General features: G+C 44.0%; 89 protein-coding genes and 2 tRNA genes (1 of these 91 running past the window's edge). 29 read left to right on the forward strand and 62 right to left on the reverse strand.

The window, feature by feature from the left end; all coding sequences use genetic code 11:
- The first annotated feature begins 152 nt into the window (after window positions 1-152).
- Window positions 153-245 (forward strand) — tRNA-OTHER (locus tag MO387_RS05400).
- Window positions 246-727: 482 nt separating this feature from the next.
- On the opposite strand, the gene MO387_RS05405 is transcribed toward MO387_RS05400, so the two are convergent.
- Window positions 728-1114, reverse strand: coding sequence for a hypothetical protein (locus tag MO387_RS05405; RefSeq protein WP_242326116.1), 387 nt, complete (start codon window positions 1112-1114; stop codon window positions 728-730).
- 188 nt (window positions 1115-1302) lie between these two features.
- On the opposite strand from MO387_RS05405, the gene MO387_RS05410 reads away from it, so the two are divergent.
- From MO387_RS05410 to MO387_RS05420, 3 genes are all read left to right on the forward strand, one after another.
- Entirely contained in the window at window positions 1303-2763 is a 1461-nt protein-coding gene (locus MO387_RS05410; protein WP_242326118.1) for a site-specific integrase, read from the forward strand.
- A 117-nt stretch (window positions 2764-2880) separates the two neighbouring features.
- Window positions 2881-3138, forward strand: a complete 258-nt coding sequence (locus MO387_RS05415; protein ID WP_106649808.1) for a hypothetical protein — start codon at window positions 2881-2883, stop codon at window positions 3136-3138.
- 36 nt (window positions 3139-3174) lie between these two features.
- The gene (locus MO387_RS05420; RefSeq protein WP_242326120.1) at window positions 3175-3585 is read left to right on the forward strand and encodes a hypothetical protein; all 411 of its coding nucleotides are present in this window, start codon (window positions 3175-3177) and stop codon (window positions 3583-3585) included.
- 117 nt (window positions 3586-3702) lie between these two features.
- Here MO387_RS05420 and MO387_RS05425 read toward each other — a convergent pair whose 3' ends face one another.
- Complete coding sequence (locus MO387_RS05425) at window positions 3703-4638, reverse strand: nucleotidyl transferase AbiEii/AbiGii toxin family protein (RefSeq protein ID WP_242326122.1); 936 nt, start codon at window positions 4636-4638, stop codon at window positions 3703-3705.
- Complete coding sequence (locus MO387_RS05430; RefSeq protein ID WP_106649805.1) at window positions 4631-5419, reverse strand: type IV toxin-antitoxin system AbiEi family antitoxin; 789 nt, start codon at window positions 5417-5419, stop codon at window positions 4631-4633. The genes MO387_RS05425 and MO387_RS05430 overlap by 8 nt, the downstream gene beginning before the upstream one ends.
- 254 nt (window positions 5420-5673) lie before the next feature.
- On the opposite strand from MO387_RS05430, the gene MO387_RS05435 reads away from it, so the two are divergent.
- Window positions 5674-6072: a hypothetical protein gene (locus MO387_RS05435; RefSeq protein ID WP_242326123.1), complete on the forward strand. Its 399-nt coding sequence runs from the start codon at window positions 5674-5676 to the stop codon at window positions 6070-6072.
- Between the two features lie 227 nt (window positions 6073-6299).
- Here the strand turns inward: MO387_RS05435 and MO387_RS05440 are convergent, their stop codons facing one another.
- A complete protein-coding gene (locus MO387_RS05440) occupies window positions 6300-8840 on the reverse strand; it encodes an ATP-binding protein (protein WP_242326124.1) in 2541 nt (846 codons plus the stop codon).
- A 334-nt stretch (window positions 8841-9174) separates the two neighbouring features.
- Window positions 9175-9732 carry a bifunctional diaminohydroxyphosphoribosylaminopyrimidine deaminase/5-amino-6-(5-phosphoribosylamino)uracil reductase RibD gene (locus MO387_RS05445; protein ID WP_347342540.1) on the reverse strand — a complete coding sequence of 186 codons (558 nt, stop codon included), beginning with the start codon at window positions 9730-9732 and terminating at the stop codon, window positions 9175-9177.
- Here MO387_RS05445 and MO387_RS05450 point away from each other — a divergent pair.
- A protein-coding gene (locus tag MO387_RS05450; protein WP_086010626.1) for an IS3-like element ISSba5 family transposase occupies window positions 9647-10824 on the forward strand; the annotation gives its coding sequence in 2 pieces (ribosomal slippage) (window positions 9647-9905 and window positions 9905-10824; 1179 coding nt in all). The genes MO387_RS05445 and MO387_RS05450 overlap by 86 nt on opposite strands.
- On the opposite strand, the gene MO387_RS05455 is transcribed toward MO387_RS05450, so the two are convergent.
- The 9 genes from MO387_RS05455 to MO387_RS05495 all read right to left on the reverse strand — a co-directional run bounded on the left by MO387_RS05455 (window position 10817) and on the right by MO387_RS05495 (window position 23104).
- Window positions 10817-11305: a HipA N-terminal domain-containing protein gene (locus MO387_RS05455; RefSeq protein WP_242326126.1), complete on the reverse strand. Its 489-nt coding sequence runs from the start codon at window positions 11303-11305 to the stop codon at window positions 10817-10819. The two genes, MO387_RS05450 and MO387_RS05455, sit on opposite strands and share 8 nt — an antisense overlap.
- A gap of 46 nt (window positions 11306-11351) precedes the next feature.
- Window positions 11352-11687: a helix-turn-helix transcriptional regulator gene (locus MO387_RS05460; protein WP_106649799.1), complete on the reverse strand. Its 336-nt coding sequence runs from the start codon at window positions 11685-11687 to the stop codon at window positions 11352-11354.
- Between the two features lie 634 nt (window positions 11688-12321).
- Window positions 12322-13170: a hypothetical protein gene (locus MO387_RS05465; protein WP_242326127.1), complete on the reverse strand. Its 849-nt coding sequence runs from the start codon at window positions 13168-13170 to the stop codon at window positions 12322-12324.
- A gap of 114 nt (window positions 13171-13284) precedes the next feature.
- Window positions 13285-14151, reverse strand: coding sequence for an HNH endonuclease (locus tag MO387_RS05470; RefSeq protein WP_242326128.1), 867 nt, complete (start codon window positions 14149-14151; stop codon window positions 13285-13287).
- Window positions 14148-15803: an AAA family ATPase gene (locus tag MO387_RS05475; RefSeq protein ID WP_242326129.1), complete on the reverse strand. Its 1656-nt coding sequence runs from the start codon at window positions 15801-15803 to the stop codon at window positions 14148-14150. The genes MO387_RS05470 and MO387_RS05475 overlap by 4 nt, the downstream gene beginning before the upstream one ends.
- A 2-nt stretch (window positions 15804-15805) precedes the next feature.
- A complete protein-coding gene (locus MO387_RS05480; RefSeq protein WP_242326130.1) occupies window positions 15806-17758 on the reverse strand; it encodes a restriction endonuclease subunit S in 1953 nt (650 codons plus the stop codon).
- Complete coding sequence (locus MO387_RS05485; RefSeq protein WP_242326131.1) at window positions 17758-19260, reverse strand: type I restriction-modification system subunit M; 1503 nt, start codon at window positions 19258-19260, stop codon at window positions 17758-17760. The genes MO387_RS05480 and MO387_RS05485 overlap by 1 nt, the downstream gene beginning before the upstream one ends.
- An 87-nt stretch (window positions 19261-19347) precedes the next feature.
- Window positions 19348-21831: a DEAD/DEAH box helicase family protein gene (locus MO387_RS05490; RefSeq protein ID WP_242326132.1), complete on the reverse strand. Its 2484-nt coding sequence runs from the start codon at window positions 21829-21831 to the stop codon at window positions 19348-19350.
- A gap of 394 nt (window positions 21832-22225) precedes the next feature.
- The gene (locus MO387_RS05495; protein ID WP_107946797.1) at window positions 22226-23104 is read right to left on the reverse strand and encodes a hypothetical protein; all 879 of its coding nucleotides are present in this window, start codon (window positions 23102-23104) and stop codon (window positions 22226-22228) included.
- Window positions 23105-23921: 817 nt separating this feature from the next.
- On the opposite strand from MO387_RS05495, the gene MO387_RS05500 reads away from it, so the two are divergent.
- A complete protein-coding gene (locus tag MO387_RS05500; protein WP_242326133.1) occupies window positions 23922-24131 on the forward strand; it encodes a hypothetical protein in 210 nt (69 codons plus the stop codon).
- A gap of 639 nt (window positions 24132-24770) precedes the next feature.
- Here the strand turns inward: MO387_RS05500 and MO387_RS05505 are convergent.
- From MO387_RS05505 to MO387_RS05515, 3 genes are all read right to left on the reverse strand, one after another.
- Window positions 24771-26417, reverse strand: a complete 1647-nt coding sequence (locus MO387_RS05505) for a TIGR04141 family sporadically distributed protein (protein ID WP_242326134.1) — start codon at window positions 26415-26417, stop codon at window positions 24771-24773.
- Between the two features lie 222 nt (window positions 26418-26639).
- On the reverse strand, window positions 26640-27095 hold the full coding sequence (locus MO387_RS05510) for a hypothetical protein (RefSeq protein ID WP_107404925.1): 456 nt from the start codon (window positions 27093-27095) through the stop codon (window positions 26640-26642).
- Window positions 27096-27214: 119 nt separating this feature from the next.
- Complete coding sequence (locus MO387_RS05515; protein ID WP_011846135.1) at window positions 27215-28756, reverse strand: site-specific integrase; 1542 nt, start codon at window positions 28754-28756, stop codon at window positions 27215-27217.
- A gap of 134 nt (window positions 28757-28890) precedes the next feature.
- Between MO387_RS05515 and MO387_RS05520 the strand changes: the two genes are divergently transcribed.
- Window positions 28891-28969, forward strand: a tRNA-Leu gene (locus tag MO387_RS05520).
- Window positions 28970-29214: 245 nt separating this feature from the next.
- Here the strand turns inward: MO387_RS05520 and MO387_RS05525 are convergent.
- From MO387_RS05525 to MO387_RS05540, 4 genes are all read right to left on the reverse strand, one after another.
- On the reverse strand, window positions 29215-31335 hold the full coding sequence (locus MO387_RS05525) for a methyl-accepting chemotaxis protein (protein ID WP_107946795.1): 2121 nt from the start codon (window positions 31333-31335) through the stop codon (window positions 29215-29217).
- A 231-nt stretch (window positions 31336-31566) separates the two neighbouring features.
- Window positions 31567-32463 (reverse strand): fructokinase, encoded by an 897-nt coding sequence (gene mak, locus MO387_RS05530; protein ID WP_006080720.1) that lies wholly within the window; start codon window positions 32461-32463, stop codon window positions 31567-31569.
- Between the two features lie 185 nt (window positions 32464-32648).
- Window positions 32649-35309 (reverse strand): exo 1,3/1,4-beta-D-glucan glucohydrolase, encoded by a 2661-nt coding sequence (locus MO387_RS05535; protein WP_107946794.1) that lies wholly within the window; start codon window positions 35307-35309, stop codon window positions 32649-32651.
- Window positions 35310-35392: 83 nt separating this feature from the next.
- On the reverse strand, window positions 35393-36688 hold the full coding sequence (locus MO387_RS05540) for a sugar MFS transporter (RefSeq protein ID WP_107946793.1): 1296 nt from the start codon (window positions 36686-36688) through the stop codon (window positions 35393-35395).
- 267 nt (window positions 36689-36955) lie between these two features.
- On the opposite strand from MO387_RS05540, the gene MO387_RS05545 reads away from it, so the two are divergent.
- From MO387_RS05545 to MO387_RS05595, 11 genes are all read left to right on the forward strand, one after another.
- The gene (locus MO387_RS05545) at window positions 36956-38311 is read left to right on the forward strand and encodes a GH1 family beta-glucosidase (protein WP_107946792.1); all 1356 of its coding nucleotides are present in this window, start codon (window positions 36956-36958) and stop codon (window positions 38309-38311) included.
- Between the two features lie 10 nt (window positions 38312-38321).
- The gene (locus MO387_RS05550; protein WP_107946791.1) at window positions 38322-39647 is read left to right on the forward strand and encodes a glycoside-pentoside-hexuronide (GPH):cation symporter; all 1326 of its coding nucleotides are present in this window, start codon (window positions 38322-38324) and stop codon (window positions 39645-39647) included.
- 58 nt (window positions 39648-39705) lie between these two features.
- Entirely contained in the window at window positions 39706-40713 is a 1008-nt protein-coding gene (locus MO387_RS05555; RefSeq protein ID WP_107946790.1) for a LacI family DNA-binding transcriptional regulator, read from the forward strand.
- Window positions 40714-41260: 547 nt separating this feature from the next.
- On the forward strand, window positions 41261-44257 hold the full coding sequence (locus MO387_RS05560) for a TonB-dependent receptor (protein ID WP_107946789.1): 2997 nt from the start codon (window positions 41261-41263) through the stop codon (window positions 44255-44257).
- A gap of 246 nt (window positions 44258-44503) precedes the next feature.
- Window positions 44504-46135 carry a tryptophan halogenase family protein gene (locus MO387_RS05565; RefSeq protein ID WP_107946788.1) on the forward strand — a complete coding sequence of 544 codons (1632 nt, stop codon included), beginning with the start codon at window positions 44504-44506 and terminating at the stop codon, window positions 46133-46135.
- A 58-nt stretch (window positions 46136-46193) separates the two neighbouring features.
- The gene (locus MO387_RS05570; RefSeq protein WP_107946787.1) at window positions 46194-46916 is read left to right on the forward strand and encodes a SapC family protein; all 723 of its coding nucleotides are present in this window, start codon (window positions 46194-46196) and stop codon (window positions 46914-46916) included.
- Window positions 46917-46929: 13 nt separating this feature from the next.
- Window positions 46930-47949, forward strand: coding sequence for a cupin-like domain-containing protein (locus MO387_RS05575; RefSeq protein WP_107946786.1), 1020 nt, complete (start codon window positions 46930-46932; stop codon window positions 47947-47949).
- 20 nt (window positions 47950-47969) lie between these two features.
- Window positions 47970-49481 (forward strand): tryptophan halogenase family protein, encoded by a 1512-nt coding sequence (locus MO387_RS05580; RefSeq protein WP_107946785.1) that lies wholly within the window; start codon window positions 47970-47972, stop codon window positions 49479-49481.
- A gap of 9 nt (window positions 49482-49490) precedes the next feature.
- The gene (locus MO387_RS05585; protein WP_107946784.1) at window positions 49491-50279 is read left to right on the forward strand and encodes a DUF6445 family protein; all 789 of its coding nucleotides are present in this window, start codon (window positions 49491-49493) and stop codon (window positions 50277-50279) included.
- A gap of 241 nt (window positions 50280-50520) precedes the next feature.
- Entirely contained in the window at window positions 50521-52074 is a 1554-nt protein-coding gene (locus tag MO387_RS05590; protein ID WP_006085023.1) for a peptide MFS transporter, read from the forward strand.
- Window positions 52075-52607: 533 nt separating this feature from the next.
- Window positions 52608-53615 (forward strand): LLM class flavin-dependent oxidoreductase, encoded by a 1008-nt coding sequence (locus MO387_RS05595; RefSeq protein WP_011846119.1) that lies wholly within the window; start codon window positions 52608-52610, stop codon window positions 53613-53615.
- 127 nt (window positions 53616-53742) lie between these two features.
- Here MO387_RS05595 and gabT read toward each other — a convergent pair whose 3' ends face one another.
- The 10 genes from gabT to MO387_RS05645 all read right to left on the reverse strand — a co-directional run bounded on the left by gabT (window position 53743) and on the right by MO387_RS05645 (window position 65956).
- Window positions 53743-55020, reverse strand: a complete 1278-nt coding sequence (gabT, locus tag MO387_RS05600; RefSeq protein WP_011846118.1) for a 4-aminobutyrate--2-oxoglutarate transaminase — start codon at window positions 55018-55020, stop codon at window positions 53743-53745.
- Between the two features lie 32 nt (window positions 55021-55052).
- Window positions 55053-56501 (reverse strand): NADP-dependent succinate-semialdehyde dehydrogenase, encoded by a 1449-nt coding sequence (gabD, locus tag MO387_RS05605; protein WP_107946783.1) that lies wholly within the window; start codon window positions 56499-56501, stop codon window positions 55053-55055.
- Between the two features lie 60 nt (window positions 56502-56561).
- A complete protein-coding gene (locus MO387_RS05610; protein ID WP_107946782.1) occupies window positions 56562-57848 on the reverse strand; it encodes an FAD-binding oxidoreductase in 1287 nt (428 codons plus the stop codon).
- A 285-nt stretch (window positions 57849-58133) separates the two neighbouring features.
- Window positions 58134-58949, reverse strand: coding sequence for an ABC transporter permease subunit (locus MO387_RS05615; protein ID WP_006080702.1), 816 nt, complete (start codon window positions 58947-58949; stop codon window positions 58134-58136).
- Entirely contained in the window at window positions 58946-59851 is a 906-nt protein-coding gene (locus MO387_RS05620) for an ABC transporter permease subunit (RefSeq protein ID WP_006080701.1), read from the reverse strand. Before MO387_RS05620 ends, MO387_RS05615 begins: the two co-directional genes overlap by 4 nt.
- Entirely contained in the window at window positions 59848-60984 is a 1137-nt protein-coding gene (gene potA / locus MO387_RS05625) for a polyamine ABC transporter ATP-binding protein (protein ID WP_006080699.1), read from the reverse strand. Before potA ends, MO387_RS05620 begins: the two co-directional genes overlap by 4 nt.
- Window positions 60985-61162: 178 nt before the next feature.
- Entirely contained in the window at window positions 61163-62263 is a 1101-nt protein-coding gene (locus tag MO387_RS05630) for a polyamine ABC transporter substrate-binding protein (RefSeq protein ID WP_006080697.1), read from the reverse strand.
- Window positions 62264-62864: 601 nt separating this feature from the next.
- Window positions 62865-64220, reverse strand: coding sequence for a glutamine synthetase family protein (locus MO387_RS05635; RefSeq protein ID WP_006080696.1), 1356 nt, complete (start codon window positions 64218-64220; stop codon window positions 62865-62867).
- Between the two features lie 2 nt (window positions 64221-64222).
- On the reverse strand, window positions 64223-64984 hold the full coding sequence (locus MO387_RS05640) for a gamma-glutamyl-gamma-aminobutyrate hydrolase family protein (protein WP_006085017.1): 762 nt from the start codon (window positions 64982-64984) through the stop codon (window positions 64223-64225).
- A gap of 423 nt (window positions 64985-65407) precedes the next feature.
- Complete coding sequence (locus MO387_RS05645; RefSeq protein ID WP_006080693.1) at window positions 65408-65956, reverse strand: cupin domain-containing protein; 549 nt, start codon at window positions 65954-65956, stop codon at window positions 65408-65410.
- A 236-nt stretch (window positions 65957-66192) separates the two neighbouring features.
- Between MO387_RS05645 and MO387_RS05650 the strand changes: the two genes are divergently transcribed.
- A complete protein-coding gene (locus MO387_RS05650) occupies window positions 66193-67500 on the forward strand; it encodes an FAD-binding oxidoreductase (RefSeq protein ID WP_107946781.1) in 1308 nt (435 codons plus the stop codon).
- Window positions 67501-67704: 204 nt separating this feature from the next.
- Here the strand turns inward: MO387_RS05650 and MO387_RS05655 are convergent, their stop codons facing one another.
- From MO387_RS05655 to MO387_RS05680, 6 genes are all read right to left on the reverse strand, one after another.
- The gene (locus tag MO387_RS05655; protein WP_107946780.1) at window positions 67705-68217 is read right to left on the reverse strand and encodes a DUF2937 family protein; all 513 of its coding nucleotides are present in this window, start codon (window positions 68215-68217) and stop codon (window positions 67705-67707) included.
- A 99-nt stretch (window positions 68218-68316) separates the two neighbouring features.
- On the reverse strand, window positions 68317-69174 hold the full coding sequence (locus MO387_RS05660; RefSeq protein ID WP_107946779.1) for a sulfurtransferase: 858 nt from the start codon (window positions 69172-69174) through the stop codon (window positions 68317-68319).
- Between the two features lie 213 nt (window positions 69175-69387).
- A complete protein-coding gene (locus tag MO387_RS05665; RefSeq protein ID WP_107946778.1) occupies window positions 69388-69801 on the reverse strand; it encodes a septal ring lytic transglycosylase RlpA family protein in 414 nt (137 codons plus the stop codon).
- Between the two features lie 619 nt (window positions 69802-70420).
- Window positions 70421-71518: a serine/threonine-protein kinase gene (locus MO387_RS05670; protein WP_107946777.1), complete on the reverse strand. Its 1098-nt coding sequence runs from the start codon at window positions 71516-71518 to the stop codon at window positions 70421-70423.
- A complete protein-coding gene (locus MO387_RS05675; protein WP_107946776.1) occupies window positions 71515-71937 on the reverse strand; it encodes a DUF3010 family protein in 423 nt (140 codons plus the stop codon). Before MO387_RS05675 ends, MO387_RS05670 begins: the two co-directional genes overlap by 4 nt.
- 533 nt (window positions 71938-72470) lie before the next feature.
- A complete protein-coding gene (locus MO387_RS05680) occupies window positions 72471-73967 on the reverse strand; it encodes an aldehyde dehydrogenase (protein WP_107946775.1) in 1497 nt (498 codons plus the stop codon).
- A gap of 279 nt (window positions 73968-74246) precedes the next feature.
- Between MO387_RS05680 and MO387_RS05685 the strand changes: the two genes are divergently transcribed.
- The 5 genes from MO387_RS05685 to MO387_RS05705 all read left to right on the forward strand — a co-directional run bounded on the left by MO387_RS05685 (window position 74247) and on the right by MO387_RS05705 (window position 79832).
- On the forward strand, window positions 74247-75611 hold the full coding sequence (locus MO387_RS05685; protein WP_107946774.1) for an aspartate aminotransferase family protein: 1365 nt from the start codon (window positions 74247-74249) through the stop codon (window positions 75609-75611).
- Between the two features lie 69 nt (window positions 75612-75680).
- On the forward strand, window positions 75681-77171 hold the full coding sequence (locus MO387_RS05690; RefSeq protein WP_107946773.1) for a CoA-acylating methylmalonate-semialdehyde dehydrogenase: 1491 nt from the start codon (window positions 75681-75683) through the stop codon (window positions 77169-77171).
- 30 nt (window positions 77172-77201) lie between these two features.
- Window positions 77202-77567, forward strand: a complete 366-nt coding sequence (locus MO387_RS05695; RefSeq protein WP_107946772.1) for a cupin domain-containing protein — start codon at window positions 77202-77204, stop codon at window positions 77565-77567.
- A 183-nt stretch (window positions 77568-77750) separates the two neighbouring features.
- Complete coding sequence (locus MO387_RS05700) at window positions 77751-78473, forward strand: TorF family putative porin (RefSeq protein ID WP_107946771.1); 723 nt, start codon at window positions 77751-77753, stop codon at window positions 78471-78473.
- Window positions 78474-78603: 130 nt separating this feature from the next.
- Window positions 78604-79832 (forward strand): IS3 family transposase gene (locus tag MO387_RS05705; RefSeq protein WP_242326135.1). Its coding sequence is split into 2 segments (ribosomal slippage): window positions 78604-78955 and window positions 78955-79832, totalling 1230 coding nucleotides; the frame shifts between segments, so codons are not numbered across the junction.
- Window positions 79833-79877: 45 nt separating this feature from the next.
- Here the strand turns inward: MO387_RS05705 and MO387_RS05710 are convergent.
- The 8 genes from MO387_RS05710 to MO387_RS05745 form a co-directional block, all read right to left on the reverse strand.
- On the reverse strand, window positions 79878-81176 hold the full coding sequence (locus MO387_RS05710; RefSeq protein ID WP_107950148.1) for a sugar MFS transporter: 1299 nt from the start codon (window positions 81174-81176) through the stop codon (window positions 79878-79880).
- Between the two features lie 329 nt (window positions 81177-81505).
- On the reverse strand, window positions 81506-82660 hold the full coding sequence (locus MO387_RS05715; protein ID WP_107946769.1) for a DUF5009 domain-containing protein: 1155 nt from the start codon (window positions 82658-82660) through the stop codon (window positions 81506-81508).
- A 156-nt stretch (window positions 82661-82816) separates the two neighbouring features.
- Window positions 82817-83953: an N-acetylglucosamine-6-phosphate deacetylase gene (nagA, locus tag MO387_RS05720; RefSeq protein WP_107946768.1), complete on the reverse strand. Its 1137-nt coding sequence runs from the start codon at window positions 83951-83953 to the stop codon at window positions 82817-82819.
- A 175-nt stretch (window positions 83954-84128) separates the two neighbouring features.
- Window positions 84129-85127, reverse strand: a complete 999-nt coding sequence (locus MO387_RS05725; protein ID WP_006084998.1) for an SIS domain-containing protein — start codon at window positions 85125-85127, stop codon at window positions 84129-84131.
- A gap of 17 nt (window positions 85128-85144) precedes the next feature.
- On the reverse strand, window positions 85145-86080 hold the full coding sequence (locus MO387_RS05730) for a BadF/BadG/BcrA/BcrD ATPase family protein (protein WP_107946767.1): 936 nt from the start codon (window positions 86078-86080) through the stop codon (window positions 85145-85147).
- Between the two features lie 223 nt (window positions 86081-86303).
- Window positions 86304-89102, reverse strand: a complete 2799-nt coding sequence (locus MO387_RS05735) for a family 20 glycosylhydrolase (protein ID WP_107946766.1) — start codon at window positions 89100-89102, stop codon at window positions 86304-86306.
- 28 nt (window positions 89103-89130) lie between these two features.
- On the reverse strand, window positions 89131-90618 hold the full coding sequence (locus tag MO387_RS05740; RefSeq protein WP_107946765.1) for a methyl-accepting chemotaxis protein: 1488 nt from the start codon (window positions 90616-90618) through the stop codon (window positions 89131-89133).
- Window positions 90618-91688, reverse strand: coding sequence for a transporter substrate-binding domain-containing protein (locus tag MO387_RS05745; RefSeq protein ID WP_107946764.1), 1071 nt, complete (start codon window positions 91686-91688; stop codon window positions 90618-90620). Before MO387_RS05745 ends, MO387_RS05740 begins: the two co-directional genes overlap by 1 nt.
- Before the next feature lie 496 nt (window positions 91689-92184).
- Between MO387_RS05745 and MO387_RS05750 the strand changes: the two genes are divergently transcribed.
- Window positions 92185-93096, forward strand: a complete 912-nt coding sequence (locus MO387_RS05750; RefSeq protein WP_107946763.1) for a sulfite exporter TauE/SafE family protein — start codon at window positions 92185-92187, stop codon at window positions 93094-93096.
- A 132-nt stretch (window positions 93097-93228) separates the two neighbouring features.
- Here the strand turns inward: MO387_RS05750 and MO387_RS05755 are convergent, their stop codons facing one another.
- The 3 genes from MO387_RS05755 to MO387_RS05765 form a co-directional block, all read right to left on the reverse strand.
- Window positions 93229-93882: a putative 2OG-Fe(II) oxygenase gene (locus MO387_RS05755; RefSeq protein ID WP_107946762.1), complete on the reverse strand. Its 654-nt coding sequence runs from the start codon at window positions 93880-93882 to the stop codon at window positions 93229-93231.
- 26 nt (window positions 93883-93908) lie between these two features.
- Window positions 93909-95438: a tryptophan halogenase family protein gene (locus MO387_RS05760; RefSeq protein WP_107946761.1), complete on the reverse strand. Its 1530-nt coding sequence runs from the start codon at window positions 95436-95438 to the stop codon at window positions 93909-93911.
- A gap of 61 nt (window positions 95439-95499) precedes the next feature.
- Window positions 95500-98196, reverse strand: a complete 2697-nt coding sequence (locus MO387_RS05765; protein ID WP_107946760.1) for a TonB-dependent receptor — start codon at window positions 98194-98196, stop codon at window positions 95500-95502.
- 429 nt (window positions 98197-98625) lie between these two features.
- Between MO387_RS05765 and MO387_RS05770 the strand changes: the two genes are divergently transcribed.
- Window positions 98626-99642 carry a LacI family DNA-binding transcriptional regulator gene (locus MO387_RS05770; RefSeq protein ID WP_107946759.1) on the forward strand — a complete coding sequence of 339 codons (1017 nt, stop codon included), beginning with the start codon at window positions 98626-98628 and terminating at the stop codon, window positions 99640-99642.
- 50 nt (window positions 99643-99692) lie between these two features.
- Here MO387_RS05770 and MO387_RS05775 read toward each other — a convergent pair whose 3' ends face one another.
- Both MO387_RS05775 and glnB read right to left on the reverse strand, forming a co-directional pair.
- Window positions 99693-100982 carry an NAD(P)/FAD-dependent oxidoreductase gene (locus MO387_RS05775; protein WP_107946758.1) on the reverse strand — a complete coding sequence of 430 codons (1290 nt, stop codon included), beginning with the start codon at window positions 100980-100982 and terminating at the stop codon, window positions 99693-99695.
- Window positions 100983-101168: 186 nt separating this feature from the next.
- A complete protein-coding gene (gene glnB, locus MO387_RS05780) occupies window positions 101169-101507 on the reverse strand; it encodes a nitrogen regulatory protein P-II (protein WP_012088533.1) in 339 nt (112 codons plus the stop codon).
- 237 nt (window positions 101508-101744) lie between these two features.
- Here glnB and MO387_RS05785 point away from each other — a divergent pair, with 237 nt between their 5' ends.
- Window positions 101745-102257 carry a GspH/FimT family pseudopilin gene (locus tag MO387_RS05785; protein WP_107946757.1) on the forward strand — a complete coding sequence of 171 codons (513 nt, stop codon included), beginning with the start codon at window positions 101745-101747 and terminating at the stop codon, window positions 102255-102257.
- A gap of 180 nt (window positions 102258-102437) precedes the next feature.
- Window positions 102438-102965: a GspH/FimT family pseudopilin gene (locus MO387_RS05790; RefSeq protein WP_107946756.1), complete on the forward strand. Its 528-nt coding sequence runs from the start codon at window positions 102438-102440 to the stop codon at window positions 102963-102965.
- A gap of 4 nt (window positions 102966-102969) precedes the next feature.
- Here the strand turns inward: MO387_RS05790 and MO387_RS05795 are convergent, their stop codons facing one another.
- The 12 genes from MO387_RS05795 to murJ all read right to left on the reverse strand — a co-directional run.
- The gene (locus tag MO387_RS05795) at window positions 102970-103269 is read right to left on the reverse strand and encodes a TapY2 family type IVa secretion system protein (RefSeq protein ID WP_107946755.1); all 300 of its coding nucleotides are present in this window, start codon (window positions 103267-103269) and stop codon (window positions 102970-102972) included.
- On the reverse strand, window positions 103266-103658 hold the full coding sequence (locus tag MO387_RS05800) for a type IV pilin protein (protein ID WP_107950146.1): 393 nt from the start codon (window positions 103656-103658) through the stop codon (window positions 103266-103268). The genes MO387_RS05795 and MO387_RS05800 overlap by 4 nt, the downstream gene beginning before the upstream one ends.
- A gap of 7 nt (window positions 103659-103665) precedes the next feature.
- Window positions 103666-107175 carry a PilC/PilY family type IV pilus protein gene (locus tag MO387_RS05805; RefSeq protein WP_107946754.1) on the reverse strand — a complete coding sequence of 1170 codons (3510 nt, stop codon included), beginning with the start codon at window positions 107173-107175 and terminating at the stop codon, window positions 103666-103668.
- Between the two features lie 2 nt (window positions 107176-107177).
- A complete protein-coding gene (locus tag MO387_RS05810) occupies window positions 107178-107609 on the reverse strand; it encodes a pilus assembly PilX N-terminal domain-containing protein (protein ID WP_107946753.1) in 432 nt (143 codons plus the stop codon).
- 12 nt (window positions 107610-107621) lie between these two features.
- Window positions 107622-108605, reverse strand: coding sequence for a PilW family protein (locus MO387_RS05815; RefSeq protein WP_106651781.1), 984 nt, complete (start codon window positions 108603-108605; stop codon window positions 107622-107624).
- 23 nt (window positions 108606-108628) lie between these two features.
- Window positions 108629-109234: a type IV pilus modification protein PilV gene (gene pilV / locus MO387_RS05820; RefSeq protein WP_199908792.1), complete on the reverse strand. Its 606-nt coding sequence runs from the start codon at window positions 109232-109234 to the stop codon at window positions 108629-108631.
- Window positions 109235-109419: 185 nt separating this feature from the next.
- On the reverse strand, window positions 109420-110349 hold the full coding sequence (gene ispH, locus MO387_RS05825) for a 4-hydroxy-3-methylbut-2-enyl diphosphate reductase (protein WP_170927454.1): 930 nt from the start codon (window positions 110347-110349) through the stop codon (window positions 109420-109422).
- 28 nt (window positions 110350-110377) lie between these two features.
- The gene (fkpB, locus tag MO387_RS05830) at window positions 110378-110800 is read right to left on the reverse strand and encodes an FKBP-type peptidyl-prolyl cis-trans isomerase (protein ID WP_006080638.1); all 423 of its coding nucleotides are present in this window, start codon (window positions 110798-110800) and stop codon (window positions 110378-110380) included.
- The gene (gene lspA / locus MO387_RS05835) at window positions 110797-111312 is read right to left on the reverse strand and encodes a signal peptidase II (protein WP_107946752.1); all 516 of its coding nucleotides are present in this window, start codon (window positions 111310-111312) and stop codon (window positions 110797-110799) included. Before lspA ends, fkpB begins: the two co-directional genes overlap by 4 nt.
- 9 nt (window positions 111313-111321) lie before the next feature.
- On the reverse strand, window positions 111322-114144 hold the full coding sequence (ileS, locus tag MO387_RS05840) for an isoleucine--tRNA ligase (RefSeq protein ID WP_107946751.1): 2823 nt from the start codon (window positions 114142-114144) through the stop codon (window positions 111322-111324).
- Between the two features lie 32 nt (window positions 114145-114176).
- Window positions 114177-115112, reverse strand: coding sequence for a bifunctional riboflavin kinase/FAD synthetase (gene ribF / locus MO387_RS05845; protein ID WP_107946750.1), 936 nt, complete (start codon window positions 115110-115112; stop codon window positions 114177-114179).
- 65 nt (window positions 115113-115177) lie between these two features.
- Window positions 115178-115343: the final stretch of a murein biosynthesis integral membrane protein MurJ gene (gene murJ / locus MO387_RS05850; RefSeq protein WP_006080634.1), read on the reverse strand. 1394 nt of this gene lie beyond the right edge of the window; 166 of the gene's 1560 nt are visible here — the last part of the coding sequence; the start codon falls outside the window, past its right edge — the gene reads right to left on this strand; it ends in the stop codon at window positions 115178-115180.

Below are 115343 nucleotides of genomic sequence, written 5' to 3' on the forward strand. Positions count from 1 at the left end.
CGAATTCCTCCGGTAGTACTCCGGTAGTACTCCGGTAACTCACACTAATTTTCGCCAACCTTGCAATTATTTCATTGCCGATATCGTTGCATTTAATTCAGCCGACCATGTCAACATAGTCACCAGTTCATTATTTTTCGTGGAGGATAGATGGCTAGATTCGAGTTGAAAAAGGCAGTGAATGTCTTAGTTAACTTAAACTCATAATCGTTAGGTCCACGGTTCAAGTCCGTGAGGGGCCACCACCCAATACAACGAAGAAGCCCATTGATTCAATGGGCTTTTTTGTATCTAAAGCACACCCATTCTCACCTTCGAAATACCTGAACCTAGGAACGATCGCACCTATATCGCACAAACTGCATGCAACCCCATGCAAAAGGGTGCAAAACATCAGTCTAGCCAATCTTCAAGGCAATTCAAGCTACAAATTTATTCTGCCTAAAATGGAACACGCATTAGGTCGTGTCAGCATCTTAGAATGATAAAAGTTAGGGAGTTAATAGAGTGCAAAAAAACGAAGCTGAAGATGACCCGAAAAGAGTAAAGCGACGCTCTAACGCGTCGCTTAAGATGAAAGTATCAATCTTGACGAGTCCAGTGTTCAACTCGTCCAATTACAGCATTTTTTAATAATGCTTACTTACCTGATAAAGCGTATGCAACTTATAGAAGTTCAATGGGCCTGAGAGCAAAGAAATAAAGGATTAGGCCCAATATCAACATGCTATAAGCCAATACCCGTCAGCCAACATTTAGGTTTTTTTTCCTTTATCAGCCGCCCCTCCATAGAGTCTTCAACTACCATTTCTACATGTTGACTATTATCTGTCCTCTCATTCCCCCCCGTATTTCCCCACATCACGGTTCCAAGATTTTGCTCTTTGGTCGAGGACTTCGATTCTGACTCAAGTGCATATTGCTTTGCTGAAGAAATAAAATTTTCAATATCCTCGGCCGTGTAGCGTACAAGACTACCAATCTTAATAAAGCTTGGTGCATGCCCCAGCTCAATTGCAGTTGAGCCCTTAGCTCGACTCTTCTGTAATGCGCTAACTGACATAGACAACCTCATCGCGGTTTGTTTTTCGGTGTATAGCCTTACATCTGACATCAAATAACTCCTAGTGGGTAGACCCGCGAAGAATATCTGGTGCGTAAAAAAAACAAAAAAAACGATTATGTTTGGTCTAGAAATCTTGTGCACACTCCTCATTAATTTTTTTATGCATAATCGAAATTTCTGCCTTTTGAAAAAAATTTGCATGCTATTGCCATCTTAAACAACAAAAGGCAAAACAAATGAAACTCTACCAACTTATGTGGGATCTTCTACTTCATACATTCAACCTGATTATTGTGGGAGCGCCAAACGACGATGTCATTCAACAGTTTCACAAAACCTTCAATGTCAGCGGGAGCGGAAATGAGCCGCAGAACAAAGACCTTAAATTGATCCAGGTTGTTCACGAATGGCACTCAGGTAAACGAAAGTTTCTGACCGTTTCAGTAAAAGATATACCTAACTTTTACATTCGGATTTTAGATATCAAAAACTTCCAAAATAACGATACTAACGAGCTAGTCCCCAACAGCCTAGCAGCCATGAGTTTTTATAGCAGAGTGAGAGAAAGCAGCACGGGGAAATTGAAAACAAGGAAAATTTGCGACCTTACGCCAAAACAAGATTTGGATAACGTTATTTCAGCTCATCTGCTTAAACTCGCCAAACCTCAATTCCACTTGACCTCCACAAATCTCCTAACGCTTGATGAGTATCTGAAAGAATATGAAGTGGTTTTGATATCAAAAAACCCAAAAACAGCGCGAAATAAAATCAATATCATCCGTTATCACTTCAAACAATTCCTAGCATATCCTATTGATAAAATAGACTTAAAATTACTAATTCTCTGGAAGGAAAGCCATATCAGAAAGCTAACAACAAAACAGAAACAACAAAGTGAATGTCCATATGATTTGGCAGAATCAACACTTAAAGGCGCAATTTCATCACTCAGAGCAGCTTTACGATCCGCTTCCGCATCACCATTTCATAATTATAAAATTCCGGAGGAGATCATTCACACCAGCGAGCTTAAATTTATTCCCAAAAACTTGGTGCATAAATATTACAGCCAAGAAGAGCGAGTAGAAATTTACCAAAAATTATTTATACGAGACAGGAACAAACTGCTTGGAAAACTAGGTTCCTGCCCGTTCTACGACTACCTGACACCTCTAATTTTAATTTGCATCTACTTAGGGTTAAGGCCGAGCTATGCACTAAAAATCAAAAAAACAGATATTTATTGGGAAAGTAACATGCTGATTATTCGAGGAGATAAGGGAAAAGTTAAGCAGCCACAATACACTCCATTGTGTAATGGCCTCGATGTTATTATTAAAGAATGGTTACAACACCCAATTCACTCCTCAAAAAGTCAATGGCTTTTCCCTAATCCAATTGATCATAAATCACACCTAGTAGACTACAGTAAATTAGTCAAAAACTTCAAAAAAACGCTGAGTTTTGAACACTTTGACTTTACAACTGTTCGTCATACATCTGCGACACATTTTCAATCTGGGGGCCATGATATCTTTAAAACGCAACGGTTCCTTGGCCATGGAAATGTCACGACAACGTTGCGATATTCGCATCATACGGATTTGGATATCAAGCGTTGTTACACTCAATACTCCGAGATGGTAGATAACGAGATCCTTCAGGCCAGAGCACTAGTAGCAGGTACGAAGTAACGTCAAAATCTCGTAACTCAGAATATGACGGTATAAATTTAACGACAGAACAGTGAAATTCTCATCGTGCGTTTCTAGTTACTCAGGACATACTTTCCTGCAAAGCGAGAAACCACGATGATGCAATCGACTGCGTTTGAACAACAAGCCCACAATCTGCTGATGGTCTTCGAATTGATGACCTATGTAATTAAAAAAGAGATGCCTGATAGCAACACCTTTTCTTACGAGGACAACGTTGAGCAAGAAATACTCCTGCACATGCTTAAACAACGCTTAGTGCGTGAAAAAATGTCCGCCGTTCAAATTGAACTCGCAATTTCATTTGCTGAGCAATTTATGAAAACAGGGCTAATTTCCATGGCACAGACCTAAGTAAAAGTTGAAAGGCCAAATCAATAGGAGTAACAAATGGAACACTCAACTTTTATTCATGTAAATCAGCTTAAAACATTTAGTCCTCGGAATGAACACTGCAAAGTCGTGTTGCTTGCAGATATTAAACTGAACGACCAAACATCAATAGAGCTGCTGTTTACACGCTACATTTATCTTCACTTAAATATAGATGGACATGTTCTAGGTGTGAGTATTAGCCAATCTATTTTTGAGGAGCATCCTGAGTTTAGCTCTCAGTTTTTAAACGACTTAGAAATGATGCAGCTTTTGCTCATGTATGTTGATGATATAACAAATTTTTGCCAATTATTTGCCGCAGAGTTTGAGTATGTCTTAGGGTATCACCCGACAGTCTACTTTGAAGCCGCGGAACAATATTGGGAAAAGCAGATTATTGAAGCACAATCTAACGCGCCTCAATAATCACCTACTAGCGAACCTCACGGTTCGCTTTTTTTATTTGCTTATAGCCTTAGCTCAATCTAAGTCGCCAACGCCCACAAACAGCGAACTATCAGATAAAATCGGCAATACACTGCACTACAGTATCCGACCGGCAACCCACGTCTCCAATACATCAGCCAGTTTAATGAGTTGTTCTTGATGCTTGGATTTATTTTTCGCTAGGTTTTGGATATTCAATAGCTTCCATCTCACCGCAGGTAGTGCCGCAACGCTCGGTTCATCAAACAATGACCAATCAGGCTGACCCTGTTTAAAGGATAATAAAAAGTCTCTGTCTCTTACAGTAAAGTGATGCTGCAACGCTGTTAGCATTTCTGAGCGAGTTAAAACCAGCTCATCGAGTTTAATCGGCTTTGTCGTCATTCCATTGAATTCAGTTTGAAAGCTTTCATCAAGCGGTTTCCAGCGTGGAGACATCACTTCATTAATGGGCCTTGGATGGCTAAGTGTATAAGTGAGAAAGCCGACTAAAATCTCTCGACTGATCCCCTCTTCCGCCAGCAGCATTTTCACATCGAAAAGATCCCTTGGGTGCTGTCTATCCATCGCTGCACATAACTTACCTCCGTATAGATCAGGCAGGCTTACGACGGGGATCTCTGCATACCCAAATTCTTCTTCAACTAACTCAACGACTGGCATTAATACCGCTTTGTGTAGCGTACCTCTCGCAACAGGAGAGACTTCAATTTTTATTGTGACTCTATCACTTGTCACGACAACCCTGAGCTCATCATATTTATTGTCTTGAAATACTGCACTAAGGTTCGGTTGTAGATTGATCTGCGCAGTCAAACGACCAAGCGCTTCCTTCACACTTTGTAGCGCTTGTTCCCTTGGCTCCAAAGGAAGATAAGCCAAATCGATATCGACCGATAAGCGTGGGAAGTTGCGCACAAATAGGTTGATAGCCGTACCGCCCTTTAGGGCAAATACCTTCTCTTGGGCGACGAGCGGCAGCATCCGAATAAGCAAGGTCACTTGCTGGTAGTATATCGATGACTTATTCATATTGATTTTCTTCTGTCTTAATAAACGATGCCGGCACTGTTATTTGATACCGCCCATCGTAACGGCCATGAGCCACCACCTGACGCTTTCCCGCGCCTAGCGTGATTTGCTGCTCATCTAGCCTTTTGCTCCACTGGTGTTGATAGTAGTGGCCTAAAAAGAGAAATACGCGATTAGCTTGTACGGCTTCACTTCGATTCAGTATTGACTGTATTTTACGTGGGCTGAGATTCACTAACCCTTGAAACAGCTCCGCGGCATGCTCAAAACTGATATGTTTGCCAATGGCATTGACGACCTCATAGGCTGCAAGCTCCGCACAACTTGCCTTAACTTCCCTATTGTTCACCCCTATAGTAATAAAGTCTTTTTCCAACGTTTGAGTCAGCTTGCTACTGGTATAGAAAAGCCAATTTTGCTCCTCCAATTCGCGGAACCACTTTGGCAACGCCTGCTTACTTTGACAGCCAACCCAAACTTGCTCGCTGCTTAGTTGAAGATAATGACTAAGCCCTTGATGCGTTAGGCTACTGACTCCCGCAAGGTGAACAGGAAGCTTTAGCTGCTCATTCACAGCCTTGAGCGCTTCAACCCAATGAGGCTGTAACTTACCTGTTGACTCAGGACGAACGTAAACCCCCGCACTTATCTTGTACAACCAACCACTCTGCACATATTTTCTCACCAAAGATGAGCTGATCTCATTTTGTGTTAACCACGACTGAAGCACTACCGCACCAGGACTCGTATGATTAATAAGCCAGTTTATTTTTGATGACATAGTTGCACCATAAGTACCAAAATATAGAGTAAATTAAACCAACTATAGAAGCATAGTTTATAAATTGCAATTATTTAGTACCTTAGGTACATGTTTATCAAAAAATACAAACTAGCAGGATGAGGAGAAGACTAGTTACCAGCAAAAGGCTAAGAAGAGATTCTTACTTAAAACGTTAAACTTAACCCCTGAACCGACAGAATTTCCGGTGCCAAATTCTAGTTATTGATAAGGACAATAACGAGGAGTTAATAATGAGTCAGTCACCGTTTATTCGCGTATATCAACGTAAATCAAAAAGCCCTTGGGATGATCATAGTACCGTCTTGTTACTCGCTGACATTGACGAAAATGATAATAATCCTAGAGCCTTACAATTCACTCGATATATCTATCTTCATCGAGATATCAAAGGACAACACTTAGGCATTAGCATCAGTAAATCACTTCTTGAGGAACATGCTGAGTTTGATACTCAGTATTTAATGGGCTTAGAAATGATGATGCTATTGTTGATGTATAAAGATGATATTTCTGCCTTTTGCGAGTTGTTTACCGCGGAGTTTCAACAGATATTCGGGTTGCCCCCGATTCTCTATTTTGACGCTGCCGAACAATTCTGGGCTGAGCAGATTATTGAAGCCGAAGCTTAAGCTAACATTCAGCAGTAATGCTAAGCGTTAGCCACTTACTTGCGAACCCGAAAGGGTTCGCTTTTCATACTGAATCAAACTTGTGTACGAATTAAGTCCATAGATCATATTTGATGAGGCTCTAACAACATGTGACAACACAAACACTTTGGGACAAAAACGTGCTAGAGCATTTGTCCAAGTTAACCCCACATCGATTAGAAAAGTATCTTATTTTATCCCAGCCCCTAATTCGCTTCGACCTCTTTATTAGGTATTGCATGTGCTAACTGCTCTGCTTGTAACGCCTTGATTAGCTGTTCTCGGATTGTTTCTTGAGACTTGAGACAGTCTATTGTTACAGTGATAGCGTTAAAAATATTCTCTGATAAAGTATCATACTTCTCAATTTGACATGGCTTTAATTTTCTAATTTGCCCAGAGGTCGTTACAAGTTGATTACAAGTGTAAGAACTTAGATCTCCATGTTTTAAAGCTTGAAGAATTACTTTAGCCTTAGTTTCAAGTTTAGGGATGTGGTCACAGGTATTACATATATTTTCTAAAAGTTCCTGGCATTTAGATCTAAATAAAGCCCAATTACTATTGCTTGGTCTAGTGGCTTTAGATTGAACATAGATATTATAGGTCTCTATAAGTAATTCAAGTTTTCTGGAAGGATTGATTACATTTACAACTTGTTTATCACTGTATTCGACAAACCTATCACACCACCTGGCTGTATGTATTCCAGATGTTTGGATTGCTTTTCTACAAATGTCTAAGGGTGTTGAGTTGGACTCCTGTAGACTTGCATACTCAAACCACATCTCAAAAAAAGGCATTTTTCTCTGCCCTTTAATATAGGCTGTTTGAAATAACGTGTCTTCCAAAGTATCATTAGCTGAATCGTAATATTCAATTTTTGCAGCCATGAAGTGTAAGTCTTTGTTTTCTTTATATTCTGGTTCTGAAATTAGTGCTTTCAACGTTTTTCTAGCATCACCAAACCTTTCTGATTTAATCAAAGCGTTACATTGCCCGATAGCTTGTGCTACTCGTGGTATGTGAGATTTTAAATTTGCTTGAAGGCCGTTAAATACTTTACGTATGTTTTCTCTGAATTTTCTAGCATCGGGAAGTAATTCATCAGATATCGATAATGTTAAATTCGCAATTGAAGTTGATGACTCATATCGAGGTTCTTCCTCTATGAATGGAATGCTGCTTACCAAAAATAATTGATCAAGTTCAACAAGAGCATTTTCTATTTCCGCATTTTCCATATCCGTTAATTGATGAAGTTCAGCCTTAGAGCAAGAACCTACGGAACTAACGGTGATAAGAATTTTTCGAGCACTTAAACTTAATTCGTCTACCTCTTTACGAAGAGCTGCTTCTCGGACGGCTAGTCCGCTTTTTTTATTCCATTCATTTAACGAATTTTCTACAGAAGAACCTCTTTTTAATAATCTAAGGATGGACTCCGTAAAAAGAGGGGAGCCTTCTGATATGTTTTCCAATTTTAAAAGATTATTTTCATTAAGTGATGGTAATTTAAACCGAGTGCAAATTGTATTCACTAATTCTTGATATTCACTACCAGACATCCCTGGTATTGAAATAGATGAATCTACAGAGTAAATACTATTGACTCGTGTCGTGACTAGAACCCTAGACGCTGGGTTAGAAAATATTCTAGCAGCTTCCAAAATCCTTTTTTGTTCATCTGGGGCATTCGAATCAACGTCATCAATTACAATAAACGAAGGATAATCTATAAGGTTATTCTTCGCTACCCTCATAAGTTGAGTTGTAGAATAATCTAATATTTCACTTTCTAAAGATCCCGTTTTTATACATACTTGTTCGAGTAATGTATGTAAATCTGAATAATGCGTCTCTGGTGTATCGATGTACTCATCGAACATCGCTTTAAATTGCTTTTTTTTAGCTGTTAACCAAATTACTTGCTCTAAACCTTCTACTTTTGTTCTAATTAATAATTGACAAAATTCATATGCAATGGACGTTTTCCCTTTTCCACCATCAGCAGCAAGAACTTTTGTATATTGAAACTCATCAGCCAACCACGCCCATAGTTCCTCAAGTATAGGGAATCTCCCAATAAAAACAGGGCATATAAAATTCTTATCAGGAAGGTTGTGTTCAATTATCTTTTTTCTTTTTTGAGTAGTAGAAAAAATACCATTGTAATTACGGGGGCTTGATATAAACTCAAAATCTTCAATGCTAGTTACTTGCCTACATTCATCAGCCGTTCGAAAATACACCGCATTTTTTTGAAGGAGCGGTTTGTTTTTATCATCATTAGCACTTGAAATCGGCGCTAAAGACGGTGCATCAGTATTTCTTTTAGGTATAAACAAAACTCCAAATAACTTTTTTTCACCTTGAATTAACATCTCAATTTCAGAGTAAAGAAGTTCAATTCTTTGCCCAAAGTATTTATCAAATTGACCACTTAATTTTTGAAGATTTATTTGGTTGGGTTCTATACCTACAGCCTTAAAACTAGTATCTTTTTCTACTTCATCGATACCATAAATAAGGTAACCACCGTAGGTATTATAGAAGCTTACAATTGCTTTTAGAGCTTTTCTTTGCCCAATATCTGTTGAATTAAAAGAAGCTTTGTAATCCCACAGTGAGCACTCTATAGGGACAACACTACCATCCACATTAATTAGCTTCTTTAAAAAATTTTCAGAAACATCACCATCCAGAACCATTTGATAAATACTATTTTTTAGAGACACAACTTCCATATACCCCCCTAACAATCAAATTCAATTAAGAGCATAATATTGAGTAACGTCCTATATGTAAAGCTTTGTTTTTTAAACCTATAGAGCGTTTTTTTGTTTCTAAAGGCAAGTTGAATCTGGATATAATAACTAAGTAGGAACCTGCAATCCTCCTCTAAACTAGACTCAAAGAGTTTACGTATTAGATAAACTTGTTCAGATGATTGGCAGCAATATGTTACATACGACAATCCTAACTAACTTTGGGGCATAAATGAGTTAACCAACTAGCCCATTTGGGAGGCAAAATCCTGTAATACATCACCGTCCTCGCCTGGAACTTATGCGAGGTTAATTATGACTTTCCAAGATAAGGATACAAAAATTCACTAACTTCTCTTGAAGCAATACCAATATCAACTTTTATGCCCTCTTTCTCTAGAGCATAAAGACCCTTTCCATTGTTCCTTTCATCAGGATCTAGAATAGCAACTACAACTCTCTTAATTCCTGATTTAATGATTACAGAAGAACATGCCGGAGTTCTGCCAACAAATGAACATGGCTCAAGAGTGACATATGCAGTCACTTCTTCCATAGGGCCATCATAAGCACTAATCGCTTCGACCTCAGCATGGTTGCCACCAATTTTCTGTGTGAATCCTTCGGCAATGACTTGCCCGCCTAGAACGAGAACGCAACCTACCGGAGGATTAGGTTGGCACTCAGGCAGAGCAGCCCGTGTAGTGGCACTGTAGTGGCACACTAATTTTGGCCACCTAAATAGAGGTGATATTATTACCTCGTAGATGACTTTAGGTGAACACATGAGATCGACAACCAGAAAAACATTTAGTGCTGAATTCAAACTTGAAGCAGCCCAATTAGTCCTCGATAAAAACCATAGCATCATCGAAGCTGCAAAGGCGATGAACGTAGGTAAGTCCACTATGGATAAATGGGTGAGACAGTTAAAACTAGAACGCCAGGGTGGCACACCAAAAGCATCTCCGATTACCCCTGAACAAATTGAAATCCGTGAGCTGAAGAAGCAAATAGCTCGTCTTGAGGAGCACAATCTTATCCTAAAAAAGGCTACCGCTCTCTTGATGTCAGACTCGATGAACAATTTACGCTAATCAGCGCACTCAAGCAGAGCCACTCTATTCTCACAATTTGTAATGCATTCAAAGTGCATCGAAGTAGCTATAAGTATTGGCTAAAAAGAAAAGAACATATTGATGCAGACTTTACTATTTTATGCAGTGAAGTGAAGGCTGCACATCGTATTAGTCATGGCTCTGCCGGTGCGCGAACGATAGCGCAATTAGTGACTAACAAAGGGATTGGTCTCAGTCGTTATCGAGCCCGTAATCTAATGAAAAAGCTTGGGTTATTAAGCTGTCAGCAGCCTAAGCATTCTTATAGAAAAGCGACACAAGAGCATGTTGCAATCCCCAATACGCTTAATCGACAGTTTGCAGTAACTCAACCAGATCAAGTGTGGTGTGGCGACGTGACGTATGTTTGGGTCGGTAATCGTTGGGCCTATCTAGCCGTTGTTTTAGACTTATTTTCCCGCAAACCTGTTGGATGGGCTTTGTCATTATCACCAGATAGTGAGCTGACCTGTAAAGCTTTAAAAATGGCATTTGAGTTAAGGGGTAAGCCTGAGAATGTGATATATCACAGCGATCAAGGTTCGCATTACACAAGCTTGAAATTCAGACAATTAATATGGCGTCTTCAGATTGAGCAAAGTATGAGTCGTCGCGGGAATTGTTGGGATAACGCACCAATGGAGCGTTTCTTTAGAAGTTTGAAATCTGAGTGGATACCCGCCAGTGGTTATGGGAATTTTACAGAAGCAGATAAAGAGATCACAAATTACATCACTGGATATTACAGTGAGACCAGACCCCATCAATATAATGGTGGGTTAACGCCAAATGAGTCAGAACGTTTATATTGGAATGACTCTAAAACCGTGGCCAATTTTACTTGACCACTACACCACCAGTGATCATCGCTTTCGGACGAGCACCTCCCAGCGATGTACAATGCATAAGTGCTTTATCCAAATCCAACGGGATTTTCTTACCTTGAGCGACGATTTCAGACACCAGGTATAACTCTTCAAGCGTGGCTGCATCAGTAGAACGATCAACATACTCAGTGGCCGATTCTTGAAAGTCGAGAGAACCGATCCGGTCTGAAGCGGAATGCATCAAATACGTCATTTCGTTAAACTCAGCATCGTAGCCTTTGCTCATCAGCCGAGAAATAATGGCCCTACGTCCCCAAGCATCAGGAGCTGCATCACGCAAGCATGAGAATATAGACATACCTTGAACTGGCTGCATAGTACCAGCAGAAAGCGGTAATTCATGTGAGTAAATTGGCTCTGCATCTGGGCGCTTCAAGTAAGACTGACCATAGGTAAAATATTGGCCAGATTCATCAATAGTGAGTCTACCGGCTACCATAGGTTCTGAGTGTCCTCTAAGCCATTTCCAAACGAAGCATTGGTTACTAGAAGTCGTCATCCAAAATTACCTTTTTCCTTCTCACTCGATTAGGCAGCAGTGCTTCTATTTTCGCATTTGTTTTATGTTTAATAGCAAACCGATTTTCATCGGGTTCAAATAAGGAAACACCTAACACCCAAGCAGTTTCGAAGTAAAGTCCGATACTTACAGACGGATCACCCTTAAGAATCTTTATCATCGTGGGCTTAGATGCCCCAACTCGTGAACACAGCTCTTCTACTGTGATTTTCTTTTCCTTACGCTGGATTGAAAGCAGAGTGGCGAAATGGGCTAGTGCAGCACTAGCAACAGTGCCAACTTGAATTTTATTCCTTCCCATAGAAAATTTCTCTTCACCATAAACCAATTAGAGTAAACAGTAATTTACCAAAACCTGAATGTCAAAGTAATAGATTAAAACCAATTTGGTAAATACTAATTTACTGTAATGATTTTAAAGTAAACTGTATTTTACTAAGTAAACAGTCGTTGAGATTGCAGTAAATGAACAACAGAGATCCTATCTGAACTCTTTATTGAGTCATTCATTTGACACGCTTCTGGGCAAAACGTTTTAAGGCATCAATCCACTTCTGGACATTTTCCAAGCTACAATTTTCAGTCGATATATCTATCTTCATCGCGATATTAAAGGACAGCACTTAAGCATTAGCATCAGTAAATCACTTTTTGAGGAGCATACTGAGTTTGATACTCAGTATTTAATGGGCTTGGAAATGATGATGCTATTGTTGATGTATAAAGATGAAATATCTGGCTATTGAGAGTTGTTTACCGCGGATTCAAGCAGTTATTAGGATCGTCCCGACTCTCAATTTTGACACCGACGAACAATTCTGGGCTGAGCAGATTATTGAAGTTTAAGCTAACGTCTAGCAGTAATGTTAAACGTTAGCCCTTACTCGCGAACCCAAAAGGATTCGATTTTTTTTATGATGGTTCAAGCTAGCGAACTAATTTTTTAACGTATGCTTAAAAACCGAGCCGTAGTCACCAAAACCAGACCCCATTAAACCTTGCTCGTAATGTTCAATCCATCGACCCAGTGCACAATCTTTGCCAAATTGACCTTCAGCTAATCCTTGAGTGTAAAAATCTGGGTGTATTGTTAGGTCTTCAGTATGGAATGACTGACCTATAATCGTAGTATTATCACGTTCACTATCAGGTATCTGTTTTAACGTTAACAGGCGGCTAAACAAGTCTGTATTCACTCGTTTGCCTGAAACATAACTATTACGCTTCCAAGCTTGAGCAACGCAAGCTGCTATATCAGCTCTGCACTTCCAATAATTAAAAATCCATTGTTCACAAAAATGATATCGATAGACAGACTCACCTGCTAACTCACCCACTTTCTCTCGCATCAGAATCAGCGCATCATATTCTTCGGTTTTAAACTGCGTAGTTAGCAACCATCCGTTAATATTATGCTCACCAGCAGTTTCCAACAATGAATCTAACCATGTACCAAACATGTATGGTTGTTGATAAAAATGATTAAGCTGATAAATCTCTTCCGTCGCGCCTTCAAGCCATTCAACTCGTACACTAAACAATGTCGCCGCGGCATCTAATAAACCAGCATTGAGTACCTTTAAAAGCTCACTCTCATGTTCAACCTGATAAATCGTGAGATTATGGCCAAAGAAACGAGGAATTTGCGCCCGCGCAACACCATGCGCTTCAAATAAATGGATGAAACGTTGAGCAGTATTAGTCACTAAGGGCTCTGGTCTATGCCATTTTTTGAATCTATCTTTAAGTGCAAAAAAAGCTTCAATATCACCTAATCCGATCATAGTTAATAATCCTTATAACCAAATTATTAAAATACTTCATTACTCTAACAAGCTATGCTAAACATTTCCGATATTTTCACGTTATTGCTCCTAATTTTCTGTTAACAAAATATACTAAGGAGTAGGCAATGTTTCATTATGTCTTTCTTTTATCCAATGAACCATTCCCTCAGAATTTAGAAGACCATGACATAATACCGATAGCCAATTATTTTTAGACCCTGTTAATTCATCATTACGCTCCAAGCTATCATTAATAGCCTGTCTTGCTTCTTCTTCGGACAATTCCTCTTTTCTTGGCAGAGTCTGAATAACGTTAGAAGGTCGATTTTCTAACTTTCCAAGTTGGCCTTTAAGCCACTTTTCAATACCAGACTTAATAACAATATTTTTTGTGTGATATTTTATAGAAGCGATCTCGGGATGGTTTGGTACAACATATATAACTTCAATATCAAACCATCGATAGTTGCTACGAGGAATGATTTGGCAGCTAAGTAATCTTTCAGCTAAAAATCCATCAAAATATGGATGCAAAACCCTCTCACAAGTTGCGGGATCACCTTTCAGCGCAACACCACGTTTTTGATTACAATCACAAGCTGGTACCAAGTTTTTAGAGAAAATTGCCCATGCTTGGTAATCAGACTTGGGGAGAATATGATCTCGAGAAAAAGGCTTAAAACCACCACACATGGGGCAAACATCTGGAGAAGAGTCAGTTATTCTATCAAAATAGTCTATAGATACTGGTGGTGATAAATAATGGCTAAGTAATCCAGACTTTAATTTTTCATTTATTGCTGGGGCAGCTATCAACCAAGGATTTCCGCCATTAGCCTCATAATCATTGTATGCTTGTATCACTGCTTGCTTTTGGTTTTTCAGCTCAGGAAAGGTTGTTCTATAAAGACCAACATTTTCAGCTAACTCCTCTAAATATCTTTGGTCATTAATTATAATTGGAGTGAGCTTCTTCATGGCTTAGCCTCAAATCTTGACTTTAAATCCATTAGCGCACCTAGAGATAATTCATCACCGAGTTCTTTTTCGACAGATTCGAATGTTCGATTTCTAAGCTTCTTATAGATTTTGTCAGTCAATCGATTTTCGATATCTTCATTAAAAACAAATTGAGAAATAGATTCAACATCAGCTCCAAATGTCCTTAGTCGTGGTGGTACAATCGAAATCTTGGATTTTGATGATGAAAATACATGGACTTGCTCACGGCCAACCTCACGTACAAAGTAAGCAGAATGGGTTGCTATCAAAGCTTGTGAGCCTGTTTCTTCTAACAAATAATCAAGAAGCTCAACAAAGTCTGAGATCATATTGGGATGCATATGGGTTTCTGGTTCATCCAGTAGCACAAATGAACCATTTTCAATGTATAAGCAACTTAGAAGCGCAAATTTAAAAAATGTAAGCTGGCCACTACTCATGGCATATGATTCGAAAGAATATTTTATTTTTGGCTCGGAATTATTATCTATCTGAGACCATAAATTTAAAGTAGCCTCTTCAGAATAACCATGATTTAGCTCTTTTAGAGATGCATACTTACTATTTTTCAATGGTATAAAAATAATATCTATAGGTAAAGCCTGAGATAGTGCTTTGATAAAAAGCTCCCATCTCGACGACTCTCCTATCATTTCTTCACTTCTTACTAGCTGGACGAGTAATTCACCAATCGATTTAGTCGTTTTAGCTTTACCATTTCTAGTCAGTGAGAGCCTACGGTAATAGAGTTTTTGTGTTGAACGACGCTCAGAGGGAAATGTATTTTGAGTTTCCCCCGGAGTTGCAATTGCAAGCAACCTATTTATCATTGGTCGCTCATTTGGAGTTTCCCCCTCTAATGATATAGTTTTATCTTGGTACCTAAGTGCCGCCCTACAGAAAGACTTTAAAGCTTGACTTTTACCGAGCCCATTTTTACCGATCAAAATATTAATTCTTTTGGGGATACAGCTAGTTAAATCATAGTTAAGTTTGATTTCATGTGGGACATCAAAACCCTCAAGGTGATATTTGAGAGTTAGCTTTTGCGATATACCGTCAAATTTCTCTTCTTCAACTCCACCTAAAATGCTGTCCGCATTATTAAATGCAAAAAAAGGTTCTGAATTGCGTATAAAGCCAAAGTTGAAGACATGAGAATTAATAGCTTCTTCAAACCAGCTAGATTTTCTCTCTTTGTAGTAAACTAAATCATTCAAAGCCTCTAGCACTTTAGCTAAGATTTCTGTACCTAAGGTTTCTACAGCCTCTCTGTACCCTCCCATGCTTGGCAGCATAGTAAAAAATCGAAAGAGGTGAATAGAATTATTTGCATTTAGATGCTCTATATACCCCATCATGTTAGCCAAAGACTTTGCATTATCCTTGAAATACTCCAAATAATCTTCGCGGAATTCACTATCCTTGTTCTCAGGCGGGAGAAAACCAATAAAGCATTTAAAATAAAAAGGTCGATTCGTTGAAGGATTTAGCAGTTTGCACCGACAATGAATTTTATGACCAAAATCATTCCAACTGTCAAAAGATGCAATAACTTGAACTTCATTGGGCTCTAAACTTTTTTCTGACTCTAAAAAGCTGATTTTGAAATTAACAGTATTATCCATAATTACACTACCTGTTCGACGATGGCATCGGTGAGGTGTAATTGGGTGGTTTGGGCATCACTTAAACGGGCTTTGAGTTGGTCGCACAGAGTCATTAGCTCATCGACTTTAGCGACAATGCGGTTTTGTTCTTCGAGTGGTGGTAAAGGGGTCTTTATCGAGCTGACTTGACCTTGATTTATGGATGCCTGACCAATAGCCTCTTTAGCAAAAGTTGAAATTGATTCCTGTACAATACCTGTCATCATAAATAAATTTAGATACTTAGCTGATAAATATTCAGAAAAAGGTTTAGCTCGCATGTTCATGCTTTCATAAACTAAAGGTTCCTCTGTTATAGGTATTATTGCAGTTTTACCGACAAGTTCTTTACTGTTAACTCTGTTTATCAGTAGGTCATTGGGTTCGAGAAGAAACTGAGCTAATTCATTAGGTTCGACTTCAACTCTTTTTGCACCTCTGAAATCTATCATTCCACTTTGTATGTTGTACATTCTTAGCGATATTACACCGTCATCTGTATAAAATTTTGCAGGTTTGTACAAGCCATTCGAGAAGGATTTAAACAACGTTCCGAACCTTACCCACTCCCACCCTTGCGGCAGTTCAAACGGCTTTTCTTCGTCGGTGATGGCGGGCAGTGGCTTCTGCTTTTTGATTTTCCCCTCCTTGATCTGCTGGGCTTTTTCTTTGGCGATACGCTCTAATAGTTTGGCTGCAGGTTCGTCATTAGGGTCTTGTTTTACTAACTTACCCATTACGGCGAGTTGGAGGATGGTTTGCTTTAAAGTGTCGATGCTAGCTGCGGTGGTAAATAAGGTGTCGAAGTGCTCGGCAACACGTTGCCAATCCTTATCAAAACTATTTGTAAAAGGCAGCTCAAGGCTGGATTCAAAATGTTGCGAACGGCTTTCAAGCTGTGGTTCAAGGCTGACATCAGATTGACTTGCAGTATTAGCAGCCGTTTGTGGCAGTAGCAGCGCATTGAGCAAGGTTTCGACTAAGGTTTGGTGTGCCGCAATGCTCGCTTCGGTTTGTGCTTCAAGGGCATCACACAAGCTCATCAACTCATCGACTTTTGCGACAATGCGGTGTTGTTCTTCGAGCGGAGCAAAAGGTAATGGATGATTTGCGAAGAAATTAGAAGGAACACGCTTTTGTCCTGCAGAACCAGTCATTTTAGTTTCACCCACGAGCAAAAACATTGGGGCCTTTAAATAAAGCAAAATAAATAAAGGATCTAATGTTCCATCTAATGGCCTAGCAACATGTAATTCCGTGGTTCCTGAACCGACTCCATTAACTAATGAAGAAAAAACAGCTGCTTTACTATTTTCAAAACATGGAGTGATCTTTGCCAGAGCAATATCACCATCAGCAAAATGGGTGTAGCCTTTTTTGATCTCCTTCCATAACCTTATTTCACTTCCGTGAATGCCCTTATAGCTAGTTGAAATTAGTGGCATTGGAATAAAAGATGTTTCTGTATTGTCATCAATACCTGTATTTCTTGGTGCAATTTCAGCTATTTCAGCTAAACAAGTCCATTCCCATCCGTTAGGCAATTCAAACGACTTTTCATCTTCACTAATCTCAGGCAAAGGCTTCTGTTTTTTGAGCTTACCCTCTTTCACCAATTGCGCTTTTTCGGCTGCAATGCGTTCTAGCAATACTGAAGCAGGTTCATCGTTTGCGTCTTGCGGTACTAACTTACCGCGCACGGCGAGTTCTAAAATCAATTCACGCAGTTTTTTGATGCCATAAAGCGAAAACTTATTGGAGCTACCACGGCCTGCTGAAGACTTTTGCTCAATGGCGGTCGTCCAAATATCAATATGGTCGATAATTGCTCCTGCATGATCGACATTCCCGCCATCCTTGGCGGTCATAGTGATTAAGCTTTCAGCTGTTTGCTCAGATTGAGCGTCGTTAGTCGGTGTTGATAAATCAGCCATTACTTGCCCTCACCGTCTGATGCTGCCGAAGGTGACGATAATGCCGCAGACAAGATGCCTTTGAGTTGGTCACGCAAGGCTTGAATATCCGCTTGTTGTTTAGCGTAATCGGCTAACAAGGCTTGCGGATCGTGGCTTACCACCTCGCCCACATGCGGGTTTTTAATATCGAGGTTGTAGTTACGGGCAATAATGTCGTCGATGGAGACTTGCCACGCTTGCTCGTTTTCGACCCGCGCTGCAAAACCATCGGCTTCATCGCCCCACCACGCGAGTTCTGTCTCAAACTCTTCAAACTTCATGGGCTTGGTTTTGTTGTAGTTTTTTACACCTTCTGGGTAGGGATGCTCGTAAAACCAGACATTTTTAGTAGGCATGCCTTTAGTGAAAAACAGGATATTGGTTTTAATGCCAGTGTAAGGATTAAATACGCCGTTAGGTAAACGCACTATGGTGTGCAGATTACATTCTTCGAGCAGCATTTTTTTAATTTTGGTTTTAACACCTTCACCAAACAAGGTGCCATCGGGCAATACCACAGCTGCGCGGCCGCCCTTGCCATTTGTTGCAGGGGCAAGCACTTCGATAATCAACTGCAGGAACAGGTCGGCAGTTTCGCGGGTTTGGAACTCGCTAGGGAAGTTTTTTTCAATGCCGTCCTCTTCGGTGCCGCCAAAAGGCGGGTTGGTGATGATGACATCAATATCTTCATCCCAGCTTGATAAGGGTTTGTTTAAGGTATTGCCGTGTTTAATTTGTACGGGCACTTCAATGCCGTGCAGCATCATATTGGTGGTACACAGTAAGTGCGGTAATTGCTTTTTCTCTACCCCATGAATTTGCTGTTGCAGAGTTTGGTGATCATCCGCCGTCCTGACGTAATTGGCTTTAACATGATCAAAGGCGCAGGCCAAAAAACCGCCTGTTCCACACGCCGGATCCATAATAGACTCGCCCAGCTTTGGGTCTGTCACGGCAACAATAAACTTGGTGATGGCACGCGGAGTATAGAACTCGCCTGCATTACCCGCGCTTTGTAAGTCTTTTAAGATTTGCTCGTACAAATCACCAAACAAATGCCGCTCTTTTGAGTCAGTAAAATCGATTTCATTGAGTTTATTGATGACTTGACGCAGTAGCGTGCCGTTTTTCATGTAGTTAAAGGCATCTGAAAACGCCGCTTTTACCACATAACCGCGGGGATTTTTATCTATCGGGGCGGTGAGATTTTTAAGATCAGGGAATAGCTCATCATTCACAAATTCAAGCAGCTCGTCACCTGTGATCCCTTCGTTATCGGCCGCCCAATTACGCCATAAAAAATCACTCGGGATAGGTGTACTGTAATCATCGAGTTCTAGCTCTAACTGCTCTTCTTGGGCATCGAATACTTTTAAGAACAGTAACCAAGACATTTGGCCTAGTCGCTGGGCATCGCCATCGACGCCGGCATCTTTACGCATAATGTCTTGAATAGATTTAACGGCTGAACTGATAGACATAAATTTCTCTTTTCGTTTTTAATGCTTAACGCTTAATTTTTAGTTGTAAGTAAAACGCACCAAAGTACGCACTGCTTATTAGACTGATTATTGTGCTATTTGGTAGATTTCGGCTTCTAACTCACTAATGGCTTGTTCGTACTGGGGTTTGCCACCAAAGCCTTTTTTGATGATGTCACTTAAACTGCCTATGTCATTAAATGGCTGAACTTTAAGCACTTGCAGATTTTCAATTTCTTGCACGCCCACATCGGCGTATTTTATCAATAAATTCTCGAGTACGGCTTGGGCCGTGTCGGAATATTTAGTGAAATAATTACGTTTTTTAACGTTATTAGCCCGTTCAGCGCGGGTTAACGGCGGTTGGTCGTACACGACATGGCAAATCATATCGAAGGGATCCATGTCTTTACCCACTTCTTCCTCAAGTGCTGACCAAATAATCCCCTCTTGCGCCAGCTCATCGATGACCGCTTGTTTACGGTCAGCGTCATTCCAACGCCTGACAAACTCATCAAGCGAACTGAACTGTTTCGCCATGGTTTTACGGGTGTAATCCTTAAAGGATTCAGTGACCAGTTTGCCGTCGCTGTCGTAATACTGCACCCGCTCGGCAACTTTGCTGACTGTCACGCCAGATACGCGGTACTTGTTAACCTTACGAGTTTCGCCTTCGTCCCATTCACCTTCATCCCATTTATCATTATCCTGGCCATCGCCTTGAGGCTCATTTAAGGTGTTTTGACCGCCATCTTGATGTTCGCCTTGTTGCTCATCTTGAATGTCCCCCTGAACATCTTCCTCGTTTGGTTCATCATCAGCGGCATCAATATCCACGTCTTCATCTTCGATATCTTCAGGCGTCACTTTAATTATTTTTTCAGGGGTACCATCAAAACGTTCGTCGGCAAATAACTCAGTCGCCTTTTTGAAATCCAGAATGGTAAACCATAACTTATTGTATTTATCATCTATTCGAGTGCCGCGACCGATGATCTGCTTAAATTTGGTCATGGATTGAATATTTTGATCGAGCACCACTAACTTACAGGTTTTCGCATCGACACCTGTGGTCATGAGTTCTGAGGTGGTCGCAATAACCGGATAGGCCTTTTTAGGGTTGATGAAGTTATCCAGCTGGGCTTTGCCGAGTTCATCATCACCGGTGATCTTCATAACGTATTTGTCATTTTTCGCCATTTGCTCAGGGTTAAGATTGGCAAGTGCGCGTCGCATCCGTTCGGCGTGATCAATATCGTTGCAAAAAACAATGGTTTTACCCATAGGATCGGTGCGTTTAAGGTAGTTAGTTATGGTTTCGGCCACCAACTGAGTACGCTCATCAATCACCATAGTGCGGTCAAAGTCTTTTTGGTTATAGATCCTGTCTTCGATCACTTCGCCATTGTTGTCGATTTGGCCCTTTGTGGGTCGCCAGCCTTGTAAGTCCACATCAATATCAACACGAACCACTTTATAAGGCGCTAAGAAACCATCGTCGATACCTTCTTTGAGCGAATAGGTGTAAAGCGGATCGCCAAAATAATCAGAGTTAGATACCTCATCGGTTTCTTTTGGGGTTGCGGTTAAGCCCACTTGCGCGGCACTGCTAAAATACTCGAGAATTTCGCGCCAAGCGCTGTCGTCACTGGCACTGCCACGATGACATTCATCAATAATGATCAAGTCAAAAAAGTCTGGAGCGACTTGTTTAAACGCTTTTTGACTCTCATCAGGGCCAGTCAGTGCTTGATAAAGTGCTAGATGGATTTCATAAGCAGGATCGACTGTTCGGCCAGTAATTTTGGTCATCGATGTGCCAAAGGGCTGAAAATCGTTTATGCGAGTTTGATCGACCAAAATATTACGGTCAGCGAGGAATAAAATGCGTTTCTTGGCACGGGATTTCCATAACCGCCAAATGATTTGAAATGCTGTGTAGGTTTTACCTGTGCCCGTTGCCATCACCAGCAATACCCGATCTTTACCCGATGAGATAGCTTCAACGGTTTTATTGATGGCTTGCAACTGATAATAACGCGGGTGCTTACCCGTGCCGTCATCGTAATAGGCTTCGTTAATGATAGGTAACTGCGCTGCGGTATAACCTTTCCAAATACAATATTTAGCCCAGAGTTCTTCAGGACTAGGAAAATCTTCTAAGCGGATTTCGGATTCAAGGTTGTGAGCCTCTGGGGTGCCTAGTTTGGTCTTGTCGTGGAAGATAAAACCATCGCCGTTAGAGGCAAACACAAAGGGAACATCGAGCAAATGAGCATAATCGAGTGCTTGTTGTATGCCCTTACCGACTTCATGCTTATTCGCTTTAGCCTCAATCACCGCCAGCGGCATACTCGGTTTATGGTAGAGCACAATATCGGCTGACTTAACCGTTGTGCGCATGCCCATTTGACCCCGCACAATCACCTTACCATCACGCAACTTCACCTCCTGGCGAATTTGCGTCATATCATCCCAACCCGCATTTTTTACCGCAGGCATGATGAACTTTGTGATGATATCTGTTTCGGTTAACTTTGCTTTATTGATGCTCGCGTTATGGTTGACCATTACTAATCCAATTCCCTCTAGATAGATAACCGAATATTCTGGTTATTGAGTTTGCCACAAAGCCCTTAAGTAACCTAGGGTTAGAACAGCAATTACCCTGTAATTATCTTATTTTGTGTTTTACATCAAAACCAAATAACGTGGACATTTCATCATAAATACCCAATCAACTGATTAATTTGCCCGAGGATGTGCTTACTTATCAATGTGGGGAACAGGGACGACCTCGCAATGAAGCCTTAACAGGCTGAAATAATAAAAATTATTATTTCAGATGGCAGTACCAAAGTGTGCAGCCGACTTCATCTACTGGTAATGCATTGTAAAATCTTTGTATACCCTTCAAAAGGCACTTAGGTGCCTTTTGTCGTTTTTGGAAATTAGAGATTGTTTGTTAGCGATAAAACCGTTCGGTGAGTTCATCACACAGCAGAGTACGATAGATAATTCGTTGCTTAAGTGATGCCGCATCTTGCGCGGTTAATAAAGGCTGACGAGTCTTTTTATCAGGCCTTGTGGTTAGCTCATCATAGAGCTGCTCATGAAGTCGTTTAATGTCGCTAAAAATGTGCAAGGATTGAGAAAACAGCATGACCTTATCGTAATAGCCTTGCCCTATCCCATCATGCCATTTCAATAAAATGGTTTGCCGCGCGGCTTTTGTCTTAAAGGAATGCTCCATTTCGACGGCACAAATGGTTCCATCCACCTCCCTCACTATCCCATCCACATTTCGCACACTGCTGTGAGTAAAACGCCGTTTAAACTCGGGCTCAGTCATCATGGCACACCATAGCGGATTTGGCTCTCCATTAGGTTTGTGATGATGGATGCCTTTCAACAACACAAACTGCATGATTAAGTCGTGCATTAAAGTGTTCTGGTTCACTTGCAGCGCCGGATGCTCTTTCGCACGATAATAGACTGCAACATTCAGTAACTCTTCGGCGTATTTTGCGCCACTGTAAGTGAGTGTATAAACACGGCCATCGTGGGAACGATGGGTAGTAACAAGGCAGAGCAGTTGCTCTTGGACAAGCTTATTTAAATGCTCCAGAGATTGCCGATGGCTGATGCCATAGAGCCAAGCAATGTTACTCGGTGAAATCAGACCGAATCGAGCCACCAATTTCATGGTGAACTCGCGGCGGATTTTCCCCGTTTTATTGTTATTTACGCCAGGTCGATATTGCATATCGAAATTCAAAAACGGGTCGTATCGAAGTGGAAGATTCGCGACCGATTTATCCTTTGCGCTACTGTGTGATGTCATTAAAAATACCTTTGATTAAATGGGTACAATTAACTAGCCATCGAGGGGACAAATTTAACGCATTGATGATATTTTTGAGTGAATAATTGCAGATTTTCATCACGATAAACTGCTTTCATCCTGTCGGAATGAAAATAGCGATGAACATCGCTACCAAGCCAGCCTTTGGCTGATGAGTCACTTGCTGCGCAAACGACTCAGATGCCCTGAAGCGCCCGCCAGCTCTGATGACTCGTCATCGACGCAGGCTTACGAACTCCGTTCTAGCACTCCACGACATCAGACGCGCATGCACCGAGCTACGCTCTGTACTAACCGCATTTTCGCCGCTTACGTCGAGGGGGCGATGTGCCATCTTATTCCCCCTCGCGTCTCGCTCACTTTTCTCACGAAAAGTCTGGGGTTTAGCGGTGTATTTGTGCCAAATTCACCCCTAAATTTTGCTGAGGCAAAACTAAAATGCGGTTAGTACAGACCAGCTGTACATGCGCGTGCTCCTTTGAGCCATTACTGCGTAATCGCCCAAATCCGCGCTTGAAAGCTTGTTATCACAAGCACTTTTGTCGCAAAAAATCGTACCGATTTTTGCTCGTCAAAAGCACATTCTGTTAACGCCAACCTGCAAGCTCAGCATTAAAATGTCGTCACTAATGTGAGTGTGAAGTCCGAGACAAGATAAAAAAATGAAAGAAAAACAACAAAACTCACTCAACATTTTTATTGTCCACCATTGCGAAAAATATGCTTGAAAAAGTGCTTTTTTTCATTAATGTCAATTTAGGAGCTTTACTCTTAATCACATTAAAGGAATAACAGCATGACTGACAATAATCACAACGGCCCGATCGTAAACATTGATGGCACACCTATGATAGGTAACACAGGAATCGATGTGCATGGCAACCCATTTGGCATTACTGAATCCGACACATCGGCGTGTAATAGCAGCACAAGCGATGATGCTTGGTCATTGCCTAACGACACATTTAGCTGCGATTTCGACAGTGGATTTGGGGATGGTTTCTAATTATGCGCCGTCATCTAAACGACAAAATACTTGCCAAATGGATACCTTTAGTCCTTGTGAGCATTATCACCATCATGTGCTTTTGCTGGTTTATCTATACTGAGGATATGAATTGCCTTTTACCTCCGTTAATACTGCATATTAAGTACGCCTTCGGTGTTTTAGCCTATGATAGACGTTATGAAAATACACCTGAGCCCGAGGATCCATGGGTGCGTTTTAAATACATGATGTTCCGGTTTTACTAAACCTCAACGTAACTAACCAGACAAATTAGTGAATGACGCCTATAGGGCGGTTAAGGAAAAATGATGGAATTTTTACTACCAATTGCGCTAATGATTATTGGCAGCATAGTGCTTGTGAAAAGATGTAAGCCAAAGAAATAGATAAGAAAAATCTCTGAAATCCGTGACCATAGTAAGGAATCTGCCTAAATGTTTAAGCAGTTTCCTTATTTAAATCGCATCTAAGTAAAGTCTATTTTTTGTAATAGTTTGCAATAGGCTTTACATCGCAACAACGAAATCACTTAAGGACAAGTGAGATAAGCCGTTTGCAAAAATCCGAAACAGTTAGAGTAGAAACGTAACCAAATCAATTGCAGCTAAGACCAAGATTGAACTCTACTATTTTTACTCAATCAGTTTCTGTTAGTGATTTTGTACATATTGCAGTCTTTGATTTACACTGACACTTAGACTCTGTTGATGAATCTAGTAGCGTTATTTTATCAACTGGTATCTTAGCTAACTCTACAGGAAAGCCTTTATTTTGAATTTCTCTCGCATGGTGACGGAGGTTAACCTTTGAAAAAAAAGGAATATGTAAAACTCCCGAATGAGGGGATATGATTGCTAAAACAATTGTGTGGACTCTTTTTTCCGATGGCGAAAAATCAAAGCTGATATATGTATTTTCCAAATGCTCTTGAACTTGAGGAATAATTTCAGGGCAATTCAGCATCATATCTAATCCGTTGGTAGCTTGCGCGAATAAGTGACTAAGTACACTACTACCCCCATAATGCTTTACATGGATTATGCGATTACATTGAGTAAGTAAGTCACAGAATTCATAATTTTGTTTCACATTTTTGTGTCTTACCCAATGCTGGTCAAGCACTGCTATCTGTTCTCCATCAGCTATGCGTCTCAAATAACAACATTCACGCTGATCTTTGTAAGGTTTATCTTCAAGGCCTTGCCAGCGGGGCAACAAATCAAAATATGATTCAACTTCCTTTGCAAAAGACTGTTTCACATGATACCAATGCCCATCATTCAGTACATATTTCCAACCATTAAAGTCTAATTCTCCATTTAGAGACTCAAAAAAACCAATTGATTCAAGATGCTGATCGCTGCCATTATATAAATAAATTTCCTTTGCTTTGAGTGTATTGATGGAAATCGAAGCCTTATTCTTAAATGGTGCCTCGACCAAAAAAGCATCCAATTGTAATTCTGGGTGTTTACAAGGAGCTTCACTTCTTATCGACTTTGTCGAATAAACAAAACCAGAAAAGTCATGATAGTCAATGATCTTTGGAGGCGCCAACCAAAAACCATCTATGCTTTCTGCCTTAAATTTTTCGACCAATATGGATTCAAGTTGCTTTACTATTTCTGGATCAGATTCCAAACCGATAAACTCAGCCCAAGGATACTGCTCTTTATAGTTATCGCTAAAATAAGCTGTCACTAACCTTTCGGCAATATCTCTAAACTTATCAGCTTCGATTTCAGTGTATAGTGACACTGAGTCATTGCCAGATACCATTTCAAGTTCTTCATCGCCTTTACTAACTATCGCTGTGATTGACTTTAATATTTCATGATCGAACGCAAAGTCAAAATCTTGAATACCAGAGTTCAGAGCCACTTGAGATCGTGTATTTCTAGCAACCCTATCTAAAGTTGATTTATCGATTGATTTGAGCTGTTCTGGATCTCCCAAATTCATTGACACCCTTAAGCCAAAACCTCGCTCAATAGATAACTTCTCAATAAGACTCCTTCCGTGACCGAACGTAAAAATCACATAACGATTTTCGACCTTAACAAAAAACGCTCCTTTGACAGATTTTTGTTTAAAGTGCTGATCTCCAATATCATAATCAGAAAATAGTGAAGACCAATCCGCTTGACTTGTATGGTTTGATAAGCAAAGAACTAAGTCATCTTCTTCATTTTTATGGTGTGAAGTAAATTGTTTTTTACCATTCTGAACATCTTTAAGAGTCAAGCCTTCCTTGCTTAAAAAAGCGACTACATTCCGTTTCATTCACTTTCCTCTATCACTGAACTATAGGCTCAAAATTAATCACCACCACATCTAAGACATACATCTTGATTTAACTTAGTAGTACCATAGTTAATATCGTAGTGCACTACTAAGACGTAAAGGGATAATAGCATTTAAATGAAGAAGTCAGTTCTTATAATATATTGCCATCAAAACCGATTGAATTCTGATTACCCATGTGAAGCTCAGACGCTATCATCATCAAAGCAAGTTATTAAATAACTCAATCTCAACAGCACTCCAGTCTGGAAAGCGAATCGAACCAAACTGCCACAAATCCCCCTTAAAAAACTCTTGGCCCTTTCCTTCAACGTGGTCGTCGATAAGAATATCTCCCTTCAGTAATCCTTTGTTCGGAATGATGATAAGACGACTGACATATTCCATGCCTAAGTGTTGCTCTACCCAAATACGCTTCTCCATATAACACAATGGATTTTGCAGACTTGGCGCTGTGGCTATATAAGGTTCAATTTCTGGATGTTCAAGCATCTTTTTCATCACAGCAATGCCACCTATTTTAGGGGCTAAGCAGCTGAAAAATCCCAATTCAGCTTGAGGGTATGCCTGCTCAGGTTTCTGGAGTTTTTTAAAGGTTACAGCTTCTGTATAATTTACAAGCACATCGTCCATATCTACATACACGATTTTTGGCATAGCCTTACCATTCATAACAAAACCAACCTAAGTAACTGTATTAAAATATGATTATTATAATAAGACATCTGCATTCTCACAATATAGAAGAGTACGTTCTATAGAAGCGGTGTCTTAACTTACTTAAGAAAGTCAGGTAATGCACCCACTTGTCTTGATTTATCAAGTGTATTCACAGCTTCAAACCTTGAGCTATCCATCAAATGTGCATAACGTTTAGTTGTCTCAATCTGTTGATGGTTTAGCAGCTGACTAACCATATAGATGTTACCAGTCTGCATCATCACTTTAGATGCAAAATCATGCCGTAAATCGTACAACCTAAAATTTTCAATTTTTGCCTCTTTAATAATCATGTCCCATGATTTTTTTATTGTGGTGAGCTGAAGCTCAGGATTAGCTGGCGATGGAAATAACCAAGCATCCATTCTGGTCTTAAAATAACTAGCAGATTCGTTATGAATGCCATGTTTACGCCATTCTTTTAGTGTCTCCAACGCCAGAGAATTTAAAGGAATAACATTAGATATTCCGCGTTTATCAATCGATTTTCGAATACGGAAAAATTTTGAGTCCAAGTCAACATCAGACCATTTTGAATTGAACAACGTACCAGGCCTAATTCCCGTCTCTTTGAACAAAATAATAAAAGGTGAAACATGATCCACAAAATGACAACTTTCGAGATGCGCTGGCGTTTCTAGCCTGCGTAATATCCTATGCTCAATCGTCCTAGCTCTTTGCTCATGTTTTAATGAGTTGCGCTGGTTAATTGCAGCATACAGCCTTAATTCCTCATGGTCAGATAGATAACGAATGACCTGATTATCGACTCTTATTCTAGGTAAGCTATACAGATCATGATCTTTAATAAGACCTTTTTCCTTTGCTAACTGGATACAGGCTCGAAAAGTGCAAATACCTTCTTTCATAGTTGAAGGACTCAACGTCCAAAGACTATCACCCGCAGCTAACTGCCTTTTCGTCAACTTTCGCTCTTTAGATTTCATCCACTGCCGTACCAAATCAGCATTAATATTACCGATAGGGCTATCTAGTAAATGCCCAAAATGACGTGAAATGATATCCACCTTCACCATTACCGTTTTTGGATTTTCATATCGTTTTGTCTCTACATATTCTCCATATAAAAAATCCCTAAGGGAAACACTACTCTCTCCACTTGCGGATGTTCCACGTTGTTTGTCGACGATTTTTATCCCTAGATTATTTCCTGCTTTAACGTGTTGTGCAGCCTTCAGAAGAACTTGAAAATTAGAATTGGTCAAATTGCCAAGCTTTATTGTTTTCAGCGCTGCAGAAAGCGTATCACGCTGCCTTAGATAAACACTCGCGAGAGATTCTCCTATCGCTGTAAGCTTTTCATTTTTCAATGTAAATTCAGACTTGTAAAGCCGAATTGAAAGACCTGCTATCTCATGACTATTTATAGCCAAGTATTTAGAATTCCCCGCCCACCAACTTTCTATGCTCTCGTGGAAAGCAGCTAGTTCTGCAAACGTAAATTGACTATTTAAATACACCTCAAACTCTTGGACAACTTTTAATCTCTTCCTAGTAGAAGAGACTCTGTAACCTAAGTAGGCCAAAAAACTTGATATAGATTGATTGGTAAACGCAATTTTTAATGTCTTATTCATGTGCTATCTCACTTCAATTTGATGAAATTTGATCGCACACCTATCGCACATGATACATGCAAAACAGTGCAAAACCATGCAAAACCCTAAGTTGCCAAAAATGCAAAAAATATTTACTATCAACAACTTAACATGGCTTCACAGGTCAGGTAAATCATTCAGGATCGACTCATAATCGTTAGGTCCACGGTTCAAGTCCGTGAGGGGCCACCACCCGATTCAACAAAAAAGCCCATTGAAAGATGGGCTTTTTTGTATCTAAAATATTTGTCCTGCCAATCATCGCATAATCACCATGCATTTACAGCTGGCTCGCTCGCTGACTATTTCATAGCTTCAGCCTGTTCTTTGATATTTACCATTGCCATAAAAATAGGCCCTTTGATCAGTGCTTAACCAACAACACAATCAAAGAGCCTATTTAAAATCAATGCGCTAATTCAGTAAACCTCTGCGTGCTAGGTTTTTAACTTACCTAACTGCTCATGCTGCTGCTTCACTAAGTTTGCTAAAACTACACTGCTTTGCTGTGCTTCACCCGCAAGACGTGCAAGTTCAGAAGCAGAGTCAGAAATCCCTGTGATATTGCGATTAACCTCTTCAGTCACCGCACTCTGCTCTTCTGCGGCGGCGGCAATATGGGTCACTTGGCCCGAAATTTCCCCAATCTGACTCACCATTGAATTCAATGAGTTTAACGCTTGCTCAGTTTGAGATACGGCCATTTGTGCCCGCTCAGCGCCTTTATCTATGATGCCAGAAGCGCTTTGGACCTCTTTTTGCAGTGCGTCGATCAGGGTACTAATGTCGTTCGTCGAGCTCTGAGTCTTAGATGCTAGCGCGCGGACTTCGTCAGCCACCACAGCAAAGCCTCGTCCCTGCTCACCCGCCCTTGCAGCTTCAATCGCCGCATTGAGTGCCAACAGGTTAGTCTGTGCGGCAATGGAGCTTATCACCTCAAGGATACGACTGATGTTCATACTGCTTTCAGCCACTTTACTCACCGCCAGCTTAGCCTCCATAGACTCCTGAGACATAGTCGCGACAAAACCCATTGCCTTAGTCAGGCTCTCTTCGCTATGACGAATATTGCGCGACATAGCTTCAGTTTCAGCCGCAGTTTGCTCTGATGCCTTAGCAACCTCAAGTGCGGTGGCACTCATTTGGTTCACAGCCGTTACCACACTCTCAATTTCGCCGTACTGGCGGTTCACACTGTCACGGGTGAGCTGGGCAATTTTGGCAGAGGCTTGGCTTTCTTCCTGAGAGCGACTTGCAAGCGTTTTAAGTTCGGCAATCAAATCCTTAAGTTTATAAATAAAGGAGTTGAAACCTTTCGCTAACGCAATCAATTCAGCGTGCGAATCAACCTCAATCGATTGTGTTAAATCGCCATCGGCACTCGCAAGATGCTCTACACGGCCCTGGATCATCCTCAATGGTGAGATAATGCTACGGATCACTAAGCTAATGGTAATCACAGCGGCAATCGATACCACAATACCCACGATCAGCAGCAAACTGCCTAGGGAAGTCGCCATCTCATCCATATCATTATTTAGCTCAATCGAGCTCTTATACGCCTGTGCAGTCGGCACTTGGATAACTAAGGACCACTCGGCATTCGCTAGCGGGATCTTAATGGGGTAGGCAACAATAATTTCATCATCGTTAACCATGTAGCCGGAATTCTTGTGCAACGAGATAATTTGCGAGGCGAGAGTTGGATTTATCGACTCAGCTAATGGACGCGCCTTTTTACTGTAATGACTGGCCGCGACCACTAAACCGCGGGTGCTCAGCAAAGTGACTTTCGCTTGTCCATCGTAGAGGCTTTTGGATAACTTATCGATAAGGGTTTGAAACACTGGCAAGTTTACATCTACACCGACTATACCGATAAATTGCTTATGTTTAAGCACGGGCACAGTCAACGAGGTCATTAATGCTTTGTTGCCTGGAGTGATCTCGTATAAGTACGGCTCCATTAGGCAGGGCTTTAAGGTTTCTTTACCACATAAATACCATTCAGCATCACGGATCCCAAACTCATTTAAGCTAGTGAGGTACTTTTCTGCTGAATCTTCAACTTGGTTATGCTCCACAGTGCCATCGTCGTTACGGGTGTAATAGACCTCTAGAGCGCCAGATGTCGCCACACTGTGACTGACATTCACATTCAAAAACTCACTGTCGAGCCCATCATAACCATTAGGTTCGAACTGGGCATACATAGAAGAGACTTGCGCATTTTTCTTCAGCACTGCCGCTACTGCGAGTTCTAAGCGGTCACGTTTTAAGGGTAATTCCTCGGCAGTACTTTCAAGCATACCCGCAAAAGAAAAAGGGATACGATAAGCTTCATTAATAAATCCGGCGACCATTTCGCCATATTCACCTGCGCGGGCTTCGAGTTTATCCCGCGTTTCCGTTTGTAGGGTATTTTGAACTTGATCCGACAATTGTGCGTTTTGAGCCGACAGCGTCCACCATAAACTGATAGATAAAATAGCCACTATCGATAAAAATAATGCTGATGTAATCCACAACAACTTAGTACTGATGGACAAATGCTTCATCTAGTAAACTCCCAAGAGAACGACAATAGCGTAATTATTATGATCTAATTCATTTTTATACTTTCTACCCAGCATTAAAAATAGCACTTAGCGTAAGAATTACCAGCACTTAAGATAAAGATTTGCTAATGAAATGTAAAACTTTAGCATGACAAAATCAAAAAAAAGGCCAAATTCAAATAAATGAATTCGGCCTTAAATATCAAACACTATTTCAAATTAAGATTAAAGTTAGCGTCCCCACAACCAAGCGGCACCACGTACGCCCGATGAAGCGCCATAACAGTTTTTAACAACCGGAGTGTGACACTCACGGCCAACCACATATAGCGGTAAAACTTTTGGCAATTCAGTGTAAATGGCATCGATGTTGGACACTCCGCCGCCAAGGACGATTACATCAGGATCCATCATATTGATCACATGGGCCAATGAGCGGGCTAAACGATCAATAAAGCGATCAAATGCTTGAGTCGCCAGCGGATCGCCTGCTTGCATCATTTGGGCGATTTCAATACCGCTGTCAGCTACTCCACCTGCTGCGCGAAAATCGCGTACAAAACCCGTCCCTGAGATAAACGTCTCGATGCAGTCTCTGTTACCACAAAAACACGTCGTGGTATTAAATTCATCGGCTTTCATCCAAGGTAAAGGATTATGGCCCCACTCACCGCCGATACCATTACCACCATCATGCACTTGGCCTTTGATGGCGATACCTGCACCACATCCAGTACCAATAATGGCGCCAAAGACCACTGACTTGCCAGCAGCTGCGCCATCGACAGCTTCTGATACGGCAAAACAGTTCGCATCATTAGCGATTTTCACCTTACGGTTTAATCGAGCGCCCAGATCCACATCGAGGGGATGGCCATTGATCCACGTTGAATTAGCATTTTTAACTAGGCCAGTAAAAGGAGAAATCACCCCAGGAATACCTATGCCTATTGTGGCGGTTTGTTGCAGACTCTCTTCGACTTCTGTCACGAGTGCGACTAATGCATCGACTGTCGCAACATATTCTCTTGGCGTTGGGATGCGTTTACGAAACACTTCTTTACCATCGTCATCCAATGCGACTAACTCGATTTTTGTGCCGCCAAGATCGATACCAATTCGTAACATCAACTTACTCCATCTCAATATATTTACCGCAAAGCGGCGCTACTGCCTAATGCCATACACTGTAATTGAAATCTGACTCAGGTCAAAAACAACATTAGCCCCTGCCAAAGTAAAGGCTGTTTATTACAGCAAACAATGAAGGCACAGTGTTATTTAAACGACGCACTGCACCTTGAACTGTTACATTACGGACACTCGACCGACACCATATTCGCTGTCTTAGGCTTTAAGATGATATCGCTAAAGCTGATATCCACAGTGCCCGAAGATGACAATGTGAAAGGCGAAATAATTTTAGCAAAATCAATCCCCTGCTTCTGATAGCAAGTGAGATCTATATTTAGTTCACTCCAAGTATCAAGACTTAATGCGCTTAGCTGAGAGCTGATATCCACATTGGCTCGACAATCGCCTTCGCAGATCATGCCGACATTCACTGGCGCCGTTATCGATGAACCCACTTTGACTTGTATGCTGAGCACAGACTCGCTCGCCAGATAAGCCCGCAAGTCTTCCGGGAAGTTACCCTGTAAACTCACAAAACCAAGCACTTTACCGTTAAAGCTGACATGACGGGCATCTTCTTGTACTTGTTTATCAAAGGTTTTTATGGTCACAACCTCATTAGTCTGCACGCTACTGGCGATAGGTTCCATCGAAATCTTGTCACCATCAATACTGCCAATCCACATTTTCCATGGCGCCTTAACGGCACGCTCGAATAACGGCTTCTGGCTAAGTGGCACTTGTTCACTGAAATTATCTTCAGACAAACTATTTGATAATATCGCAGGCGCAGTACTATCAGCCATATCTGCATAGCTCAGGCCATAGCCATAGGGAAGTAATGCTGAATAATCACTGTCGTGGACATTCACTTGAGTTTGCTGCGGTGTCGACGGCCATGAGAAAGACAATTTACCAGTAAAGTCATACTGAACATCGCCATTGGCCTGAGTGAATAACACTTCGGCAATCCCTGCACCTTCGGTGCCAGGCAACCAAGCGGCGACAAAGGCGTCGGAAGCATTTAACTCAGGATTGACCCATAAAGGGCGACCGCTGATAAACACAGAGACCACAGGAACCCCTGCGGCTTTGAGCTTTTGCAATAAAGCTAAGTCACGCTTATTCCCCCTTTGATATTCAAGATTATCGATATCTCCATTGCCTTCGGCATAGGGCTCTTCACCAAATACCACAATCGCCACATCGGGTTTATTCGCAGCATCAAACTGACCGTCAACACTTAGCACTGCGCTACCACCGCTGGCAGAAACCGCCTTTGCTATACCGGCATATATCGATGTCGCTCCAGGGAAATCTGCATTTTGGTTATCTGTACCCTGCCAAGTAATAGACCAACCACCCGATTGCTTGCCAATATTATCGGCGGCATCACCCGCGACGAGTACCTTAGCTTTGGGCGATAGCGGCAGTAAATGCTGATTATTTTTCAATAATACCAATGATTCACGCACCGCTTGGCGCGCAACATCCCTGTGGCTAGCTTGGCCAATCAACTCGGTTTTACCCGATAAAGGACGCTTAGCAGGACTTGGCTTTTCAAATAATCCCGCCCGAATTTTTACGCGCAGGATACGACTCACTGCATCATCAATCCGCGCTTGGCTGATCAAACCCGACTTAACTTGCGCGATAGTGTTTTCATATAAGGGTTTCCATGCGGCCGTAGGCACCATAAATACGTCTAAGCCCGCATTAACGGCCAGAGGACAAGATTCGTTACTGCAACCTTCAACCTGCCCATGACCATTCCAATCGCCAACGACAAAGCCATCAAAGCCCATACGAGCCTTAAGTACATCGGTCAATAAATAAGGATTACCGTGATTTTTAGCGCCGTGCCAGCTATTGAATGAGGCCATTACCGTTTGTGCGCCCGCCGTTAACCCGCCGACATAACCTTGGGCATGAATATCAAACAAGGTTTGTTCGGATGCGAGATTATCGCCCTGATCATCCCCGCCTTCGGTACCGCCATCCCCTAAGAAATGTTTTACCGTAGCGATAACATGCTGATCCGATAAGAAGTCTTTATCATTGCCCCCTTGCAATCCCTCGACAATCGCGTGGGAATAGGATTTGACGATGGCAGGATCTTCAGAATAACCCTCGTAGGTTCGTCCCCAGCGATCATCACGCACCACAGCGACCGTCGGCGCAAATACCCAATCAATCCCCGTCACCATCACTTCTTTGGCGGTGATCGCAGCAATTTGTTGAATAAGCTCAGGATGATGGGCCGCACCTAACCCTATATTATGTGGGAACAGCGTTGCGCCAATCACATTGTTGTGACCATGAACCGCATCCGTGCCCCACATGGTTGGAATACTGATGCCATCGAGCGAGTCATCCATAGAGGCTTGAAACATAGCGTCGGCTAAGGCAATCCAATCTGCTGGTGTCGCATGTTTATCTTGATTTGGGTAAGAACCGCCACCATTCAAATAAGAGCCAAAACCGTATTTGCGCATATCTTCGACCGTGATATCGCGGATCTCAGGTTGGATCATCTGCGCGACTTTTTGCTCAATAGTCATTTTTGCCAATAAATCTGCGACGCGTTTTTCAACATCTTCGTGATTTTTATGGGGGATAGTTAACTGCGGCCAAATATTAATATCTGTAGACTTACCATTGATACTGTAACCATTGGGGCTATTAGGTGAGCTAGATGCGGCCACATCACTAGGCTTAACAGACTGACTGTCAGCTGCTTTTATCTGCTCTGTTTTGCTGCATCCGCTTAAACTGGCGCAGGTCAGCACAGCCAATAAACTCAAACTAAAGGTTTTGGGTCTCAATGCGATAACGCTCATAATTCTCGCCCTCAAAAAATAAAATGTCTTAATACACACGCCGTGTGCGCATCCATGTGTTTAATCGTCGTGTTTTAATTAATTTAAAATCTTGGTCTTGGGGCATCACAGCCCTTAGCCCCGTAATAGGCGATAAAACCATAACAAAGCAGCGGTAAGATAAAGGCCAATTGGATACCAAAATGATCGGCTAACATACCTTGAAATAAGGGCACAATCGCGCCGCCCACAATCGCCAAACATAAAATGCCTGAACCTTGGCTGGTGTGTTGTTCAAGATTTTGTAATGCCAAGCTGAAAATCGTCGGAAACATAATAGAGTTACATAACCCGACTAACAGTAAGGCCCACATTGCTATCGCCCCCGTACTAAACATGGCTAAGGCAACCAGCAGGCAAGCACAAATCGCATTAAAGGCTAACACTTTGCCGGCCTTGATTTTTTGCATCACGGCCGCGCCAATAAAACGCCCAACCATAGCGCCGCCAAAATAGTAGGCAATGTAATGTGCGGCTTCGGCGTGAGTGTAACCGCCAATATCGGGCTGAACTAAAAAGCTAATCAAAAAACTGCCAATGGCGACTTCGGCCCCCACATACACAAAAATCCCCACGCTACCGAGAACAAGATGCGGAAATTGCCAAGCACTGCCCAGCACTTTAGCACTGCTCGCAGGCAGTTTTTGACCTAAAAAAGGCAGCTTTAACAGTATAAAAATCACCGCCAGCACAAATAAACTGGCCGCTAAAATCAAATAGGGAACTTGTACTGTGCTCGCTTGGGCCGCAGCGCTGACCACAAGCTCAGGAGCAGCCTCACCTGTCATTTGATGTGAAGTCGATAAAATCAACCAACTACCAAAAAACGGAGCAACTGTGGTGCCAAAGGAATTAAACGCTTGGGTCAGAGTGAGTCTCGATGAGGCGGTTTTTGCAGGTCCCAGCACGCTGACGTAGGGATTAGCCGCCACTTGCAGAATGGTAATGCCAGAGGCTAAAACAAAAAAAGCGCCTAGGAACATCCAATAGGAGGCGAAACTCGCCGAAGGATAAAATAATAAGCAGCCTAAACACGCAATACCAAGCCCAGTGACTATGCCTTTTTGATAACCAATCTTACCCACAAGTGCACCCGCTGGGATTGAGACAATAAAGTAAGCCCCAAAAAAACAAAACTGCACTAACATGGCTTGGGCGTAATTCAGCTCAAACATGTTTTTTAAATAAGGTATCAAGATATCGTTAAGACAAGTAATGAATCCCCACATGAAAAACAACGATGTTAATGCCACTAAAGCGAACCTAAAGTTGCCACTCTGGTGCACACTCCTTGCCGCCTCACTCACTGCACTCGCCTCAGTTTCATTTGCAATAGCCATGTTTGCCCTATTCTCCCCAACCGATTATCTAGATAAAAACGTTTAATCTTCTTAGTCAAAATGGCGTGATTAATTTATCCAAATCACATATTGACCTTTTTATGATTAGTCACTAACCTCGATGTAAGCGCTTTCATTGTTAACATGTCGATAACCAAAGTCAATATTTTTAGTGACAGTCGGCAAGCATCTTTACTCTCTTTATCTTGAACTCTGTGTTTTAAATCGCAGGAATGAATTCAAAAATATAATTAAGTGACTGAATATATGAAAATATCTTTACCAAAGAACTCGATACTCCAAAGCGAAGCGTTTACTTTTGGTGTTGCGACCGCTTCCTTTCAAATCGAAGGTGGCGTGGACTCTCGCCAAACCTGTATTTGGGATACCTTTTGTGCAAAACCAGATAAAATCCGTGATGCCTCCAATGGCGATGTCGCCTGCAACCACCTGAATCTATGGCAAGAAGATATCGCCTTAATCGCGTCACTCGGGGTTGATGCTTATCGTTTTTCCATCGCATGGGGACGGGTCTTAAATCAAGATGGCAGCATTAATCAGCAGGGAGTTGATTTCTACCTTGGCATTCTAGATGAACTAAAACGTAGAAATATCAAAGCATTTGTCACGCTTTACCATTGGGATCTTCCTCAACATATTGAGGATCAAGGCGGCTGGTTAAACCGAGATACCGCTTACCTTTTCAAAGACTATGCTGACAAAATAAGCCAAGCCTTCGGCGACCGAGTGTATTCCTACGCCACTTTAAACGAACCCTTCTGCAGCTCATATTTAGGCTATGAGGCAGGCATTCACGCCCCAGGTTTAATCAAAAAAGCCTATGGCCGTCAATCGGCTCACCACCTATTGCTCGCCCACGGCTTAGCAATGCAAGTGCTGCAAAAGAACAGCCCTAACAGCATGAATGGCATAGTGCTTAACTTCACGCCTTGCTACGCATTAACCCAAAGTGCTGCCGATATTCAAGCCGCAAAACAAGCCGATGATTACTTTAACCAGTGGTATATCAAGCCCATTTTCGATGCGGCATACCCAGACCTTCTCGCAGCATTAGCGCCAGAAGACAGACCGGAAATTCACGACGGCGACCTTGAGCTTATAAGTCAACCAATTGATTTTTTAGGTGTAAACTTTTATACCCGCGCCGTATATCAGGCCGATGCCGAACATGGATTTGTGCAAGTTGATTTACCTGGGGTACCTAAAACCGACATAGGCTGGGAGATCCATCCACAGGCCTTTACCGATTTACTGGTTTCTTTAAATCAAACCTATGATTTACCACCTGTTTTCATCACAGAAAATGGCGCCGCCATGGACGATAAATGTATTGATGGGCGTGTCGATGACTTCGATAGGCTCAGCTATTACCAGCACCATTTAACCGCAGTAGACAATGCCATAGTACAAGGTGTTAACATTCAAGGTTACTTTGCCTGGAGCTTGATGGATAATTTTGAGTGGGCCGAAGGCTACTTAAAACGTTTTGGCATTGTCTATGTGGATTATGCAAGCCAAACCAGAACGATAAAGGCCAGTGGTCAAGCCTACAGCGACTTGATTCGCTCAAGGGCTCACATAACTAATAACAATAATAAATAAGGCTAAAGCCATGATTAGCATAAAAGAAAAAATAGCCTATGGGCTTGGCGACACTGCCAGCAACATCGTTTTTCAAACCGTTATGCTGTTCCTTACCTTTTTTTACACCGACATCTTTGGCATTTCACCCGCCTTTGTCGGCACCATGTTTCTACTGGTACGGTTGATTGATGCCGTCACCGATCCTTTAATGGGCGCATTGGCAGACCGCACGAACACGCGCTGGGGTAAATTCAGACCCTATTTACTCTGGTTTGCCCTGCCCTTTGGGATTATCAGTGTATTAGCATTTACCACCCCAGATTTATCTGAAGATGGGAAAATGATTTATGCCTTCGTGACTTACGCGGCATTGATGATGGTATATACCGCCATTAATATTCCCTATTGCGCCTTAGGGGGAGTACTGACGGCCGATCCCAAAGAGCGGGTTTCGGTGCAATCCTATCGGTTTGTATTCGCTATGCTCGGTGGCTTACTGGTCTCAGGACTTACCCTTCCTTTAGTCGAGTTTCTCGGTAAGGGGGACCAAGCCAAGGGCTATCAGCTTACAATTCTCGCCATGAGCATCTTAGGTGTTGCCATGTTTTTGGCCTGCTTCTGGGGCACAAAAGAGCGCTTACATCCGCCAGTGGATCAAAATTCCAGCTTTAAACAGGACTTTACCTACCTATTAAAGAATGACCAATGGCGAGTGCTATCCGCCGCCGCAGTTTGCCTATTATCCGGCATGGTGTTACGCACTAGCCTCGCCATTTACTATGTGAAATATTTTCTTAACCTGCCGGATATGATCACTCTTTTCATCACCTTAGGTATGGTTGGCAATATTTTTGGCTGCATTCTCGCAGAGCCATTAGCCAAACGCGTTTGTAAGGTCAAAGCCTATATTGTGTTGCAACTCATCGCCGCAGCCCTGTGCGTATTGCACTTTTTTGTCCCTAAAGATCAAGTCGTTCTCGCCTTCACTCTTTATATTGTCTGGGGCTTTACCTTCAATATGGCCACGCCATTACTCTGGGCGAAAATGGCGGATACAGTCGATTATGGTCAATACAAAACCGGCGTGCGTATCACAGGCATGATTTACTCCTCGGTGATTTTCTTTATCAAACTTGGAGTCGCAATTGGCGGTGCAGCGGCAGGATGGTTACTGGCAAGTTATGGTTATCAAGCCGATGTGGTTCAGAGTGAAACGACACTCAATGGCATCTTAATTTCATTTACCCTTTATCCCGCTATCGGCTCAATTTTGGTCGCATTTATCATGCGTCGTTATACGCTAAATAACCAGAAAGTGGATGAAATCCATCTGGAATTAAATAGAGCCACCTAATAAAATTATGCTAATCTTCAAGGCATTGTACTTTTCAGTACCTCTAATTTGAGATGATATGGCCACTATTTACGACGTTTCGGTACTTGCAGGCGTTTCACTTGCGACTGTGTCACGGGTGATGAATAAAAACACCAATGTCAGTGAGAAAACCAAACAAAAGGTATTAGACGCTATGGCTCAGTTGGACTATCGTCCCAATGCGATAGCCCAATCATTAGCGTCCAACTGCTCAAATAGTGTGGGCGTCCTAGTATCACAACTCGATGGCCCATTTTATGGACCTATGATGACTGAAATTGAAGATGCCCTGCGTGATGCGGGTAAACACGTCATTATTGCCGCGGGTAAAAGCAATGAATCCCTAGAAAAAGATGCGGTGCAATTTTTACTTGATCGCGGCTGTGATGCGTTGATTATCGACGTGGAAGCGGTTTCAGATGACTATCTTATCGATCTCTGTCAGCAGAGCACGCCAATCGTGCTGATTAACCGCTATGTTGCCGCCATACGTGAACGCTGTATTTATCTCGATAACGAGCTTGGCGGTTACCTCGCGACTCAGCATATGTTGTCGTTAGGGCATAAACATATTGCTTATATATCAGGACCTTTATTCAAACTAGATGCTAGGCAGCGCCTGATGGGCCATAAAAAAGCGCTCACTGAATCGGCCATTCCCTATGAGAGTGAGCTGTTCTACGAAGGGACATTTAAAGAGTCGAGTGGTTGCGATGGCATGCGACATTTACTCAGCCTACAACGGCCATTTACTGCGGTGATTTGCGCCAATGACCAAATGGCATCGGGTGCGATTTCAACCTGCCTTGAACAAGGGCTTAAGGTGCCCGAAGATTTATCCTTCATGGGTTACGATAATATCCCGTTTCCTCAGTATATTTCTCCTAAGCTCACCTCTATCAGCAACCCCATCCATGAAATGGGTAAAATGGCGGCGCTCTGGGTACTAAAACACGTATACAATAAAACCGATGTGGAAATTGTTAGTCGTTTCACCCCATCACTATTTATAAGAAATTCAGCAACTAAGATCATAAATAGTTAAATCTCTAAGGCGTAGACTCCCCTAGTCTACTCAAATACTTAAGTTGCCCTGATGGGGCGACCCAGTGGGCAAGGCACTGCATTTTTTCGCTTGAACTCAAAGGCAAAAATAAACAGGCCCGACTCAAGCTAAGTATAAAAAACACTCAAAAACAGCAAGAGAAACTCACGCTATATTTCCCCCGCTTACGCAAAATATCCTCACACTTTATCTATTCACCAAATGGCAAAACACGCCATTACGAAGTTCATAAAGTAGAGTTAGCATGCTTTCTTTCACAAACAACATCATCAATATGTAACAAAATATAAAACTGGTTTCATTTTAAAACAATGGGTTAGAATAAACTCGCAGACAAGAACAACATAATATTGCAACAATAAAGCAACTTACCGTTGACTCTGCTGATAATTTAAACTAGCTTTATGTAAGCGCTTACATAAACCTAACTCGAACAAGAATATGAGCAAGCTGTACATAATTTGTTCTACCCAAAAACAAAATCAGAGAGTTGTAGCCTGAATATCTACTCAACGGGGAGATGTAGATGGAACTTAGAACATTTAGAAAAACCAGATTGGCCACTAGCCTTTCGCTAGTCTTAGGCGTGGGCGCTATCATGCCCGTCTATGCCGCCGATACTGACAAAAAAGAAGAAAATATTGAAGTTATTCAAGTAACAGGGATCCGCGGTAGTTTAGTCCGTTCGATGGACGTAAAACGCGGCTCAGAAGGCATTGTTGATGCCATTAACGCCGAAGATATCGGTAAATTCCCCGACAGTAACTTAGCTGAATCACTACAACGTATTTCTGGCGTATCTATCGACCGTCAAAACGGTGAAGGTAGCCGAGTGTCGGTCCGTGGTTTTGGTGCCGATCAAAACTTAGTACTGTTAAACGGACGTCAAATGCCAGTCACCACTGGCTCTCGTTCATTCGACTTTGCCAACATAGCGTCAGAAGCCATCAGTGCGGTTGAAGTGGAGAAAACCGCTAAGGCTGAAAATCCAACGGGCGGTATTGGCGCAACGATCAATGTGCTCACCCATAGACCGCTAAGCTCGCCAGGCATGAAGGCCACTTTCGGTGCAAAGGCCGTTGATGACTCATCCACGGATAAAGGCTCTACCACACCAGAGCTTTCTGGCTTGTACTCAAATACCTTTGCCGATGATAAATTTGGGATTTCTATTTCAGGTAGCTATCAAGAAAGGGAGAGTGGTAATCAACAAGCCCAAGTCGGTACCGGTTGGCGCAGTTTTCCAGGTATTGTTGACCAAGATTACAGCGGCCCCAACGCAGAATGGGGTGGTGTTCCTAAAAACGACAATCAAGTCAATCGCCCTGGCGATGATGACGTCTATAGCGTGCCACAAACCACGATTTACCGTTTTGAGGAACAGCAACGTAAACGCACCAACGGTCAATTAGTGCTGCAATACGAGCCAATTGATTCGCTGCGCGCAACGCTTGATTACACTTACATGCGTAACGACATCGATACTCAAACGCACGACGTCTCGGCATGGTTTAACTTTGTGCCGTCCCAAGAAAATATTTGGAGTGATGGCCCAGTTTCATCACCACTCGTTTATTCCGAAACCTACGATGCACCCGCCGACCTTTCAATGGCTGCTGGCGATTTCGGCACCCGCGACCAAAGTGGTTCACTGGGTTTTAACTTAGCTTGGGAAGCCAGTGATAATCTGACGTTAAACTTGGATTACCATAACTCCTACGCCGAACGTACGCCTAACAATGTCAATGGCAGTACGAGCAACCTCAGTACCGCCGCCTTTATTCGTACCAGTGCAGCGACCGATTTTAGCGGTGATGTCCCAGTACTCGCCGTTGGTGGTGGAAATGCGGTTCGCCCAGAAGATATGCGCGTGACAGGTTCAACCTTCACCAATGCCGTCAATCGCTCCGAAATCGAACAGCTGCAAATGTCGGGTAAATATGATTTAGCCGAAGCAGGCAGTATCGATTTTGGTATTGCGATGTCAGACGTGAATAACCACTCCCAACAGGTTGATATTCAACGTAACGACTGGGGTGGCGTTGGTGCAGCGGGCGATTTAGACGCAGCTTGGTTCCCAACCAGTTCAGTTATCGATAAATTTGATGGTTCAAAAGGTAATTTTGCAGGTTATAACGGTAATGCCTCGACAGATCCGCTAAACACTATGTTCCTTTGGGACTTTGCGGCAGTTCGTGCCCGAGCAGCAGAACTCTATGCAACGAGCATAGTGGGTGATTGTGGTAATGGCTTCTGCCCTTCTACCGATTACTCTAAAGGCACAGACCGTTTCACTGAAGAAAAATCTCAATCAGCCTATATCCAATACAACTTCGCCAGCGAAATTGCCAACATGCCCTATGACGTGCATTTTGGCTTACGCTACGAAAAAACAGATGTTGAATCGACTTCGGTTGTTTCCTCTTATGATACAGCTACTTGGATTGCAGAGTCTGAAATCGCGCTAACGAGTTCAGTGGATAATAATCGCGTTTATCAAACTCAAAAGGGTGATTACGATTACCTGCTACCCAGCTTCAATTTTAATATTGAAATGCTGGAAGATGTTTTCGTCCGCGCCGCCTTTAGCCAAACAATTGGCCGTCCTGATTACACCTCGATTCAAGGTGGCACCACAGTAGGAACGCTTGCCTATCGCAACGGTGGTAGCGGCTCGGCGGGTAACCCAAGTCTGTTACCACTTGAGTCAACAAACTACGACCTATCGACAGAATGGTATTACAACGATGCCAGTTACGTCTCAATCGGTTATTTCCGTAAAGATGTGACTAACTTTATCAGTAGTAACCCAGAAAACTCAGACATCTACAACATTCCGGATCCAGCACACGGTAAATATGTTGATGAAGCCATTGCGGCAGGTGCCACTACTGCGATTCAACAACGCCAATGGATTTATGACAAATACGGTGCAACCGATCCAAATGTGAAGATCAATCCTGATAACGGCAATATCGAGATTACCGGTAACCCAGGTGATCCTTCGTTAAACTTCCTCATTACTAACCCCACTAACAGTGATTTGAGTAATGTGATTGATGGTTGGGAGTTTTCTATCCAGCACTTCTTTGGTGAGTCAGGATTTGGTATCCAAGCCAACTATACTATGGTGGATGCGGGGGACAGCTATGATAACACTAACTTAGGTCGCCCTGGTGATGCGACCCAGAACGTGATTTTAGGGATCAGCGATACCGCAAACTTGGTCGGTATCTATGAAAACTATGGTTTCTCGGCCCGTATCGCCTATAACTGGCGTGATGAGTTCTTAAACTCAACAGGTCAAGATACTGGCTCGAACCCTAAATACACCGAAGCTTATTCGCAGGTGGACTTTAACATAGGTTATGACGTTGAAGCGGTTGAAGGTTTAACCATCTTCATCGAAGGCTTAAACATCACCAATGAAGCCACGCGTGTACACGGCCGTGCGACGGAACAAGTCCTTAACTACACCCAGACGGGTGCGCGTTACAGTATAGGCGCACGTTACACTTTCTAGTCGTACCGATTTAAGAGCAACAGATCTTTACCCTAAGGTCGTATGAGGTATGCCATAGATGCCTCATTTTTATCAGGATGACAGCAGGCTACACGGACGTAGCCGCTCTTTTTAGTCAATATGAGTAAAATAAATACTGGAAATCGCAATAAAACTATTCAATGCTAGCGCAATAGTTAACCGCGTTAGTGGTAACAAAAAAATAAAAGCCTTTTATAAACAACAATAAAAGATTAGGCACTCGATATGCAGCAAGCAACTCACACAGCCATTAATAACATTGTCATTGTCGGTGGCGGCACAGCCGGTTGGATAACCGCTGCCCTTTTGGCCGCCGAGCATAATGTCGATAAAGGTCAGCTTGCGCACTCGCCTAAACTCAATATCACATTAATAGAATCCCCCGATGTGGCCACTATCGGCGTCGGCGAAGGTACTTGGCCTTCGATGCGTAACACCTTAGATAAAATCGGCATCAGCGAAACCGAATTTATCCGCCAATGCGACGCGAGTTTCAAGCAAGGCTCACGCTTTATTCACTGGCAGCACGATGATACTGAACATACTAACCCATTAGGTTCAAACCAATATATACATCCCTTTAGCCTGCCCCATGGCCATCAAGAGTTAGACTTGTGTCCCTTTTGGTTGCCTCACAGTGACAAGGTCAGTTTTGCTCAGGCGGTATCCAACCAAGATGCGCTGACTCAGTTAGGGCTAGCGCCTAAAACCATTGCGACGCCGGAATATCATTTTCAAAACAATTACGGCTATCACTTAGATGCGGGTAAATTTAGCCAGCTGTTAATGCAGCATTGCACCGAAAAACTGGGGATCAAGTACATTCGTGATCATGTCACTCAGGTTCACAGTCATGCCAATGGCGATATTGAAAGCCTTGCGACCAAAGAACATGGCGTGATTTTAGGTGATATGTTTGTCGATTGTTCCGGGACGAAATCATTGCTGCTGGGCGAGCATTTTAACGTGCCCTTCCTCTGCCAAAAAGCTGTGCTGTTTAACGACAGCGCCTTAGCGATTCAAGTCCCCTATGCCGAAGAAAACAGCCCTATCGCCTCATGCACACTCTCAACGGCGCAGCCCAATGGCTGGATCTGGGATATAGGTTTACCGACTCGCAAAGGCGTGGGTTATGTCTATTCATCAGCCCATTGTAGCGATGACGAGGCAGAACAAACCTTAAGAGCCTATTTAGCCATTGACACATCAACTAATCCTCAATCGGCATCCAGCAACGCGCTTGATAGTCGTAAACAAGAATATCGAAAGTTGAATATCAACCCCGGCTACCATGCAAAATGCTGGCAAAATAACTGTATTGCCATCGGCATGGCGGCAGGCTTTATTGAGCCTTTAGAAGCATCGGCATTGGCTTTAGTGGAATGGACGGCGAATACCTTAGCCACGCAACTGCCAACGCATCGCGGCGTAATGGACACGATTGCCCAGCGAGTGAATGAACGCTATGAGCGCCACTGGCAGCAAATCATCGACTTTTTGAAACTGCATTATGTCGTGAGTCGACGCGAAGTGGATGGCTACTGGCGCGATCACAGGGCCGCTACATCCATTCCTGAAAGATTACAGCAGCAACTCGACTTATGGCGTTATCAAGCGCCAAGCAGCCACGATATTAGCTACAAAGAACCCTTATTTCCGGCGGCGAGTTTCCAATATGTGCTTTATGGTATGGGCTTTAATACTGCCCTGCCCACCCATATCAAGCCGTCGCAACAACAAGTTGCCCAAAGACTTTTTAGCGAGAATCAGCAAAAGGTCCATGCATTGAGCCAAAGCCTTCCGAGCAATCGCGACCTATTAAACAAGGTAAGGCAATTTGGTTTCCCTAAGATTTAGCAAAAATAACAAGAATAACTCGCGGCAGTGAGAACTAACAAAGGACAAAGGTAACCCTATGAGCCAACACGTATTACTTAACAGCGTAGATCATAAAGATATCAAAATTATCACTGAGCGTAGTGCTAAGTACGGCGATAATGTCTGGTTCAGTGTCACTTTTCCGGCGGAGTTTCGCAGCATACAGGCGCATTATCCGATTTTTTTCCAAAAGGATCAGTCCACAGGCCAGTTCTTTGCGGTGGCGCTTTATGGTTTTCAAAATAATGAGAATCTGTTTTTAAATAATGGCACTTGGCAGGCTTCTTATATCCCTCTCACCCTACGTCGTCAGCCGTTTCTTATTGGTCAGCAAAGCGTGCGCGAAGACGGTATCGAGCGCAAACAAAGGGTCATACATATCGATATGGCGAGCCCAAGAGTCAGCACAACCGAAGGCGAAGCCCTGTTCCATCCCTATGGCGGCAATACGCAATATCTGGATGACATTGGGGATATGTTAGAAGGTATCCACCACGGGCTTATCGACAGTAAGCACTTTATCGATTTGCTTATCGAACATAAGTTGCTGGAATCCTTTACCTTAGATATCAAGCTCGACAATGGCCACCAACATCAAATGATGGGTTTCTATACTATTAATGAAGAAACACTAGCGGCCCTCTCGGCAGAAGTGCTCGCTCAATTACATGCTAAAAGTTATCTAGAGGCGATTTACATGACCTTGGCCTCACAGGCAAGAGTACGTGACTTGCTTAACCTTAAAAATGCGCAAGGTTAACTAGGTCGCAGCCATGAGTCTTGATGTGATTAAACCTAAAACTAATGTCGTCAAACACCTTGAAAACGGCTCAACCGAGCAGATGCTCGCGCTGATTAAAGATGCTGAGCAGCCTTTGGTATTTAAAGGACTTTGCGTAAACTGGCCTTTAGTGAAAGCAGGGCTTGAGTCCAGCGATAGCGCGATGAAGTATCTGGCCCAGTTTTACCAAGGCATGCCCGTCACCGCCTATTATCTAGCGCCTGAACATCAAGGCCGCGTATTTTATAACGACACTTTAGATGGGTTTAATTATCAGGCGGGTAAGTTAGATTTGCGGCAAATCTTCACGCAGCTCACTGCGCCGCAAGCCGCCAGTATTTATATGGGCTCAACCAATATTAATCAGTGCTTACCTGGACTTGGCGCCGATAATAGTTTTAATCTTGCGCCTTTGTCACCGCTCACCAATATCTGGCTTGGCAATCAAACTCGTATCGCTGCGCATTTCGACTTTCCCCACAACTTAGCCTGCAATGTCGTCGGTAGACGCACTTTTACCCTGTTTCCGCCGGAGCAAATCAGCAATCTGTATATTGGCCCAATGGAGTTTGCCCCGGGCGGCCAAGACATTAGCTTAGTCGATATGGATAATCCCGATTTTGACCGCTTTCCTAAATTTGCCAAGGCGATGGAAGCCGCGCAGGTCGCCGCACTGGAACCCGGTGATGTGTTATTCATCCCCAGTATGTGGTGGCACCATGTGCGCGGAATGGATGACTTTAATGTTCTCATTACCCATTGGTGGCGAGATACGCCCAGTTATCTTGGTCGCCCCAATAATGCGTTACTGCATGCGATGTTAAGTTTACGCTCCTTACCCAAGGCGCAGCGTCAGGCGTGGAAAGCCCTGTTCGATCACTATATTTTTGACCATGAAGATGGCGATCTAGAGCATATTCCTAGTGCAGCCCAAGGCATGCTGACCACCCCACTCGATGAAATCAACGCCCGAAAATTGCGGGCAGATTTAACCAATAAGCTCAAACGTTAGCCCAGTTGAGGATATAAACGATGACAACAGCCATAAAAAGAGTCGTGATAGCGGGTGGCGGAACAGCCGGATGGATGGCAGCTGCGGCGCTCACTAAGTTGATGGGCAAACACTTGGATATAGTGCTGGTCGAATCTGATGAAATTGGTACGGTCGGCGTGGGCGAAGCGACAATCCCCACATTACACATTTTCCATCGATTACTCGGCCTCAAAGAACAAGAGGTCATGGCTGCGACAAATGCGACTTTTAAACTCGGGATCTCCTTTGAAAATTGGCAGAATATCAATAAAAACTACCTGCATTCCTTTGGTTTTTTAGGTAAAGATTGCTGGGCCTGTGGTTTTCAACACTTTTGGTTGAAAGGTAAGCTGCTTGGCATGGTGAGTGAAATTGGTGACTACTGCGCCGAACATCTCGCCGCCCGCCAAGGACGCTTTGCCGTATTGCCAAACCAAGATTACAACCATGCTTACCACATGGACGCCAGTCTCTATGCCAAGTACCTTCGAAAAATGGCCGAACAACACGGCATTCACCGTATTGAAGGAAAAATAAAACAGGTATTACAGCATCATGATAGCGGCAATATCAAAGCGCTCGTCTTAGAGAATGACGAAACAATCGAAGGGGATTTGTTTATCGATTGCACAGGCTTTCGCGCACTGCTGATCGAGCAAACGCTTAATACTGGTTTTGAGGATTGGAGTCATTATCTCCCCTGCGACAGTGCGATTGCGGTGCAAACGCAGTCAGTGGGTGCCCCTATTCCTTATACTCGCTCGATTGCCCGCGACTCGGGTTGGCAGTGGCGTATTCCACTGCAAAATCGCACGGGCAATGGCCTGGTCTTTTGCAGTAAATTTATCTCAGATGAGGATGCAACTGAGTTGCTCCTCGCTAATCTTGAAGGGGAGCCGCTGAATAAGCCTAGGGTCATTAAGTTTAAAACCGGCACCCGTCGCCTGCATTGGCATAAAAACTGTGTTGCCGTCGGGCTGTCCGGCGGATTTTTAGAGCCACTGGAATCCACCAGCATTCATTTAATCCAACGTAGTATTATCAGATTGATGCAACTATTCCCGTCGGCGGGCATAGTGCAATCCGATATTGATGAGTTTAATCAACAAACTAAACTCGAAATGGACAATATACGCGACTTTATTATCTTGCATTACAAGGCCACGGAACGCGAAGACAGCCGTTTCTGGCGTTATTGCAAAAATATGGACATTCCAGCGTCGCTCAAACATCGAATCGAAATGTTTGCCGACAGCGGCAAAGTCTATAAATACGGTAGTGAACTCTTTGGCGAAAGCTCATGGATCCAAGTGATGATGGGCCAAGGCATAATGCCAAAACACTATCACCCGATAGTCGATGTGATGGAAGAGCCTGAACTCGAAGCCTTCTTAAACAACATTAAATCAACCGTTAAGCGTAAGGTAGAAAGCCTACCCGCCCACCTCGATTTTATTCAGCACTATTGCCCTGCTGAGGTTTTGACCAACACTAAACCTATGGCTATGTGAGGGACAGGGATGCAAACCATAGATCGCAACGCTGATACGAATAAGTCACAGGCAACTAAGCAACAGGTAACTAAGCCACAGACAATTAAGTCACAGACAGTCAAGCTCACGCCTCAGCTAGTTTATCTTGGCAATGAAAAGACGCCCTTGATTATTATCGATGATGTTGCGGCGGATCTGCTCCCAATACGCCAGTGCGCTTACACCCAAGCGCACTTTTCTGCCGATAACGGGTCTTTTTACCCCGGCGTGCGTGCTCCCTTGCCACAGGCCTATGTCACCGATGTACTCAATCTTGTGTACCAACTGATTTATGATGTGTACCAACTCCCTTCGAGTTTAAGCATCAAATTACAGGCATTGTATTTCTCGCTGATCAGTACCCCCGCGTGTGAGCTTAAACCGCTGCAATGCCTGCCGCATTTTGATACTCCATCACCGCACTATTTCGCGCTGTTGCACTATTTAAACGACGGCCCCCATGGCAATACGGCATTTTTCCGCCATATTCCGACGGGCTTTGAGCGGATAAATGAAGAGCGTATGCCAGACTACTTTAAGTCGGCTCAACCTTTAGTCGATGACATTACTCGCCATCCGTCGGGCTATTGTGTTGAAAGCGACAGTCATTATGAGATTTATCATCAAGTCGAGTATCGCCCGAATCGTTTAGTGATTTATCCCGGTAATTTGCTGCATTCCACCTTAGTGAACCCACAAACCGATATTGATGCCAACCCAAGAACAGGCCGGCTAACGAGCAATATTTTTATCGAGTTTAAACCCTCAGTCCGCTAACGCAGCGATTCGCAAAGCGTTATATCACTGTTACTGATGCTGACGACTTTAGGTTTAGCTGGGTTTATTGACGTCCCCAAAATCGTTGTTAACACCGCCCAAAGCCTTAAACACACATTAAAATTCATCAATTCATTTGTAACAAAGTCTGTTTTGCCAGTCTCTGCCATTGGTTTGCTTGGGTTATCGCCTTATACTTTTGAGCTCAAATATTAAAACAACAATGTTGGAAGCAAGCGATATGACTATTGGGACTGCTCCGGTAAGTAAAACACATTCATTTATGACTGTGTCTCTTATCGAATTATGGGAACGCTTTGGTTATTACGGCATGCAAGCGCTGATTGTGTACTTTATGGTGCAGCGCCTTGGCTTTGATGACTCACGTGCAAACTTAGTATGGAGTGCCTGTGCGGCGCTCATTTATGTATCACCGGCGATTGGTGGTTGGGTTGGGGATAAAATCCTCGGCACTAAACGCACTATGCTGCTCGGCGCGGGGATTTTGTCTCTGGGTTATGCGCTGATGGCCGTACCCACTGAAAATACGTGGTTTATGTTTTCAGCGCTCGGCGTGATTGTGGTCGGTAACGGCCTGTTCAAACCGAATGCGGGTAACTTAGTTCGTAAAATTTACGAAGGTGACGATTCTAAAATCGACAGTGCGTTTACCATCTATTATATGGCGGTCAACGTCGGCTCGACCTTCTCTATGTTGCTGACGCCTTGGATTAAAGATTATGTCAACGCCCAGTATGGCAACGAGTTTGGCTGGCATGCCGCCTTTGCCGTGTGTTGTGTCGGCATATTGGTGGGGTTAGGCAACTATGCACTTATGCGTAAGAGTTTAGTCCATTATGGTTCTGAGCCTGATACTCGCCCAGTAAACAAGAAAAGCCTCGCGATAGTATTAGCTCTGGCCGCGTTGTCAGTAGTCGCTTCGGCCATTATTCTAGAATATGAAGCGGTTGCCCGTGTCTTTGTTTACGCCGCAGGCGTAGCGGTATTGGCCATTTTCTTCCACTTGATCCGCACCAGTGAAACCAGTGAACGAGCGGGACTGATTGCGGCGCTGATCCTCACAGTGCAAACCGTGTTCTTCTTTATCTTCTATCAACAAATGTCGACGTCATTGGCGCTGTTTGCCCTGCGTAACGTGGACTGGGATTTCCAAATCTTTGGTACCCATTTGTGGACTTGGTCACCGGCCCAGTTCCAAGCATTAAATCCATTATGGATTATGGTGTTAAGTCCAATCTTGGCTTGGAGTTATTCGTGGGCGGGTCGTAATGATAAAGACTTCTCTATTGCGGCGAAATTTGCCCTCGGTTTTGCCGTCGTGGCTATCGGCTTCTTTATCTATGGCTTTGCCGGACAATTCGCCGTCAACGGTAAAACCTCTTCATGGATCATGATCTGGGGCTATGCCTCTTACTCTTTAGGCGAATTGCTGGTGAGTGGTCTTGGTCTTGCCATGATTGCCCGCTACGTGCCTGCGCGTATGGGCGGCTTTATGATGGGCGCCTATTTCGTCGCCTCAGGTATTTCACAGTATCTGGGCGGTGTGGTCGCTAACTTCGCCAGTGTGCCAAAAGATTTAGTCGATCCACTGCAAACCTTGCCCGTATACACCAGCCTATTTAATAAGTTGGGTATCGCGGCTGTGGTCTGTACCTTTATCGCCCTTGCGGTATTACCCCTAATGCGTCGCCTGACTGAGACTCACCATTCACATAATAATACTGAGAATGAAAGTGCTGCGGCATCGCTACGTGATGTAAAAGCCGAGCAATAATGCTCGACTGACAATAGCGATTTATCTATTGCATAACATCAACTGCCGATAGCCCTGCTATCGGCAGTTTTTTATTAATTCACTTAGTTATATCCTTGTGTTGCAACTCATAACCAAATGAACTGTAGCAAACGTCACCCAATCCCACAGTGACAGCCCTAGCGCTGAGTTGCTGAGAATAAGATCTTCAGTTCCACATTATCGTCCCTCACGCTGGGATGACTTCACCGTCTCGATTTGTTACAAAGCAAGTATGGACTCGGACGCATCTGGTTTAATAGCGCTGCTCAAGTGCAAACTCAAATTGACATGACTAATGAAATAACGAATGGGGAAAAGAGTTAGCCGTTCAAGCTTGAGAAGCACAGTACTTAGCCCCATATCAATATCACTGAATACCTTTTTATTCATCAAGACTGAGCCGTTAACGCTTGTTCTTCGCTATGCGCCTAACAATGCCACTAGCAATGCGACTAACACTGTTAGCGCCGAATGTTTTCGCTAGCAAAAGACGGCAGTCACTTGGAGACACTATGTCACAACAGACATCAATATTGGCCGATATTCCCTTCTCGCTATTGGAACTCGCGCCCATGCGCCAAGGTTCGACTGTGGGTGAAACGCTGCACAACAGTTTGCAGTATGCCAAGGAAGCCGATCGCCTCGGCTTTAATCGTTTTTGGTTTGCCGAACACCACAATATGCCCGGTATCGCCAGCGCGGCGACTTCAGTATTAATTGGTTATATTGCTGGCAATACGCAGCGTATTCGCGTCGGCGCGGGTGGCATTATGCTGCCAAACCATGCGCCGTTAGTGGTTGCCGAACAGTTCGGTACCCTTGAAAGTCTCTATCCTGGTCGCATCGATTTAGGACTGGGACGCGCACCGGGCAGCGATCAAGTTACCAGCCGAGCACTGAACCGCGATACCAGTCGCGCCGAACAATTCCCTGAAGAAGTCAGTGAATTACAAACCTTACTCGGCCCTTACAATGGTCGCCATGCGGTGCGAGCGATTCCTGGAGAAGGCACCAATGTGCCGATTTGGTTATTGGGCTCGAGTCTCTTTAGCGCACAGTTAGCGGCGCAGCGCGGTTTGCCCTATGTGTTTGCGGGCCACTTTGCACCCCGTTTTCTCTACGATGCGATTGAAATCTATCGCCGCGACTTTAAACCTTCTCAAGTGCTTGATAAGCCCTATGTGATGTTAGGTTTGCCGCTCGTTGCTGCCGACACTGATGAAGAAGCGCAATTTCTGGGCACGACCTCGAAACAGCGCGTACTGGCGCTTATCCGTGGTCACGAGTTATGGTTAAAACCTCCGGTTGAAACGATGGATGGCTTATGGAGTGCGCAAGAAGAAACCTATGTCGATAATTTCTTAGGTTTATCTGTCATTGGCGGCCCAGCGACGATTAAGCATCGTTTGGAAATGATCGTCAAAGAACTTGGCGTGAATGAGTTTATCTTCACCAACGACTTGTACGATCTTGATAAACGCAAAAAAGCGCTGCAGATCCTAATGGAGATTAAACAGTAGCGATTCAGTAAACTGACTGGTGCTGAAAGTCATCGACAGTCAAAACAACTTCCATAAAAAATCCCGCCGAAGCGGGATTTGTATTATGTAAAACTATCATCTAAAACAGCTTTATATCAAAGCAATATTAGCTTTTAAGTACGGCATCGAAGCTGGCTTTGAGGATACCAAGGCCTGCATCAATTTGTGCATCCGGCGCGGTTAATGGCACCAAAATACGCAGCACATTACCGTAAGTGCCGCAGGATAATAAAATCAATCCACGGTCACGGGCATCAGCCAACACTTGCGCGCAATAATGCGGCGCAGGTTTGCCATCTTCCATCAATTCAATAGCGATCATCGCGCCTAAACCACGCACATCGGCGATTTGGGCATGTTCAACTTGCATCACATTCAATGCAGACTTAATGCGCTCACCTATGGTATTGGCGCGGTCTAACAGCTTTTCTTCTTCAAACACTTCAATAACAGCAAGCGCTGCCGCGCACGCTAACGGGCTGCCACCATACGTACCGCCAAGACCACCCGGACCAATGGCATCCATCACTTGCGCGCGGCCAGTAATGCCAGAAAGTGGGAAACCACCCGCGATAGATTTAGCAAAAGTAGTGATATCTGCACTCACGCCCATTTGCTCCATGGCAAAGAAAGTGCCAGTACGGCCAGCCCCCGTTTGCACTTCATCGGCGATCAGCATAATGCCCTCACGATCGCATAATGCGCGCAACCGCTGCATAAAGGCAGGTGATGCAGCGTAGAAACCACCCTCGCCCTGCACTGGCTCTAAAATAATGGCGGCAATATCACTTGGCTCGGCATCATTTTTAAAGATACGTTCAATCGAAGCCATAGCATCATCATCGGACACGCCGTGCATCTCGCACGGGAACTCGGCGCGGAACACATTTGCCGACATCAGCCCCATACCTTTACTGTAAGGCGCGACTTTACCGGTCAGTGCTAAGGCTGCGATAGTGCGACCATGGTAGCCAGACGTAAACGCAATCACGCCAGCACGTTTGGTATAGGCACGCGCCACTTTAACTGCGTTTTCAACCGCTTCTGAACCACTAGTGAATAATGCTGTCTTCTTGGCAAAATCCCCTGGCACCAATTGATTGAGCTTTTCACACACTTGGATATAGCTCTCGTAACCGAGCACCATAAAACAAGTGTGGGAGAAATTATCCAGCTGAGCCGCAACCGCTGCCTTCACTTTAGGGTGAAGATGACCGGTATTAAGCACAGCAATGCCGCCCGCAAAATCGATAAACTCGCGCCCTTCAACATCCCACACGGTCGCATTTTCGGCGCGCGCGGTAAAGATTGGGTGAATTTGCCCGACACCACCCGCAACTGCGGCTTGGCGACGTGCCATCAATGAATCATTGGTTGTTGTCATTTAGTGTTCCTCACACGCCAAATCGGACCGTATTAAACGGACATGCAGATGTACTTCATTTCTAAATATTCTTCGATGCCGTACTTAGAACCTTCACGGCCCAGTCCAGAGGATTTCATCCCGCCAAAGGGTGCGACTTCCGTCGAAATCAAGCCAGTGTTGACCCCAACCATGCCGTATTCCAAGGCTTCGGCAACTTTCCACACCAGCGAAATATCGCGGCCATAGAAATAAGCGGCAAGGCCAAATTCAGTATCGTTAGCCTGTTTAATCACATCGTCGACATCGCTGAATTTAAACAACGGCGCGAGTGGACCAAAGGTTTCTTCGCGGGCAACGAGCATGCTTTTATCAACGTTAGTAAGCACGGTTGGCTCGAAGAAATTACCGCCAAGGTCATGGACTTTGCCGCCAGCGACCACTGATGCGCCTTTGGCAATGGCATCGACAAGGTGACTTTGCACTTTTTCGACCGCAGCGGCATTGATCAGCGGGCCCGTTGTGATGCCCTCCTTGATGCCCTCTCCGACTTTGAGCTTGCCCACAGCAGTGCTGAGTTTTAAGGCGAATTCATCGTATACGCCATCTTGTACATATATACGGTTAGCGCAGACGCAGGTTTGGCCGGCATTACGGTACTTAGCGATCATGGCGCCTTCGACAGCGGCATCGATATTGGCATCGTTAAACACGATAAATGGCGCATTACCGCCTAATTCTAAAGATAATTTTTTAAGAGTTGGCGCACATTGCTCCATCAGCTTAATGCCGACATTGGTCGAGCCAGTGAACGACAGCTTACGCACTATCGGGTTGCTGCACATTTCATTACCAATCGCGACGGCATCGCCCGTCACTACGCTAAACACCCCTGCCGGAATGCCCGCACGCTCGGCCAGTTCGGCCAAGGCTAATGCGGTAAACGGCGTTTGCGGCGCAGGCTTAACCACCATAGTACAACCCGCGGCGAGAGCCGGAGCCGCTTTGCGAGTGATCATCGCAGCAGGGAAGTTCCACGGCGTAATCGCCGCCGTTACGCCAACGGGCTGCTTAATCACCATCAAGCGTTTATCCCCTTGATGCCCGGGAATGGTATCGCCATAGATACGTTTCGCCTCTTCGGCAAACCACTCGATAAAGGACGCTGCGTAGGTCACTTCACCCTTGGCTTCCGCCAGCGGTTTGCCCTGTTCTGTGGTCATCAATAACGCGAGGTCATCACTGTTTTCATTGAGTAACTCAAACCAGCGTCTTAATTTAGCGCCGCGCTCTTTGGCTGTGAGTGCTCGCCAAGCTGGCAGCGCCGCTTCAGCCGCTTTTATCGCAGCTTGGGTTTCGACTTGCCCCATTACAGGGACGCTTGCAATCACAGCGCCCGTAGCAGGATTGGCGATGGCGACAGTCTCTTTCGACTCGGCATCACACCACTGGCCGTTGATATAACATTGTTGACGTAGCAAACTCGGATCTTTTAGCAACACAAGGACGTCCTCGCATTAGTGAGGCAATCACTTGCCTCGAATGAAAATAAATGAAACAGACTAGATACCTAATTTGTCTCTCAAAGTGTAATACCAAGCTCCGATAGCACTAAAAGGGACGCGAAGTGCGTGACCACCGGGGAAGGGATAATGTGGCAATGCGGCAAAGGCATCGAAGCGCGTGGCTTGGCCATTGAGCATTTCGGCCAGTAACTTGCCTGCCAGATGGGTATAAGTGACACCGTGGCCACTGCAACCCTGTGAATAATAGATATTCTTACCGATACGACCGACCTGTGGCAGGCGCGATAGCGTCAGTAGGAAGTTACCTGTCCAGGCATAATCGATCTTCACATCTTTTAATTGCGGGAAGGTTTTGAGCATATTCGGAATAATGATCGACTTGATATCCGCCGGATCGCGGGCGCCATAAACCACGCCGCCGCCGTAAATCATCCGCTTGTCGCCAGACAGGCGGAAATAATCGAGCAGATAGTTACAGTCTTCGACGCAGTAATCTTGCGGTAATAAGCTCGCCGCTAGATCGTCACTCAAGGGCTCAGTGGTTATCACTTGCGTGCCGCAGGGCATAGATTTCGCCTGCAGTTCTGGTAATAACTTGCCTAAATAAGCGTTACCCGCCACGACCACAAACTTGGCTTTAACACTGCCCTGCGCCGTATGCACAACTGGGTTATCGCCTTCATCGACACTCAGTACTGCTGAGTCTTCATAAATCTTGCCACCGAGGGATTCGACCGCGCGCGCTTCGCCAAGAGCTAAGTTAAGCGGGTGAATATGGCCGCCGCTTTTATCGAGTAGACCACCAACATAGCGCTCAGTATTTACTACACCGCGAATGCCTTTGGCATCGAGGAGTTCAAGCTGATTTACATGACCGTGGCTTTCCCACAGTTGCTTTTGATGGCGCAGATGACCCATTTGCTTTTCGTTCATCGCAGCAAACACGCCGCCATCTTTGAGATCGCATTGAATGTTGTACTTAGCAATCCGATCGCGAATGATTTTTCCGCCCTCAAAGGCCATTTGACCAAAGAGTTTACCTTGTTCTTTGCCGACTGTTTTTTCAATAGTATCAATGTCACGGCTAAAACTATTGACGATTTGTCCGCCATTACGGCCCGAGGCGCCCCAGCCAATGCGAGCGGCTTCTAACACCACCACACTAAAGCCAGATTCTAATAAATGCAGCGCGGCAGAAAGGCCTGTATAACCTGCGCCAATCACACAAACATCGGCTTCAATCGATTCCTGTAGACGCGGACGTTCAACCTTATCGTTGGCCGATGCCGCATAATATGATCCAGCGTGAGCTATGGCAGACATGTTGTTCCCTTGAATTCTAATGTTCATTATTTTAAACAGCCATCACATCCTACACCTTCAGAAAACGAAAAACTAGCCAGAAAAGTGCAATAATTTACATTTTGTTTGATATTTCAAACACGCGATAATCTTAAGCTCAATGATGTCATGCTACTTAAGCTAAGCGATGTCATATTAATGGTGTCGAGTAGCAGAACTGGCCTGCAAAGCGAAGCGGATGATGGGAGCGGTGACAATTAACAAGGGTGGCTTTGGCGATACCAAAGCCACCTTATATTAAGCTAACTAGTTCATCGGTGTGCGGTCGCGTTTCTCTGCCCGCCTTGCCATATACCAAGACAAGAAGGCGATTAACGAAACACACAGAATGATCAGCGTCGCTAAGGCGTTGATCTTAGGCGAAACCCCTAAACGTACCGAGGAGAACACCACCATAGGTAACGTCGTCGCACCTGGGCCAGAGGCAAAGCTTGCGATCACTAAATCGTCTAATGACAAACTGAATGACAACAACCAACCCGCCACTAGCGCCGGCGAAATCATAGGCACTGTGATAAGGAAGAAGGTCTTCAGCGGGGTTGCCCCTAAGTCCATTGCCGCTTCTTCGATAGACATGTCCAGCTCGCGCAATCTTGACGACACAACCACAGCTACATAGGCAGCGCAGAAGGTCGAATGCGCAATCCACACAGTTAACATGCCGCGCTCTTTAGGCCAACCAAACAAGTCGGCCATGTGCACAAATAGCAGTAGCAAAGACAGACCTGTGATCACCTCTGGCATAACTAGTGGTGCTGTGATCATGTTCGATAATGTCAGCTTCGCCCATGAACGCTTAAAGCGCGTCATCACAAAGGCCGCCATAGTGCCAATAATCACCGCCATAGTTGAGCTATAAAACGCTATCCGCAGGCTGGTCCATACTGCGTCTAAAATCTGTTGGTCTTGAAATAACTCGCCATACCATTTAGGTGAAAATCCGCCCCATACCGTCACTAATTTAGAGTCGTTAAAGGAGTAAATCACCAGCACTAACATAGGTGCATAAAGGAAGAACAAACCAAACCACAACATCGCTGAAGAAAAACTTAACTTTTTCATAGGTCTTTCTCCAAACTACGCGCCTGATAGCGATGGAATAAGGTAATAGGAATAATCAATAAGCCCAACATCACAATCGCCAGTGACGAAGCCACAGGCCAGTCGCGGTTATTGAAGAATTCTTGCCATAAGACTCGACCTATCATTAAGGAATCTGGACCACCGAGTAACTCAGGGATCACAAACTCACCCACGGCAGGAATAAACACCAACATAGAACCGGCAATCACACCGCTTTTTGACAGCGGGAAAGTGATTTTCCAGAAGGTATTTAAACGGCTTGAGCCTAAGTCAGACGCGGCTTCAATCAAACTCATATCGAGTTTCACTAAGGTGGCGTACAAGGGCAAAATCATAAAAGGTAAATACGCATAGATAATGCCGATATACACGGCAATATTGGTATTGAGGATTTGTAACGGCTCAGAGATGATTCCCAGCCACATCAGCGAATGGTTGATGATCCCTGTGTTACTTAAGATCCCCATCCAAGCGTAAACCCGGATTAAAAATGAGGTCCAAGAAGGCAACATGACTAACAGCAGCAATACAGTTTGCAAACGCGCTGGCGCACGGGCAATCGCATAGGCCATTGGATAGCCAATAATCAAACAGCCGATAGTCGAGATTAACGCCATTTTCAATGAGCTGAGATACGCCATGTAATACAGCGAATCATCAAGCAACATCAAATAGTTACCAAAATGCAGGAAGATATTTAACACATCATCGGCATATTGGAACGTGGCTTCATAGGGCGGGATCGCAATCGCCGCCGTCGAAAAACTCAGTTTAAGGACAATCGCAAATGGCAAGGCGAAGAACAATAACAGCCAAGCATAGGGTATCCCTATGGTCCAAATACGGCCTTTGAGCCACTTTAATTTAGTTGGTATCTTCATGATCTCAACACCACGCCACTGGTGTCCTCCCAACTGATGAACACTTCGTCATCCCATGTGGCATGATCGGCGCGGCGTTCACGGTTAGTCATACTGCACTGGACAATTTGACCATTCTCTAAACGAATGTAATACACTGAAATACCGCCTAAATACGCGATATCGTGTACGATTCCTTTCGCCCAGTTGTACTGACCTTCAGGCTGTTCGCGGCTAATAATGGTCTTTTCAGGACGCACAGCTAACCACACGTTTTTGTCTTCGACGTTGGTCGACACCCCGTAACCGACATAGAAAGATTGAGCCAACTCATTAGGTTTAATGATCAAATGGTCGACTTCATCCACTTCAATCGCGCCACCAAACAAGTTCACTGTACCGATAAATTCGGCAATCATGCGGCTATTCGGGCTTTCGTAAATATCCATTGGCGAGCCTGTTTGGGCAATCCAACCGTCGCTCATAATGGAAATGCGCCCCGCCATTGTCATGGCTTCTTCCTGATCGTGGGTCACCATCACGCATGTCACACCGACACGCTCAAGAATTTCAACCACTTCGAGTTGCATCTGGGTACGCAGTTTTTTGTCCAATGCGCCCATAGGCTCATCGAGCAGTAATAATTTCGGCCTTTTTGCCAGTGAACGAGCCAAGGCTACACGCTGACGTTGACCACCGGATAACTGATGCGGCTTACGTTTACCGTATTGCTCCATGTGTACTAGCTTGAGCATATCTTGTACGCGCTGCTCAATTTCGGCCTTAGGTAACTTGTCTTGTTTCAAACCAAAGGCAATGTTTTGCGCCACTGTCATGTGGGGAAACAGAGCGTAGGATTGGAACATCATATTGATCGGACGTTCGTATGGCGGTAAATCGGTAATGTCTTCGCCATCGAGGAAAATACGGCCAGAGGTGGGTTTTTCAAACCCTGCTAACATACGCAATAACGTCGACTTACCCGAGCCAGAGCCGCCTAGTAAAGCAAAGATTTCGCCTTTATTGATGGTTAATGACACGTCGTCGACAGCCCGTACGTCATCGAATAACTTGCTTACCCGCTCAATCCTGAGCAGTACTTTTTCTTGCGTCTTTGTTGTCGGTTTATTGGTGACGCCCGAGGTGATTGCCATAGTACTTCTCCACCCGAAAATGATGCGTCAATACGCTCAAACTCTGGGTTCAACACGATTAATGAATGAAAAGAGGTTAACCAAACTGTGTCAAATCCTATACGTGGATGAACTATGCATAGGATTGGACATAGCAAGTCTGCCAAGCTAGGGGCAAGCTAGGCTTGCCCCTTATCGACTATTGTCCTGACTTCACTTTGGTCCAAACACGGGTTAATACGCGTTGGATTTTCAAAGGACGGATTTCACCAATATAAAGTTTATCTAACACTTCTTGCGGTGGATAAATCGCGGGATCGGTGCGTATAGCCTCATCAACCAGAGGTTGTGCAGGATCGTTCGGGTTAGCATAGGCCACATAGTTAGAGATAGGCGCTATGACTTCTGGACGGAGGAAATAGTTAATCAGCGTCAGTGCATTATCTGCGTTAGTCGAATCCGCTGGGATAGCTAACATATCAAACCACAGGTTGGCGCCTTCTTTTGGAATCGAGTAACCGATTTTATTGCCATTACCCGCCTCTTCAGCACGCGCTTTAGCTTGGAATACGTCGCCAGAGAAACCAAAGGCCACACAAATGTCACCGTTTGCTAAGTCAGAAATATAGCGAGATGAGTGGAAATAGGTCACGTAAGGACGGATTTTTTCCAGTAACTCACCAGCTTTTTCATAATCGCTTGGGTTGGAACTGTTAGGATCTAAACCTAAATAAATCAGTGCTTGGGGCACCATATCGTCGGCAGAGTCCAGCATAGCAAAGCCACACTTAGAGATTTTTTCAGCATATTTAGGATTGAAGATCAGTTCCATTGAGTTGAATGGGGCATCTTCACCCACAGCCGCTTTCACTTTATCTATGTTGTAACCAATACCATTGGTTCCCCATAAATAAGGCACTGCATACTGGTTACCCGGATCGGCTTTCTCAAGTAGCTTCATCAGGGCGGGATTTAAATTTTTGAAGTTAGGTAGCTTAGCGCGATCTAAAGGTTTGAAAGCACCCGCTTTGATTTGCTTAGCGAGAAAGTGGTTAGAAGGGACAACGATATCATAGCCACTACGACCAGACAGTAATTTAGCCTCAAGCACTTCGTTACTATCGAACACATCGTAAATTACCCGAATGCCCGTTTCTTTCTTGAAGTTGTCTAAGGTATCTTCCGCGATATAATCTGACCAGTTATACACGCGAACCACTTCTTCCGCTTGGGCCGCTGCGCTCGCTAATACGCTCGCAGTGACCAGAGCTAGAGTGGTCATCTTATTAAATAGCTTCATGCTTTCTCCTTTCTCGGGTAGCAGAATTGCTTTAGCAAATTCTGACATTGTGTCACCGGGCTATCCGGATATTGTTGTTATTTTCGACCAATGCTACACCTTACAAACCGCATCGGCAGTCTCTACGGCATGAGTTCCATGCCACCTTTATATCTTGCTGCAATTTGTTAAGTATCAGGTTTCGTGCCAAATTTTCGAGGCATCGGTATTGCATTAACACTCAAAAAAATAGACTAGATATGACACTGCTTGTACATATTGCAACATTAAGGCAAATGCCTCAAGTCCCTAAGTAATCGCAAAAACCACTAAGATAAAACACATTTTAAATATGACTAACAATTAGTTAGCGACTCTATCAAACGAGCGACTTAAAACAGTTAGGCATATTTCACTTCTCTAGCGGACACGCATCTGAATTGAATAATCACTTTAATCAACAAGCCATTAAAAACCATCAGATTATTTAACAAGTGAGTTGCACCGGTTGAGTGCAATCTCACTAAAACAGTGCAAAGCTCAGTCTTGTGATTACCGATGTTAACCTCTGTTTTCCTTGGGTTAACGCGGCGACACTGCCAGTACACTCAATCCAAAAACATTACACAGTGAGCAATAGGAATTCACGTTCCCATGAGCTGACCACACGGCGGAAGTTTTCAAGTTCGGCCTGTTTCACCGCCACAAAACCTGTGGTGAAGGCTTCACCTAAATACTGCTTACAGGCATCACTTTCTTCCATCGCCGCTAACGCTTCTTCTAAGGTTAAAGGCAAACAATGGGTGTTGTTACTGCGGCTTTCGTTGGCTTTACCCTGCACTGGCGTCGAAGGTTTTAGCTGCTCAACCATGCCGATATAACCACACAATAAGCTCGCGGCAATTGCCAAATAACAGTTAGCATCGGCGCCGGGAATACGGTTTTCGATACGACGGTTTTGTGGTGAAGACTCTGGAATACGTAATCCACAGGTGCGGTTTTCATCGCCCCACTCTAAGTTCACAGGCGCTGAAGTGCCGGGTAGGAAACGACGGAAAGAGTTAGCATTGGGTGCCATCAGCGGCAGCAACTCAGGGATGAATTTTTGCAGACCGGCAATATACCCCAAGAATAACTGGCTCTTAGTGCCATCTTCATTGGTGAAAATATTTTTGCCTGTCTCTTTATTGATCACACTCTGGTGAATGTGCATTGCACTACCAGGTTCGTCAGTCACAGGTTTGGCCATAAAGGTAGCGCAAACATCGTGCTTCAGTGCCGCTTCGCGCAAGGTACGTTTAAAGATAAACACTTGATCAGCAAGGGACAATGGATTGCCATGGCTGAAGTTAATCTCCATCTGCGCAGGGCCATCTTCATGGATTAAGGTATCGATATCTAAACCTTGAAGCTCACACCAATCGTACATGTCTTCAAACATAGGATCGTATTCGTTGGCTGCATCGATAGAGAAAGACTGGCGGCCCGCTTCGGGTCGACCTGAACGGCCAATTGGTGGCTTTAGGGGTAAATCGTGGTCGTCACTACGACGGGTCAAATAGAACTCCATTTCAGGAGCGATAACCGGTTCCCAGCCCTGTTCGTCATAGAGAGACAAGACTTTTTTCAATACGTTACGTGGTGACAGCTCAATCGGATTACCCATTCTGTCGTAGCAATCGTGGATCACCTGCGCCGTGGCTTCGATGGTCCAAGGCAACATAAAAACAGCGTTTTCATCGGGTACACAGACAAAATCGATGTCCGCAGCATCGAGCAAGCTGTAGTAAACATCTTCATTCACAAAATCGCCGGTGACGGTTTGTAACAGCACGCTTTCGGGTAAACGCATGCCTTTTTCATCGAGAAACTTATCGACTGGTGCAATCTTGCCGCGGGCGATGCCAGTCATGTCACTGATAACACATTCGACTTCTGTGATTTTTCGTTCTTTTAAAAAAGCGATTAGCTTATTCATTATTATTTCACTCGAGTTGTAGCCCTGCGCCGGCATGCATCACCGAAGGCATTGAAAAGGGAGAGGTAAAACGGATTTTCGCTCACCTTCCACTCTGGATGCCATTGCACACCGAGGGCAAATTCTTTAGTACCTATTACGGAGAAAGCCTCCACTAACCCATCTGGAGCATAAGCTTCTGGCCGCAACCCAACACCCAGACGCTCCACGCCTTGAGTATGCACAGAGTTGACCTCTGCAGAGTTACGGCCCCAGGCCTCGTAAATAAGCCCCCCGGGCTCAACAGTAATACTGTGAGAAGCCCCATATTGCACATCTAAGGATGCGGTTTTATCTTCTCTATGTTCAATAAAGCCACCCACCTCATATAACTTCTGGTGCAAACTGCCACCAAAGGCCACATTCATTTCTTGAAAACCGCGACAAATACCTAATACAGGTACCCCAGCAGCAATAGCGGCGTGGATCAGCGGCAAAGTCGTCGCATCACGTTTAGGATCATGGTGTGTACCAAGCTCGCTCGGTTGGCCTGCATAAAGATGGGGTTCTACATTAGAAGGAGAGCCAGTAAACAAAATACCGTCAAGACGTTCTAAAATCGCGTCTATCGGTAAATCGCCGCCTAACGATGGGATCACTAGCGGCCAGCCTTTCGCGCCATTCACGACACCTAAAAGGTATTTTTCACCAACAATATTAAAGGGATGTGAACCCAGTTGTTGATTACAAGCAATAACACCTATGAGCGGCAAATCGGCTGACATATCTCACCTTTAGAATTCGTTTTACTAGCATAACGAACACTTTGTCTTTAAATGTTCATTTTTTCACACAGTACACCGAAATTTCATACTAGGCAAGAGGTTAAGCACTTGTTAAAGATTATTTCATCCACTTGTGTTTAATAAGCATAAATAACATGTAGTTAAACCTATATTTTAGTTATTTAATGTTATTTCATGTGAATAAAATAGTGCTTCAGCTAGCAAAAACCCCACTTTTAGCAGCATAAATTAAACCGTATTCGAGCTAAATTTGAACCAATATTATTTACACAAAGAAGAGGATATATAACAAATATGACAGGATTAGAAAGGAGGTAAGTGTTGAATAACAGTATTACGCCACTCACTTCTAGCGAAGAAGTGGCCTAATATGTTGAATAATAGGGTAAGTTGATGACTTAACTAGAAGTTCGCAGGCGTAGTCGCACTCACCAGTCGGCAAGGTTCATCAAAGGGATTGCGGAATCTATGGGGCACTTCACTGTTAAAGTAGTAACTGTCACCCGCTTCCAAAATATACACTTCATCACCCACAGTGAGTTCGAATTTACCTTCGATCACCATGGCAGCCTCTTCACCTTCGTGCTTCAGCATTTCTTCACCCGTATCTGAACCGGGCGGATAAATCTCACTCATTACTGACATAGCGCGATTCGGATAATCACGGCCGATCAGTTTAAATTCAAGTGGGCCAGTGCCGATATCCAGTAATTCATTGGATCGATAGACGACCTTTTGCTCACTATCCGCAGAGGCTTCAATGGAGAAAAAATCCACTAAAGACATCGGGATACCCGACAGCACTTTTTTTAGAGAGCTGACTGACGGGCTAACACTGTTTTTCTCGATCATTGAAATCGTACTGTTAGTCACTCCAGCACGTTTGGCCAATTCTCGTTGAGATAAGCCTTTCATTTTTCGAACAGTTTTGAGGCTGGCTCCAATATCCAAATTTCACATCCCCCTAAAGGCTCGGGTCAACCCCGATAGATGACGAACAGGTTGTTCAGGATAAACACCATCCAGAACGCATTTTCGCCCAAAAAGCGCGCGTTTTACTGCTTTCATTGTATTCTACATAAAAAGCGTGTTAAATAAAACGAACACTTTTTTGCGTCATGTTAAAAGTGTGATGAGTATACTGAGACAAGTCCAATTTACAATAAAAACAATTTTTTGGAGCCATAATGGCAAGCAAACCTCCGGTGCACAGCGAGCAGTATCCACACTCTTATTATGTTGATACTGCTAAAGAAATTTACGCGCACCCACAACTCGAAGGCAATATCAGTGCCGATGTCTGCATAGTGGGCGGCGGCTTTAGCGGTATCAATACCGCCATAGAACTCGCACAGCGCGGCATGAGTGTCGTCCTATTAGAAGCCAAGCGTATTGGCTGGGGCGCATCAGGGCGAAACGGCGGCGAACTCATTCGCGGCATAGGCCATGACCCTGCACAATTTCACAGTGAAATCGGCACTGAAGGTGTTCAAGCAATTCAACAGATGGGCTTTGAAGCCGTCGAAATTGTGCAAAATCGCATACAAGAACACAATATCGACTGCGATCTGCAAATGGGTTATTGCGACTTAGCAGTTAAACCTCGTCACATGGATGAGCTTGAAGAAGAATTTAGCGCACTCAAGGCCATGGGTTATCAGCAAGAAATCAAGCTGTTAACTAAGGGACAATTAGGTGAAGTCATAGGCTCAGATTTTTATCAAGGTGCGCTGGTTGATATGGGCAGCGGCCATTTACACCCGCTGAATCTTGCTCTGGGTGAGGCCCGCGTCGCCCGTAATCTGGGCGCACAGTTATTTGAATACAGCGCCGCCGAAAAAATCATTCAAGGCGCTAAACCTAAAGTCATCACCCCCAAGGGCGAAGTCACTTGCCAATACTTGGTACTGGCTGGCAATGCCTATATTGGCCACAAACTTAACAGTTTTGTTGGGGGCAAAGTGTTACCCGCTGGCAGTTATTTATTGGCGACCGAGCCCTTAACTGCGGCCCAATGTGCGAGCATTATCCCGCAGAATATGGCCTTCGCCGATATGCGAATTGCCTTAGATTACTTTCACTTATCCGCAGATCGTCGACTGCTGTTTGGTGGCCTTTGCACTTACTCAGGTAAAGACCCCAGAGATATTGAAGCAGCACTAAGACCGAATCTGGAGAAGGTGTTCCCGCAGTTAAAAGGCGTGCGTATCGATTATGAATGGGGTGGCATGATAGGTATTGGGGCTAACCGTATGCCACAAATTGGTCGCCTGCCCGATGCCAATAATATTTTCTACGCCCAAGCCTATGCAGGACATGGGGTGAATGCCACTCACATGGCGGCAAAACTGCTGGCCGAGGCTATCTGCCAGCAGGCAGGACATTTCGATGTGTTCGCAAAAATCAAACACATGACCTTCCCCGGCGGCCCGACATTTCGTTCACCTATGCTCGCGGCTGGCATGTTGTATCACAGATTCAAAGACTTGTTTTAAGGACTGGTTTGAAGCCATAACGCATGATGCCCATCGGATACATAATCCGATGGGCATCATTGTTATAAGCACGAACCATTTAACCACTCGTCATTTAGATACGAGTCATTCTGTACAAGTTATTCAGTAAAACTAGGGCAGCAACAACGCTAAGCCTCGCCTAAGAGATAACCTCGGTCTAACAAGCATAACAACTTTTAAAAGCTAATTTGCTCTCGCTAATCTCTGCCGCTTTCTACGCCTTGCCCACAGGATAAAAGGGATTGACCCGAGATAATGCACGACTAACGCCACCACAACGCCAAAACCAATCCCACTGGTGGTTAAAGGTATTCCCGGCTTAAAGTTACTGACGGTTTTCTCAAGATAATCAAAGCGAACGGGATTAAACATATAAGCAGTTTTCTCAAACAAATTGCCCGTGTTAAACATCGCCAAGCCTTGTGTTAACTCTTTATAAAGCTCGATTGTCTGTACCTTTTGCTCGGCGTCGGCACGCACACTAGGCTCCTCATTTTGCTGATGACGGGCAATCATGGCCTCAGCATCGGCATAATGATATTCCTTAGCCGTTGCCTCGTAACCTTCTACCTGCCATTGGGTCGATGCATAGAGTCCAGCCAGAAATTGCTGATAATGATCAGCCAGTTGCGGCAACTGCAAGGCAATCACCAGAATCAACCCAAAAACTAACTTATCAATCAATCTGCCTATCAAGGGAGCCTCCTTGGTGATCTAGCCAAACGACGCAGCGGTTATGACACTGCAATGACATAATGCTCAAAACTGCATTGACTCAATCAATGCACGGCTCAATTAGCACTCAATCGGCAGATCGGTACGACTGCCCCAATCCGCCCACGAGCCATCATAGAGGATGGGATGTGTATGCCCTGCCGCAACCGAAGCCAAGATCAGAATACACGCCGTAATCCCAGAGCCACAGCTAAATATCCGTGCGGACTTGTCCGCTGCTAGCCCTTGATAAATAGCCTGTAACTCACTGGTCGATTTGATTTTATTACCATCGAGCACTTGAGCGAAGGGTAAGTTAACCGAGCGAGGAATATGCCCTGAGCGCACACCGGGGCGCGGCTCACTCACTTGGCCTAAAAAGCGTGGCGCACCACGGGCATCGACAATCGCGGTTTCGGCATCTTCGATACGTGATAACACGGCCTCGGCATCCATCACCCGCTCGGGGTGGTATTGCAGCACATCAGCTAATGTATCGATATCCGTCGGGCCATAATCGACGCCTTCGGCTTGATAACGCGATGAGGTGATGCGGTCTTCTTCAATCCACTGAGGCAAGCCACCATCGAGTACATAGACTCGATTAAAACCCATGACTTTAAAGGTCCACCACGCCCGTGGGGCTGAATAAATGCCTTGGTTATCATAGATAACGATAACACTGTCGGCCTCAATCCCAAGTTGCGCTATCCCTTGGATGAATTGCTCAAACGTCGGCAAGGCATGGATTTGAGTTGAAGTGCTATCGCAAAACACATTTTCCAAGTCGAATCGACGTGAGCGCGGAATACAAATAGGCTCATCGTACACCAGAGGTTCTTTACCAATAACGGTTTCCATACTGGCATCGAGCAAGACTAAATGGGGATCGGTGAGGTGTGCTTCGAGCCACTGCGTACTTACTAGTGGGTATTCCATAGCGGGTCCTTTTACTGTTATCCAAATCTGCCGCTAGTCTCTCACCAAATGCCGTAAAGCCCAAATATCGGCTTAACAAATTGTCTGCTTTGGGATTTTATTTAAAAGCGTCGACTCGGTTTAATACACTCAATCATTAAATTGCGGCGAAGCAGTGTTTCAAGATAGCTTTTCGAGACAGCCCTTTCGAAATAATCCTTTTCAATATAGCCGCTATTTAATCACTTCAATTTTCACGTCAATCAAACCAGAGGAAGTGTTGCCTATGCTACTGAACGCCGATTTAGACAGATCAATAATGCGGCCACGCACGAAAGGCCCTCTATCATTGATTCTTACAATCACACTTTTGCCATTATTGACATTGGTGACCTTAACGCTCGAACCAAAGGGTAACTTTTTATGCGCCGCCGTCTTTAACTTATGTTTGTAAAGTTCACCACTAGCCGTCTGCTTATTTTGATGTTTATCCCCATAAAAGGAAGCCTGACCCGATTCAGTGAATCCCACCCAGTTACCATTCTCCCCCGTCTGCATTGAAGAACAGCCAGCCAAAAAGCTTAGCAATGCCAGCACTGCTAGTTTCACGAAATTGAACTGCCTAATTGGGTTTTGAAGTGCATTCATTTGAAGTGCATTCACATGACACCCTCTCTAATGAGTGAACGCTTTGCTAACGAGCAATAGACTCAGCAAAAGTCACGGGGAAAATAACCAACAACCTTAGATGGCAAAGCTCTAAGCTTGCATCCTAAAAGATCAGAACAAGAAACAATAAATTTCCACGAGGCTACAGCAGTTGCACGCTAAAATCACGTATTTACAGGTGAATACTCTCGGTTTGAAGTCAAAAGGTTGCGGACATACTGACTTAAAAAACAGACAGAATAGCGTTAAAAATAGAGGCCTAGTACGACTAAATAACTTGTTTGGTAACTTAAATGCTGGCCCCTACTAATGGGCAAGCCATGGTGTTCACTCACCGACACGCTGCAAGTCCCTCCCTGGATGCTCGACCGCCCCATCCATGGGGCGGACGGTCGTCTCGCTAATCACCCTGGCTCACCTTTTTAGCATTAGTGTAACCTGCAGATTTAAAAGCCTTACGCAGCAAGCTTTTGGACAAAAGCGAGCTAGGTCGTTAACTATAACAGGTGAATTTCGAATAAAAATTTCTATGGTTTAATGCCCGCATTTGCGGTGGGTTTGGATCGCAGCGGAAAACCAGTCCGACAACATGCGCTTGTTAGGCCAATTTGATGATTTCTTCAACGAGCCCAGCAAGTGAGCTTCCTGCAATTGAGTTGTCTTTTCTCCACTGCGAGCCATTTTTATTTTTTTGCACATAAAAACTTTCATTTTCGTCGACTATCCGAAAGGATGTTTTTCCTCTCAAAATTGGAAAACCATCTTCTATGACCCAGTCTAGGGTCTCAGACCGAATATTGTTAAGCTGAACATGGAACGCTGACGCTGTTGGAAACCGCTTAGATGGGTCGACATGTGTTGCCTTTCTAATTATGCGTTTTAGCTTTTCAGAAACCCACGGCGGCAAAGAGTTCAGATCGATAACCTTTCCTTTAAGAATCTTGGCCTTTAGGCACTGATCGGAATAAATGGATTTATCGGCGTCTGTACTTAACTCATTGTATATTTGTCGCTCTTTCTTGCTTAACCAATAGAATTCATCGTAAGGGAGATTACCACCGAGTAACTGATAAAGAACAATACCAGCTTGATATATGTCGCCGGTAAAGCCATAACTATTTGTTTCAATGGATTCTGGTGGACGGTACAGAATAGCGTGACCGGAGGCAGGAATTACTGCCGATGACTCTGGCAGATGCTTGATCGAACCGAAATCACCAATAATTGATTGCTTCTGATCACTTAAATATATATTGGCTGGCTTCAAGTCTCGATGCAAAAATCGCTTTTGATGAAGTGCTCCTATACCTGTAAGTAACTGGCATGTTAGGTCAATAGCCTGAAAATTACCCAACTCAGTTTTATCAATCAAGTCATCCAAATCACCGTTGGCACAGTAAGGTGTGACAAAATATGCCCACTCGCCATTCAATAGACCTGCATTGTGTACGGACAGTACGTGTTGAGATTCAATTGCAGCTAAGACGCTAGGTTCAGCGTGATATTTTTTATCACCTCCCCAATAATAAAATTTAACAGCGATTTTCGTACGAAGAATGCGATTTTCACCGAAAAAGAGATAACCATTTCCTCCTTTTGTAATCTCCCTAGCGAACTTTATGTCCTTAGAAAGGGTCTTTAACTGGTCTTTAATTTCATCGGGAGCGCTCACGCTATCTATAAATAGCGCACTCATTTATTTTTTCTAAGATAAAAACTAGCTGACATAAACGCCGTCTCTTGGTATTTATTGATTCCGGCTGGTAATTCAAAGTTATCTTTTTTGTGAGAAGCTGAAATTCCTTGTCCTGAAACAAAGACAACTTCTGCAACACCATTCATTTGAATTAATGCTTCAAGCTTAAAAGAAACGCCACCACCAGACATCGCGCCGTTTTTCTTCCTTTTTTTAACAATTACAGTATCTATATGATTGTCAGCTACATAATTTTTAAAAGACTCGAAAAAAGACTGTACAGCATCGGTCAATTCATCATCACCGATTTTAATCTTTCTAGGCTCAATGTTTATATATTGTTGCCCGCTATCATTAGCCTCAATAATAGCCAATATTGCTTCTGATCCCTTAAGCTCAATACCGCATACTTTAGCCATATTTATGATTTCCTTTTGTAGGGCCTAACGTCTTAATATTTATGCGCCGCGCTGTTTGCAGGGCATAAATCGTTTGTTGACTCGATCTTAAATATGGCCGCTGCCACATCCGTGTCAATTGGTATGAATGATGCTATAGGAATTTACTTTTTTGCGGTAGCGATTTTTTATACAGCTTGGTGGGTAATTACTTGATATTGTTTTAGCTTTATCATTCTATTTAGCTCACTTGAGGCAATAGTTTTTTAATTAAACGAACAGCGAGAGGCTAATTAGGATTGTCATTGTTGCACCTGTGACCTTCTAAAACAGGATGTTTTAGTAGAGCCCTCAGGGACGAGTTTACGGCGTGTCACAGAGGAAACAATGGCAATTAATGCGTAATGCACGCAACTCAACTGCCTTGCTTTGGGATAAACCGCCCTAAAAATAAAAACCTCTTTCCATGTAATATGAAAAGAGGTTTTAGTATTGAGCGAAAGTGGCTCCTTCTTTTATATAGACAAAAAAGAGCGGTTATAAAAACAGAGCGGTTATAACACGATCCAAGTCGCTTTCAATTCTGTATATTTGTCGAAGGAATGCAGAGATTTATCTCGGCCATTACCTGACTGTTTATAGCCACCGAATGGCGCTGTCATGTCGCCGCCATCGTAATGGTTGATCCACACCATGCCAGCGCGCAGGGCTTTGGCAGTTTTATGGGCCTTGCTAATATCCGATGTCCACACGCCAGCGGCTAAACCGTAGATGGTATCGTTGGCGATTGATATCGCTTCTTCCATGCCATTAAATTCAATGACAGATAACACAGGGCCGAAGATCTCTTCGCTGGCAATCTTCATCTGATTGTTTACGTTAGAAAATACCGTTGGCTGCACATATACACCGCCCGTATCGGCCATGACTTGGCTGCCACCGTGGACTAAGATCGCGCCTTCATCTTTACCCGCTTTGATGTAACTGAGTACTGTGTCTAACTGTTGTTTATCAACAACGGCGCCGCTCACAGTGGCAGGGTCGAGTGGATGACCCGGATGCCATGAGGCTAACTCCTCTGCGATAAGCGCGATAAGCTCATCTTTCACCCCGGATTCCACCAGCAAACGCGAACCTGCGGTGCAAACTTCACCTTGGTTAAAGGCAATGGCTTCGGCCGCAGCAACGGCAGCGGCTTTCAGATCTGGCGCGTCATTAAAGACGATATTGGGGCTCTTGCCTCCGGCCTCTAACCACACGCGTTTCATGTTCGATTCGCCAGCGTAAATCATTAATTGCTTGGCAATTTTTGTCGAACCTGTGAACACCAGCGTATCCACATCCATATGCAGGGCTAAGGCTTTACCTACGGTATGGCCAAATCCTGGCAACACGTTTAATACGCCTTGTGGGATCCCAGCTTCAATAGCGAGTTGCGCCATGCGGATAGCCGTTAAGGGTGACTTTTCAGAGGGTTTTAATACCACACTGTTACCCGTGGCAAGTGCAGGCCCGAGCTTCCAACACGCCATCAGCATAGGGAAGTTCCACGGCACAATTGCAGCGACAACACCGACTGGTTCACGGGTGATCATGCCAATTTCATTGTGAGCGGTTGGTGCAAGTTCATCGTAAATTTTATCAATCGCCTCGCCAGACCAGCGAATCGCACGGGCGGCGCCCGCCACATCCACCGCTTTAGAGAAACGAATAGGCTTACCCATGTCGAGGGTTTCTAACAATGCGAGTTCATTGGCATTTTCTTCAAGTAATTCGGCGAAACGTATCATCACTTGTTTGCGCTTTACTGGAGACTGCTGCGACCAAGCACCGGAATCGAATACGCTGCGGCCATTGGCAACCGCAAGATTGGCATCCGCCAGATCGCAACTCGCCACTTTTACCAGCAAGCGGCCATCGATAGGGCTAATACAATCAAAGGTGTTACCCGAAACGGCATCTTGGTATTCGCCATTGATAAACGCCTTCCCATTAATAGATAGGCTGGCAGCAAGACTTTCCCATTCGCTGCGTTTCTTCGGTGTGCTCATGATGACCTCTTAATAGTTCGCATAGGTGTGGTTTATCGTTCATCGACAAGAAATAGTGGCCAGTGACGACATTAGCGCAAATGCTACACATCATCACAGTCGTAATCCGAGCTTCAGATTACGCTGTTTGAGCAATAAAATTCAATATTTTTTACAAAAATAGCTTTTTTGCCACAAATAACTGCACACAGCTCTTCCATGTTCATTATTTCTAACATAGCATAGCAAATATTAGCCACCCTAAAACAAGACCTGAAAATACAGGACAAGGTAGACACTATGGCCGATTTGCCGCTCAATTCCTCAAGTGATGCTTCACATCTATCTTCAACTGAGCATCCCTCACTTGAACATTTCTGGATGCCTTTTACCGCCAACCGCCAATTCAAAGCCAACCCGCGGTTACTCGCCAAGGCCGAAGGCATGTATTACACGGATATTGATGGTAATAAAGTGTTAGATGCTACCGCAGGTTTATGGTGTTGTAACGCAGGCCATGGTCGCAAAGAAATCAGCGAAGCGGTCAGCAAACAAATTAAAGAGATGGACTACGCGCCCTCCTTCCAAATGGGTCATCCTATTGCCTTTGAACTTGCCGAGCGCTTAGTCGAGCTCAGTCCTGAGGGATTGAACAAGGTCTTCTTTACTAACTCAGGTTCTGAGTCCGTCGATACTGCACTTAAGATGGCACTTTGCTATCACAGAGCCAACGGTCAAGCCTCACGCACCCGCTTTATCGGCCGAGAAATGGGTTACCACGGTGTAGGTTTTGGCGGTATATCTGTCGGTGGATTAAGCAATAACCGCAAAGCATTTAGTGGCCAATTATTGCAAGGCGTCGATCACTTACCTCATACCTTAGATATCCAAAATGCGGCATTTACCCGCGGACTCTCGCACTTTGGTGCTGAAAAAGCCGAGGTATTAGAACAGCTTGTTACCCTGCATGGCGCCGAGAATATTGCCGCCGTAATAGTTGAACCAATGTCAGGTTCTGCAGGGGTGATATTGCCGCCACAAGGTTACTTAAAACGTCTGCGTGAAATCACTAAAAAGCATGGCATCCTACTGATTTTTGATGAAGTCATTACCGCTTTTGGCCGCGTTGGCGCCGCCTTTGCGAGTCAGCGTTGGGGCGTTATTCCAGACATTATCACCACGGCTAAAGCCATCAATAACGGTGCGATTCCTATGGGCGCAGTGTTTGTGCAAGATTTTATCCACGACACTTGCATGCAAGGCCCTAATGAACTGATTGAGTTCTTCCACGGCTACACCTATTCCGGTCATCCAGTGGCTGCAGCGGCGGCGCTTGCCACCCTATCGATTTATGAGAATGAGCAATTATTCGAACGCAGTTTTGAGCTTGAGCGCTACTTTGAAGACGCCGTGCACAGCCTCAAAGGGTTGCCGAATGTGATTGATATTCGTAACACTGGGCTAGTAGCTGGGATTCAATTCTCCCCTAACGCTCAAGGCGCGGGTAAACGGGGTTACGGCGTGTTTGAACACTGCTTCCGCCATGGCACTTTAGTGCGAGCCACGGGCGACATTATTGCCATGTCACCACCACTGATTGTCGATAAACGCGAGATAGACCAAATGGTTAATAGCCTAAGCGATGCCATTAACGCCGTTGGATAATAGCGCCAACGGTTCGTTCCACTCTCACATTTAACACCCCGCTGCGGCGGGGAACATCAAAGGTTAACTATGCTCAAGATCACTCACTTTGTTAATGGTCAGCACACCCCTGCCAGTACCAGAACCCAAGATATTTTTGAACCCGCCACGGGTGAACTACGTGGCCAAGTCTCACTCGCAAGCGAAACTGAAGTGGGTGAAGCCATCGCAATCGCTAAAACCGCCTTTGAAACATGGTCACAAGTCACGCCGCTCAACCGTGCTCGAGTGCTATTTAAATTCAAAGCCTTAGTTGAGCAGAACCTAGATGAAATGGCGCAGCTTATCACCCGCGAGCACGGCAAAGTGATCGACGATGCTAAGGGCGAGTTAATCCGTGGTCTCGAAGTGGTTGAGTTTGCCTGTGGTATTCCGCACTTGCTTAAAGGTGAACATACCCAGCAAGTCGGTGGCGGGGTCGATTCTTGGTCAGTTAATCAAGCTTTAGGTGTTGTCGCAGGCATAGCGCCCTTTAACTTCCCCGTGATGGTTCCCATGTGGATGTTCCCAATCGCGATTGCCTGCGGTAACACCTTTATTATGAAACCCTCGGAAAAAGACCCAAGCTCGGTAATGCGTATTGCTGAGCTGCTTAAAGAAGCGGGTCTTCCCGATGGCGTGTTTAACGTGATTAACGGCGACAAAGAAGCCGTCGATACCTTACTCACCCATAAAGATGTGCAAGCGGTGAGCTTTGTAGGCTCAACGCCGATTGCCGAATACATCTACAGCACAGCCTCTAAACATGGCAAACGCGTGCAAGCCTTAGGCGGCGCGAAAAACCATATGTTACTCATGCCAGATGCGGATTTAGATCAAGCCGTTAGCGCCTTAATGGGCGCCGCTTACGGCAGTGCTGGTGAGCGTTGTATGGCAATTTCAGTCGTGCTGGCAGTAGGCGATGTAGGCGACGCGTTAGTGGAAAAACTGCTACCGCAAATCCAAACCTTAAAAGTCGGCAACGGCCTGACGCCAGAGATGGAAATGGGTCCGCTAATCTCAAAACAGCACCTTGCCAAGGTCACCCAATATGTTAAAGCCGGTGTGCAAGAAGGCGCAGCGCTGCTGGTCGATGGCCGTAAACTGAGTGTTGAAGATCATCAACAGGGTTATTTCCTCGGCGCCTGTTTGTTCGACCACGTCACGCCAGAAATGAGCATCTACCGCGAAGAAATCTTTGGCCCAGTGCTGGCGATTGTGCGCGTGAAAGATTACCCAACGGCGCTTGAGCTGATTAACCAACACGAATTTGGCAATGGCACGGCCATTTTCACCCAAAGTGGTGAAGCGGCACGGCATTTCTGCCACCACGTGCAAGTCGGTATGGTTGGAGTGAACGTGCCGATCCCGGTGCCAATGGCGTTCCACAGTTTTGGCGGTTGGAAGCGATCGCTCTTTGGGCCGCTGCATATGCATGGCCCAGATGGCGTGCGTTTTTATACCAAGCGTAAGGCAATTACTGCCCGCTGGCCCGTGGGTAAACAGACTCAAGCCGAGTTTGTGATGCCAACGATGAAATAGCCGAATGTCAGCTCAACAAGGAAATCGCAAATGACTTTGAGTATCAACGCCATTATTCGCTTTGCTACGGCGCAAACACCCGTCGAGACCTATCAGTTACCGACGGAAAAGTTGTTAGCAGGCAATCCGACTCAAGGGCTAGAGAATCATTATTCTAGTCCTTGTGATCAATTTCACAGTGGAATTTGGCAAAGTGAATCAGGCGCTTGGAAAATAAACTACACTGAATACGAGTACTGCGAAATCCTCGAAGGAATAAGTGTTATTACCGATCTTCAAGGTCAATCGCAGACGTTCACTGTGGGCGACAGGTTTATTATACCCGCGGGTTTTCAAGGCACTTGGGAAGTAGTGGAACCCTGCCGCAAGGTTTACGTCATTTTCGAACAAAAGTGAGATCAACGAGGCTGATGTTAGCCTCAAAAAAGCTAAGTTATCTTAGCAATAACTCGCCATGAGGTCACAGCAACGGGTTTTCCTAGGCTGTTGTTTGGCAAACCAACGGATGCACTGGCGCAATTGAATAATCATGGCCGCCAGTAACACGTCCGAGTCAACAAAGAAAATGGGAGAAATACCGTGTATAACAATCTGAATAAAAAACGGCTGGTACAGCTTGTCGGACTCGCGCTAACCACGACCCTATTCTCCGGCATGGCCGCCGCCGAAGTAACAGGAGAAATTAGTCTCACTAACGACTATCGTTTCCGCGGCGTTTCACAAACCGCTGGCGATCCTGCCCTGCAAGGCGGTATTGATTGGAGCTTCGACTCGGGTTTCTCTGTCGGCGCTTGGGCAAGTAACGTGGATTTTGATGAGCCAGGTTATAACGGCCCTGCTATCGAATACGATTTCTATGTCGCCTATGGTGGCGAGATCAACGAAGATCTGACCTACGACATTACCCTTAACCGTTATAACTACTCTGGCGAAAGTGACATTGGCTATTTTGAAGTCACAGCTGGCATGGATTATAAAGGCTTTCGTGCCGCTTACTGGTACACCAATGACTACGGCGGTAGTGATTTAGACTATCACTATGCTGAGCTTAACTATTCCTATGAATTTGTTGAGAACTGGAGTATCGATCTGCACTATGGTTACAACGTTGGTGATGCATTGGATGACGGTGAAGGCTTTGATAGCTACTCAGATTACTCTGTAGGCGTATCGACTGAACTGTCAGGCTTTGGGCTTTCTCTCGCTTGGTTAGGCACAGATCTTAGCGGCGGCCAAAAGGTCTCTGATGGCGCATTCAAAACCTCAGATACCGTGCTTGCTAGCGTAAGTTACGCGTTCTAATTTGGCCTTAGTATAAAGTTCGGAAGAACCGCTTAGATAAACTAAGACACAAAAAAGCCCTCATCATCGAGGGCTTCTTTTTAACTATTTGTCCCGTCCTGAAATACGTTGACATAAAGAGGACTTCTTTATGACAACATCAATTAACTCAAGCCGTAAGCGCACACAACGAGATTACACCTTAGCCTTTAAATTACGCGTTGTAGAGCGTGTTGAAAAAGGCGAAATGACGTACAAACAAGCCCAAGCCCATTTTGGTATTCAAGGCCGTTCAACCGTACTCGTTTGGCTTAGAAAACATGGTAGACTCGATTGGTCGAAACCTTTTCAGCATCCCCTTATGCCTAAGTCAAAAGAAACCCCTGCCGAAACGATCAAGCGCCTTGAACGTGAGTTAGCAGAAGAGAAACTGCGTAACAAAATCCTCAATGGCATGGTTGATATCATGGACAATGAATATGGAGCTGGCCTCAGAAAAAAGTACTTATCCGGTACGTCTGGCAAGCAAAAGCTAAAAGCGAAATAAACCTCGCAGCTGCATGTCGTGCTGCGGGTATGTCGAGGCAAGGTATTTATCAGGCAGTTGCTCGAATGGAAAGTCGTAGAGCTGAGCTATCGGTCATCAAAGACTGGGTCCAGTACTGGCGTAAATATATGCCAAGGTTAGGGGCCCGTAAGCTCTACACGTTGATAAAATCCAAGCTGGTTGAGCACGATATTAAACTCGGGCGAGATGGGTTCTTTACCTATTTGAGAAGTGAAGGTTTACTGGTTAAACCGAAGAAAAGCTACACAAAAACCACGTTCAGCAAACACTGGATGAAGAAGCATCCTAATCTGCTGAAAGAGGAAGGACTGCATGATGCAGGGCATGTACTGGTCAGTGATATCACCTATCTTGAGTCAGACCAAGGTGTGCACTACCTGTCACTGGTCACCGATGCCAGTTCTCGTAAGATAGTCGGTCATCACGTGAGTAAAGACATGAAAGCCGAGAGTGTGGTGAAAGCGTTAAAAATGGCCATAAAAGATAAGCGCTATATCGGCAACGCAGTGCATCACTCAGACAGAGGCTTACAATACTGCTCAGCAGTTTATCAGAATGCGCTTCAGGCGAGCCAAATCCAGCTGTCAATGACGGATGGTTATGATTGCTACCAAAATGCATTAGCAGAAAGAGTGAATGGCATACTGAAGCAGGAGTTTTTACTGCACCGATGTAGGACATTTGCGGAGCTGAAGATACTTGTTAGAGAATCGATAGCAATATACAACGAAATGAGACCGCATCTGAGTTTGAATATGGCAACCCCTAATCAGGTGCACAATAGAAAAGGCCAGCTACAGGAGCTGGCCTAAAAACTGTCAACCTATCTTAGGACGAGACAATTCAAGCTAACTTGTTTACCAACTACGCATCTTATGGCCTTTCACCGCGTAGAATAGGATGAACAGATAACAGGGCAACATCACAATATAACCGCCCTGCATGCCCATATCAGTCGCCGAGCTCATTAAGCCCCAAGACACTGGACCAAAGGCGCCACCTGCAATCCCCATGATAAGAAGCGCTGAACCTGTGCTGGTCAATTTACCCATACCAGACAAGGCTAACGGCCATACTGCAGGCCAAACAATTGCATTGGCTAAACCAAGGAAGGCAATCATCAACAAAGTATCGGGCAGCGCAACGCCACCAAAAGGCACTAACACAACATTCGCGATAGCGTAGGAGTTATTGTCGCCGAACAAAATCCCGCATGTCAGTAGCAAACCTAAAATGGCCGACACCATCAAGGCCTTAGGCTGTGAAATAAAGCGAGGAATTAATAGGATACCGAGCGTGTAACCTAGCACCATACACACCATAGTATAGGAGGTCATCACCCCGTAATGTTCAACCCCGAGTGATAGCGCAAAAGTGCCTATAGTGTCACCAGCGATCACTTCCACCGCTACATACACAAACAGCGCCAGCACGCCAAAGGCTAAGTTAGGGTGAGACAGTGCCGCTTTAAGTTGGCCTTTATCGGTATTTTCAGCCACTTCATCTTCATTGGATAATTCTGGTAATGGGGATTTTTTTACCGCTAGCGCTAAAATACCGATAAAAATCGCCATGCCTAAATAAGGGAATACTAGACCGTCGGCCATTTCTTCAATTTGCACTTGAGTCAGCTCAGTACCAATACGGTCTTTAAAACTGTCTAAAATCAGTGCAGAGAACACCAAAGGCGCAATCACACCCGCACCTTTATTCAAAATACCCATCACACTCACACGGGCAGCGGCGGATTCTTCAGGGCCTAAACGCACCACATAAGGGTTAACCGCAGTTTGTAATAGAGTTTGGCCCGCGCCCATCACTAATTGGGCGAAAAGGAATAAGGCAAATATTTGGGTTTCCGCGGCGGGGATAAACAGTAAACCCGCCAGCATCATTACGCCCATGCCAATCGCCATACCATTCTTATAACCGACTTTGCGAATAAGCCAAGCGGATGGCAAGGCAGTAAAGGTCACTGCGATATAAAAAGAAAACAGGATCAACGACGCTTGAAAGGGATTGAGTTGCAATATTTGTTTCAAATACGGCATCAATGAACCATTCAACCAAGTGGCGAATCCGAGGATGAAAAAGAGAGCGGCCACTATGGCCATGGGGAGAAAGCTGCTTTTTTGCTGGCTTTTATCGAGTGTCATTTCCATAAACCTGCTTCTTATAGTAATTAATTATTGAGGTGATAACGGGGTTTACATTAATGCCTTAGTTCCCGAATATCCGTATCGCGACTCGTCCGCAATGGCTAATGTTATCATCCAAACGCACCATTGTTTCAGTGATGTTAAAACAAATAACACAAAAAGACAACGCTGTCATTTAATAAATTCTCGCGAATATTCCCTCGTAATCATCGATTGGCTAACTGATAAGTTATAAGTAAGTGATGACTCACATCCAGAAAATAATGTAAAAAAAAGCCGCAGACACTGAGTGTGTGCGGCTTATTTCAAGCGATTAAGCCAACTGACTAAATTCTGACAAAAATATTGCGGCGATACATCCAATATAAAACCAGCCACTGCACCGCGAGCAAGCTGATAACCGCAGCTAACGCTTGAGCGCTTTCAGGCAAGGCCAGCACTAAGCCGCCAAACACGCTTTGAGCAATATATTTCCAATCCACTAAGCTCGACGCTAAGTAAATAATGATGGCGTTGGTGCCTATCACCACAAAGAAAAATGCGGCTTTTTGCCACTTAAGCACATCGACTAAGGCATAGAATACCGCCAGCAGTATCATGCTCCAGCCCGACGTCACCAGCACAAATGAACTGGTCCACAGCTCTTTATTGACCGGAATAACAAGATCTAACAGCCAACCGAAGGCTAACAAAATGCCACCCGCAGCGGCGAGCAATCCCACTTTAGCCCACTCACCTTTAGGATGGGATTTAACAATAAAGTGGCCGACAAACACACCCGTTAACGCATTGACGATGGCGGGAATAGTCGACAGTAAACCTTCAGGATCGGGCGTGCGTCCCTGATAGCTCACGCCGGGTAATAAAATCGAATCGACATAGGCATTGATGGATTCCGTTGGCGAGAGCACGCCGGCCTGTCCACCAGGGAAAGGCAACCAAAGTTGCATTGCGCCATAACCAAGCAAAATGCCCAAGGCGACGATAATTTGGGTTCGTAGACTCGTGTGCCACACCAATAATGCGGCAAAGAACCATGCAAAGGCGATTCGACCTAACACACTGGCATAGCGAATTTTTTCAGGATCGGCAGGCGCGCCTGTACCCCAACCGTGATTGTATAAAATGCCCAGTAATAGCAATAAAAAGAGTCGTTTAATCCCGTGACGATACACAGGTAATCGCTCCTTCATAGGTAATTTATCTAAACGTTTAGGGGATAAACCTAAGGCCACACCAGAGAGGAAAATAAACAGCGGAAAAATCAAATCGTAGAAGTTAAAACCATGCCATTGGCTATGGTGCATCTGTTCATCGCCCCATTGCCAGCCTGCCCAGCCAGTTAGAATAAGCAAGCCACCAAACAAAGCCTCACCGCCCAAAATCCAAAACATATCGAAGCCGCGCAGTGCATCCAGCGACATCAACCTAGGTTTATTCACCTTTACTGGCGCAATTGCATTTGTCTGTGTCGTCCCCATGCCATCATCCTTTATTATTGTTATTAAAAGCTTTTATAAAAGTTGAGCAAAACTAATACTGTTTAAAATTAGTGCTGTACAATAAAAAACTTAGCCCCTGTCATCAAAATACGACAAGGGCCAGATGTTAAAAATCACCTAAACTACAAATGCAATTTAAGGGTGTGCATAAACGGCTTGTCCCGCAATGTAGTTTGCCTGCACTTTGTTCTGCGCATCGAGCAAGACAAAGTCAGCCCTGTGTCCCAGTGCTAAACGGCCAGCCTTATGGTCAATCCCGAGGAATTGCGCGGGATATAACGCCGCCATTCTTAAGGCTTCCGCCAAAGGTAAACCCAACAAGTTCACAGTATTATTGACCGCAGTTGCCATATCGAGCACACAGCCCGCCAGCTCACCTGTCACAGCATTTAATCTGTCGCCGACTCTTAACACTCGAGTACCAAAGAGCTCGAAGCTAGTCTCATCCTCCATACCAACAGGCGGCATAGCATCGGTGACTAACATTATCTTGCCCCTCGGTTTTGCCCGTAGTGCAACCTTTGCCGCCGCAGGGTGCACATGGTGACCATCGACAATCAAACCACACCAAGCGGTTTCACTCTCAATCGCCGCACCAACCATGCCCGGCTCACGGGAACCCAGTGGCGACATCGCATTATAAAGATGCGTAAAGCCCGTCGCGCCTGCCGCTAATGCCGCAACAACAGTATCGTAGTCGGCATTAGAATGGCCCAAACACACCTTAACGCCCGAAGCAACGAGCGTGCGGATCACCTCTGGCGACACATTCTCAGGCGCAAGCGTGACGACTTTAATCCCCAGATCTTGACGACAAAATACCGCGAGTTCAGCATCGGTTATTTCGCGAATAAAACCCTGCGGATGCACGCCTTTTTTAGGCACAGATAAATGTGGCCCTTCAAAATGCACCCCTAAAACGCCAGCGCTACCTTTGACTAAAGCCTCGGCCACTGCATCGGCCGCATTGGCCATCACGCTGACATTATCGGTGATAAGCGTAGGTAAAAATCCGGTCGTGCCAAATCGCGCATGGGCACGGCCGATAGTTTCAATGCAATTAACACTCGGATCGGCATTGAATAACGCCCCGCCGCCACCGTTCACTTGTACATCGATAAAACCTGGCACCAGCGTTCCGACTTGGCGGATTTCCTTCGCGCCAACAACCGTATCAAACGCCAGAATGTGCCCGTCTTCAACAGTTACAGGCACATCTTGATGGAAATATTCACCATCAAAAATACGCTCGGCGATCAAGGTAATTTTCATCGCAAACCTCTTTCAATAAATAACACGAGTGACTTAGGTCTTAAATTAAGTTACTGCGCGGGCTTAGCTGAACAGGTTTAATCATGCAGCTGCTTAATCGTGCAGCTAAAAGTCCGCTAAGTCTAATCCGCAGCACCTAAACCTCTAAAACGTTGGCCGCTTAAAGCTCGGCGGCTTAGAGCGTTTGGGTCACTTTTTTAAGGCCAGCAGGTTGATCGGGATCAATACCGCGGGCAATCGCAACCGCAGCCACGTCGATATAGAAACGTTGTAATAACGCTAACGGCGCCACACGTGGGTGAATGTCAGTAGAGGTTTGATTCAGATGCACTAAATCGGCGCCGCGTTGGCTCACATTTTCAATCTGTTCGATGTGGCTAGCGTAAGATTCATCGCCAATACACACATCAACGATAGTGAGTTTTTTCTCAACTAAGGTCACAGGACCGTGGAGGAACTCAGCGCTGCTGAACGCTTCAGCATGGATTGAACACACTTCTTTTAACTTAAGCGCGATTTCCTTAGATACCGCATAACCTAAACCACGGCCAAGTACGACTAAGTTCTTCACGTCGGCAACGGATTCTGGCGTGAGTTGTGGCTCAGCGTCCACCGCCGTTTGCAGCGCTTGGGGTAAAGAAGCGACGGCGCTAGCAAGCGATTCGCTTTGAGTCCAAGCGGCGGCAAGCTGTAAAATCGCTGACAACGTTGCGAGGTAACTCTTAGTCGCGGCAACCGCTTTTTCTTCGCCGGCACGTAAAGGCACAACAACATCAACGATATCTTTAATCGGTGCGGTTTCATCATTGACTAAGGCAACACAAAAAGCGCCAGCATTTTTTGCCATACGCGCCTGCGCCAAAATATCAGGGCTACGGCCAGATTGTGAAATAACAATCACTAATGCGCCTTCGAGTTTCAAGGTCTTACCATACACACTCGCCACTGAAGGGGCGGCGGCAAACGTCGGTACGCCCGCTTCGATTTCAAATAAGTACTTAGCAAAAACACCCGCATGATCCGATGAACCACGACCAACGATCATTACAAAACGGGGATCGAAGGCGCGCAGCTTTTCACCTAACTGCTGCATGATTTCAGCGTTAGCTTCTAACTGGCCAGCGATTTTTTGCGGTGCGGTGCGAGCTTCTTGCTCCATAATAGTGTTTGTCATGTCTTTTACCTTCACGTTCAAATACAGGATTTGGCTTCAGTGCCTATTTGCACTGACAACGACTTATTAAATTCTTGCTGGGCGAAATACATAGCACCGAGTTCGGGTGGTGCTAAGGTTTCTGAAATTTTGGCGACCACATCGGTACCGAGCCAGGCTTGTAAAGGCTCTGCAAGGCCACCGATCATCGAAAAACGCACCGGATTTAGGCTAAATAGCTTACGCGCCATGTCGCTAATATAATCTGCGCCTTCTTGCACTATGGCCGTCGCGACTGCGTCACCTTCATTGGCGCAATCGAGCACACTTCTGGCTAATGCGGCATAGCAACTTGATGATTTACCGGCTAGATTTTCGACAATGCCGAGCGCATCGGTGACGTTAAAGTAGCTCAGCAGCATACCGGTTAATCGGGTTGGTACGGCAAAGCCATCGAGTGCTAACAACACGTGTTCGGCGGCTTTTAATCCCAGCCAAGCACCGCTGCCCTTATCACCTAATGCAAAACCATAACCGCCAATACTCAAGCTGGTATCACCAACATGGGCATAACCGCAAGAACCTGTGCCCGTGATGATCACAGCACCATCGGCACCGCGGTGTGCACCAATACAAGCGGTATGCAGATCTGTGGTGACATACATGGCCGCAAAAGGATGCTGCCAGTTGATCACGTCTTGATATAACCTAGGGACATTTACGCCAGCAAGACCAAGACCCGCCACCAGCAAGTGACTATCGCTCTCGTTCATGCCCGCATCCAGCAACGCCAGGCGAGTCGATGCTTCAATGGATTCAAATGTTTGTGTGAGACCATGCAGTGGATTTGCACGTCCTGCAACACCTGTCCCTAAAACGGTACCGTCTGCGCAGTAGATGGTGGCTCGACATTTACTGCCGCCGCCATCTACACCTATAAACAGTTGTTGATCTTTTGTCTGGACTAACCCCATGACACCCCTCTTCACCTATCAATGCAGCGCTACCGTTGCTTATTATTTGCCGTTAATACAGCGCTCAACTTTAGTTAACTCAATGTTACAGCAAGAATGACAGCGTTGTCATTTACTTTTTTAAGTGATTTATGATCTAAAATCAAATTTAGGCAATCACTGACACAGAAAAACAAAAAGGCTGTATTTTATCTTTAAAATACAGCCAGATATAAAAATCGATTTAGTTAACGATTAAACTTCGGCCTTTACGAATACCATCGGCAGCTATGGCGCGGACCTCAATCGGTGCAGTGACCGCCAATCCCACTTGATAAGCTTGCCATTGGCCATTTAGACTTCGGTATTCAAGTTTGAGCCCGGGATAGGCGATATTAGCAAACAGTTTACCGTCACGGATCTCGGCGCCGACCGTCGGTACGCGATAATCAATCCCCGCTTTATCTAACTTAATAAACTCTTTGTGGCCTAAAGTATTCGCGAGTTGTTGCCAATCCTTTGCCTGTGCATCACGCATGGTTAAGGTAAAAGCACCCGAGCTTTGGTTATACACAGCGCCTTGATATTGATAAGGCACTTCCCATGCAGCTTGATGCCAAGCACGCTCAGCCAACATCAATAAACGCGGGAACACCATGTATTCGATCGTATCGTCACTGCGAATCGACTCACTCCAAACCTGCCCTTGCAAGCCAGTAAAAGGTTTGCCTTTCTCCCTTGGGCCCGAGACTTTGTTACCCGCCTCATCAAGTTTTATTCTGTCGTCCGCTTCGAACGGCTGATTTTGAATATCGGTCCATTGCTCGGCATTGGCGGCCAAGTTATCTGGCATAAAGCTAAAGACTTTATGGCTGTTGGTCGCGCGGCTCGCCCAGTAATAGCCATGCTCCTTGGGATCGGCCTCATAGGGGAAGTCAAAGTACAGCACCTCAGGATTAGAGAGCACGGTTTCCCAACCAAGATTCGCCTGTTGATTGGCGCGCTCATGACCTTTATGGGCAATCACATCCCAAATATTAGACTGCACTTTAGCGGGCATTTTCTCAGGACGAACATGACTCATGCCATCGCTCCACCCCGCAGCTTCAATGCCTTTTGCCGCTAACATAGTCGAAATTCGTTCAATAAAATAAGCGCCTAAGTCATCTATCGACTTAACACCTTTATCGTTATTGGCGACAAATGCTAAACACTGGGGTGATTGTTTCCAAGCTCCCGCCGTTTCATCGGCACCAATGTGGTAACGCGTCAATGGTTGACCCGCGGCTTGGTGTAACTTGGCTATTTCATCAATCACCTTATCGACAAACTGATAGGTCGATTCCATGCACACGTTAAGCGTATTATCGTCGTAATATTGCACTGAAGAATAAACCGTTTTGTCGTTTGCATCGGATAACAAATATTGCTCAGCTGCAGTGGTTTTCCCTTCAGCTTGCAATTGACGAGCGCCCGCATCTAACGCTTTTACCGCTGTGCTAGCTTGATTTACCGTTTCCTGCACAGGGACAACCTGCACTTTGCCCGTGTTTTGAAGCTCTACGTCTTCAGCCTGTAATCGACGAAAACGCGCATCCATCGCTTTAATCGCGGCGCGGCTATGACCCGGCATGTCCATCGACGGGATCACCTGAATTTGACGCTCCTCGGCATATTTCACTATGTCGATATAGTCTTGTTTGGTGTAATAGCCATTGACGCTTGTATCGCCAAACGGTCCACTGCCTAACTGCGGTAATAAGCAGGTATTTTCATCTAAATCATGGCAACGTTTACTACCGATGTCGGTCAGCTCAGGTAGCCCGTCGATTTCGAGTCGCCAACCTTCATCGTCAGCCATGTGTAAATGCAGTTTATTGAGCTTATAAGCCGCCATTTGGTCAAGCAAATCCAGCAACAATTGTTTGCTGTGGAAATTACGTGCCACATCAATGTGCATACCACGGAACGGATAACGTGGGCTGTCTTCAATGGTCATGGCATTCACTTTCAGCGAATTCACATCCACAAGGCTTGCTAATGATGACAAACCGTAAGAGAAGCCCGCCGCATCATTGGCAGCGATCACAATTTCAGTTGGCTGAATATCTAAGCGATAACTGCCCTCATCCCCTTTTTGGCTGGCAAATTTCACCGTCATGCCACTCGCAGATTCAGCCACCCCCAGGCGAGCTAAACGTGCCACCGCCGCCGCAACTTGACTCTTTTGCTCTGGGTTATCTTGCTGATATTCGAGCTTAATACCACCAGCAAGCGATACTGGTGTATCAGTTGAATTTATCTTCACCTTTTGTGGCTTTGGGATAATGGTATCCACAGCCAAGGCGGCATCTTCACTCACGCTTTGATTGTCTTTAAATAATTGCGCGGCATCGGCTGGCGCGAGTTTATCCGTTTCAGTGCGTTGATATTGGGTTTTAAAATTCGTAAACCCTTCAACATACGGACGCGTCTCTAAACCCGTTTCGACATCTTTCCCTACCTGAGTGCTGGCGATAATGACGGGTTCTAATCCTTTTGCTGCGAGGTAATAGTTTGGCATAGCGTCGGTTTCAGCCAATTGCCACGGCTCACCACGGAACGTTAGTTGCTTTTTCTCGCCCTTAACAAATCCCTTAAAAGCAGCCGTTGGCGTAATACGATGTAAATCGCCTTTAACGTGCGTTATCGTCAACTCACCGCTTTCAACCGATTGCACTGGGCGCATTTGGCTTAAATAAATTTCCCAATCCTGGCTGACTAAATCCATACCGGGCACGAAATCAATTTGAGCGACAAAACAGCGGCCATCGGCTTTATCTTTTAGGCACTTATCGTCTGGCACATTGGTCACAACACGATAAGTTACGACTAACGAATCCCCGAGTTGTTGTAACTGCGCTTGAGTTAATGCGTCCTGAGCTTGCTGTGTTTGAGCCACAGCCTTATCGGCTGACGCTGCGGAAGGCGTCACAGGCGCCTCGGTACAGGCCGCTAATCCTAAAGCCAGTAAAATGGCGCTTGCTGAAAGTGTTTTATTCATGATTATCCTTATCTAGCTCCAGAAATGGCTACAATCTGAAGGAAGTTACTAACGTCCGCAGTCTTTCCCCTTGGTGAAACAGTCGCTCGCTCGAGTGCGCTAAGTGCTCGCTATCGAGGGAGGCTGAACCTGAGACATTGGCAAGATCATTTAACGTACGAGAAATCGCTTCGGTGACGCAGGTTTGCTCCTGCGCCGCATGGGAAACTTCGATGTTCATATTACTGATATTTGAGACTAAATCAGTCACTTTAGTGAGTACTAACTTAATTTCTTCCGAGCGGTTCACGCCTTGAGTTGAAAGGGCTTGGCTCGCTTGCATCACAGTGACAGTTTCTGCCACTCGGCTCTGAACCTGCTGGATCATTTTCTGTATTTCACCGGTGGCATGTTGGGTTCGGCTCGCCAGCGTGCGCACTTCGTCGGCAACCACAGCAAAACCGCGCCCTTGTTCACCCGCCCTTGCCGCTTCAATGGCAGCATTAAGCGCCAGTAAGTTGGTTTGCTCGGCAATACTGTTGATCACCACAACCACTTCATCAATTTTTTGGGTTTCTTGCTGTAACTGTGAGACGGACAATGCCGAGCGAGCTAATTCAGATGCCAGCTTGCGGGTAATGTCTAATCCCGAATCAAACTGACGCTGACTGTCATCGACCGCTTTATCGGCCTGACTCGCCGCATCCGCGGTGCGCTTGGCATTAATCGCAACTTCGTTAGCACTGGCACTTAGCTGAGTTACAGCCGTCACTGCGGCCTCGGTTTCTTTTAGTTGGGTTTGCACGCGATCATTGTTGGTTTGCGACAGTGAACCAAGCGCTTTGGCATCGCCCAGTAATTGCCCTGAGGTTTCGTGCACTCTGGAAATCGTGGCGTGAATTTGCTCTACAAAACCATTAAATGCCTTGGCAAGCTGACCAATCTCATCCTGACTCTCAACCGGTAATCTGTGGCATAAATCACCGTCACCGCTGGCAATTTCTTCCATGGCGCGGACAACATTCTCCAGTGGATTAATCACTAAACGTTTAAGAATGATAAAGATAACAATTAAACTGCCACCGAGAATTAACAGCGCCTGCAAGAAATAACCTAAGAGTAAATCTGACAACTGAGCGCGAATGGGCAACATTGAAAACTGGATGGCCAATTGGCCCGTCGGATTACCTTGGTCAGCAAAGTGAATTTCACGTTTTACCAGATACTCATCGGCCACCGTTTGAGCCTGTTGACTCTCGGCTAACACTTTACCGCGATGGTCGCTCACCACGATATGATAAATCTGCGCAGATTTAAGCATGACAGACAACACGGCTTGGATTTGTTCATAATCGTAGGTGAAGATGGGCTGCGCCATAGTGACTTGCAAATTGGCGACGGTATTGTCTTCAAACTCAGTTTCACTGGCGGCCAATTTATCGCTCGCCAACCAATAAGATGCGCCGAACAACACGCTGACTATCATAAAAATCGCTGCTGCTAATCCAATCTGTACTTTTAAGGCTAATGTTTTCATTATTTTGCACCTTCCATACTAAAGAGATCTAACCATAATTCTTTGCGTTCTATTGGCGTTAACGGACTTAAATCAGGCGTATCGAGGCGGATAATGACCCTTTGTTCAAACTTTGCCTCGCGGTACAGTTGCTCAATTTTTAGCTCGCGATTGAACATCTCAGCAAAAGAGCCGTCGCTTACCATACTTTCAAGCCCTGCTAAAATGGCCGCCGCAAGTTCGGGGCGCTTAGGGGACACAAAGAAATAAGCCGGCGAGCGATATTGCAGCAGAATATGGCTATCAACCTTAAGTGCGGGATCGGGGTGACTAGCAAGTTCTTCACCAATTTCCTGGGCGCCGAGGGCAAGATAATCAAAACGCCCACCTTCTAACATGGGGTATAAATTGGTGTACTGATAACTCGTCACGACGGGTAATCCATTGGCTTCTAAAATCGTGGCATCGGGCCAATAACGATTTTGCCCCGCCTTTAACTGCCTAAAATCCGCCATGGTTTTCACATTTGCAAATCGCGTTTCATCCGCTTTGCGGATAATCAGCAGTCGATTACCGAGTAATCCTTTAAACAATGGAATGCGCACGGGTAGCACAGTTTCTTCTAATTCTTTTGAGGTCATGCTCCAAAACACATCGACTGTTCCAGCCAGTGCTTCTTCGACCTTGCGTTTTTGATTCATCTGAGTCGACATTTGCTGCACTTGATAGCCGCTATCCGAGCGGCGCAGTGCTTCCTTAAGCAAATTTAGCTGCCAAGTCTGCTGTATGGTGGTGACGATTATTTTTGAAATCGGCGCCTGAATGTGAGAAACGTCAGACTTAATGGCTTCAGAGGAACCAGAATTAGAGTTTGAGTTTGAGTTTGAATTAGCTGCAAAATGACTTGAGGCAATATCGGCGGCAAACACAGCGAAGGATGAGGCTGAAAGCCCCGTCAGTGCCATGATAAACAGTGACCAGCAAGCTGCTCGTTTAGTGATAAGTGTGCTCGTTAGTGTAAAAACATAACGAATGACACTCGTCATGCCCGTCGCAATGACGCGCATCGCAACCGCTAAATGAATCGCCATAAATTGCAGCCTCTTTTTATTATCTGGTTTTTACCAGTGAGTTTTATTTATCTATGCCGCTAACGTTCAAATGCTGAGGTAGGCATTTAAGTCATATTGTAAAAACACCCTAAAAAAATGGCTGGGCACTGCTTACAGTACCCAGCCCACGCTAGTTTCTGGGGAGAGACTATCAAAATATCAAAGACAAACGTATCGCCGCCCGACAGCAATACTCCTGCCAAACACATGAAAAGGAGACCTCATCCTCTCATGCAGACCTTACAAACAACGTATCACACAAGCAGATGACAGCGTTGTCATTGTTAAAGTACACAAGAAAGAACAGGATTTCTACATTTTTTTGACAATTATTGTTATTTTTTATAAAAATACATACTTAGTCATTATTATTCAATGACTTAAAATGTTTAATTTATTTACTCGAGCTTATGTGACAACGTTGCTCTTCATTGGTAACATGGCGATAACATTACAAAGATCACGGTAGCTATCGATGAGTCCCCATAACACATTAGTGCCCAGTAATACCCAATCTGCTCCGCGCTTAACTCGGCACTACCGAAACCTCAGTTTGATATTGCTACTTTGTGGAGCTTGGTTATTTTGGGCGAGCCATTTTCATTCGCCATTTGATCTTATCCAAGAATATGGCCGCTTTATTTTTCTGGGTATTACAGGAGCGATATTTGCCAATGCGACGGGAGCAGGCGGTGGCGTCATCTTTATTCCCGTTTTTTCGAGCCTCAACTTTAGTGAGTCTCAAAGCATCGCGACTTCATTTATGATCCAATGCTTTGGTATGACAGCAGGCGCGATTTCATGGTCACTGCATTATCAAAAACGTCACCGAGAAGATGCCGCCTGGTCTGGTTTTGTGAAAGCAGCATTACTTGCCGCCTTCTTTTCTGTCTTAGGTTTCTGGAGTAGCCAATTACTACAGCTCAATTCGCCCTCTTCGCTACACACAAGTTTCAGCATTTTCTCGATAATACTCGGTATTGCCATCATTCTCAGTAGCAAAAGTAGCACGCAAATAACTCGCGCTATAATGCCGATTGATTTTCTATCGCTCGCTCTCATTGGTTATTTCGGCGGTATTATCACAGCTTGGTTATCGGTAGGCGTCGGAGAATTAGTCGTCATTTATCTGATGTTACGGGGACTATGCGCCAAAATGGCAGTCGCCACCGGCGTTGTTGTCTCTGCGATTACCGTTTGGTCGGCAAGCCCTATTCATATCTTTTCAACAAATAGCCAAGCCCTCTTTGAGTTAGTGTTATTCGCAGGCCCGGGCGCCGTTATCGGGGGATTACTTGCTCGCAAATTAGCGCTATATCTCCCAGTAAAAGTATTAAAACTCTTTTTCTCCATTTGGATCATTTTGACGGGGGTTGTTATGCTGTAACATTTTTTATGCTACAAAGTTAAAATAGACGATGAAACTAAATAAAAAGCACTATGCCTACTGATAGAATTTAATTACATTATTTTAAATACTACTTTCTATAATAAAATTAAATAAAGTTTGATTACACCGTTATTTATTTAATGGTGGAAAGCCAACTTCAATAACTAAGCATGTACGTGGTAAGTGGCTCTTGTGTACAGTTGTTCCATGTAAAAATCTTGCGTCATGGCACACAAGTCGACCTGTTTTTGATTTGACAATATATTGCTTCTCAGCCGGGTATTCGTGACAATGCTCACCTCGCATAATGCTGTTATCTTTATCATTAATAAAAACCAAGTCGGCACTTTCATCTGGCACATCGGTATAATATATTGCAACTAAATGAGGAATAGTCCAGTCGTTATTTGCATGCCTATGGGCAATTGCATCACAATTATACTCCATCCTATTTGCCCAAGTTCGGTGATACTTAAGCTTTTTAATATCTCGAGTATTCTGAAAACCTAACAAAATAGCAGATTCAAATATACGTCTTAAAATCCAATCACCTAAAGGATTAGTTTTGAAGTTTAATAATTGTGGAATTGGATGGCTTTTATAAAGATGTGCAGTTGATAATGCCCGCCCACCTTTCGCATCAGGAACGTTGCCTTCATTGAGCACTGCAGGAAGTGAAAACAGAGACTCAAGTGTACAGTATGTTTCGCGTTTCCCCTCAAAACTATCATATTCGTCGAAATCAAACACACAAATAGCTTGTTCAAATACAGGCACTAACATTTTACATCCTCATTACCAAAGTCTTGTTATTTAAGATTCTTAGCTTCAAATGCTCGCATTAATCCTTCTAGCCAGTCTCTATGATTTAAGAGTAAGGTTTCAGCTCGCCCAACTAAGAGATCATTATCAGAGAAAAGTTTCTCACAATGTGTAATTTCTTGCTGAGATAAAGCTGAATGATTCGTTTTAAATTTCATTCCATATAAAACATACAAAAAATTCTTATGATCAAATAAATCAAAACGACTAAAAAAGTCAGACTGATGCGGAGGACGTAATTTGAATCTAGCTAAACGCTGTTTTAACTCAAATGAAACAGTATCCTCTTTTTTATTATCTAACCAAAATGATGAGTCTTTCCGGTCAGAAATACAATAGTGCAACTTAATGAAGTCAACAACACGCTCCCAAACATACGTAATAACACTATTATAATATGAAGTAGAGACGCTAATATCCTCTATAGTTCGAGGAAAGTGACGAGCTAACAGCTCAGCAGAAAAATCGGAAACTAATATAGATGTCGCCTCAAGTGGCTCAACAAAGCCTTGGGCCAATCCTAAAGCAACACAGTTTTTATGCCAGAACTCCTTTCTATAACCAATCTCCATCGGAATTTTCCGCGGCTTGAATTGAGCTTTATCGACTTGTAAGTAATCAGCATATAACGTTAAAGCCTCCTCATCACTCATATGCCGACTTGAGTAAACAAAGCCAGTTCCGCGACGCGTAGTGAGTGGAATATCCCATATCCAACCTGCCTTATGAGCCGTCGCAGTTGTATAGGGATTGATATTTTCTTTAGTATTCAAAGACACTTGCTGCACCAAAACAGTATCCGTCAGTAACTCGCTTGATTTACTTTCAAAAGGAACTTTCAGTGCTTTATCAATTAGGATTGAAGAAAAACCACTGCAATCCACATAAAAATCAAAAGCTAACGATGAATTGTCAGCAGTGATTAAATGTGAAATTAGTCCAACTTGATCCTGCTCTACTCCAACAATAGTGGTAAATTGATGCTTAACATTAAACTTTTTTTGTGCGTTCTTTGCTAATAAACCTGCAAACTTTAATGCATTAAAATGATAGGCATAAGATAAGGCCCCATCATAGTCTCCCGAGCCTTTTAGCTTAGGGGATAAACCTAAGTCACAGACCCTTGCCTGAATGCCAACATCATCAAATGGACGTTGACTAGCGTGAGAAACCCAGTAACTTGAGACATCAATACCTGCAGGGTAAGGGGCATCGAAAGCATGATAGTAATGGTTGTCTCCATGCACGTTTTGATCCAGCCAGTTAACAAACTTGATTCCTTGCTTAAAAGTCGCATCACAAGCCAGCAATAGCTCTGCTTCGGAAATGCCAAACCGCTTCAATCCCTTTGCTAGATATGGAACACTTCCTTCACCGACACCGATTGTTGGCACATCTAACGACTCAATCAAAGTAATCTCTATTTCAGGATCATGGCACAACTCAGCCCCAAGGTGATTTGCAGCTAACCATCCAGCTGTTCCGCCTCCAATAATTGCAATACGTTTGATTTTCATTGTGTTTATTTACCTATAAAAAAGCCCAGTCAAGACTGGGCTTTTGAATTACAACAAAGTGTTAGAATACAAAGCTAGCACCAAGTTTATATGTCGTTTCGCCTTTAAATGACCAAGCAGGGAAATCATCTTGAAGCGCAGGCTTAACTTCAGTACCTACGCCAGCAGCACCATATTGAACGTCATCTTCAGCTGTTAAGTTAACAATTTCAAGACGTAATGCAATAGCTTCTGTCACATTCCAACCTAAAGTCACATCGAGTGTACCAAAGGCATCATGCATACGGTTGCCGTAATACTTACCATATTCACGAACCATGTACTCAGAACGCCAGTTATAAGCGGCACGTGCTGAGAAATCATCATTCTCCCAGTAGCCAACTAAGTTAGCACTATGCTTTGATGACTCAGTAAACATACCTATGTTGTCAGTATAAACTTCTGAAGGTGCACTACCATCTGCATATGTATAGTTCGCATTAACACCGAAACCGTTATCAAATGCATGGTTTAACTGCAGTTCGACACCATCGATCTCACCACCACCAGCATTTTCATAGGTATTAACGGTCCAACTATCAGCTGGCACCTCTAAATCCTTATTTATGATACCAATGGATTGATTAAACTCTGACGAAGCGACAATAAAATTGCTTATGTCTTTTATAAAGTATGTAGCAGAAACAAGATTGCCATCACCATAGTAATATTCAAGACTCAAATCAGCCTGCGAGGACTTCATCGGCTTTAAGCCTGGAGTTCCTTTCGTTAAAGCTTCATTCCCTTTACGATCATCTGGGAATCCAGTTAAAGTTGCTAGGAACAAATTATCATAGTTAGGACGAGTAATAGCTTGTCCTGCTGACATACGTAAGATCAAATCCTGAGCTAAATCGAATGAAATGTTGAAGCTCGGTAAGACATCACTATAGCTGTCTTTAACGCTATGAAGCTCTTCACTCCAACCTTGGTTAACAGCTAAGATATCCGCTGGTGAGTTATCAATCACATGACCGCTCGAAGTGACATCAGTCTGGATATAACGTAAACCAAAGTTACCGCGGAAACCTTCACCATCAAACGAGAACATACCATACATAGATAGGTTGTCTTCTTCGATTAAACCATAGGCTGAGCGGCTGTAGGCAAATTGATCAACCAGAGACTCTGTGGCATTAATCATAGCGTCTAGGTCAGCTTTAGGAATCGTCCAACCGTCATAACCTAACTTCATTGTGCCACTGTAAAGGTCTGAAGTTTTAAATTCATTTGTTTTGGTTGGATCATAGATGGCGCGGTATTCACTTTTCTCAAACTCATGTTGTGTGTAACGAACACCTGTTTCGAACTTATTGATAACACCTAGGTCAAGGTCAAAATCAACATCTAACTGAAAATAAGTTTCTTCGTCAGAGTTAGGTCCTTTAATCCCCGTCCAAGTTGATGTACTCACAGTTGTATCTAATTGGTCTTGGGTAAAGCCCATATCACGACCATTAATATCTACCTGTTTACCTGTAGCATCTACAGTGCCAGCCCACTTAACTTGACCAAATTTATCACCCCACCAACCATAACCAAAGTTAGCACTCATTTGAGTACCACCTTCAGCTTTTGTCTTTCCTGCAACACCTGAAATTGCGAAACCATCACCTTTATAGTCAGCGTTCAACTCAAAGGTATCTGACGTCATCTCACCTTTACGCGCCCAGTTTTGGAAGAACACATCTGATGGCGCATTTTCAGGTGTGACACTTAACGTACAAACACCAGCAGCATTGAATTGTTTACATGCTGAAGGATTAGTTGTATTACCGGGTCCAGCGGTGCCATCTTTAGGGGCGCCAGCCCAGTTTGTATCAGTTTCAATATACATGTTAGCGCCAATACTATCAGCACCGAGTTTCAGTGATAGTACGTGCGCACCTAATTCTAAATTATCCGTTGGTCTGAATTGTAGTGTTGCATCTAGCGCAGTTCGCTCTTGCTGCTGCAAGAAACTAGATGGCTGAACAGAAGAACGTCCACCCCAATCTAAATCCGCTTCAGTACCAGTCCGTAAATACTCACGGTCAATATATGAACCCGCAACTAAAACACCAAATGTCTCGTCATCATTTTTCCAGCTATACAAACCTGATAATTCAGGTGCTACATCTTCATTTACAGTTCCATATTCGCCCTTTGCAGAAACAAATACAGAATTAGCATCCATATCTAGAGGCTTACGGGTTTTAACGATAACAGTACCACCGATACCACCTTCAACAAGGTTGGCTTGAGTGGACTTGTACACTTCCATGCCACCAATCAGTTCAGAAGGTAACATAGAATAGTTGAACGAACGGTCGACGTTCATTTGATCGTACCAACCAGTAGACGCTACGTTCTGGCCATTTAAGGTGGTGAGAGTCATTAAAGGATCGGTACCACGGATAGAAACTGAACTACCTTGCCCAAATGTACGACCCACAGTTACGCCAGGGACGCGACCGAGAGCTTGGCCAACATCAGAATCAGGAAATTTACCAATATCTTCCGCAGTAACAGCATCCACTACTGCGTTAGAAAATCGTTTTTCATTGATATTGGCTTTATTTGAAGCGCGAATACCGCGAACTTCAATTTTTTCAATATTTTCAGGTACGGCGGCGGTTGCCGCTGCATCTGCAGCGACAGCGCTGATGGATACAGCACTGCCGAGTAGGACAGCAATATTTGTTGCTAGTACAGTTTTCTTAAAGGTAGATGGTCGCATCTCGTTTCCCTTCCATAACTTTATTATCGTTTTAGTATTCATAACCATTCCCGATGGAATGACAACGCTGTCATGTCTAGTGCAAACATTACACAATAATTAACAGCCTTGCCACAACAAAATAACGATGGAAGCAAAAAAAATATCATAAAGCAGAATTTTGAATCAGTAGTTTCATTAAAAATCATTATAAAACATGAGCTTTAATATTATGACGTAAATTTACAACTCTCAGCATAATTGTAACAACGATAAATTAACGCCAATTTGTAACAATTCAGGATTGCTAAGCACATCAAAAGCTCGCACTATAAGACGTATAAGTAAGAAAATACTGATAAAAATGTAAGCTTGTAAATTGCTGGCAAAGAATTTACGTTCATAGAACAGTTAACCCTTCGCGACCTTAGACAAAGAGTTTTTACATCAATGAAAGTCACTATCAACGACGTAGCTAAATATGCTGGAGTGTCTATCAAGACAGTATCCCGTGTCACCAATAACGAACCTTCAGTGAAGCAGGCCACAGTTGACAAAGTGAATGAGGCGATAAAAGCACTTAACTACCAACCGAATTTAGCGGCGAGAAACCTCGCGGGCACTAAATCCTATGCTATTGGTTTTATTTACGATAATCCAAACGCTTACTACATTATTGATATGCAAAATGGGATCTTGGCAGCCTGTAAAGACAAGGGCTATGAACTTGTCATCCATCCTTGCAATGCCAAATCAGAGACCATTTGTGATGAGCTTACTGCACTAGTCAAATATTCTAGGCTAGCGGGATTAGTACTGACGCCTCCCTTGTCAGAAGATCCGAAAGTACTCAAAGCGCTTACTGAGATTGATGCTAACTATGTGCGCATTATTGCAGGTGAAAAGGACAACGATCAGAATGGATTGACTATTTTAGTCAACGATAAATTTGGTGCAGTTGAAATCACCCAGCATCTGATTGACTTAGGCCACAAGCATATTGCTTTTTTAAGTGGGGATTTACACCATGAATCCACCAAAGAACGGTTACTTGGTTTTAAACAAGCATTAACAATAAATGGCCTAAAACTGAATGAAAACTACATAATTGAAGGGAAGTACTCATTTGAGTCTGGTGTTGACGGTGCGAATAAGCTTATTAAACTAAAACATCGTCCGACTGCGATTGTGGCTTGTAACGATGAAATTGCCGCTGGTGCACTTTTTGCTGCTCGTTTAGCGGGTTTAGATATCCCAGTAGACTTATCGATTGTCGGTTTCGAAGATAGCCCATTCTCACGTCAAACTTGGCCTAAACTGACCACAGTACATCAGCCAAACGCAGAAATAGCGCAAGTCGCAACGGAATTATTAATCGCAAAACGTCGCGAGCAAGATGCGATATATTCTAAGACTTTTACGCCTGAACCTATCATTCGCGACTCGTCGGCTATTCCTAAACCATAAAAAAAGAGAGCATATTTGCTCTCTTTTAGTCATATTATATTACATAGATATTAATGTAATTTAAGTTTTGGCCGCTGCCATTTCAATAATTTTTGCGCCACTCGATACACAATTGCCGAAAACCAACCATAAAGACTGGCTAAATGCCTTTGATACAAAGATATATACATCAATCTTGCAATATGCCCTTCTACAAAGAAAGTGCCAGAACGTAGGTTTCCCATCAAATTGCCTACTGCAGAGAAGCGGCTTAATGACACTAATGAGCCGTAATCTTTATAAACAAAAGCCTTTTCAGGCTTACCTTGTAACCGATTAACGATATTATCAAACAAGGTATCAGCCATCTGGGCTGCAGCTTGCGCCCTTGGTGGGACAGGCTGACCGGAACTTTGGATCAATAAGGCGCAATCACCGAGGGCATAAATATCTTGATGACCTTTAACTCGCATACAATCATCAACTTCTACTTGATTTCGCGGCGTAATGGGCAATTTAGTAAAATTCTGAAACGCTTTCGGCCCTTTTACACCTGCCGCCCAAACTTTTAAGCCCGCTTTAATGACATCACCATCTTGAGTGATAAAACCATCACGAGTCACTTCTTTAACTTGAACACCGATATGTAAACGTATACCTATTTTATCAAGAACAGACTGAGCCCTAGCACTCACACGCTCAGGCAATTGGGGGAGAATTTTGGGTGATGCTTCAATCAAATGCACATCAAGGTGATGTTTAGCAATGTTCAGATAGCCATACTCTTTAACAGATTCAATCACATGATGAAGTTCTGCCGCTAATTCAACACCGGTCGCACCAGCACCAACAATGCCAATACTGACTCTTTCTTGTGTTTCGTTTAATTGAAGTAATGCGTCGAGTAATTTATGATGGAATAGGTTGGCATTTTCAAGGCTATCTAAGAAGATGCAGTGTTCATCAGCTCCTAATGTATTGAAACTATTAGAAACACCACCAAGTGCGAGGACTAAAAAATCATAATCGATTTGTCGCTGATCTAACAGTATCTCGCCTTCATCATTATAGACGGCGGCTAACTGAATCAATTTTGCGTCAGGGTCGCACTGCTCTATCTCACCACGAATATAGCGGTAACCATTTTTAAGCCCGTGATCGCGGTAGAGTAAACCTTCAATAGATTGGTCGATCACGCCAACAGCAACTTCGTGTAATTTAGGCTTCCAAATATGAATAGGACTTCGGTCAATTAAGCACACATCGACGACATCACTACCGCCCCATTTACGGCCCAACTTAGAGGCAAGTGCTAAACCTGCAGCACCACCACCCACGATCACTATTCTTTTTGTAGCCAAAATGACAACCTCATAAAACTCATTTGCGAGGCTCAGTTATACCATGTTACAGATAAGAGATAACTACATTAGTTCAGTAAAACTAACGATTTTGCATTAAAGATATTTCAGAAACTCAGCAGTACTTCCATCAGCTTAACCAACAAAAAAGGGCCACTAGGCCCTTTAGATTCGTTAGTCAGCAGTTTATACCGCTTCTTCGTTTTCTTCACCAGTTCGAATACGGATAACACGTTCAACATCAGTGACAAAAATTTTGCCATCACCAATTTTGCCTGTGCGGGCAGTTTCAACGATCACATCAATAGCTTGGTCGAGCAGATCATCCTGGATCACTAATTCTATTTTCACTTTTGGCAGAAAATCCACCATGTATTCAGCGCCACGATAGAGCTCTGTATGCCCTTTCTGACGACCAAAACCCTTGACCTCAGAAACCGTCATACCTGTAATGCCAATCTCAGCAAGGGATTCTCTTACGTCGTCTAATTTAAATGGCTTAATAATGGCTTCAACTTTTTTCATTAAAAATTCCTCATCCCTTGCAATAACATAAACAAACAGAATAACACTAGCTTACACGGGGTTAGGTTAATATTGAAGTGAATGTAGTGCTTTACTCATAAAACACAGTTTCTACAAAATCGCTTTTAGCACATAAAAGTCTAAAAAAAGCACTATGAGTATAGCGCCAGACTTTATACTTACATTCTAGCCAAAACTCGCTCGCGGGATGCAAGCGCAAAATAACAGGGATTTGTTATGAACACTCATCAAAAAGGCTTTAGCCTGATAGAACTTCTCATTTCACTTGCCGTCTTAACCATCTTGCTTACTGGAGGAGTACCATCCTTAACTGATGTTTATACCCAATATAGAGCTGATAGCAGCATACGAATTATCCAACAAACGCTGCAATTTGCACGTAACCAAGCAATTACTCTTAATAGAAAGGTAACAGTTTGTGCTGTTATCGACCAGAAATGTGAGCAAAACTGGCAAGCTGGGCTAACTGTTTTTATTGACACTAACAGTAATAACCAACTAGATGACATCGATAAAAAACTTTATATAACAAATGCTTTCGATTCAAAAGACATAGTTAAATACAATCGTACGGCAATCCGGTTTCAACCTGACGGGCTGGCATCTGGTACAAATGGAACACTTAAATATTGTCCCTCATCAGCCACGAGCCCTTATTCTAGAGCTGTTATTGTTAATCAAGCTGGACGTGTACGTCTATCAAAAAACAGTAATATAAATTGCTCATAATCGAATAACAGGAAAATGATTAAATTAGACTAACCCTTTAAAAATATCGCAAGCAACATATCTTTCTAAAAGTTATAGTCATAAAAGTCAAAAGATTGATTGTAAAATGACTTATCTATTTATGCTGAAACTAGCAACGTTCTCGCTTATACTTTACAAAGAATAAGCGAGGATGATGATATGTGTAAAAAAAAGCTGGGCTTTACATTAGTGGAATTGATGGTCACTATCGCAGTTGCAGCAATATTACTGACTATTGGTGTACCATCAATGATATCACTCTACGAAGGTATCCGAGCAAATACTGAAATTGAAAGTATACAAGAGTCAATATCATTTGCTCGCAATCAAGCAGTAAGCTATGGCAATACAGTTAGTATATGCCCTCTATCAGGTTCTAGCTGTGGCAATGATTGGAGCAAAGGATTTAAGGTCTTCATTGATAATGGTACTCTTGGCACTCTTGATTCAACAAATGGTAGAACCGATAAAGTCATCAAAGTAGTTGATGGTTTTAATGATAAAGATTATGTTGAATATGATAAATCCTCAATTAGTTTTAATGCTGAAGGCCTAATCGTTGGTTCATTAGGTACAGGAAAAATAATTTACTGCCCAGGTAGTAAAACAAGTACTCAGTCAAAAGGTATACAAATAAGTTCATCTGGTCGAGTACAATCCTTAGCAACGACAGCCAACTGCAATTAACGATTTATTTTAAGTGCTTTCTATCAAGTCCTCTTGCGATTAGTGATTTAAAATCTCGATTGTCAGGGATGCACTCAATTACATTTCTAACATAGACTGATTGATTATCGAGAATACCTACCTCTGTAGATATAAGGCTTGCAGCTCTAAGGTCCGCTTCCTCCTTTAGCCAACTAAAATAAGCAATCTGCTCTCCTCTAGAGGTATCAATATAACATTTATAGGTTTCATCTAAAGAACCTGCAATTGCATGAGCAGTAACAAAACTCAATCCAACAACGACAACACTCGTTAAATTCTTCATTTCCAACATTCCTTAGGTGTTTTTTCACCAATTGAATTCATGGATATTGTCACGCATGGCGCGTCTCGAGATGCTTGAATACCTTGAGCGGTTGCAGTTACGGTAAACGCTCCAGAGCTTACGGATGAATCCACTTTATAAAGTTGATTTTCAACCACAAAAGGGTCCACTTTTAAACCCAACTTAACCATATCAGCAGTATATTCACGATTATCGAGATAAAACTGCTCTTGAAGATTAACAATACGCATAACTGCAGCGATTCCATCTCCGCGAGCTCCTTTAGCAAGATACGCAGTATAAGATGGATAGGCAATAGATGCTAAGATACCTATGATAACCACTACAATCATTAGCTCAATTAACGTAAAACCTTCACTTTGCTTCATACTTAAGTTACTCATCAATGTGATAATAAATTCTATTAACTCCTAAGCCGCCACCAACACATTTTTCATCTCCATCTTTACAACCGTCATCGCCATCGATCTTTTCCATTTTGTCACCAGCTGCACCAATTCCAATAAGATACATATAGCTTTCACTTGCTCCATTAGGTGGAATAACAAGTTGTGGAGTATCCGGAACTCGCTCCCCCATTTCAAGATAATCTTTATTATTGATTGATTTGTAGGCGCGAGTCCCTTTATGCAGGTCAAAGCCATAAAGTCGCCCTAATCCAGAGACTAAACATTGATTCTCTGCTGAGTTATCACCAGGCACATATGAAGTAAAAAATACCCTTCCTTGAATAATTGTCGCACCAGCTAAACTCTTCTCACCAATACTTCCAAATTTATAATACCAACCACGTTTCTTACCAAAAGCAATGTTGTCAACTTCAGTTTCAGGAAGTGGTGAAGATACATTATATAAATCATTTAAGACCAAAGCATTTGGAATTTCGTTACCCTTTGTCCCATTAAATGATTTGGTTACTACATTGCGATCTTGCAATGTAAAAAACATATCTGAGCGCCACTTATCTGTTGGTATAGGTCTATGTCCACTACCAATAACAACAGCATCATATGGAATACTCTGATAAGTTTTTGTTACTTTTGTTTGGCCATTTTCGGTAACTGAAACCTCAGTTAAATTACTAAATGATGTTTGGGCTACTACAGGCTCAGCAAAAAAACGTCTATCTGTTGCGACGGTAGCTCCACCTAAGTCGGCGAATTTAAAGGCTGTCCAAGGCCTTACAGAGTCTTTTGGATTTGCACTCGGTAAGTCAATTCGCCAAATATTAGCACCAGTATCCGTAGCATAAATCCTATCCGTTAGCCTGTCTCCATTAGAATCTAACACAGCAACTGAATTAGGAATACTGTCTGTAATGCCTGGCATAAGTGTACTATTCCCTCCAGAGCTTGGTCCGAAGAAATGAACTAAGGTTCCAGTTTCAGCATCAACGATAAACACTCCACGCCCTTCAGTATCAGTCTCACCCACTCCACTACCATCTTTTGTTGTTGGGGTATAACCAGCACCAAATATCAATACAGGCTTAGCACTTGAAGGGCTAGTATTTCCTGATGGCCAGCCTGGAATCGTTGTGATTACCGGTTCCGACCAGCTTTGCCCCATTTCAGATATACCTAAGGACGCAGCATCTATCTTCCACATAAACTTAGGCGAGTCAGGAGCCGTAATATCCAGAGCATAGTATGACTTACCGCCCCGTCTCATACCGACAAATACCCATGCCTTTTCAATCGATGTAGAACCGGTCTTAACATAAGCAACGGGTGGACTGTCTAACCCGTATACAGAATGCACGCCGGTTGGAACGTTGGCTCTTAATTCTCTTAAATTTGGTAAGAGCTCATAAGGCATAAAAGCCCAACTTTCATTAACAGCAGTTCCCTCATCTTTAAACATATGTAAGAAACCATGATTGGTCCCCATTAAAATACGGATATCAGGAGATGTCTTAGTACCAAAATTAATAGCGAGTGGTTTAGAATGTAACGGATCACCTAAAATATCCTTACGTTTGTCTGTTACACTGTTATCACCATCATCATCATCTACATCTGCCCCTTTAGCCCAATCAAATAGCTTAGTCAGTTGCGCCTTCTCAACGCCAATATAATTAGCCAGAGCGGTTTCACCACCAGCTTTATTTTCAGCATTAGTTTTCGTAAAATCCGTTAAACCAGAACCAAAATTACCATAAAGTTTACGACTACTGGTACTTCTTAACACCTGTGCAGCGCCACCTAAGCCAACATCATTACCATCCCCCCCCGCACTAGTTGACGCACAAATTGCATCATCGGTCCAAATTGAACAAGCAGAAGACTTAATGTTTCCATCTAGACCAATAGCCTTATCGCCATTTTTATCAACTATGTCACCATTTCCTGTGACGGTAAATTTTTTAAGATTCCCCTGCCAACGAGGCCCCTTATTTGGTAAAAACATTGCGTAATAAACTGCATCGAAAGTTTGAGTACGATCAAAGTTATTACTGGCGATCGATGGTGAAGTAAAGCTTGCATTCACCTCAAGAATATTTGAGAACACCTTTTGAAGTGCCGCTTGTAGTTGCATAGCATTTCTTGCAGCGAAGTATTGTCCACCGCCTCGAGCGGCAGTTTCTTTCAATAAAGGCTCAGCATCATTAGCGCCAGAGCTAAAACCAATAGTATAAGTACTGATTGTTTGAACGTCTTCTATCTCACTATTAACATCATTTTTATTCATCCACCCAGCAAGGGCTGCCAAATAACTATTTTCATATCGATTAGAACTGCTAATACCGGGCAAGTTTTTTACATAACCATCTGCTGCAGTATCAGATGTAGGTTCGCCATCCGTCATATATACTACATAAGCTTTGTTCTGGCACTTCTGCAATGATAGTGGTGATTTATATTTCCCATCTTTCTCAATAGAAGTATCACGACTAGGACTTAATTTGGGGTCTCTATTTTCATAACCATACAAAACATTACCACCAGAATAATAACGATAAGCTTCATAGAGTGTTTCACACAATGGAGTATTCCCCCCTGCGACTAAATCCGGAACGATATCAAGTAAAGTTGACTTTGTTGTTTCATCAGTTCGCTTTATTCCATTTATAATGCGACCTCCATTGTTTGAATCACTACCTGAACCATCATTATTTCGGTTAAAGACGGCAATACCAAAATCAACTCCAGGAGTTGTAACTATGGTATCTCCCACAACCCGTTGCGCGATTGCCATTCGAGTGTAATATTTTTTTGCTTTAGTAGAATGATACCAATTAATATATTTTTCGGTGTAAATGGTAACAGGCTGACCTGTACCTAGACCCGTTAACTTAGATTTATCTATTGCTACATTAATTTGCTCTTGGGTCGAGCTAGCATTTAGAACGGCATAAGGCACCGGAGATGCTTGAGTACCTTCGCCGTCGATAGGAAATCCGGTTGGTTGTCCTTTCGCATTTTTAATATTCTTAGAATCTATGTCTTCAAAGCAGTCGATAAGATGGATATTTGTGCCTTCAACAGGCAAATCCTCCCAACTCCCCGTTTGGCCAGAAAAACTATACTCACGTAGAAAGCCTGTAAACATGCCATAATCTTTTAAATATTCTAATGACGTAGCACAACCATTTAGTGAGTTTATGAAAAAACGTTGACTACTACTCTCAGGAACATCCGAGCTACTGCGACTAAAATAGAGTTTTGTGCTATCAGTGATTACATCGCCCCTTTGATAAAAAGTATCTGTATACTCATTAGTTCCCATGCTTCCTGACGTATCAAAAATAATTAACACTTGCGGACGAGAACCTGAACGTGCTGTAGATTCGAAAACATATAATTCGGTATCGTCCGCAAAGCTCAACCCAGAAAGAATGACCAAACAAAACAATATAGAGACGGTAATTTTTTTAGCCCACATAATTAACTCCCGGTTAATACTTCTTGCTCGATACCAGCAACGACGGTCAACCGCCCCATGTCATCTCGGCCAAACTTTGCTTCACTACTCACTTCAACACGACGACACATAATTAAACTTGAAGAGCTCGCTTTTGAACTACGTTGACAAGTAACATCACCAGAAACCATCGGGGTAAAAGTATTAATTACACCAAAAGCCGCATCTTTAACTGTAGTAACAGCTGACATATTTGCCATGATTTTACCTTGCTGAGAAACGATTACTTTATCTTGAGCACCTATCGCTGAGGCCATCGCTCCAATGCGATCAGACCCAGCGCCTGACATTCGCATTGACTGAGTCGAATTCACAGCCAAAGCAACCCCGATAACAGTCATGAGTATCAGTACGATCAAAGAAAAAAATAACACTATCCCTTTCTGCTTTTTCATTCACTAACCCAGTTACTGTCTAATTAATACAGGATTCTCGAGAACTATTGTTGTCGAGACTACTTTTCGTCGAAAATGATCTTGAGTTGCAGCAATTTTTTTGTCACCTAATACATATTTAGTGTCATTGGTATAACTTGAATCTTCATCTGTCGAACGTACTAAAAGAAATATTCGAATAGCGACTAAACGTTGAAACTGTTCGTTATCCCACATTAGTGAAGTGACATTTTGTGCTGGCATAAATATATCAGCTGTATCATTACCATCATTATCAAAACCATACAATATCCGCATATTTTCAATACCCTCAACCAACTGCTCATAACTACCAGAGGTATTCATTCCACCATTTAATAATAAACGTCTACGAAGTACCGGTATCGAACCATCATTTTGAATGTAATAAACATGATGGACATATTCCCAAAATCTTCCATTGTCCAATGTAGGTGTGGGTTGCGAACCACTAAAAATGATTGCTTGATTTGCCGTTGCACCAATATAGTATCGATTAACATCATTGGGATTAGTCGTAGGCGGGCCTGATAAACGCTTGATTTGTATTACATCAGTATTCTTAACTACATTAGTTAAACACGCTAAGCTTTCTGTTCCAACACCCGCTTCATAACCCCATAGCTTACGAAAATGGCTTGAGGTTGTATTAGGAAACGATGCATTATTAATCCCACCACCAATACAATCATCTCCAGTAGGGATAATGGCAGCCAACAATGTTGTATTTACACCTCTAACCAACTCTGTGCCAGTAATATCCCCCATGAAACCTAACTGGCTAATATCCCTTTCCATAAGTGCTAAGGCGATACGCCCATTTTCTTGCAACTGATTAAATTGACTCGTAGTGGTGACATTAGAGGAGGACATACTAAACATGGTAAATACACCCAGAGTTAAAAATAACCCAATGATCATGGCTACCATTAACTCGACCAATGAGAAACCAGCATGATTTGATAAGCCTTTACGCATTAACTTCACTTAATCAACTCCACCTAAAGGATTATTGTCGTAATAGTCAAAACTCGTCGACGATCGCTACTCGTACCACAAGATTGTACGAATGAATTGGCTTTGGCTGCACCGTCACTCAGTGCTCGAATACCTCGCCAACTCATGACAACTGTAACCTCTCCAGCTAAAGATGCCTTGATACAAGCGGTTGGTAGATCTAACCCGCCAACATTATGACCACCAACTTGTTCTGAAGCACCAAGAAACAACTGCTCCCACTGATACAAATCAGAAGCTGAAGTCTGAACATCTGAGCATACGTCATTTACGTCATGCCCGACCCCAACATCACAAATCTTCTCCGGAGCAGTTAAATTACCTTTATAGGTGCCAACATAATTCGCTAGCTGCCCTCGATTTAATCTCATTCGATTAATAATATCATCGATATAATAAGAGGCTTGGGTTTGCTGAAATGACTCGAAGCTGCCACGCTTTGCAACGATATGTAGATTAAAAATACCGATTAAGCCAATGACTAAGATCACCAATGCAACAAGCACCTCAATTAATGAGAAACCCCTTTGAAAGTCCTTTTGTGTCAATCGTTCGAATTTAGCCATATTTTTGACAAGCTTTTCAGCCATTTACCCTTTTAAAATCTTAGTCTTACGACAAAAAATTACCAACAGTTAATAATAGATGAGTAAAATGTAAGTAGCCAGTAACAATAGCGTATAAGCATTGATATCATTATGCCTTGAATGAATTTGAGGCAATAAAAAAGAGGCTTATCGCCTCTTTTTTATAAATAACTTAACATCACATATATTTAGCGCAGTTCGGCAGGCACCGCAAAGACAGTGTCTTCCTTACGTCCTTCGACTTCGGTCACCACGCTAGGAGCAAGTTTCGCAATTGCTTGGACAACTTGTTGAACTAAGACCTCAGGTGCAGAAGCGCCTGCGGTAACAGCAACACGCGAAACATTATCGAACCAGCTTGATTCAACATCGTCAGCAGTATCCACCAGATAAGACTGGGTTCCGGTCTTCAATGCGAGCTCGCGTAACCGATTAGAGTTAGAGCTGTTTTTTGAACCAACAACAATCAACAAATCCACATCTGCAGACAGATTACGTACCGCATCTTGACGATTCTGTGTTGCATAACAGATATCGTCTTTACGAGGTCCTTCAATTGAAGGAAACCTTTTTTGCAACGCGGCAATAATGTCTAACGTATCATCGACAGATAAAGTTGTTTGGGTCACGAAGCAGAGATTGTTAGGATCGCGAACTTCGAGAGCATCCACATCGGCAGGCGATTCAATCAGATAAACGCCGCCGTTAGGATTATCATACTGACCCATAGTGCCTTCGACTTCAGGGTGCCCCTCGTGGCCAATCAAGATACATTCAATACCTTTACGGCTTGCACGCGTCACTTGAAGGTGCACTTTGGTCACTAAGGGACAAGTCGCATCGAAAACTCTCAACCCTCGCGCCTTAGCTTCTTGTCTCACCGCTTGAGAGACACCATGAGCACTGAAGATAACAATGTTGTTATCCGGCACTTGATCTAACTCTTCGACAAAAACCGCACCGCGATCCTTTAGATTCTGCACGACATAGCGATTATGTACGACTTCATGGCGTACATAGATTGGCGGTGAAAACAATTCCAACGCCCGTTCAACAATACTGATAGCACGATCAACACCCGCACAAAAACCACGCGGGTTCGCGAGCATAATATTCAAACTTGGGCTGGTAGGATCGAGTTTCATCTTAAAGTACCTTTACAACGTCCAGTTCAAAAGTGATCTTGTGCCCTGCCAGAGGATGATTCAGATCGACTGTGATGGAATCACCCGCGACATCACGGACAATACCCGGGATTTCACTGCCACCAGGGCCAGCAAAACTGACAATCACGCCAGCTTCTAAACTCATGTCAGCCGGAAAACGGCTTCTGTCTAGATAGTGAATAGCATCAGGATTTGATTCACCAAAGGCATCAATCGCTTCAAGGGTAAAACTGTGTTTATCACCTTCAGCAAGCGTTGCCAATTGCGCCTCAAATGCAGGACTTAACGTACCGTCGCCCACATTTAATCGAGCTGGTTTACCCGAAGCTTTAGTGCTGTCTGCGGTTGAACCATCAGAAAGCACAATGTTCATATGGCATAGTAAAGATCGCGTCACAGTCACTTCTTAACCCCTTCGGCGCTATCTGTTTCAGATTTACCGCTTAAAAATGCATCCCAAATGATCAACACTGCACCAATACAAATCGCCGAATCGGCGATATTGAAAGCTGGATAATGGCTCTTAGCCCAAAAGAAATCGATAAAATCAACCACAAAACCGTGCATTAATCTGTCGACCAAATTGCCTAGGGCACCACCAATCACTAAGGTGTAAGCCAGATTCAGTTTCAACAACGAAGCGGATTGCTTACGCAACCACACTGTGAGTAGAGTGCTGAATCCAACCGCAACAATCGTAAATAACCAACGCTGCCAACCACCGGCGTCACTTAAAAAACTAAAGGCGGCCCCGTAGTTACGTACATAAGTGAAATTAAAGAAAGGCAATAAATTCAGCGATTCATACAAATCAAAATTGGCTAAGACCCATTGTTTAGATAGCTGATCGGCGAAAAACACCAATACAGCTACCCAATACCAACGTAAGCCACTGTCTTTCCAAGTTAATGGCATACAGATCCTTTACGCAAACAGGCGAACTTCGCCGTCACCTTCAATGTTTGTTACGCAGCGAGTACAGAGTGTTGGGTGGGCCTCGATGGTGCCAACCTCTTCTCTGTGGTGCCAACAACGCTCACACTTCTCAGCAGTGCTTGAAGCAACCACTAATTTCAGTGACGCCAGCTCAGTTTCAACCGCTTCTGATGTCGCATCCGCTAAAGGCAAGACTTTGGCTTCAGAGGTCAATAACACAAATCTTAGCTCATCGCCGATATGGGTTAATTGTTCAGTCAACACTGCATCAGCAAACAAGGTCACTTCCGCTTCTAATGAACCACCGATACGTTTGTCACGGCGAGCTTGTTCAATCACTTTATTGACTTCGTTACGCACGATCAGCAGTTGCTGCCAATAGTCGTCGCTCAAATCCGTCGCTAAGGTGACTGATTTCAAGCCTTGATACCATTCTTGAGTAAAGACATAGGCATCACGCTCGCCAGGCAATAGTTGCCACACTTCGTCGGCTGTGAAGCTTAGAATTGGCGCAATCCAACGCACCATGGCCTCAGAGATCAAATACAACGCAGATTGACAGCTGCGACGCGCATGACCTTCTTGCTTAGCCGTGTATTGACGATCTTTGATGATGTCCAGATAGAAACTGCCTAACTCAACCGAGCAGAACTGCATCAGTTTTTGAGTCACAATATGGAAGTTATATTGCTCATAGGCTTCAATAATTTCCTGTTGCAATGCAGCAGCGCGGCGAACAACCCAACGGTCTAACGCCACCATATCTTCAACAGCAACTAAATCCTTAGCAGGCTCGAAACCGTTTAAGTTGGCTAATAGGAAACGGGCAGTGTTACGAATACGACGATAGGCATCGGCGCTACGATTTAAGATTTCGTCAGAAACCGTCATCTCACCGCTGTAATCTGTTGCCGCAACCCATAAACGCAGAATATCGGCGCCTAATTTGTTGGTTACCGTTTGCGGCGCAATCACGTTACCGATAGATTTTGACATCTTGCGGCCTTTACCATCGACGGTAAAACCGTGGGTAAGTACTTGCTTATAGGGTGCTTTGCCATTCATCGCGGTTGAGATCATCAAAGATGACATAAACCAGCCGCGATGTTGGTCGCTACCTTCAAGATACAAATCAACGCCGTGTCCGTGGAATTCAGGACGAGCCGCTACCACTGACGAGAAGGTTGAACCTGAGTCAAACCAAACGTCTAAGGTGTCGGTTACTTTGCGGTATTGCTCAGCTTCGTCACCCAATAATTCGGCAGCATCGAGATCCCACCAAGCTTGAATGCCTTGCTGTTCAATACGGCTGGCTACACGTTCCATTAGCGACACGCTATCAGAGTGCAACTCTTCAGTTTCACGATTCACAAACAGCGTGATAGGCACGCCCCAAGTACGTTGGCGTGAGATACACCAGTCAGGGCGGTTTTCAACCATTTTCTCAATACGACTTTGGCCCCAATCAGGGATCCATTGAGTCTGTTCGATTTCTTTCAATGCTTGCGTACGCAGGCCATGGTTATCCATAGAGATAAACCACTGCGGCGTCGCACGGAAGATGATCGGTGTTTTGTGGCGCCAGCAATGTGGATAGCTATGACGGTAAGCCACGTGATTCAGCAAGGCGCTCTTTTCTCTCAATAAAGCAACCACGTTATCGTTGGCTTTAAAGACATGTTGTCCCGCAAAATACTCGGTATCTGGCTTGTATACACCGTTGTCGCCAACAGGGTTTGCCACTTCTAAACCATATTTTTGCCCAACCACAAAGTCGTCTTGACCATGACCAGGGGCAGTGTGAACGATACCAGTACCCGCATCAGTCGTGACGTGATCGCCTAAAATTGCCGGAACATCAAAATCTAAGAACGGGTGATTAAAGCGGACAAGCTCAAACGCTGCGCCTTTGGCAGAGCCAAGCACTGTATGGCTTTCTACGTTATAGCGAGTCAGGCAAGATTCTGCTAATACTTCAGCTAAAATAAGCGCTTGCGTAACACCGTCTTTTTCGAATTCAACTAAGCTGTAATCTAACTCAGGGCTTAAAGACAAGGCACGATTCGCAGGCAGAGTCCATGGCGTGGTAGTCCAAATCACCATAGAAACAGGATGTGAGTAATCGCTTACCCCAAACTTTGCCGCAACGGCATTACTATCGGCGGCCACAAATGCCACATCGATAGCAGGTGATGTTTTGTCTTCGTATTCCACTTCAGCTTCAGCTAAGGCAGAACCGCAATCAGTACACCAATGCACTGGCTTAACGCCTTTATGTAAGTGACCACTCTCTATCACTTTCGATAAAGAGCGCACGATATTAGCTTCGGTTGAAAAATCCATCGTCAGGTACGGATTTTGCCAGTCGCCCAATACGCCTAAACGGATAAAGTCTTCACGTTGACCGTTAACTTGCTCGGCGGCGTATTTACGGCATTCTTCGCGGAATTCTGCCGCAGAGATTTTTTGACCTGGTTTACCCACTTTTTGCTCAACTTTCAGCTCGATAGGCAAACCGTGGCAATCCCAACCTGGCACATACGGTGCGTCAAAACCAGACATGGTTTTTGACTTAATAATAATGTCCTTGAGGATTTTATTAACTGAGTGACCAATATGAATACTGCCATTCGCATACGGTGGGCCGTCATGCAAAATGAAGGGAGTACGGCCAATTCGGCTATCACGGATCTGCTGATACAAACCGTCTTTTGTCCAGCGCTCTAACATCTCTGGCTCGCGATTTGCCAAATTACCACGCATCGGAAACTCTGTTTCCGGCAAATTCAAAGTAAATTTATAGTCGCTCATTGATCCTATACCGTTAATTAAACTGATAAATTTCAGCCTGCATCATTACCAAATAAAGCTCTGGCTTCATTTGCATCATTTAAAATCTGTTGCTTAAGCGCATCCAATGAGTCAAAAGGTTGCTCATCACGGAGTTTAGCCACCAACTCGACCTCAACATGTTTGCCATAAATGTCACCTTCAAAATCAAAAAGATGCACCTCAAGCTGACACACTTGACCGTTCACTGTCGGACGGAACCCAATATTGGCTACGCCCTCATAAATATCGCTGTTATCCCAATAACATTTGACCGCAAACACACCGCGTACAGGTACAACATTGCGCTTTAAGGCGATATTGGCTGTGGGAAAACCAATGGTGCGGCCAATTTTTTGCCCATGCGCGACACGACCACTCAAGGTAAAAGGATGACCGAGCAAGCGTCTTGCTTGCTCAAGATTACCCTTGGCCAATTGTTCACGCACGGCGGTTGAGCTCACTCTTTGCGAGCCCAGCATAAAACTTTGGGTGCTAACCACAGTAAAGCCATATTGAATACCTGCCTGCACAAGCATCTCAAAATTGCCGTTACGGCCCTGACCAAAACAAAAATCATCGCCGACCACTAGGTATTTAACACCGAGTTTGCGGACCAACAATTCTTCAATAAAATGCTCAGCAGGTTGATTGGCAAAAGTGCGATTAAAGTTAACACACACTAACCGTTCAACCCCAAGTTCATCGAGCAACATGACTTTATCACGTAATAAACTTAAACGAGCTGGCGCATTGTCGCCGCTAAATAATTCCTGCGGCTGAGGTTCAAACGTCATCAAAGTAGATGGCAGCGATAACTGCTTCGCCTTTTGCACTAAGTTCGCAATCACTTGTGCATGACCACGATGGACGCCGTCAAAATTACCTATAGTCAATACACACCCGTGGTGGGATGACAAAATGTTATGTATACCGCGGATTAATTCCATAACTTTAGACAACTGCCAAGCGCAAATCGGCTGATTATATAACAGCTAGCGATGAGAATCAGCAATCAAACTCCCCGTTTAATTGACCAAGGACGAATTCCGAGCAAAAGCAGTCCCAACAAGTAACTGACTGCCCCCGCTAAAATCAAGCCTATCAAGGCTTTTGCACGCTCGAACAAATGCCAATCTAACCAAATTTGTTGCGAAGGTAAAAAGTAATACAAGACTACC

The organism is Shewanella sp. N2AIL (genome assembly GCF_022690845.1).
Classification (GTDB): domain Bacteria; phylum Pseudomonadota; class Gammaproteobacteria; order Enterobacterales; family Shewanellaceae; genus Shewanella; species Shewanella baltica.

Coding starts and splice junctions, on each gene's coding strand:
- MO387_RS05590 (WP_006085023.1), top strand. CDS start 50,521: ATGACTATTGGGACTGCTCCGGTAAGTAAAACACATTCATTTATGACT.
- MO387_RS05650 (WP_107946781.1), top strand. CDS start 66,193: ATGGCAAGCAAACCTCCGGTGCACAGCGAGCAGTATCCACACTCTTAT.
- MO387_RS05410 (WP_242326118.1), top strand. CDS start 1,303: ATGAAACTCTACCAACTTATGTGGGATCTTCTACTTCATACATTCAAC.
- mak (WP_006080720.1), bottom strand. CDS start 32,463: ATGTTACGAATTGGTATCGATCTTGGCGGCACAAAAATCGAGTTAGTC.
- MO387_RS05765 (WP_107946760.1), bottom strand. CDS start 98,196: ATGCGACCATCTACCTTTAAGAAAACTGTACTAGCAACAAATATTGCT.
- MO387_RS05660 (WP_107946779.1), bottom strand. CDS start 69,174: ATGGAATACCCACTAGTAAGTACGCAGTGGCTCGAAGCACACCTCACC.
- MO387_RS05445 (WP_347342540.1), bottom strand. CDS start 9,732: ATGATGCTATGGTTTTTATCGAGGACTAATTGGGCTGCTTCAAGTTTG.
- MO387_RS05770 (WP_107946759.1), top strand. CDS start 98,626: ATGAAAGTCACTATCAACGACGTAGCTAAATATGCTGGAGTGTCTATC.
- MO387_RS05490 (WP_242326132.1), bottom strand. CDS start 21,831: ATGGTCAACCATAACGCGAGCATCAATAAAGCAAAGTTAACCGAAACA.
- MO387_RS05405 (WP_242326116.1), bottom strand. CDS start 1,114: ATGTCAGATGTAAGGCTATACACCGAAAAACAAACCGCGATGAGGTTG.
- MO387_RS05620 (WP_006080701.1), bottom strand. CDS start 59,851: ATGAAGATACCAACTAAATTAAAGTGGCTCAAAGGCCGTATTTGGACC.
- ribF (WP_107946750.1), bottom strand. CDS start 115,112: ATGGAATTAATCCGCGGTATACATAACATTTTGTCATCCCACCACGGG.
- MO387_RS05800 (WP_107950146.1), bottom strand. CDS start 103,658: ATGAAGCAAAGTGAAGGTTTTACGTTAATTGAGCTAATGATTGTAGTG.
- MO387_RS05525 (WP_107946795.1), bottom strand. CDS start 31,335: ATGAAGCATTTGTCCATCAGTACTAAGTTGTTGTGGATTACATCAGCA.
- MO387_RS05710 (WP_107950148.1), bottom strand. CDS start 81,176: ATGACACTCGATAAAAGCCAGCAAAAAAGCAGCTTTCTCCCCATGGCC.
- MO387_RS05435 (WP_242326123.1), top strand. CDS start 5,674: ATGAGTCAGTCACCGTTTATTCGCGTATATCAACGTAAATCAAAAAGC.
- MO387_RS05555 (WP_107946790.1), top strand. CDS start 39,706: ATGGCCACTATTTACGACGTTTCGGTACTTGCAGGCGTTTCACTTGCG.
- MO387_RS05810 (WP_107946753.1), bottom strand. CDS start 107,609: ATGAAAAAGCAGAAAGGGATAGTGTTATTTTTTTCTTTGATCGTACTG.
- MO387_RS05570 (WP_107946787.1), top strand. CDS start 46,194: ATGAGCCAACACGTATTACTTAACAGCGTAGATCATAAAGATATCAAA.
- MO387_RS05760 (WP_107946761.1), bottom strand. CDS start 95,438: ATGAAAATCAAACGTATTGCAATTATTGGAGGCGGAACAGCTGGATGG.
- MO387_RS05785 (WP_107946757.1), top strand. CDS start 101,745: ATGAACACTCATCAAAAAGGCTTTAGCCTGATAGAACTTCTCATTTCA.
- MO387_RS05730 (WP_107946767.1), bottom strand. CDS start 86,080: ATGGGGTTAGTCCAGACAAAAGATCAACAACTGTTTATAGGTGTAGAT.
- MO387_RS05500 (WP_242326133.1), top strand. CDS start 23,922: ATGACTGACAATAATCACAACGGCCCGATCGTAAACATTGATGGCACA.
- MO387_RS05610 (WP_107946782.1), bottom strand. CDS start 57,848: ATGTCTGCCATAGCTCACGCTGGATCATATTATGCGGCATCGGCCAAC.
- MO387_RS05580 (WP_107946785.1), top strand. CDS start 47,970: ATGACAACAGCCATAAAAAGAGTCGTGATAGCGGGTGGCGGAACAGCC.
- MO387_RS05680 (WP_107946775.1), bottom strand. CDS start 73,967: ATGAGCACACCGAAGAAACGCAGCGAATGGGAAAGTCTTGCTGCCAGC.
- MO387_RS05560 (WP_107946789.1), top strand. CDS start 41,261: ATGGAACTTAGAACATTTAGAAAAACCAGATTGGCCACTAGCCTTTCG.
- MO387_RS05485 (WP_242326131.1), bottom strand. CDS start 19,260: ATGTCTATCAGTTCAGCCGTTAAATCTATTCAAGACATTATGCGTAAA.
- MO387_RS05415 (WP_106649808.1), top strand. CDS start 2,881: ATGATGCAATCGACTGCGTTTGAACAACAAGCCCACAATCTGCTGATG.
- MO387_RS05475 (WP_242326129.1), bottom strand. CDS start 15,803: ATGGATAATACTGTTAATTTCAAAATCAGCTTTTTAGAGTCAGAAAAA.
- MO387_RS05510 (WP_107404925.1), bottom strand. CDS start 27,095: ATGCCAAAAATCGTGTATGTAGATATGGACGATGTGCTTGTAAATTAT.
- gabT (WP_011846118.1), bottom strand. CDS start 55,020: ATGACAACAACCAATGATTCATTGATGGCACGTCGCCAAGCCGCAGTT.
- MO387_RS05790 (WP_107946756.1), top strand. CDS start 102,438: ATGTGTAAAAAAAAGCTGGGCTTTACATTAGTGGAATTGATGGTCACT.
- MO387_RS05815 (WP_106651781.1), bottom strand. CDS start 108,605: ATGCGTAAAGGCTTATCAAATCATGCTGGTTTCTCATTGGTCGAGTTA.
- MO387_RS05540 (WP_107946793.1), bottom strand. CDS start 36,688: ATGGCTATTGCAAATGAAACTGAGGCGAGTGCAGTGAGTGAGGCGGCA.
- MO387_RS05745 (WP_107946764.1), bottom strand. CDS start 91,688: ATGGCGATTCATTTAGCGGTTGCGATGCGCGTCATTGCGACGGGCATG.
- MO387_RS05550 (WP_107946791.1), top strand. CDS start 38,322: ATGATTAGCATAAAAGAAAAAATAGCCTATGGGCTTGGCGACACTGCC.
- glnB (WP_012088533.1), bottom strand. CDS start 101,507: ATGAAAAAAGTTGAAGCCATTATTAAGCCATTTAAATTAGACGACGTA.
- MO387_RS05440 (WP_242326124.1), bottom strand. CDS start 8,840: ATGGAAGTTGTGTCTCTAAAAAATAGTATTTATCAAATGGTTCTGGAT.
- MO387_RS05630 (WP_006080697.1), bottom strand. CDS start 62,263: ATGAAGCTATTTAATAAGATGACCACTCTAGCTCTGGTCACTGCGAGC.
- MO387_RS05425 (WP_242326122.1), bottom strand. CDS start 4,638: ATGAATAAGTCATCGATATACTACCAGCAAGTGACCTTGCTTATTCGG.
- MO387_RS05755 (WP_107946762.1), bottom strand. CDS start 93,882: ATGTTAGTGCCTGTATTTGAACAAGCTATTTGTGTGTTTGATTTCGAC.
- MO387_RS05545 (WP_107946792.1), top strand. CDS start 36,956: ATGAAAATATCTTTACCAAAGAACTCGATACTCCAAAGCGAAGCGTTT.
- MO387_RS05635 (WP_006080696.1), bottom strand. CDS start 64,220: ATGAATAAGCTAATCGCTTTTTTAAAAGAACGAAAAATCACAGAAGTC.
- MO387_RS05735 (WP_107946766.1), bottom strand. CDS start 89,102: ATGAATAAAACACTTTCAGCAAGCGCCATTTTACTGGCTTTAGGATTA.
- MO387_RS05505 (WP_242326134.1), bottom strand. CDS start 26,417: ATGAAACGGAATGTAGTCGCTTTTTTAAGCAAGGAAGGCTTGACTCTT.
- ileS (WP_107946751.1), bottom strand. CDS start 114,144: ATGAGCGACTATAAATTTACTTTGAATTTGCCGGAAACAGAGTTTCCG.
- nagA (WP_107946768.1), bottom strand. CDS start 83,953: ATGAAAATTACCTTGATCGCCGAGCGTATTTTTGATGGTGAATATTTC.
- MO387_RS05470 (WP_242326128.1), bottom strand. CDS start 14,151: ATGAAGAAGCTCACTCCAATTATAATTAATGACCAAAGATATTTAGAG.
- MO387_RS05675 (WP_107946776.1), bottom strand. CDS start 71,937: ATGGCTAAAGTATGCGGTATTGAGCTTAAGGGATCAGAAGCAATATTG.
- MO387_RS05495 (WP_107946797.1), bottom strand. CDS start 23,104: ATGACATCACACAGTAGCGCAAAGGATAAATCGGTCGCGAATCTTCCA.
- MO387_RS05715 (WP_107946769.1), bottom strand. CDS start 82,660: ATGGGGACGACACAGACAAATGCAATTGCGCCAGTAAAGGTGAATAAA.
- MO387_RS05465 (WP_242326127.1), bottom strand. CDS start 13,170: ATGATCGGATTAGGTGATATTGAAGCTTTTTTTGCACTTAAAGATAGA.
- MO387_RS05685 (WP_107946774.1), top strand. CDS start 74,247: ATGGCCGATTTGCCGCTCAATTCCTCAAGTGATGCTTCACATCTATCT.
- MO387_RS05480 (WP_242326130.1), bottom strand. CDS start 17,758: ATGGCTGATTTATCAACACCGACTAACGACGCTCAATCTGAGCAAACA.
- lspA (WP_107946752.1), bottom strand. CDS start 111,312: ATGCCATTAACTTGGAAAGACAGTGGCTTACGTTGGTATTGGGTAGCT.
- MO387_RS05670 (WP_107946777.1), bottom strand. CDS start 71,518: ATGAGTGCGCTATTTATAGATAGCGTGAGCGCTCCCGATGAAATTAAA.
- potA (WP_006080699.1), bottom strand. CDS start 60,984: ATGGCAATCACCTCGGGCGTCACCAATAAACCGACAACAAAGACGCAA.
- MO387_RS05595 (WP_011846119.1), top strand. CDS start 52,608: ATGTCACAACAGACATCAATATTGGCCGATATTCCCTTCTCGCTATTG.
- MO387_RS05750 (WP_107946763.1), top strand. CDS start 92,185: ATGAGTCCCCATAACACATTAGTGCCCAGTAATACCCAATCTGCTCCG.
- MO387_RS05420 (WP_242326120.1), top strand. CDS start 3,175: ATGGAACACTCAACTTTTATTCATGTAAATCAGCTTAAAACATTTAGT.
- pilV (WP_199908792.1), bottom strand. CDS start 109,234: ATGGCTGAAAAGCTTGTCAAAAATATGGCTAAATTCGAACGATTGACA.
- MO387_RS05575 (WP_107946786.1), top strand. CDS start 46,930: ATGAGTCTTGATGTGATTAAACCTAAAACTAATGTCGTCAAACACCTT.
- MO387_RS05805 (WP_107946754.1), bottom strand. CDS start 107,175: ATGTGGGCTAAAAAAATTACCGTCTCTATATTGTTTTGTTTGGTCATT.
- MO387_RS05615 (WP_006080702.1), bottom strand. CDS start 58,949: ATGAAAAAGTTAAGTTTTTCTTCAGCGATGTTGTGGTTTGGTTTGTTC.
- MO387_RS05725 (WP_006084998.1), bottom strand. CDS start 85,127: ATGACAAACACTATTATGGAGCAAGAAGCTCGCACCGCACCGCAAAAA.
- MO387_RS05795 (WP_107946755.1), bottom strand. CDS start 103,269: ATGAAGAATTTAACGAGTGTTGTCGTTGTTGGATTGAGTTTTGTTACT.
- MO387_RS05430 (WP_106649805.1), bottom strand. CDS start 5,419: ATGTCATCAAAAATAAACTGGCTTATTAATCATACGAGTCCTGGTGCG.
- MO387_RS05455 (WP_242326126.1), bottom strand. CDS start 11,305: ATGGTAGCCGGTAGACTCACTATTGATGAATCTGGCCAATATTTTACC.
- MO387_RS05695 (WP_107946772.1), top strand. CDS start 77,202: ATGACTTTGAGTATCAACGCCATTATTCGCTTTGCTACGGCGCAAACA.
- MO387_RS05690 (WP_107946773.1), top strand. CDS start 75,681: ATGCTCAAGATCACTCACTTTGTTAATGGTCAGCACACCCCTGCCAGT.
- MO387_RS05665 (WP_107946778.1), bottom strand. CDS start 69,801: ATGAATGCACTTCAAAACCCAATTAGGCAGTTCAATTTCGTGAAACTA.
- MO387_RS05565 (WP_107946788.1), top strand. CDS start 44,504: ATGCAGCAAGCAACTCACACAGCCATTAATAACATTGTCATTGTCGGT.
- MO387_RS05460 (WP_106649799.1), bottom strand. CDS start 11,687: ATGGGAAGGAATAAAATTCAAGTTGGCACTGTTGCTAGTGCTGCACTA.
- MO387_RS05515 (WP_011846135.1), bottom strand. CDS start 28,756: ATGAATAAGACATTAAAAATTGCGTTTACCAATCAATCTATATCAAGT.
- MO387_RS05585 (WP_107946784.1), top strand. CDS start 49,491: ATGCAAACCATAGATCGCAACGCTGATACGAATAAGTCACAGGCAACT.
- MO387_RS05535 (WP_107946794.1), bottom strand. CDS start 35,309: ATGAGCGTTATCGCATTGAGACCCAAAACCTTTAGTTTGAGTTTATTG.
- MO387_RS05740 (WP_107946765.1), bottom strand. CDS start 90,618: ATGAAAACATTAGCCTTAAAAGTACAGATTGGATTAGCAGCAGCGATT.
- MO387_RS05640 (WP_006085017.1), bottom strand. CDS start 64,984: ATGTCAGCCGATTTGCCGCTCATAGGTGTTATTGCTTGTAATCAACAA.